97 protein-coding genes, 12 tRNA genes and 2 pseudogenes (2 of these 111 running past the window's edge) are annotated in these 115343 nt (G+C 35.7%); 54 read left to right on the top strand and 57 right to left on the bottom strand.

Annotated elements, in window-relative coordinates; translation table 11 throughout:
• Together MG290_RS06010 and MG290_RS06005 are read left to right on the top strand one after the other, a co-directional pair.
• A protein-coding gene (locus tag MG290_RS06010; RefSeq protein ID WP_264562938.1) for an LLM class flavin-dependent oxidoreductase crosses the window boundary here: on the top strand, positions 1–271 show its 3' end. The gene continues 716 nt to the left of window position 1, outside the view; 271 of the gene's 987 nt are visible here — the last part of the coding sequence; the start codon falls outside the window, past its left edge; the stop codon is at positions 269–271.
• 1 nt (position 272) lies between these two features.
• Entirely contained in the window at positions 273–2057 is a 1785-nt protein-coding gene (locus MG290_RS06005) for a hypothetical protein (RefSeq protein ID WP_264562937.1), read from the top strand.
• Position 2058: 1 nt separating this feature from the next.
• On the opposite strand, the gene murI is transcribed toward MG290_RS06005, so the two are convergent.
• The 8 genes from murI to MG290_RS05965 form a co-directional block, all read right to left on the bottom strand.
• The gene (gene murI / locus MG290_RS06000) at positions 2059–2838 is read right to left on the bottom strand and encodes a glutamate racemase (protein WP_264562936.1); all 780 of its coding nucleotides are present in this window, start codon (positions 2836–2838) and stop codon (positions 2059–2061) included.
• A gap of 68 nt (positions 2839–2906) precedes the next feature.
• Positions 2907–3416 (bottom strand): OmpH family outer membrane protein, encoded by a 510-nt coding sequence (locus MG290_RS05995; RefSeq protein ID WP_264562935.1) that lies wholly within the window; start codon positions 3414–3416, stop codon positions 2907–2909.
• A 63-nt stretch (positions 3417–3479) separates the two neighbouring features.
• Positions 3480–4595 carry an OmpH family outer membrane protein gene (locus tag MG290_RS05990; protein WP_264562934.1) on the bottom strand — a complete coding sequence of 372 codons (1116 nt, stop codon included), beginning with the start codon at positions 4593–4595 and terminating at the stop codon, positions 3480–3482.
• A gap of 28 nt (positions 4596–4623) precedes the next feature.
• Complete coding sequence (locus MG290_RS05985) at positions 4624–7410, bottom strand: BamA/OMP85 family outer membrane protein (protein WP_264562933.1); 2787 nt, start codon at positions 7408–7410, stop codon at positions 4624–4626.
• 12 nt (positions 7411–7422) lie between these two features.
• On the bottom strand, positions 7423–8163 hold the full coding sequence (locus tag MG290_RS05980; RefSeq protein ID WP_264562932.1) for an isoprenyl transferase: 741 nt from the start codon (positions 8161–8163) through the stop codon (positions 7423–7425).
• Position 8164: 1 nt separating this feature from the next.
• On the bottom strand, positions 8165–8854 hold the full coding sequence (porG, locus tag MG290_RS05975) for a type IX secretion system protein PorG (protein WP_257498254.1): 690 nt from the start codon (positions 8852–8854) through the stop codon (positions 8165–8167).
• A gap of 75 nt (positions 8855–8929) precedes the next feature.
• Positions 8930–9814 carry an NAD kinase gene (locus tag MG290_RS05970; protein ID WP_257498255.1) on the bottom strand — a complete coding sequence of 295 codons (885 nt, stop codon included), beginning with the start codon at positions 9812–9814 and terminating at the stop codon, positions 8930–8932.
• Between the two features lie 7 nt (positions 9815–9821).
• The gene (locus tag MG290_RS05965) at positions 9822–10478 is read right to left on the bottom strand and encodes an acetoin utilization protein acuB (RefSeq protein WP_264562931.1); all 657 of its coding nucleotides are present in this window, start codon (positions 10476–10478) and stop codon (positions 9822–9824) included.
• Positions 10479–10564: 86 nt separating this feature from the next.
• Here MG290_RS05965 and MG290_RS05960 point away from each other — a divergent pair, with 86 nt between their 5' ends.
• From MG290_RS05960 to clpX, 8 genes are all read left to right on the top strand, one after another.
• The gene (locus MG290_RS05960) at positions 10565–11278 is read left to right on the top strand and encodes a pyridoxine 5'-phosphate synthase (protein WP_264562930.1); all 714 of its coding nucleotides are present in this window, start codon (positions 10565–10567) and stop codon (positions 11276–11278) included.
• Between the two features lie 8 nt (positions 11279–11286).
• The gene (locus MG290_RS05955) at positions 11287–12048 is read left to right on the top strand and encodes an alpha/beta fold hydrolase (RefSeq protein WP_264563185.1); all 762 of its coding nucleotides are present in this window, start codon (positions 11287–11289) and stop codon (positions 12046–12048) included.
• A 131-nt stretch (positions 12049–12179) separates the two neighbouring features.
• Positions 12180–13430, top strand: a complete 1251-nt coding sequence (locus tag MG290_RS05950) for an OmpP1/FadL family transporter (RefSeq protein WP_257498259.1) — start codon at positions 12180–12182, stop codon at positions 13428–13430.
• Between the two features lie 9 nt (positions 13431–13439).
• Positions 13440–14993 (top strand): G-D-S-L family lipolytic protein, encoded by a 1554-nt coding sequence (locus MG290_RS05945; RefSeq protein ID WP_264562929.1) that lies wholly within the window; start codon positions 13440–13442, stop codon positions 14991–14993.
• A gap of 14 nt (positions 14994–15007) precedes the next feature.
• The gene (locus MG290_RS05940; RefSeq protein WP_264562928.1) at positions 15008–15349 is read left to right on the top strand and encodes a phage holin family protein; all 342 of its coding nucleotides are present in this window, start codon (positions 15008–15010) and stop codon (positions 15347–15349) included.
• Positions 15350–15449: 100 nt separating this feature from the next.
• A complete protein-coding gene (gene tig / locus MG290_RS05935) occupies positions 15450–16772 on the top strand; it encodes a trigger factor (RefSeq protein ID WP_264562927.1) in 1323 nt (440 codons plus the stop codon).
• Between the two features lie 87 nt (positions 16773–16859).
• Positions 16860–17567 carry an ATP-dependent Clp endopeptidase proteolytic subunit ClpP gene (gene clpP, locus MG290_RS05930; RefSeq protein ID WP_257498263.1) on the top strand — a complete coding sequence of 236 codons (708 nt, stop codon included), beginning with the start codon at positions 16860–16862 and terminating at the stop codon, positions 17565–17567.
• 5 nt (positions 17568–17572) lie between these two features.
• The gene (gene clpX / locus MG290_RS05925; protein WP_264562926.1) at positions 17573–18805 is read left to right on the top strand and encodes an ATP-dependent Clp protease ATP-binding subunit ClpX; all 1233 of its coding nucleotides are present in this window, start codon (positions 17573–17575) and stop codon (positions 18803–18805) included.
• 138 nt (positions 18806–18943) lie between these two features.
• Here the strand turns inward: clpX and MG290_RS05920 are convergent, their stop codons facing one another.
• Positions 18944–19336, bottom strand: a complete 393-nt coding sequence (locus tag MG290_RS05920) for a hypothetical protein (RefSeq protein ID WP_264562925.1) — start codon at positions 19334–19336, stop codon at positions 18944–18946.
• 282 nt (positions 19337–19618) lie between these two features.
• Here MG290_RS05920 and MG290_RS05915 point away from each other — a divergent pair, with 282 nt between their 5' ends.
• Positions 19619–19885, top strand: coding sequence for a phage integrase N-terminal SAM-like domain-containing protein (locus MG290_RS05915; RefSeq protein WP_264562924.1), 267 nt, complete (start codon positions 19619–19621; stop codon positions 19883–19885).
• A gap of 589 nt (positions 19886–20474) precedes the next feature.
• Here the strand turns inward: MG290_RS05915 and MG290_RS05910 are convergent.
• From MG290_RS05910 to MG290_RS05895, 4 genes are all read right to left on the bottom strand, one after another.
• Positions 20475–24611 carry an Eco57I restriction-modification methylase domain-containing protein gene (locus MG290_RS05910; RefSeq protein ID WP_264562923.1) on the bottom strand — a complete coding sequence of 1379 codons (4137 nt, stop codon included), beginning with the start codon at positions 24609–24611 and terminating at the stop codon, positions 20475–20477.
• Positions 24611–28000, bottom strand: coding sequence for a helicase-related protein (locus MG290_RS05905; protein ID WP_264562922.1), 3390 nt, complete (start codon positions 27998–28000; stop codon positions 24611–24613). The genes MG290_RS05910 and MG290_RS05905 overlap by 1 nt, the downstream gene beginning before the upstream one ends.
• A gap of 459 nt (positions 28001–28459) precedes the next feature.
• Positions 28460–28852 carry a VOC family protein gene (locus MG290_RS05900; protein ID WP_264562921.1) on the bottom strand — a complete coding sequence of 131 codons (393 nt, stop codon included), beginning with the start codon at positions 28850–28852 and terminating at the stop codon, positions 28460–28462.
• A 15-nt stretch (positions 28853–28867) separates the two neighbouring features.
• The gene (locus MG290_RS05895; protein ID WP_264562920.1) at positions 28868–29368 is read right to left on the bottom strand and encodes a ClbS/DfsB family four-helix bundle protein; all 501 of its coding nucleotides are present in this window, start codon (positions 29366–29368) and stop codon (positions 28868–28870) included.
• A gap of 538 nt (positions 29369–29906) precedes the next feature.
• Between MG290_RS05895 and ltrA (MG290_RS14860) the strand changes: the two are divergent.
• Together ltrA (MG290_RS14860) and MG290_RS14855 are read left to right on the top strand one after the other, a co-directional pair.
• A pseudogene (gene ltrA / locus MG290_RS14860) lies at positions 29907–30917 on the top strand (group II intron reverse transcriptase/maturase); the annotation flags it as partial.
• Positions 30918–30935: 18 nt separating this feature from the next.
• Positions 30936–31415, top strand: coding sequence for a group II intron maturase-specific domain-containing protein (locus MG290_RS14855; RefSeq protein WP_442900787.1), 480 nt, complete (start codon positions 30936–30938; stop codon positions 31413–31415).
• A gap of 76 nt (positions 31416–31491) precedes the next feature.
• On the opposite strand, the gene MG290_RS05885 is transcribed toward MG290_RS14855, so the two are convergent.
• Positions 31492–32181, bottom strand: coding sequence for a dioxygenase family protein (locus MG290_RS05885; RefSeq protein ID WP_264562919.1), 690 nt, complete (start codon positions 32179–32181; stop codon positions 31492–31494).
• A gap of 785 nt (positions 32182–32966) precedes the next feature.
• Between MG290_RS05885 and ltrA (MG290_RS05880) the strand changes: the two genes are divergently transcribed.
• On the top strand, positions 32967–34262 hold the full coding sequence (ltrA, locus tag MG290_RS05880) for a group II intron reverse transcriptase/maturase (protein ID WP_264562918.1): 1296 nt from the start codon (positions 32967–32969) through the stop codon (positions 34260–34262).
• Positions 34263–34340: 78 nt separating this feature from the next.
• Here the strand turns inward: ltrA (MG290_RS05880) and MG290_RS05875 are convergent, their stop codons facing one another.
• The 4 genes from MG290_RS05875 to MG290_RS05860 all read right to left on the bottom strand — a co-directional run bounded on the left by MG290_RS05875 (position 34341) and on the right by MG290_RS05860 (position 40358).
• A complete protein-coding gene (locus MG290_RS05875) occupies positions 34341–36311 on the bottom strand; it encodes a DUF262 domain-containing HNH endonuclease family protein (protein WP_264562917.1) in 1971 nt (656 codons plus the stop codon).
• Complete coding sequence (locus tag MG290_RS05870) at positions 36304–37635, bottom strand: DUF262 domain-containing protein (RefSeq protein WP_264562916.1); 1332 nt, start codon at positions 37633–37635, stop codon at positions 36304–36306. Before MG290_RS05870 ends, MG290_RS05875 begins: the two co-directional genes overlap by 8 nt.
• Before the next feature lie 207 nt (positions 37636–37842).
• On the bottom strand, positions 37843–38595 hold the full coding sequence (locus MG290_RS05865) for a DUF4184 family protein (protein WP_264562915.1): 753 nt from the start codon (positions 38593–38595) through the stop codon (positions 37843–37845).
• Positions 38596–38786: 191 nt separating this feature from the next.
• Positions 38787–40358, bottom strand: coding sequence for a hypothetical protein (locus MG290_RS05860; protein WP_264562914.1), 1572 nt, complete (start codon positions 40356–40358; stop codon positions 38787–38789).
• Positions 40359–40764: 406 nt separating this feature from the next.
• On the opposite strand from MG290_RS05860, the pseudogene MG290_RS05855 reads away from it, so the two are divergent.
• Positions 40765–42276: pseudogene (locus MG290_RS05855) on the top strand (IS1182 family transposase); the annotation flags it as partial.
• A gap of 785 nt (positions 42277–43061) precedes the next feature.
• Here MG290_RS05855 and MG290_RS05850 read toward each other — a convergent pair.
• The 6 genes from MG290_RS05850 to MG290_RS05825 form a co-directional block, all read right to left on the bottom strand.
• Positions 43062–43976: a DUF6892 domain-containing protein gene (locus MG290_RS05850; protein ID WP_264562913.1), complete on the bottom strand. Its 915-nt coding sequence runs from the start codon at positions 43974–43976 to the stop codon at positions 43062–43064.
• An 811-nt stretch (positions 43977–44787) separates the two neighbouring features.
• Positions 44788–45357: a hypothetical protein gene (locus MG290_RS05845; protein ID WP_264562912.1), complete on the bottom strand. Its 570-nt coding sequence runs from the start codon at positions 45355–45357 to the stop codon at positions 44788–44790.
• Positions 45358–45393: 36 nt separating this feature from the next.
• A complete protein-coding gene (locus MG290_RS05840) occupies positions 45394–45699 on the bottom strand; it encodes a hypothetical protein (RefSeq protein WP_264562911.1) in 306 nt (101 codons plus the stop codon).
• Positions 45700–46013: 314 nt separating this feature from the next.
• Complete coding sequence (locus MG290_RS05835; protein WP_264562910.1) at positions 46014–46511, bottom strand: hypothetical protein; 498 nt, start codon at positions 46509–46511, stop codon at positions 46014–46016.
• 417 nt (positions 46512–46928) lie between these two features.
• Complete coding sequence (locus tag MG290_RS05830) at positions 46929–47237, bottom strand: helix-turn-helix domain-containing protein (RefSeq protein ID WP_264562909.1); 309 nt, start codon at positions 47235–47237, stop codon at positions 46929–46931.
• Positions 47237–47584: a type II toxin-antitoxin system RelE/ParE family toxin gene (locus MG290_RS05825; RefSeq protein WP_264563184.1), complete on the bottom strand. Its 348-nt coding sequence runs from the start codon at positions 47582–47584 to the stop codon at positions 47237–47239. The genes MG290_RS05830 and MG290_RS05825 overlap by 1 nt, the downstream gene beginning before the upstream one ends.
• 460 nt (positions 47585–48044) lie before the next feature.
• Between MG290_RS05825 and xerA the strand changes: the two genes are divergently transcribed.
• Positions 48045–49112 (top strand): site-specific tyrosine recombinase/integron integrase, encoded by a 1068-nt coding sequence (gene xerA, locus MG290_RS05820; RefSeq protein ID WP_264562908.1) that lies wholly within the window; start codon positions 48045–48047, stop codon positions 49110–49112.
• A 13-nt stretch (positions 49113–49125) separates the two neighbouring features.
• Here xerA and MG290_RS05815 read toward each other — a convergent pair whose 3' ends face one another.
• From MG290_RS05815 to MG290_RS05800, 4 genes are all read right to left on the bottom strand, one after another.
• Positions 49126–50043, bottom strand: coding sequence for an AEC family transporter (locus tag MG290_RS05815; RefSeq protein ID WP_264562907.1), 918 nt, complete (start codon positions 50041–50043; stop codon positions 49126–49128).
• Positions 50044–50094: 51 nt separating this feature from the next.
• Complete coding sequence (rimO, locus tag MG290_RS05810) at positions 50095–51411, bottom strand: 30S ribosomal protein S12 methylthiotransferase RimO (RefSeq protein ID WP_264562906.1); 1317 nt, start codon at positions 51409–51411, stop codon at positions 50095–50097.
• Between the two features lie 355 nt (positions 51412–51766).
• Complete coding sequence (locus MG290_RS05805) at positions 51767–53296, bottom strand: OmpP1/FadL family transporter (protein ID WP_264562905.1); 1530 nt, start codon at positions 53294–53296, stop codon at positions 51767–51769.
• A gap of 39 nt (positions 53297–53335) precedes the next feature.
• The gene (locus MG290_RS05800; RefSeq protein WP_264562904.1) at positions 53336–54256 is read right to left on the bottom strand and encodes a hypothetical protein; all 921 of its coding nucleotides are present in this window, start codon (positions 54254–54256) and stop codon (positions 53336–53338) included.
• Between the two features lie 99 nt (positions 54257–54355).
• On the opposite strand from MG290_RS05800, the gene proS reads away from it, so the two are divergent.
• Entirely contained in the window at positions 54356–55834 is a 1479-nt protein-coding gene (gene proS / locus MG290_RS05795) for a proline--tRNA ligase (RefSeq protein ID WP_264562903.1), read from the top strand.
• 42 nt (positions 55835–55876) lie between these two features.
• Here proS and MG290_RS05790 read toward each other — a convergent pair whose 3' ends face one another.
• The 4 genes from MG290_RS05790 to aroQ all read right to left on the bottom strand — a co-directional run bounded on the left by MG290_RS05790 (position 55877) and on the right by aroQ (position 57609).
• Positions 55877–56308 carry a DUF4870 domain-containing protein gene (locus MG290_RS05790; RefSeq protein ID WP_264562902.1) on the bottom strand — a complete coding sequence of 144 codons (432 nt, stop codon included), beginning with the start codon at positions 56306–56308 and terminating at the stop codon, positions 55877–55879.
• Positions 56305–56724: a DUF2752 domain-containing protein gene (locus tag MG290_RS05785; protein WP_264562901.1), complete on the bottom strand. Its 420-nt coding sequence runs from the start codon at positions 56722–56724 to the stop codon at positions 56305–56307. Before MG290_RS05785 ends, MG290_RS05790 begins: the two co-directional genes overlap by 4 nt.
• Positions 56711–57064: a TM2 domain-containing protein gene (locus MG290_RS05780; RefSeq protein WP_257498697.1), complete on the bottom strand. Its 354-nt coding sequence runs from the start codon at positions 57062–57064 to the stop codon at positions 56711–56713. Before MG290_RS05780 ends, MG290_RS05785 begins: the two co-directional genes overlap by 14 nt.
• 125 nt (positions 57065–57189) lie before the next feature.
• Entirely contained in the window at positions 57190–57609 is a 420-nt protein-coding gene (gene aroQ, locus MG290_RS05775; protein WP_264562900.1) for a type II 3-dehydroquinate dehydratase, read from the bottom strand.
• Positions 57610–57816: 207 nt separating this feature from the next.
• On the opposite strand from aroQ, the gene MG290_RS05770 reads away from it, so the two are divergent.
• From MG290_RS05770 to xerD, 3 genes are all read left to right on the top strand, one after another.
• Positions 57817–58476, top strand: a complete 660-nt coding sequence (locus MG290_RS05770; protein ID WP_264562899.1) for a porin family protein — start codon at positions 57817–57819, stop codon at positions 58474–58476.
• Between the two features lie 97 nt (positions 58477–58573).
• Entirely contained in the window at positions 58574–59377 is an 804-nt protein-coding gene (locus tag MG290_RS05765; protein WP_257498700.1) for a porin family protein, read from the top strand.
• A 66-nt stretch (positions 59378–59443) separates the two neighbouring features.
• Positions 59444–60331 (top strand): site-specific tyrosine recombinase XerD, encoded by an 888-nt coding sequence (xerD, locus tag MG290_RS05760; protein WP_264562898.1) that lies wholly within the window; start codon positions 59444–59446, stop codon positions 60329–60331.
• Between the two features lie 9 nt (positions 60332–60340).
• On the opposite strand, the gene MG290_RS05755 is transcribed toward xerD, so the two are convergent.
• Positions 60341–60802, bottom strand: a complete 462-nt coding sequence (locus MG290_RS05755; RefSeq protein ID WP_264562897.1) for an Lrp/AsnC family transcriptional regulator — start codon at positions 60800–60802, stop codon at positions 60341–60343.
• 150 nt (positions 60803–60952) lie between these two features.
• Here MG290_RS05755 and MG290_RS05750 point away from each other — a divergent pair, with 150 nt between their 5' ends.
• From MG290_RS05750 to rfbD, 11 genes are all read left to right on the top strand, one after another.
• Positions 60953–62149, top strand: coding sequence for an aminotransferase class I/II-fold pyridoxal phosphate-dependent enzyme (locus tag MG290_RS05750; RefSeq protein ID WP_264562896.1), 1197 nt, complete (start codon positions 60953–60955; stop codon positions 62147–62149).
• A 150-nt stretch (positions 62150–62299) separates the two neighbouring features.
• Positions 62300–67339, top strand: coding sequence for a translocation/assembly module TamB (locus MG290_RS05745; RefSeq protein ID WP_264562895.1), 5040 nt, complete (start codon positions 62300–62302; stop codon positions 67337–67339).
• The gene (tamL, locus tag MG290_RS05740; RefSeq protein ID WP_264562894.1) at positions 67311–69626 is read left to right on the top strand and encodes a translocation and assembly module lipoprotein TamL; all 2316 of its coding nucleotides are present in this window, start codon (positions 67311–67313) and stop codon (positions 69624–69626) included. The genes MG290_RS05745 and tamL overlap by 29 nt, the downstream gene beginning before the upstream one ends.
• Positions 69627–69790: 164 nt before the next feature.
• Positions 69791–71215 (top strand): sigma-54-dependent transcriptional regulator, encoded by a 1425-nt coding sequence (locus MG290_RS05735; protein ID WP_264562893.1) that lies wholly within the window; start codon positions 69791–69793, stop codon positions 71213–71215.
• A gap of 202 nt (positions 71216–71417) precedes the next feature.
• Positions 71418–72710 (top strand): nucleotide sugar dehydrogenase, encoded by a 1293-nt coding sequence (locus tag MG290_RS05730; protein ID WP_264562892.1) that lies wholly within the window; start codon positions 71418–71420, stop codon positions 72708–72710.
• 388 nt (positions 72711–73098) lie between these two features.
• The gene (locus tag MG290_RS05725) at positions 73099–73527 is read left to right on the top strand and encodes an adenylyltransferase/cytidyltransferase family protein (RefSeq protein ID WP_264562891.1); all 429 of its coding nucleotides are present in this window, start codon (positions 73099–73101) and stop codon (positions 73525–73527) included.
• A gap of 32 nt (positions 73528–73559) precedes the next feature.
• Complete coding sequence (gene galE / locus MG290_RS05720) at positions 73560–74573, top strand: UDP-glucose 4-epimerase GalE (protein ID WP_264562890.1); 1014 nt, start codon at positions 73560–73562, stop codon at positions 74571–74573.
• 48 nt (positions 74574–74621) lie between these two features.
• A complete protein-coding gene (rfbB, locus tag MG290_RS05715) occupies positions 74622–75671 on the top strand; it encodes a dTDP-glucose 4,6-dehydratase (protein WP_264562889.1) in 1050 nt (349 codons plus the stop codon).
• Between the two features lie 84 nt (positions 75672–75755).
• Complete coding sequence (locus MG290_RS05710) at positions 75756–76112, top strand: four helix bundle protein (RefSeq protein ID WP_264562888.1); 357 nt, start codon at positions 75756–75758, stop codon at positions 76110–76112.
• A 54-nt stretch (positions 76113–76166) separates the two neighbouring features.
• Complete coding sequence (gene rfbC, locus MG290_RS05705; protein ID WP_264562887.1) at positions 76167–76712, top strand: dTDP-4-dehydrorhamnose 3,5-epimerase; 546 nt, start codon at positions 76167–76169, stop codon at positions 76710–76712.
• 152 nt (positions 76713–76864) lie between these two features.
• Positions 76865–77716: a dTDP-4-dehydrorhamnose reductase gene (rfbD, locus tag MG290_RS05700; RefSeq protein WP_264562886.1), complete on the top strand. Its 852-nt coding sequence runs from the start codon at positions 76865–76867 to the stop codon at positions 77714–77716.
• A gap of 70 nt (positions 77717–77786) precedes the next feature.
• On the opposite strand, the gene MG290_RS05695 is transcribed toward rfbD, so the two are convergent.
• The 12 genes from MG290_RS05695 to MG290_RS05640 form a co-directional block, all read right to left on the bottom strand.
• A complete protein-coding gene (locus MG290_RS05695) occupies positions 77787–77927 on the bottom strand; it encodes a hypothetical protein (protein ID WP_264562885.1) in 141 nt (46 codons plus the stop codon).
• Between the two features lie 629 nt (positions 77928–78556).
• Positions 78557–78630, bottom strand: a tRNA-Arg gene (locus MG290_RS05690).
• 29 nt (positions 78631–78659) lie between these two features.
• Positions 78660–78734 (bottom strand) — tRNA-Pro (locus tag MG290_RS05685).
• 16 nt (positions 78735–78750) lie between these two features.
• Positions 78751–78834: transfer RNA gene (locus MG290_RS05680), tRNA-Ser, on the bottom strand.
• A gap of 27 nt (positions 78835–78861) precedes the next feature.
• A tRNA-Lys gene (locus MG290_RS05675) sits at positions 78862–78934 on the bottom strand.
• A gap of 39 nt (positions 78935–78973) precedes the next feature.
• Positions 78974–79046, bottom strand: a tRNA-Lys gene (locus tag MG290_RS05670).
• Between the two features lie 39 nt (positions 79047–79085).
• Positions 79086–79158: transfer RNA gene (locus MG290_RS05665), tRNA-Lys, on the bottom strand.
• Between the two features lie 21 nt (positions 79159–79179).
• Positions 79180–79261: transfer RNA gene (locus MG290_RS05660), tRNA-Leu, on the bottom strand.
• A gap of 15 nt (positions 79262–79276) precedes the next feature.
• Positions 79277–79349, bottom strand: a tRNA-Lys gene (locus tag MG290_RS05655).
• Positions 79350–79381: 32 nt separating this feature from the next.
• A tRNA-Arg gene (locus MG290_RS05650) sits at positions 79382–79455 on the bottom strand.
• Between the two features lie 29 nt (positions 79456–79484).
• Positions 79485–79559, bottom strand: a tRNA-Pro gene (locus tag MG290_RS05645).
• 16 nt (positions 79560–79575) lie between these two features.
• Positions 79576–79659: transfer RNA gene (locus MG290_RS05640), tRNA-Ser, on the bottom strand.
• Between the two features lie 254 nt (positions 79660–79913).
• On the opposite strand from MG290_RS05640, the gene MG290_RS05635 reads away from it, so the two are divergent.
• The 3 genes from MG290_RS05635 (at position 79914) to MG290_RS05625 (ending at position 83320) form a co-directional block, all read left to right on the top strand.
• Complete coding sequence (locus tag MG290_RS05635) at positions 79914–81092, top strand: thiolase family protein (RefSeq protein WP_264562884.1); 1179 nt, start codon at positions 79914–79916, stop codon at positions 81090–81092.
• Between the two features lie 65 nt (positions 81093–81157).
• Entirely contained in the window at positions 81158–81916 is a 759-nt protein-coding gene (locus MG290_RS05630) for a C40 family peptidase (protein WP_257498651.1), read from the top strand.
• A 57-nt stretch (positions 81917–81973) separates the two neighbouring features.
• Entirely contained in the window at positions 81974–83320 is a 1347-nt protein-coding gene (locus tag MG290_RS05625; protein WP_264562883.1) for a DEAD/DEAH box helicase, read from the top strand.
• A 43-nt stretch (positions 83321–83363) separates the two neighbouring features.
• On the opposite strand, the gene MG290_RS05620 is transcribed toward MG290_RS05625, so the two are convergent.
• Both MG290_RS05620 and MG290_RS05615 read right to left on the bottom strand, forming a co-directional pair.
• Positions 83364–83759 (bottom strand): ExbD/TolR family protein, encoded by a 396-nt coding sequence (locus tag MG290_RS05620; RefSeq protein WP_257498653.1) that lies wholly within the window; start codon positions 83757–83759, stop codon positions 83364–83366.
• Positions 83740–84453, bottom strand: a complete 714-nt coding sequence (locus tag MG290_RS05615; RefSeq protein WP_264563183.1) for a MotA/TolQ/ExbB proton channel family protein — start codon at positions 84451–84453, stop codon at positions 83740–83742. The genes MG290_RS05620 and MG290_RS05615 overlap by 20 nt, the downstream gene beginning before the upstream one ends.
• A 126-nt stretch (positions 84454–84579) precedes the next feature.
• Here MG290_RS05615 and MG290_RS05610 point away from each other — a divergent pair, with 126 nt between their 5' ends.
• Complete coding sequence (locus MG290_RS05610) at positions 84580–85800, top strand: bifunctional folylpolyglutamate synthase/dihydrofolate synthase (protein ID WP_264562882.1); 1221 nt, start codon at positions 84580–84582, stop codon at positions 85798–85800.
• A 185-nt stretch (positions 85801–85985) separates the two neighbouring features.
• Here MG290_RS05610 and bshC read toward each other — a convergent pair whose 3' ends face one another.
• Positions 85986–87569, bottom strand: coding sequence for a bacillithiol biosynthesis cysteine-adding enzyme BshC (bshC, locus tag MG290_RS05605; RefSeq protein ID WP_264562881.1), 1584 nt, complete (start codon positions 87567–87569; stop codon positions 85986–85988).
• A gap of 147 nt (positions 87570–87716) precedes the next feature.
• Between bshC and MG290_RS05600 the strand changes: the two genes are divergently transcribed.
• Entirely contained in the window at positions 87717–89915 is a 2199-nt protein-coding gene (locus tag MG290_RS05600; RefSeq protein ID WP_264562880.1) for a B12-binding domain-containing radical SAM protein, read from the top strand.
• 32 nt (positions 89916–89947) lie between these two features.
• A complete protein-coding gene (locus MG290_RS05595) occupies positions 89948–90715 on the top strand; it encodes a hypothetical protein (protein ID WP_264562879.1) in 768 nt (255 codons plus the stop codon).
• Between the two features lie 144 nt (positions 90716–90859).
• Here the strand turns inward: MG290_RS05595 and MG290_RS05590 are convergent, their stop codons facing one another.
• Together MG290_RS05590 and MG290_RS05585 are read right to left on the bottom strand one after the other, a co-directional pair.
• Positions 90860–91369, bottom strand: coding sequence for a hypothetical protein (locus MG290_RS05590; protein WP_264562878.1), 510 nt, complete (start codon positions 91367–91369; stop codon positions 90860–90862).
• A 492-nt stretch (positions 91370–91861) separates the two neighbouring features.
• On the bottom strand, positions 91862–92464 hold the full coding sequence (locus MG290_RS05585) for a hypothetical protein (RefSeq protein ID WP_264562877.1): 603 nt from the start codon (positions 92462–92464) through the stop codon (positions 91862–91864).
• Positions 92465–93136: 672 nt separating this feature from the next.
• On the opposite strand from MG290_RS05585, the gene MG290_RS05580 reads away from it, so the two are divergent.
• From MG290_RS05580 to MG290_RS05525, 12 genes are all read left to right on the top strand, one after another.
• Positions 93137–94018, top strand: coding sequence for an IS982 family transposase (locus MG290_RS05580; protein WP_264562026.1), 882 nt, complete (start codon positions 93137–93139; stop codon positions 94016–94018).
• Between the two features lie 276 nt (positions 94019–94294).
• Positions 94295–95008, top strand: coding sequence for a head GIN domain-containing protein (locus MG290_RS05575; protein ID WP_264562876.1), 714 nt, complete (start codon positions 94295–94297; stop codon positions 95006–95008).
• A gap of 68 nt (positions 95009–95076) precedes the next feature.
• Entirely contained in the window at positions 95077–95436 is a 360-nt protein-coding gene (locus MG290_RS05570) for a hypothetical protein (protein ID WP_257498281.1), read from the top strand.
• Between the two features lie 19 nt (positions 95437–95455).
• Positions 95456–96181, top strand: coding sequence for a head GIN domain-containing protein (locus tag MG290_RS05565; RefSeq protein WP_264562875.1), 726 nt, complete (start codon positions 95456–95458; stop codon positions 96179–96181).
• Between the two features lie 117 nt (positions 96182–96298).
• A tRNA-Met gene (locus MG290_RS05560) sits at positions 96299–96372 on the top strand.
• A gap of 75 nt (positions 96373–96447) precedes the next feature.
• The gene (locus MG290_RS05555) at positions 96448–96999 is read left to right on the top strand and encodes a GNAT family N-acetyltransferase (RefSeq protein ID WP_264562874.1); all 552 of its coding nucleotides are present in this window, start codon (positions 96448–96450) and stop codon (positions 96997–96999) included.
• A gap of 87 nt (positions 97000–97086) precedes the next feature.
• A complete protein-coding gene (locus MG290_RS05550) occupies positions 97087–97476 on the top strand; it encodes a VOC family protein (RefSeq protein WP_264562873.1) in 390 nt (129 codons plus the stop codon).
• Between the two features lie 9 nt (positions 97477–97485).
• Positions 97486–97857, top strand: coding sequence for a DoxX family membrane protein (locus MG290_RS05545; RefSeq protein ID WP_264562872.1), 372 nt, complete (start codon positions 97486–97488; stop codon positions 97855–97857).
• Between the two features lie 131 nt (positions 97858–97988).
• Positions 97989–98804: a hypothetical protein gene (locus tag MG290_RS05540; RefSeq protein WP_272586266.1), complete on the top strand. Its 816-nt coding sequence runs from the start codon at positions 97989–97991 to the stop codon at positions 98802–98804.
• Positions 98805–98866: 62 nt separating this feature from the next.
• A complete protein-coding gene (locus tag MG290_RS05535) occupies positions 98867–99433 on the top strand; it encodes a DUF5715 family protein (protein ID WP_257498333.1) in 567 nt (188 codons plus the stop codon).
• A 19-nt stretch (positions 99434–99452) separates the two neighbouring features.
• Positions 99453–100664: an NAD(P)/FAD-dependent oxidoreductase gene (locus MG290_RS05530; RefSeq protein ID WP_264562870.1), complete on the top strand. Its 1212-nt coding sequence runs from the start codon at positions 99453–99455 to the stop codon at positions 100662–100664.
• Between the two features lie 63 nt (positions 100665–100727).
• Positions 100728–101582 (top strand): GH25 family lysozyme, encoded by an 855-nt coding sequence (locus MG290_RS05525; protein ID WP_264562869.1) that lies wholly within the window; start codon positions 100728–100730, stop codon positions 101580–101582.
• Positions 101583–101684: 102 nt separating this feature from the next.
• On the opposite strand, the gene MG290_RS05520 is transcribed toward MG290_RS05525, so the two are convergent.
• The 4 genes from MG290_RS05520 to MG290_RS05505 form a co-directional block, all read right to left on the bottom strand.
• On the bottom strand, positions 101685–102071 hold the full coding sequence (locus MG290_RS05520) for a serine hydrolase (protein WP_264562868.1): 387 nt from the start codon (positions 102069–102071) through the stop codon (positions 101685–101687).
• Between the two features lie 7 nt (positions 102072–102078).
• On the bottom strand, positions 102079–102579 hold the full coding sequence (locus MG290_RS05515; RefSeq protein ID WP_264562867.1) for a class A beta-lactamase-related serine hydrolase: 501 nt from the start codon (positions 102577–102579) through the stop codon (positions 102079–102081).
• Between the two features lie 585 nt (positions 102580–103164).
• On the bottom strand, positions 103165–104268 hold the full coding sequence (locus MG290_RS05510; protein ID WP_264562866.1) for an ABC transporter permease: 1104 nt from the start codon (positions 104266–104268) through the stop codon (positions 103165–103167).
• 6 nt (positions 104269–104274) lie between these two features.
• Positions 104275–106368, bottom strand: a complete 2094-nt coding sequence (locus tag MG290_RS05505) for a carboxy terminal-processing peptidase (protein ID WP_264562865.1) — start codon at positions 106366–106368, stop codon at positions 104275–104277.
• Between the two features lie 202 nt (positions 106369–106570).
• Here MG290_RS05505 and surE point away from each other — a divergent pair, with 202 nt between their 5' ends.
• From surE to MG290_RS05480, 5 genes are all read left to right on the top strand, one after another.
• Positions 106571–107338, top strand: coding sequence for a 5'/3'-nucleotidase SurE (gene surE, locus MG290_RS05500; RefSeq protein WP_264562864.1), 768 nt, complete (start codon positions 106571–106573; stop codon positions 107336–107338).
• The gene (locus MG290_RS05495) at positions 107338–107613 is read left to right on the top strand and encodes a hypothetical protein (RefSeq protein WP_257498353.1); all 276 of its coding nucleotides are present in this window, start codon (positions 107338–107340) and stop codon (positions 107611–107613) included. Before surE ends, MG290_RS05495 begins: the two co-directional genes overlap by 1 nt.
• Positions 107613–108731, top strand: coding sequence for a lipid-A-disaccharide synthase (lpxB, locus tag MG290_RS05490; RefSeq protein WP_264562863.1), 1119 nt, complete (start codon positions 107613–107615; stop codon positions 108729–108731). Before MG290_RS05495 ends, lpxB begins: the two co-directional genes overlap by 1 nt.
• Positions 108732–108811: 80 nt before the next feature.
• The gene (locus tag MG290_RS05485) at positions 108812–109420 is read left to right on the top strand and encodes a C40 family peptidase (protein WP_264562862.1); all 609 of its coding nucleotides are present in this window, start codon (positions 108812–108814) and stop codon (positions 109418–109420) included.
• A 39-nt stretch (positions 109421–109459) separates the two neighbouring features.
• A complete protein-coding gene (locus MG290_RS05480; protein WP_319800356.1) occupies positions 109460–111460 on the top strand; it encodes a ComEC/Rec2 family competence protein in 2001 nt (666 codons plus the stop codon).
• Here the strand turns inward: MG290_RS05480 and MG290_RS05475 are convergent.
• The 3 genes from MG290_RS05475 to MG290_RS05465 all read right to left on the bottom strand — a co-directional run.
• On the bottom strand, positions 111439–111894 hold the full coding sequence (locus tag MG290_RS05475; protein WP_257498357.1) for a thioredoxin family protein: 456 nt from the start codon (positions 111892–111894) through the stop codon (positions 111439–111441). The genes MG290_RS05480 and MG290_RS05475 overlap by 22 nt on opposite strands.
• Positions 111895–111977: 83 nt before the next feature.
• Positions 111978–113786: a peptide MFS transporter gene (locus MG290_RS05470; protein ID WP_264562860.1), complete on the bottom strand. Its 1809-nt coding sequence runs from the start codon at positions 113784–113786 to the stop codon at positions 111978–111980.
• Positions 113787–113870: 84 nt separating this feature from the next.
• A protein-coding gene (locus MG290_RS05465) for an MFS transporter (protein ID WP_264562859.1) crosses the window boundary here: on the bottom strand, positions 113871–115343 show its 3' portion. 183 nt of this gene lie beyond the right edge of the window; 1473 of the gene's 1656 nt are visible here — the last part of the coding sequence; its start codon lies beyond the right edge, outside the window; it ends in the stop codon at positions 113871–113873.

Here is a 115343-nt window from a genome sequence, read left to right as displayed (position 1 = left end):
AATGTTTTTAGGATTGATTCGCAACCAGCGCTCTAAAATGAAACAGCCCAATCTAGATTTTTATAATGATTGGTCAGTGGTTGAAGAAGCGCAGTTAAGCCAAATGACCGCAGGAAGTTTTATTGGTGATAAAGAAACTGTGGCTCGAAATTTGCAACAATTCATCGAACGTTATAAAATAGATGAAATTATGATGTCGTGCCCAATATATTCGGTAGAAAAACGTTTGTATTCTATGGAGCAATTTGCTTCAATTATTTCTAAAATTTAAAATGAAAAAAATATTTATATCTATTAGTTGTGCTTTTACCATGGTAGCCATACAGGCAAAACCAATGTTGTCTTATGTCAATGAAATCAATTACAACAATCCTTTGGTTATTGTGAATGGTTATAAAATTCGCTATGTGGATTATGCCAAGATAAAAGCCGAGTACATTGAAAGTATTGTAGAATTAGAACCAGAAGATGCGGTGGAAGTGTTTGGCGAAATCGGAAGTAATGGAGCCATTATCATCAAGTTGGTGGATAGTTTTAAATCGTTTTCTGTTGAAGGAGCAAAAATTGATGACCGCCTTATTGAAAAAGTAGCTTTTTATGCAGAACAAGCCAAATTGCAAGAACAAGCCCGATTAGAAGCGGAAGCCAAAGCGAAGAAAGATGCCGAAGAAAAAGCTCGACTAGAAGCAGAAGCAAAAGCAAAAAGAGAAGCCGATGAACAAGCCCGATTAGAAGCCGAAGCTAAAGCAAAACGAGAAGCAGAAGAAAAAGCTCGATTGCAAGCGGAAGCAGATGCCAAAAGAGCAAGCGAAGAACAAGCCCGATTAGAAGCAGAAGCCAAAGCGAAGAAAGAAGCTGATGAACAAGCGCGATTAGAAGCAGAAGCCAAAGCAAAACGAGAAGCCGAAGAAAAAGCTCGATTAGAAGCAGAAGCCAAAGCGAAGAAAGAAGCTGATGAACAAGCGCGATTAGAAGCAGAAGCCAAAGCAAAACGAGAAGCCGAAGAAAAAGCTCGATTAGAAGCGGAAGCCAAAGCTAAAAAAGAAGCCGAGGAAAAAGCTCGATTAGAAGCCGAAGCCAAAGCTAAACGAGAAGCAGAGGAAAAAGCTCGATTAGAAGCGGAAGCCAAATCTAAACGAGAAGCTGAAGAAAAAGCACGATTAGAGGCAGAAGCTAGAGCTAAAAAAGAAGCAGAGGAAAAGGTTCGATTAGAAGCGGAAGCCAAAGCTAAAAAAGAAGCTGAAGAAAAAGCCCGATTAGAAGCAGAAGCCAAAGCAAAAAGAGATGCAGAGGAAAAAGCCCGATTAGAGGCAGAAGCCAAAGCAAAGAAAGATGCAGAGGAAAAAGCTCGATTAGAAGCAGAAGCCAAAGCTAAACGAGAAGCTGAAGAAAAAGCCCGATTAGAAGCGGAAGCTAAAGCTAAACGAGAAGCTGAAGAAAAAGCGCGATTAGAGGCAGAAGCCAAAGCTAAAAAAGAAGCCGAAGAAAAAGCCCGATTAGAAGCAGAAGCCAAAGCTAAAAAAGAAGCCGAGGAAAAAGCTCGATTAGAAGCGGAAGCCAAAGCTAAACGAGAAGCAGAGGAAAAAGCCCGATTAGAAGCAGAAGCCAAAGCTAAAAAAGAAGCCGAAGCCAAAGCTAAACGAGAAGCAGAAGAAAAGGCTCGACTAGAGGCGGAAGCTAAAGCAAAGAAAGATGCAGAGGAAAAAGCTCGATTAGAAGCGGAAGCCAAAGCTAAACGAGAAGCTGAAGAAAAAGCCCGATTAGAAGCAGAAGCCAAAGCTAAAAAAGAAGCCGATGAAAAAAGAAATCAGGCTTTGAAAGAGGTGGAAGATATGAAAAATAAGGAAGCTTTAAATGCTGATTTTATTAATAAACTGGAACAAGATTTCAAGAAAAGTATTAATAATCCACGTATTAAAAAAGTTTTGATCGAAGGTAAAGAGGTGACAAAATCGGAAGCACTTAAATTGAGTGTTTTTGATGTTGAAACATCTATTATTACTTTTGATAAAGTAAATGGAGACGGAATTCTAGAGATTAAATTAACTAAGAAATAAATCAGAATACTAGCAATTCAGCAGTACCAAATGGGTGAATAAAACTTTGCATAACAGCCACATTTTTTGTTGTGTAAAATTTTGTATTGCCCATTTTTTTATCGGTTTTAAGTAAATTGTTTGCTTCTAATATGCGGCGGGTATGTTTTGCAACTGCCTCTCCAGAATCAATAATTTTTATGTTGGAAGGAAGCAATTTGTTCAAAATGGGTTTCAGGTAAGGGTAGTGGGTACAGCCCAAAACTAAATGATCTATTTTAGCTTCAATCATAGGTTGCATATATTCTTTTAAAAGTAGCTCTAGTTCGGTTGAATACAAACCTCCTTCTTCAATAATCTGAACAATTTTATATCCTATTTGATTAATAAAAGTAACGTTTGGGTATAAAAGTTGAGCTTCACTGTATTTTTTACTTAACAGCGTTCCTTGTGTTGCCAACACACCCACTTTGCCAGTTTTTGTGAGCATTGCTGCTGGTTTTATTGCAGGTTCTATGCCAATGATTGGTACTTCAAAAGTGTTTCGCAATTCGGCAATTGCATTTGTTGTGGCAGTGTTGCACGCTACGATAATTATTTTTGCACCTTGTTCTATAAGCCAAGCAGTATTTCTTTTAGAAAGTGCTATTATTTCTTGTTTTGTTTTTTGACCATAAGGTGCATTCATGCTATCGCCTAAAAACAATGTGTTTTCATGGGGTAGTAGATGGTGTACGGCTTGCCAAACAGTGGTGCCGCCAATTCCCGAATCGAATAAGCCAATAGGTCGCGTATCATTCATATAAACAAAAGTAAAAAAAAACTACCTAAAAAAATTAGGTAGTTTTCATGTTATTTCTAAAAAAGGGATTAATTTATTTTTAATTCTTTTTTAACTTCTGCCATTAAATCTGGACCATCTGCTAAGATTACTCCCGAACCAATAGTAGAATCTAAAACATATTTGTAACCTTTTGCACGAGCTACTTTGTGGATCGCTTGTTGTGCTTTTGTTAAAATTGGTTCAGATAAAGCCAATTCTTTTTTACCCATTTCTTGTTGTGCATTTTGTGCGAATAAACTCATACGTTCTTCCATTTCCTGCATTTCTTTCATACGGGTTTGGTTCAATGCGTCACCTGCTGTTGCTGCCTCTGCCTGGTATTTTTGACCTTTGGTTTGGTAGTCTTTTTGCATGGTTTCCAATTCTTTTTTGTATTTTTCTTGCAACTTTGTTAATTCGTCTTTTGCTGCTTTAGATTCAGGCATTAACGGAATTAACTCTGATACATTAATGTGGGCAACTTCTTGTGCTTGTGTAGCTACATTAAAACCTACAACCATTATTGCTGCCAAAAACAATTTTCTTAATTTTCTCATTTTTGATTTTTAATTTAATTGAACTTATAAAACCTTCGCGAAGGTACTTATTTTTTTTAATTTTTATTTATTTTTCTTACGCTCTTCTATTTCTTTTAAACGCTTTTGCCTTTCTTCTTCTGCTTTTTTCTTGCGATCTTCAATAAGTTTTTTACGCGCCTCTATAGCTTTTGCTTTTTTCTCAGCCGCTTCTTTTCTGCGTTGTTCTTGCTGCGCTTTTATTTGTTGTACGCGCTCTGACACAGGTTTTGAAGTCGTAGAAGTGCTTTGCTGTGTTTGGTTGAGTGCTTGCTCTCTGCGTTTCAATGCTTCTTCGCGCGCTTTTTCTTTTGCCAAACGTGCTTCTTCTTGTTTTTTAAGAATTTCCGCTTTGCGTTTTTCTATTTCTTTAATTTTTTCTTCTCTGATACGTTCGCGTTCTGCTTTAGCTTTTTCTATTCTTTCTTGAATTTCGCGGCGTTTTTTCTCTTCAGGTGTTTCCGTTGGAACTGGTTCTGCTGCTTGTGCATTTTGCTGCGAAAGTTGCTCCTTTTCTTCTTCTAGCAAACGTTGACGTTCTTCCAATTCATCGCGTTTGGAGCGCTGGCGTTCTTTAATTTCGTTTTGGCGTTCGGCCAATTCTAACTGTTCAATTTCTTTTTTGGAAAGTTTGCTTTTGTTTCGTGTTATTTCTAATTTTCGAATCACCTGATCGGATATTTCATCAGCAGAATTCACATATAACAAAGCAGCTTCACTACTTGCCGATTTATCAATCACTGAAGAATACCTTTTTCGTTTTGCTATTTCTTCAACAATTGTTGAAATTTGATCTTGAAGCGGCTTTGCTAAATTCAATTTTTGTTTGAAATAATCGCCGTCTTTACCAAATTTTTCATGTTGAAAGTCTAAAAGCTCTTTTTCGATAATTTGGATGTCTTCTTCTTTTTCATCAATCAATTGCTGGGTGAGCAAAGGGCGTTCCACGTTTAATTGATCTTTTAAATCTTTTATTTCCTTTTTTTTACGTTCAATAACTGCTTCCCATTCAGCAGTACGTTTCTTTAATTCTTTATTTGCTTCCTCGTATTCGGGCATTTTACTCATAATAAAGTCTGAATCGATATAAGCAATTCGACCTTTTTGAGCATATCCAAAACTGCACAAGCAAACAAGTAAAATAGAAACTAATTTTTTCATATAATATATTTATTCAAAATGTGTGCCATTAAAATTGCTGGCCCAATATAAAGTGCGTTTGCCAGCCACCTTTTTCGTTACGACCCGGAATTTTATCGAATCCATAACCAAAGTCAATACCTAACAAACCAAACATTGGCATGTGTACACGAACACCAGCACCTGCTGAGCGTTGCAATTTGAATGGATTGTAGTTTGCAAAACCTTCATAAGCTGCTCCTGCATCAAAGAAAGTTAAAACATACGCACTCATTTGTCCTTTTAATGATATAGGATAACGTAATTCTAAGGAGAATTTATTGTACACAGTACCACCAACTTCTCTTTCATACCCCAATTCATCGTCGTATCTGCTTGGGCTCAGTGAGTTATCGGTATATCCACGAAGGGCCACATTTTCTCTTCCGTCCATTGCATTCATCATCATTCCGCTTCCTCCTAGATAAAAACGCTCAAACGGGATAATACCACGGTCGTTGTTGTATGCACCCAAGAAACCAAATTGTCCTTGTGAACGCAACACCAATTTATCAAACAATGTGGTGTACCAATCGGCTTTAAAGTTGATTTTATAGTATTCTAACCAATTAAATTTCTTTTGGTTTATTTTATCTTGATCTACACGGGCATCGCGGTAATCTGTTACAGGCATTCCGTTTTTATCTAGATAAGTACCCACTGGAATATCTGCTCCGGTTACAGGATTTGTTTGCACGCTTGTGGTTTTGTATTTATATTCTTCCATATTTTCTAAATTCTTGTAATCTACATTGTTGAATAAAGAATATGGTGCGGTAAATTTACCCGAAACACTTAAGAAAGCACCCGATTGTGGATAAATTGCTGGCATGATACCTCCGCGGTTGTCACGTGAAAGTTCAATGGTGTAAGCTAAATTGCGTGATGAACCATTTTTAAAAGCAAAAAAGTTTGAAAAATAGTTGTTCAACTCATAGTATTGAAAACTTAATGAGTGAGACAATGTAAAGGCATCATCTGGTACCAATAAGCGTTTTGCCATACCCAAAGTAGCAGTTGTAATGTTCAAACCTTGACTTCTGTCTATATCTCGTGTTCTGAAGTTAAAAGACTTTTGGCTGGTATAAGAGATCGATCCAAACAATGAAATAGGGCGGCGACCACCAAACCACGGCTCAGAAAAACTTAAACTGTAGGTTTGAAAATAGGTGGCTGCTTGCAAGCGCAACGACATTTTTTGTGCATCACCCATTGGGAATGGTTTATAGGCTTCTTTATTGAAAAGATTTCGAGCAGAAAAGTTATTGAATGATAAAGCCAATGTACCAATAAAGGTTCCACCACCGTAACCACCTTGAACTTCTACTTGCGATTGACCGTTTTCCACTACAGGATAATCCACATCTACGGTTGCGGTTTCAGGATCGGCATTTTTTATATCGGGGTTTAGTGCCGATGCATCAAAAATACCCATACTACCTAAGCGGCGTATTGTTTCGATTAAATCGGCTTTAGACCATTTTTGTCCGGGTAAAGTACGCAATTCACGAAGAATAATGTAATCGTGGGTTTTGTCGTTGCCCGAAACGGTAACGTTGTTAAAATGTGCCACCGGACCTTCAAAAATACGCACATCAAAATCAATGGTATCGTTGTTGGTAGCGGTTTCGATTAAGTTTACTTGCGACCATAAATATCCTGCGTTTTGATACACGTTTTCTATATTCATCGCGTCAGGGTTTGTAGGATCTTTTACGCGTTTTTCCAACAAAACACCGTTGTAAACTTCTCCTTTTTGCATACCTAATAAGTTACGCAAACCTTGACTTGTATATTCACTGTTTCCAATAAAACGAATGTCGCCAATGTAATATTTTTTTCCTTCTTCTAAATCAATATCGATAGCAACTGTGTTTTTCTTTGCATCATACGTTGCTTTTTCAGAAATAACTCGCGCGTCTCGGTAGCCTTTTTCTTTGTAAGCATTGATAATGTTTGCTAAATCGTTTTTATATTCGTTTTCAATAAACTTAGAAGGTTTAAAGATTCGCAGTGGGTTTAACGGACTTCTTTGCTTGGTTTTTTTCATTGCTTTGCGCAATTTTGCATCACTAAGCTGGTTATTTCCATTAAAATCGATATCTGAAATACGCACTTTGCTGCCTTTGTTGATATCAATCAATAAATCTGCCGTTTTTTTATCGCTATGTAATCGTCTGCTAACGGTAACTTTTGTGTTGTAAAAACCATCTTTGCGGTATTTATTGGTAAGATAGTTTTTTGTGGTCGATATAAGGTTGTCGTTGATGATTTTTCCTTCAACGATTTTTATTTTTTTGTCTTCTTTCCCTGCAGTGGTTGATGTTGCAGGTATCGCTAATTGTAAATCTTTTAGAATTTCTTCTTTTTTAGATTTTTTGATACCTGTTATTTGAACATCTTTTAAACGAGGTAATTCGTTTAAGTAAATTTCTAAATTCAACACATCGCCCTCAATCGAAGATTCATACACATTGATGTCACTAAAATAACCGGTTTTCCATAATTTTTTAATGGCATCCGAAATTTCTTCACCAGGAAGGGTGATTAACTGACCTTTTTCTAAACCAGCATAGGTAAAAATGGTAAGCTCGTTAAAATGATAGTTACCAGTAACCTTAATGGTTCCTAAACGATATCTTTTAGGAGCATCTGGGTTTGTTTCAGAGTTGGGGTTTACTGTTTCTTTTGCAGCATCATTGGTGTTTGTGGTGTTGTTTACTGTTTGCTCTTGCGCATTTGCAACAGCAAAACTTACTAATAATGGAAAAAGGTATTTTAATTTTTTGCGATGCATTATCTTTAAAAATTATTTATTGATTTGTTCACTTGTTTTACCGTATCGGCGTTCGCGGTTTTGGTAAACCTCTAGTGCCTGAAAAAGATGCTCATTAGAAAAATCGGGCCAAAGCACATCGCAAAAGTACAGCTCTGCATAGGCAATTTGCCACAGAAGAAAGTTACTTATGCGTTGTTCGCCACTTGTTCTAATCAGCAAATCAACATCGGGTAAATTATGGGTGTAAAGATGCTCATTAATAATAGATTCATCAATAGCATCAATCGAAATTATATTATTTTTAACTTTGTTACAGATTTCTTTAGTGGCTTCAATAAGCTCATTTCTAGAGCCATAGCTTAAAGCTAAGGAAAGTGTAAGGCGGTTGTTGTTTTTGGTTTTTTCTAAAACTTCTGTTAATTCTTTACGAACATTATTAGGTAAAAGATTCAAATTGCCAATTGCATTTAGTTTTATGTTGTTTTTTTGTAAAGTTTTTACTTCTTTTTTTAATGCCTTTACTAATAATTTCATAAGCATATCTACTTCAAATTGTGGCCTGTTCCAGTTTTCTGTAGAAAAAGCGTATAATGTTAAAAAAGGAATTCCCAAACGGGTGCATTGCTCTACCACACGCTTAACAGCTGTTGCACCATTTTCATGGCCAATTGTTCTTAAAAAGCCTTTTTGTTTTGCCCACCTGCCATTTCCATCCATTATAATAGCCAGATGTTGAGGTAATTTTTCGGGAATTATCGTGTGTTCTTTCATTTTATCTTGGGGCACAATAGCAAGGGTTTTTACCAAACGTATAGGAAAGGCTTATACCTGAAAAAACATACCAATCGTTGCTGTTTGTATTTCCAAACGCAGCGATAGTGGTGGACGGGTTTGCAGGATTGCTTCCATCTAAATTATCAGTAAACGCATAACGGGCACCTACTTCGGCACTAATTACAAAACGTTTGTTTAGTAAGGCTTTCACACCTAAAGTTACAGGCAGTGCCAACGCATATTCGGTGTCTTTTTCAATTTGTCGGTTAAAGTTGTTAAAATAGGTTTCTTTATACGAAATACCCGCAATACCAGTGTGTACATAAGGCGTAAAAGCAAACCAATCATTGTGCAAATCAAACTCAAAAAAATTGAATTCTAACCCGAGCATTAATTCGTTTAGGTTGTTTTTAGTAGTTAAATTTCGCGCTTGTCGCAAGGGCATATCCGAATCGGCATCTTTGCCCGAAATGGGCATATAGGTGTAGTTGATTCTCCAAGAATGCCTTGGACTGCGGTTCCATCTGTATTGAAAACCATACGCCATATCGGTTGGGTTAATGTATGTTGTTGATCCAATATCGCCAATATAATTGGTTGCACCAACAGTTGGCCCAAGTTCGTGAATTTGACTCTGAGCGGTACAAGCACCTAAAATAGTTAATATGGTAAAAAGTTTTCTTTTCATTGTATGGATAATTTGCAAATATACTAATGTAAACGAATATATTTTAAATTTATGGTGCATTTTACAAAATTGGGGCTAATTTCTTTTGTCTTCACCCCACAATAATTTACTCCTTAAGGTTCTTAAAAAAGTTACCGAGGGAAATTCTACCATGTTTACAGTATGGTTTGCCAATGCAATTTCAATTTCGGAATCGTTGCTTATTGCAGCCATTTCAGAATCTAACGATAATAAAAATTGCGTTTCTCTACTGCCAATTTTCATTTTAATTTTACTGCGGTCGTTGATGATTAACGGACGGGTTGTTAAATTATGCGGGGCAATAGGTGTGATTACTAAACAATTACTATCGGGTGTTATAATAGGTCCTCCACAACTAAGGTTGTAACCGGTGCTTCCTGTGGGAGTTGATATTATGATACCGTCTGCCCAATAAGTTGCTAAAAATTCATTGTTGATATAGGTTTCCACTGTGATCATTGAGGTAGAGTTTTTTCTGGTCACTGTAATTTCGTTCAATGCAAAATTCACGTTGAATTTAGAAGTCGCTTCATTCGGTCCATTTAGCTGCAACAATGTTCTTCGTGACAAGGTATATTGATTGGAAAATAAAAGCGGAATTAAAAAATCAATCGCTTCTTGCTGCACATTGGCTAAAAAACCTAATCTACCTGCGTTTACACCCACTATAGGTATGTTTTTGCTTTTCACAAAGTTTGCAGCTCGCAACAACGTTCCATCGCCACCAATACTTACAAAGAAATTGGTGTCGTCATCAATATCAGTATGCGATGAAAAGGTTTCGTAAGAAAAGTTTAAAACATTGTTTTCTTTTAAAAGTTGATAAAAATCTTTTTCAAAAATAACAGTGGCATTGTGGGCTTTCACCGCACGAACAATTTTTTCTACAATTTCTTTATAATTGGGTTTGAAATTTTGTGCGTAAATGGCAAATTTCATATACATTTTAAATATTTAAAAATTTATCTAAATAAGCCGAACGGTCTTTTAGTTCGTTTAAATAAGAATCTTGGTTGTGTTCTGAAACAATTTCATAGCCAAACCGGCGAAATGTTTGAATGATTTCGTTGATATTTCCTGCAGACGCTTTTATGGTGATTTGCGCGTTATTGTTTTTCATTTCCGATACAAAAACACCCAACAGTTTGCAATTGTTGGTTTCTACAATCTGTGCAATTTCGCTAATGCTGTAATCCAAATAGTGTTTTTCTACCACAATTGCCAATCCGGCATCTTTCATAAACGGGGTTTCGTTGAAAAAAGGCAGCACATCTTCATACAACACATATCCTATATATAGGTTGTTTTCGTTTAAAACAGTGAGTAAATTGCAATCGAATTGTGCAAATTTTTCAAGTGTTTCAAACCAACCTGCGTCTTCTCTCACAAAATAAGGCAAAAGAGAATAGCGGTAATCGCCCACGGCTTTTGTTTTAGACGGGATGATATCAACTGTGGCAATAGACCCCATATAAACGCCGTTTTCAACCACCGGAAAATGGCTGTATTGGTTTTCTTCCGAAAATTCGAAAACATCTTCAAATTTTGTTTGGAACGAAAAAGGTTTCGGTTTTTGCTTTATAAGATTTTCTATCGATTTCATATCAAAAAAATTCATTGCAAAATAATTAAAATAATCGGTTTTACACCCAATTTACTTTGTATTTTTGTTGATAAATTACTTTTTAAATGACAAAATTATCTGTAAATATCAATAAAATAGCCACCTTGCGGAATGCACGCGGTGGTAATGTTCCCGATTTATTAAAAGTAGCTGCCGATGTGCAAAGGTTTGGAGCACAAGGCGTAACCATTCATCCAAGACCCGATGAGCGCCATATTCGCTATCAAGACGCACGTGATTTGGTACATGTGGTGCATACCGAATATAATATAGAAGGAAATCCTATGGACAATTTTGTGGATTTGGTATTGGAATGCAAACCCACGCAAGTTACTTTAGTGCCCGATGCTGTTGATGCCATTACATCTAATGCTGGTTGGGATACTGTAAAACATCAAGCGTATTTAAAAGAGGTGATTGCCGAATTTAAACGAAACGGTATTAGAACTTCGATTTTTGTGGATCCGGTTTTGGAAATGGTAGCAGGTGCTAAAGAAATAGGAACCGACCGTATTGAATTATATACCGAAGCTTTTGCACACCAATATGGCTTGGGAAATTTTAAAGCAATTGAGCCCTATACTAAAGCTGCCGAACTAGCAAACGAATTAGGGTTGGGAATCAATGCCGGGCACGATTTAAGTTTGGATAATATTGCATTTTTCAAACAACATATTCCTGGTTTGTTAGAAGTTTCCATAGGGCATGCATTAATTTCTGAAGCGATTTATTTGGGATTAGAAAATGTGGTGTGTTTATACAATCAAAAATTACGATAATGAACGATATTTTATATGCAAAAGTAGAAGGCAAGGGAACACCATTGTTAATTTTACATGGTTTTTTGGGAATGAGCGACAATTGGAAAACTCTTGGAGGCAAATATGCAGAGAACGGTTTTGCAGCACATTTGCTAGATTTGCGCAATCACGGGCGCAGTTTTCATTCCGATTTATTCAATTATCAGGCAATGGCTGCAGATGTGGTTGCTTATTGCAAAGCCCATAATTTAGAAAAAATAGCTATTATTGGGCATTCTATGGGCGGAAAGGTTGCTATGTATTTGGCTGTAATGCATCCTGAATTGGTTGATAAATTGTTGGTTGCCGATATTGCTCCTAAGTATTATGCACCACACCATCAAGATGTGATGGCTGCTTTAAACGCAGTTGATTTTTCTAACAATCCTTCGCGAAACCAAGTGCAAGAAACCATCGAAAAGTATGTAAACGAACCCGGAGTGGTGCAATTTTTAATGAAAAATGTGTATCGGGTAACTCCTCAACAATTGGGTTTTCGTTTTAATTTAGAAGTCTTTAATAAGAAGGAAGATGCAATAGGAGAGGCGTTGCCAGCCGGAACTGTTTTTGATCAACCTACTCTTTTTTTGAAAGGAAGTGCATCGACCTATATAACAGAAAACGATGAAGTTTTAATAAAAAAACACTTTCCACAGGCAAATATCCAGACTGTTTCTAACGCAGGGCATTGGTTGCATGCCGATAATCCGGACGAATTCTTTGATAAATCAATGGTTTTTTTAAAATAATATGCGTGCATAGTATTGAAATGTGTATTTAATTAACAAAAAATTAAGAATGTGATAATTTTCTGAACAAGTTTTTATGCTTTTGTAAAATGTTTTATATTTGGAATACTAACATTAATAAAAGTTTAGTTATGAAGAAAATTTTATCTATTTCTTTATTGTCATTAATAGCAGCAAATTCGTTTGCTGGTGGCTACCGCATTAGTATGCAAGGTCAGCGCCAATTAGCAATGGGTCACACCGGAGTTGCTGTCATTGGTCAAAATGCCGAAAGTTTGTTTTTTAACCCTGCCAGTGGTACGTTCTTAAAAAGCAAATGGAGCTTTTCTGCAGGAGCCACTGCGTTGTTTTCAAACGTAAAGTTTCAGAACTCTTTATACAATTGGTCTAACTCCTCAGATAATATGGGAACTCCCTTTTATTTATACGGAAATTATCAGGTTTCTGATCGATTTTCTGTGGGATTAGCTGTATATACACCTTACGGAAGTTCTGTGGAATGGAAACAAGATTGGCCAGGGTCGCATTTAGTGAACAATATCGATTTACAAGCTATTTTTGTACAGCCAACTGTATCCTACAAAATTACAGATAATATTAGCCTTGGTGCTGGTTTGATCTATGTAAATGGTGCAGTAACCTTTAATAGAAACCTTTCACGCAGTTTGGTTGACGAAAACGGAAACCGTTCTGATGTTACCATCGATGCACAAGGTGTTAGCGCTTGGGGATACAACGTAGGGCTTACTGCTCGCTTAGACGATTATGTTACCTTTGGAGCAAATTACCGCTCACAAATTGACATGAAAGTGGAAGGTGGCGCTGCTAATTTTAATGATTTACCAAGTTTCTTAAGCAGCACCTATCCCAACGGAAAATTCGATGCAACCATGCCTTTACCAGCCGAGTTAACTATTGGTTTTTCATACCAAATCAACAATAAATGGTTGGCAGCAGTTGATTATAACTACACCTTTTGGAAAGCCTATGACAATTTAGTGATTGAATTTGATAATCCGCAAATAGGCACTTCTGTCAACCCAAGAAATTATAAAAGTTCAGGAACAATCCGCGGAGGAATGCAATTTGCACCATCGGAAAAATTTTCAGCACGCGTAGGTGGATACTACGATATATCGCCTGTTCAAGACGGATATTTTGCACCTGAAACACCAAGAAATGATGCAATTGCCGGAACATTAGGTTTTACTTACCAAGTGTCGCCTAAATTTGGAATTGACTTTGCTGCAAGTGCTTTACACTTTAAAGAAACTAAAAATTCTTACGACCACTACATAGAAGATGGTACGCATGTTTCATTTGGTGGAGACTATCGTTCTGCAGCTTATTCTTTAGGTTTAGGTTTATCGTATAACTTTTAATTGAACATCATGAAAAAATATCAATCAATATTATTAGCAGCTTGCGCTGTGGGGCTTGTTGCCTGTGAGCCAGAATTCGACAACGAAGTTTCAAATGCAAGCTATTCAAAAGGCGAGGCCGATTTTTCAAGTTATGTAGCTCTGGGAAACTCACTCACAGCAGGTTTTATGGATGGAACCATGTATCGTTCTGGTCAGCAGTATTCTTTTCCTAATTTGTTGGCAAAGCAGTTTGCTGTTGTAGGCGGTGGTACTTTTACCCAACCATCTTTTGGTGATGACACCAATGATTTAGGTGGATTGTTGTTTATGGGGCAAAAAATTGCAAATACCCGATTAATTCTAAACATGTCGGCTGGTGGCTCTGAAAATTTAACTGGAACTCCAACAATCGAAGTAAGCGAGCTGCAAGCAAAAGCTTACAACAACATGGGTGTTCCATTAGCAAAGTCATTTCACCTATTGGCACCTGGCTATGGAAATTTGGCAAATATGGCATCAGGAACTGCAAATCCTTATTTTGTGCGTCATGCAACCAGTCCAAATACTACCATTTTGAGTGATGCAATGAGTTTAAATCCTACATTTTTTACCAATTGGATTGGGTCAAACGATGTATTGTCATACGCAACCTCGGGTGGTGTAGGCGTAAATCAAGAAGGAAACTTAAATCCGGCTACCTATGGCAGTAACGACATCACTGATCCGCAAGTGTTTGCGTCGGCTTACAGCACCATCATCAATACCTTAACAAGTAATGGTGCAAAAGGTGTGGTTGCAACCATTCCTTATGTAACTTCTATTCCGCATTTTACAACTGTTCCATACAACCCTTTAACGGCTGAAGCTTTGGGCGGACAAACAGTGGTGAATCAATTAAACACCCAATTGTTTGGTCCTGTGAAGCAAATTTTAACAGCAGCAGGCCAAGGAGATCGTATTCAGTTGTATTCATCAACGGGCCAAAACCCGTTATTAATTGCAGATGAAACTTTAACCGACATGTCTGCAATAATTACTGGAGCTTTAATTGCAAACAATGTTCCGGCACAACAAGCAACAGTAATTGGTCAGGTTTTTGGAAAAGCACGCCATGCAACACGAAATGATTTATTTGTACTAGGAACAAGCGGTGTAATTGGCGAGGCAAGTGCATTACCTGCTCCGTTTGATAAATTAGGAGTAACTTTTCCTTTAGAAGATAAGTATGTGTTAATTCCTTCTGAACAAGAAAATATTAAAGAAGCAACCGATAAGTTCAACGATATTATTTGGTCAACCGCGCGTTCAAAAAAATTAGCTGTTGCCGATATGAATGCCATTATGCGTTATTTAACAACCGGTATTCGTTTAGGTGATGGACAATTTTATACAGCAAACTATTTCAACGGGCAAAATGTGAATAAAGTATTGTTTTCTTTAGATGGAATTCATCCAAATCCTCGTGGATACGCTTTTGTAGCAAATGAAATTGTGAAAGTTATCAACGAACATTACAAAGCACAATTGCCTTTAATTGTTCCTGGAAATTATCCTGGGGTGACCATTAAAGCATCCAACTAAAAAATAAATAAGCTATGAAAATGATAATCAATTTAATCGTAACAGCAGTAATTGTTTACCTGCTTGCAAACTTTCTGCCGGGCGTTCATGTAGATGGTTTTGGTTCATCAATAATAGTGGTTATTGTATTGGCGTTGCTCAATTTTTTAGTAAAACCCCTTTTACAATTAATAGCTATTCCCATTACTATTTTAACCTTGGGGCTGTTCTTATTTGTGATTAACGCATTAATCATTATGCTGTGCAGCTATATCGTAGGAGGTTTTCATGTAAATGGCTTTTTTCCCGCACTATTATTCAGTTTGGTTTTGTCTATTGTGCAATCAATTGTAGGCGGATTAATGAATAACGATTAATTTTTACTAATAATTAATATTCAATTATTTAAAAATTTGATTGGCTTGTAAAAATAATGTATTTTTGCAAGCCAATTTTAGTTAGAAAATAAAATTTATAATGAATATCACAAGAAATAATGTAGATGCTTTAAACGCAGTTATTACAATTGATGTAGCAAAAGAAGATTATGCAGCAAAGGTGGAAAACGTTCTAAAAGATTATAGAAAGAACGCAAATATACCAGGATTCAGAAAAGGACAAGTGCCAGCTGCATTGGTAAAAAAACAATACGGACAAGCAATAATGTTTGACGAAGTAAACAAATTGTTGCAAGAAAGTTTAAGCAATTATTTGAATGACGAAAAGATTGATATTTTAGGAAATCCACTTCCAGTGGCTAAAGATATCAATTGGGATGCAGATACATTAAGCTTTGATTTTGAATTAGGCTTAGCGCCAGAATTTACCGTTGATTTAGCTGCTGCTAAAAACGCTACAAAATACCAAATTGTGGCCGACGAAGAAATGGTAAACGAGCAGGTGGAATATATTCAAAAGCAATACGGAAAGTTGGTTTCTAAAGATAAAGTAGAAGAAGGCGATGATATTCGTGTGAAAGTTGCCAACACAGCAGAAGGTATTGAAAATGAAACAACCTTCAATGTTTCCAACATTAGAACCAAAACCAATCAAAAGAAATTTATCGGTAAAAAAGTAGGCGATGAGGTAACCGTTTCTACAAAAGGTTTATTTGAAGACGAACATAAATTGATGGATGTTTTAAAAGTAGATCACGATAAAGTCCATGGTTTAGATGTAGAAGTGACATTCACCATTGAAGAAATTTCAACACAAGAAAAAGCAGCATTGAACCAAGAATTTTTCGATAAATTGTTTGGCGAAGGAAAAGTAACTTCTGAAGACGAATTAAAAGCACGTATCAAAGAAGATGCAGAAAAACAATTTGCACAGCAAGCCGATCAAAAATTCATGAACGATACGGTAGAAGCTTTGGTTGAAAACACCAAATTCGATTTGCCGAAAGAATTTTTAATTAAATGGTTGCAAACAGCAGGTGAAACCACTTTAACAGAAGAGCAAGCGCAAGAAGAATATGCTAAATCTGAAAAAGGATTGCGTTACCAGTTAATCGAAGGTAAAATTATTACCGATAATAACTTGCAAATCACATTCGATGAAATTAAAGATTACACTTCAGGTTTAATCAAAGATCAAATGGCGCAATTTGGTCAGTTAGAACCATCAGAAGATGATGTAACCAATATTGTATCACGCGTTTTATCGAACCAAGAAGAAGTAAAACGTATTTCAGAACAATTGATGAACGAAAAAATGATGAAATTGTTTGCTGAAAAGGTGGATGCTAAAACAAAAGAAGTAACTTACAAAGATTTTGTTAAAGAGGTTTACGGAGAATAATTTTTAGCAAAAAAACAAGTATATTTGAGCGTCGAACAAAAAGTTTCGACGCTTATTTTTTATAACAATTTTTTAGAAAGAAATAATATGAAATACGGTAAAGACCCGAAAGCTACGCACGAATTTGCGCAGCAATTTAGACAATATGCTACCAAGCACCACAAAGTAAACAATTTGTATTACGACAAAATGATTACTGCTATGACACCCGCAGCAAGCATGACGCCATATATCATCGAAGAACGCCCAATGAACATAGCGTCTATGGACGTGTTTTCGCGTTTAATGATGGATCGTATCATTTTCTTAGGCTCAGGTGTGGATGATTATGTAGCAAATATCATTCAAGCACAATTGCTGTTTTTAGAAAGTGTTGACGCATCAAAAGATATTTCCATCTACATCAATTCACCAGGCGGAAGCGTTTATGCTGGTCTGGGAATTTACGATACCATGCAGTTCGTGAAACCAGATGTAGCAACAATTTGTACCGGAATGGCAGCATCAATGGGAGCAGTATTGCTATGTGCTGGTGCAGAAGGCAAACGTTCGGCATTGCCCCACTCGCGAGTAATGATTCACCAGCCATCGGGTGGCGCTCAAGGTGTTGCAACCGATATGGAAATCAACTTAAAAGAAATGTTGAAATTAAAAGAAGAACTGTATCAAATCATTGCAAAACATTCCAATCAACCGTATGACAAAGTATATAAAGACTCAGAACGCGATTATTGGATGCGTGCAGACGAGGCAAAAGAATACGGAATGATTGATGAAGTTTTAATAAGAGAATAAGTAGAATGAAAGAAGGATATAGCTGTTCTTTTTGCGGAAGACCAAAAGCCGAGACCACTATTTTAATTGCAGGAATAGATGCACATATATGCGAAAACTGCGTGGAACAGGCTCACGGAATTGTTCTTGAAGAATTAAAAGCGCAAAACGGATCAGGATTGTCTGATGAGGTTTTATTGAGAAAACCACAGGAAATCAGAGCATTTTTAGATCAATATGTAATAGGTCAGGAACAAACCAAGAAAGTATTGGCAGTAGCCGTTTACAACCACTACAAGCGTTTGTTGCAACAAGATTCCAAAAACGATGTTGAGATTGAAAAGAGCAACATCATCGTGGTGGGGCAAACTGGGACCGGAAAAACTTTGGTTGCCAAAACCATTGCCCGTATGTTAAACGTGCCATTGGCTATTGTTGATGCAACCGTTTTAACAGAAGCAGGTTATGTGGGCGAGGATGTGGAAGGAATTCTCACAAAACTATTGCAAGCAGCCGATTACGATGTGGAGAAAGCGCAAAGAGGTATTATTTTTATCGATGAAATTGATAAAATTGCCCGCAAAAGCGACAATCCATCCATTACCCGCGATGTGAGTGGAGAAGGAGTGCAGCAAGCGTTGTTAAAACTTTTAGAAGGTTCTGTGGTGAATGTACCACCAAAAGGCGGAAGAAAACACCCCGACCAGAAGTTTATCGAAGTAAACACCCACAATATTTTATTCATTGCAGGTGGTGCTTTTGACGGTATTGAACGAATCATCACCAAACGCTTGAACTTTCATGCCGTAGGTTTTGGTTCATCAAAGGATAACGAAAAAGCCGATAAAAACAATTTATTGCAATACATTATTCCAAAAGATTTAAAAGATTTTGGATTAATTCCTGAAATTATAGGTCGTTTACCCGTTTTAACGCACATGGATCCGCTGGATCGCGACACCTTGCGTTCCATTTTAACAGAACCTAAAAATGCTTTGGTAAAACAATACCAAAAACTTTTTGAAATGGACGGCGTATCGCTGACATTTACCGAAGATGCGCTTTGGTACATTGTGGATAAAGCATTGGAATACAAATTAGGCGCACGTGGATTGCGATCGCTATGCGAAGCCGTTTTAACCGACCCTATGTATGATTTACCAGGCTCTGACCAAACAAGTTTTGAAATTAACCAAGACTTTGTTAAGCATGCTTTAGACAAAAACTTAATGAAGCGATTGGCTTTAACAGTTTCATAAAAAACAAACCCTTTCAGTTTTTTGAAAGGGTTTGTTTTTGAGTAAAAGGAGTTTTTTTTTATTGTTTTGTTGATTTTCAGAAATTGGGCGTTGTGCAATGGTTGCCTGTGTTGGTGGCTGTACTTTTTCTGGGGGAGCTTACAGAATTTCGTCAGAGTATGGTTTGTCGCCTGTCAGTTCAGTTTCTTCAAGAGCGTCTTTCAAGTTGTCTTTTAGTTGCCAAACCCAAAATTGTTTTTCGTTCCAACCGTTAAAAAACAAGTCCCAATATTTGAACTGTTGATTTTGTCTAACGGTAAAGTCTATGTCGTGTTTTTTAGCAATGCGTTTTGCAAGTCGTCCGATTTGTAAGTTTATAGGACTAGCTGGCAATTTTGCTTTTACGCCTAAAATCCGTCCGACTTGGCTTGCATATGCTTTATGTCCGTCAAAAGAATAAATTGTCTGAAAAACAGCTAAGTCGTCAGGTCGTGTTACTTCGCTATCTTGCAATATTTCTAAAAATTGTTCTTTCGTTAATTCTGTCGCCATTGTTTGTTCGGTGTCGGGTCATTAAACTTACAGCTAACGGTTCGGGGCTCTGCGTTCGGGCGGGTTTCGGAGCACAAAGTTTCATTTTATTACTAAAGTTCAATTGAAAAACTACTGTTGAATTTTGCAATTCAGCCCCGCTTTTGGTAATACCTTGTTGAACTAAACCTCCGGTAGCTTTCGTTGCGATGATATTCGTACCTTAGTATTTATTAACGATTAAATAATTGATACTATGGTAACTAAAAAAAATCTCCGGAAGAATTAAGAGCGAACAAATATTTGAATCGCGCTTGTAACGAAATTAATGGTTTTTCTGAACTTCTGCAACGTTTTGAGCGTAATATTTCTATTTTAGGACGAAGTAAACGCACTTTCGAAAATTATTCACGTAATGTAGCTGCAATGGCGCTTCATTTTGGATCTTTTCCAACCCAATTAGATCCTGAACAGGTTAAAGATTACCTCTTTGAACTCCAACAACGCTCTAAATCTCCTTCACAATCGTATTTTAAACACATTGTTTACGGACTAAGGTTGGTAATTTGATTACGTTACACGTTTTTTTTGCAAAGAGATCCGCCAAAAGTATATCTTATCGAAAATACACTTGCTTCTGTGAATTAACTTTTACGGGTAAGGGAACTTGTGTTTCATTGCATCGAAAAATCGCATAAAACAACATACATACACAAGTTCAACTATAAAAAAAAGCAGTAATGGCAAAATTACTGCTGGTATATTTTAAAGCTACACTTCGAAAACTCCATAATACATAAAGCTACTCCGGTGAGCCTGTCCTGAGTTTATCGAAGGGTTCAACGGGCTTTACTTCACTTGTTTATTATTTGTTTTGGTGTTCAGTGATTTTCAATTCATCTCATGCCCTCCGGGCAAGACGAAAGCTTAGTTATTACCGGCTGGTGTTCTGTCGTCTGTGTCTAAAAACCATTGTCAGTATTGAATTTATGTGTCATTGTCTGTGTCGGGTTGTGCGTGGTTTTTTTTATTTTTTGAATGGTTGGGAAATTTTTTAAAAACAGTTTAGTCCTGCGTTGGCTTTGCAAGCTCTTTGACAAAGCTTTGGCCTGTGCTTGGGCTTGTGCGGCTTTGGCAATGTGCTTGCAAAATGCGTGGGCTAGTCTTCATCTTCTTCCGTTTCTTCTGTTATTAAAACTTCCTCATCCAATTCATCCAATACCATTTCTTCTTTGGCTTCTATGCCGTAAAGTTTGTTGACCATTTCGTCTATTTCGGCTTCTATGGGGCGGAGTTGGGAATTCATTTCTGCACGGTCTATTTCTCCTGCAAAATATTCTTTCTTGATAGCCAAGCATTCATCAAACTTCTTGTTAAAGACTTTTAATTCCTTCTCTGATGGGATTTTGATGGGGAGTTTTTTAATGTCATTTGTTGTAATATTTACAGATGAATTAAAAAATTCTCTCATAATCTTAAAGCCAATATAAGAGTTAACTAAACATACATAGAATTTGTCACCAATCCCAATTTCATCATATAGGGCCATTGAGCCAACATCGTTTATAGTATTGTCCTTTAAACGACACTTAAAATAAGTTGAATTAGGATTTAAAACATTTGTCCAACAAAAGCCATTACGGAAAAAGAAATTATATCCTTGCCATCTAGCGTCTTCAGCCGTGCTTAATTGCTTGACAGAATCCTCACTCCAATCAATAAGATAGGGTGTATCAACATACCATCTATTCCCTTCTTTATCACCTTTGTCATAAATGACAAAATATTTATCGCCCTTAATCCCGTTAAGTCTTTGATGTTCTGAAATATTATTAGAATCAAAGATCAAATTGTTGGGAGCGATCCGATACATATAACCTTTGCCAAAAATTTTAATGCCAAACATTTCCTTGATACCATCGAACAATTCCCAAATCTCCAACTCTTTTAAGTTATCTAAAACATTTTTAACATCATCAATGTATTCGCAATTACTAAGGAGTCCGAATTTCTGATTAATATTTGGTTCTACTTGAATAGCATTCCAGAGTTTTATTACTCTAGTTTCCTTACATTTATCTGCAAATCTGGTTCCTGATTTATAAGCAACATATCTGCCAACATTTCCTGTAACCAATCCTTGGCCACCATCTGTAATAACGCCAATTAAAGAAATTGAACCAACGGTTAATTGCTTGTGATGTTTTTTAATTACAATTCTGTTTTTTTCAATTTCTTTTGATGTTACAATTTTATCCCACCATAAATCATATTCAGGCCTTGCAGGAATTATTACTTTCTCTAATAATTGGCAATTGTATTCAGTTGGTGAAAACAATACATAATTAATAGCTTTTCGATAGGGTTCAAATGAAACTTTGAATTTTAGCAAAGTAGAGTTGGCATCTTTTAATACGTTGTCGCCATCGCAAATATGAGAGTTTTTCCACGTGGGAGTATCGTGTCCTAATGCTCCAAAAGTTCTATCTAATATACGTTCCCAACCCGATAGATTTTCTTTTGAAGTCCGTATCTGTTTCCATTCATCTTCCGAAATATTAAAGGATTCAGCATTTGGTTTTCTTATGTCAACGTAAACCATTTCGGGGTTATCAATAGCTCTTTCTTTTTTTACGGTGAATATGGCGGTGTCCACCAATGCTGCAAATGCTTTAGGTGTATTGATGATTTCTGTTACTCGGCATTCAGGTAAAAATTGGTTGTTGGCATTTTCCTTTTTTACGGGTATTAAACTTGCCTGAACCACTTTTTTATTACCAAACAAATCAGGATTAGAAACAGGTATATGTTCTTGCAACTGCTCACCAAACAAATCAGTTTGTCCTTCGGCTGCTTTACTGTCAGCAATGCCTAAGAAATGCATCCGCATATTCTTTTTTGTTTGCAGGGTAAGGAAAGTATCGGAAGTAATGTAACTCAACAAACCGCCTGATTTCAACAATTCCAAACCTCTAAAAGTAAAATGGTTATATAGGTCATCGCAATAGCCGTATTCTTCTTGCATTTTTTTTGTTAAGCCCATACTATTAATGAGCTTGTTGTTTACATAAGGTGGATTGCCAATAACAATATCAAATCCAGGGTTTTTACTTTCCTTATTGAAAATGCCAGGGAAAACTACACGTTCAATAAAGTAGTCTTTGATGGTGTTTTTGAATACAGCCAGTTCACCTAATTCTTTAGCTAAGGTTTCTACTTTTTTCTTTACTCTTTTTAATTCTGTTTCAGTTCCTCTATTAGTAGTTAAATGATTTACAGCATTTCGAGCAGAATTCAATTCTTTATTGACAAGTTCAGTTTTACTATCAACAACTTTTTCTAGTAATTTTACAATTTTGTCTTTGATATCTTCTTTTGTACCGTGTCTGTCGCTTTTGGCAATGAAATATTGGTTTTCGAGATTCACCAATTCTTTTAATAGTTTATCATTGTCAATCTGGTCAATTAGTTCATTTAGGTTCTTGTCTTTGTAAAAGCGGAACAAAGAGTTTTTCTTGTAAAACTTAAATTCAAGGTTGGGCAGAGGTTTCAGGTTGTAATTTTCTTTGCTAAAATCTACTCGTTGCTCCACAATTAATGAAAGCCAACAACGGAGTTTGGTTATTTCAATGGCATATTCCAACAAGTCCACACCAAACAAGCAGCTACGCAACAAGCCTAATTTTTTCACATAACGAATTTGTCCATCAGCAAACATTTCAGAAATATGCTCTCTGAATTCATCATCTTTCGATTTCATCATTTCTGCCACCCATACTTTACCTTCAGGGTCAACGGTGGTAAGTACCTGCATCATTTCTTCCAGCATACCCATTGGGAAAGCACCCGAACCACAAGCAGGGTCAAGGACGGTTGTTTCAAGAAGTTTCTTGATGATAGTTTTATTGTTCTCAGGCTTTATTTCCGTGTCCAGATGTTTCAATAAGGTGCTTCTGCACATATAAGAAACCACAGGTCGTGGGGTGTAAAAGGCTCCTGCATTTTTTCGGGCTGCTTCTTTGGTGTCATCGCTTTGTTCTGCCAATAGGTTTTCAAAAATTCTACCCAACATTTCAGGGTCAACGGCAATTTCTTCTTCCAGTGGCGTATTCTCTGCAATGGTGAATTTGTATCTTGAAAGTATGCTGTTCAATCCTTTTTCCGTATCTAATAATAAATGGTCGGGAACAGCAAAGGCATTGTTTACAATGTGGTTTCCTTTTCTATCAATTTCACACCAATCATTCGGGTGAATATCAAACAAGCCACCATTCAAATATGGCGAAAAGAAAATATGGTCTTTGATTTCCTTTTCTTTATCAAAATTGGCAGCATATACATCAAAGACTTTTTTATCACGGTCTTTTTTCTCACTGTTCAAAGCATTAAAAAAGAGATTTTGCAAGATGAATTTGTAATAGCCCGTGCCTTTGCTTTTGGGTTTTATCAGCTTATTTTCTTCTCCGTTTTCAAATTCAGGTAATAGCAAGTCATCTTTTACGACTTTGAGTTCTTTCAAAAACCAAATGAAAATTAATCGGGCAATCAGGCGAACGGTAAAATCTTTGTGCTTTTCAGAACCAGCATTTTGGTCAGGTATTTTAATGTCTTTAACTGCCTTGTTAAACCAAGCAATGATATCCTCATAAAATGTTTTGTTAAGAACGGAAATAGAGAATACGGACTGCCAGTAATAATACAATTGGGTAAAGCTTTTTACAGCTTTGTTACCTGTTGTAGGAATGACCAATTGTTTAAGAATGGCTAAATGTCCTCTGTGCGGTTGTTGTGTATCAATGTCTTTTAGCAATGAAACTTTTCCTATTTTCTCACCTTCTCGCCATTCCTGTTTGTAGGGTATGCGTTCGCTGTTAGCAAAAGAAATCAGGTTGTCATATTTGAAAATGATGGTAACAGGTGTATAAGGAAAAGTGCGGTTAAATGTCCTAGTGATTTCTGCCAAATGACTTCTGGTGATGGGCAAACCGTCTTTTCTGCTTTTAAGCGTTACACCAAAAAGTAACAAGCCGTCATAATCCGCTTTTAGTTTCTTAACTTCTGCTAAGTTTTTGAAAGTCTCTGTGCCATCAAAAATGGTATCATTTACCATACCTAAAGCATACACATCATCAATGAGTTTATGTGCTTCGTTGTTGGCTTTATAGCGTTCTCCTAAAATGTCGTTTGCCGTTGCGGGTTCGTCTGCCAAATAATCAACCGGCACTTTCAGTTCTTCAAAAAATGCTTTTAAAGCATCAATGAAGGGTTCGTTATGGAATTTTGAGATTGAATTCATTACTTACTTATGATAAACCAAGTGATTAAATCGAAATTGTCTTTATTGAATTTTTGCGAAGTAGAACCTTCGTTTTTTAGTTTTTGGATGGTAGTTTTGCTGCCTGATTTTAGTTTGTTCAACATATCCAGTGAAGCCTTTCCCATTTTTTGTTTTACTGTTCCATCTTCCTGAACCTCTTCTTCTGTTGCCTGACTTTTTAACCAAGTGCTCAATGCAGCAGATAAATGTTCAATGGATTTTGGTTCGCCTTGGTCAATGGCTTTTGGAACAAAGCGAATTTCGTCTTTGTGTTTTGCCAATGCGTCCAACACTTCTTTTTGGTTTAAGAATACTGATTTGCCCGAATGGTCGATGTAAATGAGTTCGTAACCTTTGTATTCAAAGTTTGTTGACTTAGTAGGTTTACTCGGATAACCTAGCAAAGCAATCATCCCTTCTTGCGGGCAAACTTCTTGATTGGCTTTAAAACCAGTGTAAATGCCGTTTGGAAGTGATTTATAAAATTGCTCGTTCTTACTTAACTCGTCTAACAACTCCTGACGGAAAGTTTCTAAAGAGAAGTCGTCAAAGCCCAATGATTTTTCGGTGTCAATTTCTTCCCAAGAAGATTGCATTTGTTCCAACATTCTTGCTTTTTGTTTCTGTTCCAAATTTTCATCTTCTGCCATTTCTTTGAATGTGTCAGAGAAATCTAAGTGAACTTCTGAGCCTGCCAATTTCATTGCAGCCATTCGCTGTTCTATTCTGCCTTGCAAATTCAAATAAGAATTGATGTTGTTTGATGGCCAAAAGTTGATTCCAAAAATTTTAGAGTTTGGCGAACCCAAACGGTCAATACGACCCATCCGCTGAATAACCCGAACGGGATTCCAATGAATATCATAATTGATTACCAAATCACAATCCTGCAAGTTTTGTCCTTCGCTTAATGCATCTGTTGCAATTAAAATGTCAATTGGGTTTTGCAGTTTTTCATAAGTCCGTTTGTCGTTTTCTGCAATCCACAATTGCCATTCGTCAAACTGCCTTTTCAAATCATTTTCTTTGTTGCTTGGCTCAAACTGCCATTCTTTCTCTCTGAACAGTTTGGTAAAAGGAGCAAAGCGTTCTAGTATTGGTTCGTAGCGTTTTGTTTCGCCTTCTTCATCCCAAACCATTGACGTGTCGCCACTAATGGCAGCCACCTTGTCAAAACCTCTTGCTTTTAACTGCTCAAAAAGATAAAAGGCAGTGTCTTTGTAAACCGTAAAAATCAAAACCTTTGAATTTCCGTGATTCTCACCCGACTGTCTTTTCTTTACAATTCGGTTTATTAGCGTTTCAAGTTTATCGTCTTCGCTACTGTGGTTGCGTGGTTTTTTGATTTCTTTGGCAATCTTTCTTTCAAACTGAATTAGGTTTGATTGGAGCAATTGCAAGGCTTCAATATCTGCTTTTAAATCCTTTTTGTAGTTTTCAATATTTCCAGAACGGTCAATGTCAACCAAACGAGTTTTACGTTTTTTGCCTAAGGTGAAATCTTCAATTTGAGCCAATATTTCATCATCATCAAATAGGGAAGGCTGTGATTCATTCCAGCCTGTTTCTTTTTTGGTTTCTTGATATTGTTTGATTCTGTCGAATGCATTTTGATGATGTGCCAAAATTTTCTCTACGGTTGATTGAAAAGAGAACCAAGAAGATTCAAGGCGTTTCACCAACAAGATATACATCATCTTCACCAAGAAATGGTCACGCTGCTTTTCATCGTGCAAAACATCTGCATCCTCAAATTCTTCAATGTAGAATGATGGTTGGTAGCCTGAAAGCATTGGCGGGAAATGGTCGAACAATTCTTCAAAGCTTTCAAAGTTTCCAATCTGTTTAGGTGTAACGAAAATATTTTCAGGTTTTGATTTGTTTGGAAATTCCAACCCGTCCTGATGACCTTCAATCATTTTACGAGTTCGGGCTACTGTTAAGGAATCTGTTAATTTGAAAAAGTTAGGTGGTAATTTTTTGATAAATTCACCAATTTTTGGTTCGGGGTCTTCCGTCCATTCGTTAAATGCTTTTTGTGCTGCTCTAAAAGTGTAATCAAGATTTTTAATGTCTAATGATTCTTCAAATCCTTTTGAGTTACCACTTACAATTAGTTTGAATTGATTTCTAATATCCATCAATGAATTATTGATTGGCGTTGCTGAAAGCATCAGCACTTTTACATCTTCATTTTGTGAAAGAATCAGGTCAACAAGAAATTTGTATCGTTTAGACTTGTCGTTTCGCAAATTGTGGCTTTCATCTATCACAAACAGTTTAGGCTTTTCATTGATGAAAAGTTTGTCTGCCCTGTCGTGGTATTTTTCCATCAAGCCTTCCGTTAAATCGGTATGGAATCTTAGGAAATATTCAAACTGGTCTTTCTCAAATTTAGAGTTTTGATTCTTCTGATAAATTCGCCAATTGTATTGTAATTTCTTAGGACAAATCAAAATCACTTCACGTCCTTGTAACTGATAGAATTTCATCACCGCCAAGGCTGTCCAAGTTTTACCCAAACCTACTGCATCGGCTAAAATGGCTCCGTTATATTTTTGAAGCATTTTAATCAAACTCAGAACGCCTTTCTGCTGAAATTCATAAAGCGAATTATATACGACTGTATTTTCAAGTCTCCCGATTTGGCGGTTGAATTCAGGGTTGTCTTTTTCAAGTAGGAGTTCGTCACCAAACAACTCAAAAAGCACTTTGAAATAAAGTTGCTTGGGTGAATACTCTGTGAAAATCTTTTTGATTTCGTCAATCAGATATTTTTTAAATGGAATACGATTTACTCCACCGTTGCCGTCAACAACGGTTTTATAGTCGTGGGCTTGTGGTCTTGACCACAAGCTGTCGAACCATTTTATTAACTCGTTGTATTGCGGGTCTGAACCAAAGCTGCCAATGTTCAATTCTACATTATTTGTTGTCTTTAAACCAACGCCCGCCTCTGTCAAATTTGAACTACCTGAAATATAATAGTCCTTTTGAGGGTCTTTGTCGTTGTGCTTGTATAAATACGCTTTTGCGTGGCAAAAGTTCGGCTCAAGTGTCTTTGCTTTTACTTTGTCAAGTTCCAGAAATACAACTGCTTCTTGTGCAACCTTACTTAGTTTTAAAGATGCGTCAATGTTTATTTCTTCATTGAGTAAGTCTAGTGCTCTGTCTTTGTCTGTGTCGAAGTTTACTATATCGCCAAGTATGAATTTGTATTCATCAATCTTGTCCTTTGTTTCTTTTGATAAATAAGCCAAAGCCCCAACTGTAAAATATCCTGTTACAATTGAAAGCTTTCCTGTCTGCGTATATTTTGAAATCCACTCGTGGACTTTAAGATTTTCGTTCTCGTTATCTAATATCATATGGCTAATTTATTCATTCTGATTGTATGTCCTTGTGCGTTGGCAAGAAAGTGGCTCTTTTGGCTTTGCGAAGGGTCGGCTTTGTGAGTTGGGGCAAAGCCAAATGTGCCACTTGCGGGGTGGCTCAAAATTGGTTTTAAAAAATGTGCGGTGGGAAAAAAATAAAAAACATAGGGTTGGTAATGAGTGTCGGCTTACTCGTTGTCCGCTTGAAATATGGTCTGTATGTTGTCCAACTGTCAAAATGGTTTGTCTTTGAGTTATTATTTAATTTATTGTCGTCTGTTCAATGGTTGCACTGTCTTCATACACTTGCCGGTAACGATCAAGTATAAGCGTAGTGCGGGATTACGAAGCCAATACTTTCCACTTTATCGATATGTTTATTAATAGTTAATAAGTTCCAATTTAGCACTTTAGCCCGCATTACGCTTATACAATGTTGTTCGTTCGTATTTTTTAATTTTTTATCGGTGTGCAAATTTCAATCAAAAATCCGTTATTGTCCAAAACATAGCCGACTTTTTGTCCCCAAGGTTTTTCAACAAATGGCTCAAATTCCGTTGCACCTGCATCAATCGCTTTCTTAAAATCCGATTCGATGTTTTCTGTTGTAAATGCCATTTCTACTCCGAATGGCTTTTTTGCTTTATCTATTTTTTCAAACCCTTGCTTAAAATTTGAGTTTCCGAGTTCAATAGAAGCAAAGGCAATTGTTGTTTCTCCTGAAATCAATTCTCCATAGTCGTTTTCAGGTGTTAAAAATTTCTTCTCAAAGCCAAATGCTCTTTTATAAAACTCAATCGTTTCGGCTACGTTTTCAACGTAAATTATCGTGTAAGCGTATTGCATATTAATTTATTGTTTTTAAAGTTTTTTCCATTTTCGCACTCTATTTCTGGCGTTTTTATACGGTGAAGAAGTGTTGAACTGTATCATTTTTCCTTTTGTCCATTTGTCGTACCAAGGTTTTTCATAAAGTTCTTTATTCGTATTATTTTCAATCAGCTTTAGTATTTTATCTACGGTTTGGTCTAATCTATTCAGCAACTCAGGAAAGTCAATATTTTCATAGTCTGAATAGAATTTTTGGGAAAGTTTTCCGAGTTCATTCCATTTGTATCCTGTTTCGGGAAAGTCAACAATTTCTCCGTTTTCTTTTTTTCGATTCCATTTTAATACCAATTCTCCCCAGCCAATGAGATAAGCAACCAAATCGGAAACACTCATTTTCGTTTCTTTGGCGTGTCCTTCGAGTTCTTTTTCTTTGGTCAGTTCTATTGGAATAGTTTCCAAGTCCTTCTTCAGTTTGGAATAGTTGTTTTTGATTTCAAAAATCAGTTCTTTTTTATTTTTCGGGACTGCCATTTCTTGGTTTTGGTATATGACGCACAACGGTTTAGTATATGAAAAGTAGGTGATTTCGAAGCACGAAATTTTCGATTAAACACAGACTTTGATACGAGCCAAAAGCTTTGATTTTACTAATATTTCGCCTATTTTTTATATACCTTGTGTGTGCCCTGCATATGCAGGACACACCCCGAAAGCTTTTCAAATAGTTCAAAAATACAAATTTAGTTTTATTGACCAAGTTTTCGGGGTGTTATTTTTCCAGAGGGTGCAAGTCCCTTACGGGCGGGACTAACAATCCGAACCGTTAGCACGTGGCAAGGTGGTTTACCGTGAGGTATGCACTAAAGGAAGCCAAACGGCAAAAATCTGTACCGACGAACAAAAAGTACATATGAGGCATAGCAATAAGGATGAGTATCCACAGCAATACGAAGTCCAAAACAGTGTTCTGAACATGTTATTAAATCAGATTATTGTTATGTAGATGTACCGGCGATAGATGGAAGGGAAAAGCATTTACCAGGAGGGCAGAGCGTAAAGAAAATGTCCGATGGACATTTTTAGCGAACGAGCCAGCAGGCGGGCGGGCAAAAGATTACGAGTTAATCACAAAGAGAAGTCAGCAGAGGTCATAGTACTTGAAGGCAAACGAGGTGCGAATAGATACCGCATAGGACTCACAGTCAAGGAAGGACTGAACGTAAAGAGGTTTTTAATGAGTATAGTAGCCCTACTTAACGAAAACAGGTTAAAACAAGCTAAAATGATAACAAGAGTAGTACAACCGTTTAATCTTCAAAAAGCATTGGAACACGTTATTGCCAATAAAGGCAGTGCGGGTGTTGATGGTGTTTCTATCCGAGAACTCCGCAAGGTGTTTTCTGAAAAGAAACTACAACTGATTGAAGACATCAAACACGGAAACTACCAAGTACACCCCATTTTAGGTATCGAAATTCCGAAAGGAAACGGAAACACCCGATTATTGGGTGTTCCCACCACTACAGAACGTGTGTTGCAACAAGCCGTAGCACAAACCCTTGCACCACTTTTTGAACCCGAATTTAGTAATTATAGTTTTGGTTTTAGACCCCAGAAGAATGCCCGACAAGCTGTTGGACAATCTAGGGAATACATCCATTCAGGGCTCAATCACATTGTGGATATTGACCTGAAAAACTTCTTCGATGAAGTTGACCACTGCTTGGTGCTGAATTTAATCTATCAAAAAGTAAAGTGCAAAGCTACAATGCAACTCATTCGCAAATGGCTCAGAGCACCGATTAAAATCAACGGAAAGCTACAAAAGAGAAGAAAAGGCGTTCCGCAAGGAAGTCCCTTAAGTCCGCTATTGTCGAACATTTTACTGCATTAATTGGATAAGGAAATGACCCGAAGAGGACACAAATTTGTACGTTATGCGGATGATTTTAGTATCTATTGCAAAAGCCACAATCAAGCCAAAGCTACGAGAGTGGTAATTGAGAAGTTCCTGAAAAACAAGCTCAAATTAACTATAAATGAAGAAAAGAGCGGTATTAGAAAACCAATCAACTTCACAATTTTGGGTTTTGGGTTCGTGCCTACGTACAAAAAAGGAAGCAAGAATCAATACCAACTCATCGTTTCGGAAAAGGCATGGAAGAAACTAAAACAGCGACTCAAAGCCATAACCCGAAAAACTACACCAGCCACGTTTGAAGAACGTATTACCAAGATAAAAGAAGTGCAACGAGGATGGTTGAACTATTTTCAAGGCACGAGTATTTTGGGCAAATTACGAGATTTAGATGGTTGGTTAAGAAACCGACTGCGCTATTGCATTTGGCACCATTGGAAGAAACCCGAAAGGAAAAGGAAAAACCTGATTCGATTGGGCGCCAGCCAAGACCACGCCTACGCTTGGAGCAGAACGAGAAAAGGTGGTTGGGCAATTGCGCAGAGCCCTATTTTAGGAACAACCATTACTTTACAACGCTTGAAGAAAAGGGGGTATATTTCCTTAACCGAATTATATTTAGAGCTTAATCCATCTCTTTGCGAACCGCCGAGTACGTGACCCGTACGCTCGGTGGTGTGAGAGGCGCACTCCGTCAGTTATTGGCGGAGCCGTCTACTCGATTGTGTGCAGTATTTTATACTACAATTGTTTTTAACAAAGTATATCCATCAGTAGTATTTCCAGTCAAGGAATCAAGCATATTACCATCAAGGCTATCAGAAAAAACATTGTCACTTTCATTTAGTGTATCAGCTTCTCCATTGTAACCCGTTGTTGCATAAACCGTATCACAAATATCTTTAGGAAATGCAATTTGCGTAACACGCAACGAATTTTCATTTGAATCCAATATTTCTACGTGAATATGAGGTGCTCTGCCCATATACCAACCTGGAAAAATACTTATGAACGAAACTTGTCCATTAGAATCCGTTGTTTGTCTTCCACGTAAGAAATCTTCATTTGTATAATCTGTTTGTTGCATTTGAGTTCCACCATACTGCGAGTAGTTTCCTTCCGCATCACAATGCCATAAGTCAACTAATACTCCAGAAAGTGGGTTGCAATCGTCACTTTGGTCTTGAACTGTAAGTGTAATAAGTAATGCCACACCAGTTCTATTACCAATTATATTTGCTTGAGCCAATTGAGCTGGTGTTATAATTGGAAATGGCCCAGCTGTTTCACTTGGGGATAAATCACAATCTCCTGTAGTTGTAGAGTTGTTGTCGTCATCATTTGAGCAAGAGGTTATAACTGTTGGTAAAGCAACAATAGTCCCTAATCCAACCAATCCTTTCTTTAAAAATTTTTTTCTGTCCATATTATGTCATTTTTAGTAATACGTTTTTTGTTCTGTTATATTGCACACAACGGTTTGGGTATTGCCGAAGGCGGGGGATTTTGTGCCTCAACTTCAAGGAGAATACCATAGTTCAAATATAGTAAAAAACTTCAAAAGAATACCTTCAGCCCCGCTTTTGGCAATACCTTGTGTGTGCCCTGCATATGCAGGACACATCCCGAAAGCTTTTCAAATAGTTCAAAAATACAAATTTAGTTTTATTGACCAAGTTTTCGGGGTGTTATTTTTCCAGAGGGTGCAAGCCCCTTACGGGCGGGACTAACAATCCGAACCGTTAGCACGTGGCAAGGTGGTTTACCGTGAGGTATGCACTAAAGGAAGCCAAACGGCAAAAATCTGTACCGACGAACAGAAAGTACATATGAGGCATAGCAATAAGGATGAGTATCCACAGCAATACGAAGTCCAAAACAGTGTTCTGAACATGTTATTAAATCAGATTATTGTTATGTAGATGTACCGGCGATAGATGGAAGGGAAAAGCATTTACCAGGAGGGCAGAGCGTAAAGAAAATGTCCGATGGACATTTTTAGCGAACGAGCCAGCAGGCGGGCGGGCAAAAGATTACGAGTTAATCACAAAGAGAAGTCAGCAGAGGTCATAGTACTTGAAGGCAAACGAGGTGCGAATAGATACCGCATAGGACTCACAATTAAGGAAGGACCGAACGTAAAGAGGTTTTTAATGAGTAACGGAACGCATAGTAGCCCTACTTAACGAAAACAGGTTAAAACAAGCTAAAATGATAACAAGAGTAGTACAACCGTTTAATCTTCAAAAAGCATTGGAACACGTTATTGCCAATAAAGGCAGTGCGGGTGTTGATGGTGTTTCTATCCGAGAACTCCGCAAGGTGTTTTCTGAAAAGAAACTACAACTGATTGAAGACATCAAACACGGAAACTACCAAGTACACCCCATTTTAGGTATCGAAATTCCGAAAGGAAACGGAAACACCCGATTATTGGGTGTTCCCACCACTACAGAACGTGTGTTGCAACAAGCCGTAGCACAAACCCTTGCACCACTTTTTGAACCCGAATTTAGTAATTATAGTTTTGGATTTAGACCCCAGAAGAATGCCCGACAAGCTGTTGGACAATCTAGGGAATACATCCATTCAGGGCTCAATCACATTGTTGATATCGACCTGAAAAACTTCTTCGATGAAGTTGACCATTGTTTAGTACTGAATTTAATTTATCAGAAAGTAAAATGCAAAGCTACCCTGCAACTCATACGTAAATGGCTCAGAGCACCGATTAAAATCAACGGAAAGCTACAAAAGAGAAGAAAAGGCGTTCCGCAAGGAAGTCCCTTAAGTCCGCTATTGTCGAACATTTTACTGCATCAATTGGATAAGGAAATGACCCGAAGAGGACACAAATTTGTACGTTATGCGGATGATTTTAGTATCTATTGCAAAAGCCACAATCAAGCCAAAGCTACGAGAGTGGTAATTGAGAAGTTCCTGAAAAACAAGCTCAAATTAACTATAAATGAAGAAAAGAGCGGTATTAGAAAACCAATCAACTTCACGATTTTAGGTTTTGGGTTTGTGCCTACGTACAAAAAAGGAAGCAAGAATCAATACCAACTCATCGTTTCGGAAAAGGCATGGAAGAAACTAAAAGAGCGACTCAAAGCCATAACCCGAAAAACTACACCAGCCACGTTCGAAGAACGTATTACCAAGATAAAAGAAGTGCAACGAGGATGGTTGAACTATTTTCAAGGCACGAGTATTTTGGGCAAATTACGAGATTTAGATGGTTGGTTACGTAACCGACTGCGCTACTGCATTTGGCATCATTGGAAGAAACCTGAACGAAAGCGGAAAAACCTGATTCGATTGGGCGCCAGCCAAGACCACGCCTACGCTTGGAGCAGAACGAGAAAAGGAGGTTGGGCAATTGCACAAAGTCCTATTTTAGGAACAACCATTACTTTACAACGCTTGAAGAAAAGGGGGTATATTTCCTTAACCGAATTATATTTAGAGCTTAATCCATCTCTTTGCGAACCGCCGAGTACGTGACCCGTACGCTCGGTGGTGTGAGAGGCGCACTCCGTCAGTTATTGGCGGAGCCGTCTACTCGATTATGGGCTGCCCCGTTTATCTTGTTAGTAATTCAGTCATTTTTTCGCAGTGTTCTTTTATTTCATTATGATTATTCGAACCGTTTGTGTCCCAATGCTCATATTCCATCATAATTCGTTGTTTTATACTGTCAATTGTTGAACTTCCTGTATAATAATCTTTCTTTGCTGTTGGCATAAAATTACTCAAACGAGAATTTTTACTACCGCTAATAAGGCAGAGATTTCCAAAATTGTCTAACCAATCAGCATCTTGTCCTTTTAAGATTAAGTTTTCGTCAATAGGGTGTTGTGGATAATAATGCTCTACCGAACTTCTAAAAGTGTATTCAAAATCTTTCACACGATTGTCTGTAAATGCTTGTCCATTCTTGATTTTGAAATAATTTTTGTTAGTCCTATAATCTTGCCACAACAAATAATCAAGGTAATTAAAAATAAAGTTTTCTACTGCTGTTCCTTGATTGAGTTTGTTAATTTCAATGTCTGTTTCAGAATTTTTGTGTTGTCCGTTGTTTGTATAAATTATTTCATAAAAATCTCTTTGATTAACGGCTAAATATCTGTCATTTAAAAATGATTTTGCAAGATTTTCAAGATATGATTTATAATCGTTTGCCAAGTTAGTTCCCGAATATTCTACAACGAACTTCAAGGAAGCGTTTAACCAATGTTTGTAAACCAATGTTGGATTTGAAACGTGAAACATTGATAACAACATCAAAATTTCTCTATTAGCACCGTCATTGGTTTCTACATTATCCGCATCAAAAGTATTTACATAACTAACTTTATTTCCGTCATACCATTTCAATCGTTTCAAGCTCCAATGGTCAGAACCTTTTGCAAACTCTCTTTTTATAACATATTTATCAAAATAGAATTTCCCTTTCAACAAATTGTAACCAAATTGTTTTACAAATTCTTTTTTACCCTCAGCTTTCAAATAGGGTTCAAACAATTCCAAAAGTCGTTTGTCGTCTAATGGAACGTCGAATTTTGTTTGTATTCTTAAAATGTGAAGTAAGAAGTTTGCAAAATTGATAATTGTATTAAATCTATCTGGGCTTTCGTCAGTAGTGCTTGAATTATCAGAAATAGGTTTTGCTGTTTTTAAAAGAAGTTGGCTAATAGTCAGAGTTTCTTCTGAAGTTTGATTAGCTGTTGGAATTTGTAATTTCTGATATAAATCGTCTTTACCAACTAAATTGTTCCAATCATTTTTACCAAATAGTTCATCTCTTTGTGCAACTGAAAAACCGTATTGAACATATTTTTCCATATTTGAAGTTGCTTCCCAAATCAAGTTGAAAGCATATTTCAAATTGTCGTCTTCCAAAATTTCAAGCATTTTTGCTTTTAAAATTTCGTGTTTTTCTAATTGTTCTCCACGACTATTCATTATTTCAAAATAATGGTTCAAGTCTGTGTCTTCTGGAACTAAAACACGCAAGATTGTAACCTTATCAAAAAAGTAATTGCAAAATTCATCAATAGACAAATCATTGTCAGCTAATATTTTCGCTAATGATTTTTTTGCATCATAATAACCTTGTTGAATAGCAACATTACATTCTTTATTGTCTAAACTTTCATCTTTAAAAAGATATGAAAGTGTGTTTGACGCAATTTTACGGCTGTCAAAAGACAAATTGAGTTTTTTATACCAAGATAAATCAATCGTTGAATATTCATTTTTGATTACATTCAACAATATGGTTAATGTTGTTAAGCGTTGTTGTCCGTCTATGGTTTCATAGTTTACGCTTCCCTCTAATTTTCTTTCGTAAGCAATCAAAGAACCAATGTAGTATTTAGGTTTATTCTCTGATACTTTGCTTTTAAGAATGTAATCTACAATGTCTTGAATAAGTTGAGTTATTTGAGGCTCTCCCCATTCGTAATTTCTTTGGTAGATTGGAATTACATAATCGTCTGAACCCAATAATGTTTTTATATTGTAATATTTCGGCTGTTTATCATTCATAATATTTCAAACGCTTGAATTGTTCAACAATTAGTTCTGTTTTGCTTGATTTGTTTTCTTTTAAAGTCTCAAGTCGTAAGTTTAATATGTCATTAGGTTTAATCGTTTCTTTCATTTTCTTGAATAGCTGAATTTGAGAATGTCCTTGATTTAGAGCAAAATTATCAACAGAATCAATGCCAACTGCTTGTAACTTCAAACGTAATGTATATGCCCAAACAAAAATTTTATCAATAGCTTTTGATAAATCTTTATCCCCAAATTTGTCTATGTAATAAATTAAACCACAATTAAACAAGTTGCGAATATATTTGTCGCCTGTGCGGAAACTACCGTCATACGTTTTGATTGTGTTTAAAATAGGATATTTTTCACTCATTTCTTTTGACTTTACATTATCAATCATCATTTGATAATGTTCTATCATTTCAAAAAATCGTTTTCCGTTTATAATAGTTTCATCTATTTGAAAAGGGAAAGTCATTTCTCGTTTGTCTATATTTCTGTGAAATGAGCTGTTGTATTCTTCAACATAAAAATGAGCAATGCGAAGCATTGATGCAAAAGGATAATTTTCTTCAATGTCGGGACTTACACCTTTGAAAACATCAACTTCATTTTTTGAAAAATATCGTGCTGAATGTCCTTTGCTCCAATTTCTAATTCTGAATAAATACTGTGAAAATAGTTTTGAAAGTTTTGCTGTGTCCAAACTTTCCCATTTTTCAACAGTCTTTTTGCGTTCTTCTTCCGTTGAAAAATTATTCATTTCTCGCAAGTGAAATGCCTTTAACAAGTCGTGTGGTTCAAGATCTTTACCTCTTGAATTTTGAGAATCAAAAAACTGAAATGCTTCTGAAATATCATTCAATACCACTTCTACCAAAGTGCATTTTTCCAAGAAGAACCATATTGACTTTTCGTCAAAATCTGCAATTCGTCTTTCGATTTGTTTGTAGTTGTTTTGGATATTTGCTTTTGAAATGTCATTAGCAAAAGATAAATTCAAAAGTTTAGGGTCAAAACTTTTTAAGGCTTTTTCTTCTTCTGTCGTTTTGTTTTGTTTTTGAGTTATTGCATAAGCAATCAATGTCAAAGTAATTGTTCGTTGTTGTCCGTCAACAATGTCAGAAATATTGTCGTGATTGTGAACCACAAGCGTTCCTAAACGATATTCTGATTTTTCTTTGTGTATTAGAATGTCGTCAATAAGTTGATTGACATTTTTCGTTGTCCATTTGTAAGGACGTTGGTAACTTGGAATTTGTAAAGAGTCATTTGTAAGCAACTCTCTTACTTTTATTATTTTCGGTTTATTTTCCATTGTGTTTTAAAATCGAATGTCGGGTTGCTCGGTCGTGGGGTTGCCCATAACGGTCTGGGCTATACGTAGTGCGGGATTTGAAAGCTGAAAGTTTCAAATCGGCACGGAGTAGAGCGTAGCCGTTGAATATTTTAAATTTTCACTAAATATACAAAAGGCGAAGCGAATTACAAGACGAAAATTTCAAATTTCACACTTAACCCCGCATTATGTATAGCCATTGTTACCACCAGTTATTTTTTTACTTTTTGTCAGCCAAGGTGTTATTGTTAGTGAAATTAGTCCTGCGGAAATTGCTGTCACAATTACGTTTCCGTATTGTTTTAAGTCAAGTCCACTCAAAAGTCTGATTGAAATAATTGTCGAGGTCAGTCCAACTAAAATTGCCCAGTATTTCAGATTTATATTGTCGTTTTCAGTCTTACTTTGAGGTAGTTTATAAATGGCAAAAGCAATTATAAGTCCACCGAGTAATGTTGAAGAGTGTTGTAATATTTTTAGAATGGGAATTTGTCTACCTAAAAAATCAACCACGTTTTGTAACGCAGGAATGGTCTGAACAAAATAACCGTGGTCGTGAGTAAAACTGTCCCAAAAAATGTGTGAAGAGCCTCCGATTAAAATCGAAATAGACACTACTATCCAATTTTTTTTGAAATGTTCGTTCCAGTCAAACTTTTGGAAAGACAAAAATCGTGATTTTAAAAATGTCGGCAAGTTGTCGAAAAGTCTGTCACGTACAATGCTGTGAAATAAAAAAGCGAGTATTAGTCCTAGTGGTAAGTCAAACCAAAAAAGTCCTTCAATTGTATGACTGAATTCGCTTTTAATTCTCATTCTTATAAAATATTCGAAGTCAGGAGTGAGGCTTCCAATTACAAGTCCAGTCAGCGAAAACCAATGTCTTGGTAAAAAAGTCAATGGTAGTATTATTGCTGGGTGTGAAAATGTAAAAGGCATTTATTATTCGTCTGTTTGCTTATTCTTCTCGGGTTTGTTTTTTAATTGGTGGTAACGGTCGTGGCTATGAGCAGTTGGGGATTTTTCGCCCTGACTTTTCGGTTTAGCATTGACCTTGATTTCTTTACTTATTTTTAATATAATCACTTAAACCCCAATTGCTTATAGCCGTTGTTGTGGTGCGTATTTTTTTATATCGGGAATCCTTCTCTCCGTAATTCACTTTTCTCTTGTTCATTAAAGTTCTTTTTGACTAAGTCCATTCTAGTTTTAACTTCCCTTTTTTGTCTGACCCAACTGTATAAATCTCCCATTAGAGAATAAGTTGAAAACCAATGACCTTCCGGATTTATTGATTTATTATATCGGAATTCTTTCCACTCATCTGTTCTATCTTTTTGCCTTGTTCTTATTCTACCAAGTGGACGCTCTTCTTCAAATACAAGAAACCAAACATCAACAATATCCTGTTGTACTTCATCAGGAAGCTCGTCAATTCTATCCCTAATTGAATGGTTGAATCTATTTTGAAAATGAGCTTTTTCAGGATTCTCTGCTTCTAAAAGGTCGTTTACAAATCTATTAGCTGTGTCAATTGGCGTTCTGCTTTTTGAAGACAAGTCGAAAATGTCATTGATTTTCTCCATAACGTCTAGTTTTTTGCCTGATTTGTTTGCCTTTTTAATTCCTTGAATCCAAGTTCCAAGTCGCACACCTTTGTATTCATATCTCTGGCTAAGTCCGATATTTTCGCCTTCGTCTACAGCTTCTTGTAGCAATTTTAGTTTTGTGCTGTCTTTCCATTCCTGCCATAGTTTATGAGCATCACCAAAATAAAAATGTTCCTTTCTGAGCAGTTCTTCGTGTTCAGGTGGTAAAATTTTGTTTTTGTAGTAAATCTTTTGTTTTAAGTACCAATTATATAATGACGGATTTTTATAATCTCTTGGAACAACAACACTATATTTTTCTCCTTTGTCTTTATTCTCTTTTTTGAACTCCTTAAATAGCTCAAAAAAATCAGGCCAAGAGTTTAAGTATTCTTGTGTTATCGCAGGTATATAGTCTGAATTATTATTATTTGAAGGTGGTTTTGTTTCAATTTTGCCTAGTGAATTTTTATCAAACTTGGTTTTCTTTCTTTTAGCAAAGGTTTTTTTATTTGACTTGACAAATTCGTATTCAGCATTTGTTTGAGATTCTGGCCATATAAAACCTGATTCTTCTAGGTCTTTTAATACTTCTTGTGTTAGTTTCTGTACGTTCTTATCAGTGCCTTTTAAAATTGGCTCGAAATATTCTTCAAATTGTCTTACTAGTTTTTTCCCTTGCTGATTTGTCTTTGAAAACTCAAAAAGGGTTGAAGCTTCTATATTATCAAAGAGCCCAAAACTTGTCAAGTTTGATGAACCGGTGACAAAGCGATAATTATGTTTGCCTTTGAAAAAATAGATTTTTGGATGAAACATTATTTGGTCTTCTGTGCAGAAAATCCAAGTTTCAATATTGTTGTCGATTAAAAATTGAAGAGATTCTCTTGAAGTTCCTTTTCTTACAATTCCAAGATAGAATTTTAATGACTGAAACCTTTTTGAAGCTTCAAGTAGTTCTTCCTTAATTCGATTAATTCCTGACATTTTCGTAAATCCCGAGAATCCAATAAATGAGTAGTAGTCGTCATTTTTAAAAGAGTCAATCATATAGTGTCCAACCGTATTGGTATGGTCTTTATGAAGTCCGTGTCCTAAAAATTCAACTCTCATTTCGTTTTTTTATATGCACCACAACGGTCTGGGCTATACGTAGTGCGGGATTTGAAGACTGAAAGTTTCAAATCGGCACGGAGTAGGAGCGTAGCCGTTGAATAGTTTAAATTTTCACTAAATATACAAAAGGCGAAGCGAAAAACAAGACGAAAATTTCAAATTTCACACTTAACCCCGCATTATGTATAGCCTTTGTTGGCTACAGTTTTGTGTTTTGCGTGCTTTTCGGTTAGTTTTTGTGCGTTTTTTAGTGAAAAAATCACATAAATTTTAGATTTCATTGCTAAATTCATATTTCGTTGAATTTTTTCCGCTGTTGAAGCTGTCCGAAAAGTCGGACAGCTTTTTTTTGTTGTATTTTTTCTCCAAAATAATTATCTTAGAGTTGCACAAAAAACCAACAATGGCTAAGGTAGTTTTTAAAAATCAAACAGGCAATAGTCCTGAACTTTTTCCGATTAATATTTTTGATAAAATCCCTAATAATCACCCTGTTCGATTAATCGAAGAGGTCGTTAACTCGTTGGATATTAGCAATATAATTAAGTTGTACAAAGGAGGTGGTACCTCTGCATATCATCCAAGAATGATGATTAAAGTGTTGTTTTACAGCTATTTGTCAAACGTTTATTCTTGCCGGAAAATAGCTAAAGCACTCACCGAAAACATCTATTTCATGTACATTTCGGGCAACTCTACGCCTGATTTCCGAACCATTAACGACTTTCGAGGGAAAATATTAAAAAATCATATTCAACAACTATTTGCCGAAGTAGTGAAAATGCTGGTTGAAATGGGCTATGTAAGTCTTGATATTCAGTACATTGATGGAACAAAAATCGAAGCCAAATCGAATCGTTATACTTTTGTTTGGAGAGGTTCGATTGAAAAATACAAGGAAAAATTAGAAGTTAAAATCAACACGATTCTTTCAGATATCGAAAGTGCTATTCAGTCTGATAATCAAGAAATTAACAAAGAAGAATTACCTAAAAGCATCAATTCGGAAGAACTTCGGGAGAAGCTATCGATCTTGAATAAAAAGCTGAAAGAACCCACTAAAAAACAGGCAAAAGAGCTACAAAAACTTCAGGATGAGCATCTTCCAAAATTAGAAAAATACGAAAAAGACCTAGAAACTTTAGGCGATAGGAATTCTTACAGCAAAACCGACCCTGACGCTACTTTTATGCGGATGAAGGAAGATCACATGAAAAACGGACAGCTTAAACCGGCTTATAATACGCAGATTTCAACTGAAAATCAGTTTATTACCCACGTTTCCATCCATCAAAAACCGGGGGATACCACGACTTTGGAATCGCATCTTGATGGTTTTGAAAATCTCTATGGAAAACAAAGCAAAGATGTGGTTGCCGATGCAGGTTATGGAAGCGAAGAAAATTACGAAATGCTTGAAAATAAAAGCATTAAAGCCTACGTGAAGTACAATTATTTTCACAAAGAAGCGAAACGGACGATGAAAAATAATCCGTTTTTGGTTCAGAATTTATTCTACAACAAAGAACAAGATTTTTACGTTTGTCCGATGGGTCAACGAATGGAAAATGTTGGCAAAGGAAAACGAATTTCGAGCAACGGACACGAATCGCAAGTGTCTTATTATCAGGCAAAAAACTGTAATAATTGTCCGCTTCGAGAGCAATGCTTCAATGCAAAAGGTAATCGCAGAATAGAAGTCAATCACCGGTTGAATGAGCTTAAAGAAAAGGCTCGAAATTTATTAACGAGCGAGAAAGGGCTGGAACATCGCAGTAAACGCCCTATAGAAGTAGAGGCTGTTTTTGGGCAACTCAAGCACAATAATGATTTTAATAGATTTACATTCAAAGGCTTAGAGAAAGTAGAATTAGAATTTCTACTGATGGCTCTTGGACATAATTTTAGAAAAATGGTGGCTGTAGCAGTTGCGGGAAGAAAAACGGTATTCAAACGCCGTATTTTTGGTTCTAAACTTGTCATTTTTGTCGAATTTAGATGCTATCAGCGGTCTTTATTTCAAAAAAAGCAAGAAATTAACTTTAGTGATGATGTTGAAAAGTTAGTAGTATAACAAAGAGGCTATCCTTTTTGGACAGCCTCTTTAGTTTTTTTCGACTTAATTTTTTCGAACGATTTTATTAATTCTTCAGCTCTGAACAGTCAAATTCCGTTTAGTAATTTCACGTTTTTTCCGAAATTTTCGTTTGCTACAAATTTCCGTAATCTATTTTACGTTCATTTCCGCTGAGTTTTTTTTCAGTTTCTGAATTCCGAATTATAATTTTCCGTCCGTTTTCGGTAAATAATTCAATTAATTTTCAGTTGTCGTTTTGATGCGAAATTGTAGCTAACGGGGCGGCGGCTTTGCGAAGTTCTTTTTCCGAGCTTGCTCGGGGAAAGGATTTAGCAAAACCGCATGATGTGCGAAGTTCGCGAAGCGACAAGCGCATCGTGCGGTGCAGGCGTCGCCCCGATGTAGCGAAAGGAGCGTAAGCGGATTTCGCTACATCGGTCTCGGCTATACGTAGTGCGGGATTTGAATGCTGAAAGTTTCAAATCGGCACGGAGTAGAGCGTAGCCGTTGAATATTTTAAATTTTCAATAAATATACAAAAGGCGAAGCGAAATACAAGACGAAAATTTCAAATTTTGCACTTAAACCCGCATTATGTATAGCCTTTGTTGTGTGCAGTTTTGTTATAGTGGTTTTGCATCAATTCCTTTTGATTTAAGTTCTTCAAAAATTTTTGGGTTGGTTCCAAATAAAGTCATTTTCTTTAAGTTAGGAAAGTGTTTGACGTCATCATAATTAGTAATGTTAAATTCATCGTCTTCGCCATCCCAAAATGGCGTAATGTTCATATAGATTTCGTTTCCTCCGTCTTGATATATTTCTGTGATTTCCTCTGCAAATTTTTTGTCAATTTCTAATGCTTTAAAATATTCTACAACTTCGGGAATTGGGTCATAACCATCTTCATCAATGTCAATCTCTCTTTTATCGTAAAACTCTGCAAATTCATAAACATCAAATTTTGGCTTTAAAAGCTCTTTATTGTACATGAGTTCTTCGATAATAGCCAATTTGAAATTAAAGTCATTAAACTCAATTTTTTCTCCCGATATTTTATGAAGTTTATATTTGTTTTTGTCCTTAATTTCTTTGTAGGAATAGTTTTTCATAAGTGAATAACAATATATGTCATTATTCTCATCACCTTTATATCTTAATTTTCCAAACTGATATTTGTTTACTTTTGTCCATTGCTCCTCTATACTTTCAGAGGCTTTTCCATTTACTAAAATTACTCCTTTAAACAAATCTTTGGGTAGATGTTTTAAATTATTTTCTGGTTTGATTAAGAAGCGTAGGTCGAGAATATTGCTTAAACCTCCGTTAGTACAAACGCCTAGATTGTCCCAAATTATTCTCCAATCATTATCTTCGTGATATTGACGAGTTGGCTCTCCGAAAATTTCAGAAAGTTTTGATATTGATGTGGGAAATGAAATTTCAATTTCATTAATGAAAATTCCATTATCATTTAATTCAATTTTCCAGGTAGGTGCTTCACTTTTTTTAGCACTAAAGAGTTTGTCAAATATTCCCATTTTTCTGTGTTTTATTTTTGGTGCGGGATTTCGGTAAAATTGCACACAACGGTCTGGGCTATACGTAGTGCGGGATTTGAAAGCTGAAAGTTTCAAATCGGCACGAAGTAGAGCGTAGCCGTTGAATATTTTAAATTTTCAATAAATATACAAAAGGCGAAGCGAAAAACAAGACGAAAATTTAAAATTACACACTTAACCCCGCATTATGTATAGCCTTTGTTGGCTGCAGTTTTGTGTTTTGCGTGCTTTTCGGTTAGTTTTTGTGCGATTTTCGTGATAAAATCACATAAAATTTAGATTTCATTGCTAAATTCATTTTTCGTTGAATTTTTTCCGCTGTTTTTTAAATTCTATTTGTTTTAGATTTAGTTTTTTTCGACTTAATTTTTTCGAGCGATTTTATTAATTCTTCAGCTCTGGACAGTCAAATTCCGTTTAGTAATTTCACGTTTTTTCCGCAATTTTCGTTTGCGACAAATTTCCACAATTATATTTTTAGTTTAGTTCCGCTGAGTTTTTTTTCAGTTTCTGAATTCCGCATTATAATTTTCCGTCCGTTTCGGTAAATAATTCAATTAATTTTCAATTGTCGTTTTGATGCGAAATTGTAGCCAACGGTTACGTATAAACGCAGTAGCGGAGTAGAGAAGTCAAAACTTTCAACTTTACACAAACATAAGCTACTTGCATATTTATTTGCTAAATTTACAAAAAGGAAATTAATTTGCAAGTAGCGACAAAGGAAATAGAAACTTTGATTTTAGCACCTAACCCGCTATTGCGGTTATACATTGTTGCCCACAGTTTTTTATTCAGTCATCCAATTTACTAAATCTTTTTCATTTACTATCGACCAAGAATGTGGATGTCTTTCTCCATTTGCTCGATAGCCTTGATTTTCTGTTTTTATAAGTTCAATATTATCTTTTCCAAACTCGACTTTTAATTGATCTGATAATTTTTGAATGTAAAAAGCATTTAAATCTTTATAATCGTTTTTTGCGTGTTCATCCCACCATTTTAAATCAGGTTCTGTATAAAATCTGATTTTTAGATTTTTCAATCCTCTCAAGTTCTCAATATATTGGGTTTCTAAAGTGAAAGGCGAGTTCAGTTCGTAATTGTTGATTCCGTTTTCTGGATTTCCAAACTCATTATCTAACATTTCTTTAATCCACTTTGATTCCGCAACCGATGGTTTTGAAAAATTGAGCTTTAAATTTTTTTCTGCTGTTCTGTAAAGTCCCAAAAGGTCAATTGGCGAATCCACAATAAAAACGCCTTTTGGTTGAATTTGGCTTTTGTTATTCACAAGATAATCAGAGATTGTTAAACTCACATTTCCTCCGCTCGAAAATCCACCAACAAATATGTTCATTTTTGGTAAGTTATGTTCATTAACAATTTTCGTTAGTTATTCAGCCAATTCTTGTTTTTCTTTTGGTTTAAGGTATAAGAGTTCGTTTAAGTTCATTGCCAAAACTGAAAAGCCATTATTAACGCTAATTTCTGAAATCTTAAATTCGTTTAATGTGTTTTTAGCGTCGCAAAGGAAGCAGGGAAATAAAATCAACAGTCCTTTTTGATTTTCAGCTTTGATTAATTCAAATTCCGATGTTGTAATAATTTCGGCCGTATATTTTTCAGTCGAGTTAGTTTTCTCGGTTTCTCCTTTGCAAGAAATTGTAATTAAAGCTAAAATTATAATTAATTTCTGCATTTTTTTCAAATTGTGGGCAACGGGGCGGCGGCTTTGCGAAGTTCTTTTTCCGAGCTTGCTCGGGGAAAGGATTTAGCAAAACCGCATGATGTGCGAAGTTCGCGAAGCGACAAGCGCATCGTGCGGTGCAGGCGTCGCCCCGATGTAGCGAAAGGAGCGTAAGCGGATTTCGCTACATCGGTTTGCAGCTACCCGAAGGTGGCGATTTCGAAGCACTTCACTGTCAACCAAGCAGAAATTTTGATAGAAGTACAAAGCTTGATTTAACCAATGAACAGCCACTTTTGGGTAGGTGTTGTTACCTGCTGTTTTTCTCATTTCAGTCTGATTATCCCGTTGTCCATTAGTTCTTTATTGTCTTCACTCCAACTATATGTCCGTATTAGTTTGAGTTTTGAAATTTGTAAACTGTCTGTAAGTTTTAAATTCTTCGAAGAACCCTTAAATACGTCATATTGTAATGGTATTTCTGCCCACTCTAATGTGTAATGGTAACTATCTAAAATGTTGTTGTCGCTGTCAGTTTTGATGATTAAAATGTCGTGAAAGTCCTTAATAATTGGAGCTTCTCCAGAATTGTAACCTTCTCCCTTAAATGTCGCTAAAAATTGATAATAATTGAATTCTCCACGTACTGGTTCAAAAACGGTAATTATGTTTCGGATATTCAAGGTGTCCATTTTATGACCGTCAATGCCGTTAAGTTTCGAATAGTTGAAGTCAGAATTTGTTGTCTGCTTTTTTAATTTGTAAATCTTAGTTTCATTGAGTTCTGTCGCCTTATCCTTTTCATTGGTTTCAAAAACTGTCACTATGTTTTGAGAGTTACACGAGTTCAGTCCGATTGTTATAAAAAGTGTCAGTATTGTCCTTGTTATAAATTCCATACTTAATCTCAGTTAGTTCGTTGTCGTTCTATAATAGCAGGTAACGGGGCGGCGGCTTTGCGAAGTTCTTTTTCCGAGCTTGCTCGGGGAAAGGATTTAGCAAAACCGCATGATGTGCGAAGTTCGCGAAGCGACAAGCGCATCGTGCGGTGCAGGCGTCGCCCCGATGTAGCGAAAGGAGCGTAAGCGGATTTCGCTACATCGGTTGGGTATTGCCGAAGGCGGGGGATTTTGTGTCCCAACTTCAAGGGAAATACCATAATTCAAATATAGTAAAAAACTTCAAAGGAATACTTTCAGCCCCGCTTTTGGCAATACCTTGTTGTGCGTTCGGCATAGTTTTTAGTAAGCTAATTTTTTGTTATTTAGTTCGACATTGAAGTTCACTTTTGCTCCCAAAGCTTCAAAAACTTTCAAAATTGTTGTAAATCTTGCATCAGTTGTACTATTTTCGATTTTTGAGATTTGAGCTTTTTTCACGCCCACCAATTCGCCCAATTCTTCTTGTGTCAAGTTGCGTTCTTGTCGAGCCTGTTTTATCGCTTGTCCCAACAAGTCAAGACGAAGTTCGTTTTCAAACTCGTCACGCTTTTTTGTTCCTTTTTTTCCGATGAATTGGTCGGTCAAATCTTCTAAACTATATGTCTTCATTATTTTTTATTTTTTTCGTTAAAATACTTTTCTCTTAATTTCTCTGCTCGTTCAATCTCACTTTTCGGAATTTTGTCCGTTTTCTTAATCAGTCTGTGAGTTGATATTACAACTGTATCATTTTTGTTGGTTTTGTCCCAAAATGCAAAAAGTCGATAATAGGCTTTGTTGTATTTTGTTCTGAATTCCCAAATTTCGTCTTGCAATTTCTTAAAAAGGTCTTTGTCGTTTACACTTCGAGCTTTCCAAACATTGTAAACAACTTTGTTTCTTGTTTTTTCGTCCAAACTATCCAAAAATTCTTTCGCTTCTTCTAAAAATTCAACCCGAAATTTGTATTCATCCAGTCAATATCATTTTTAAGCAAAGATAAAAGTTTCTTATTTAGGAAACAAGTGTTTTCAGTAAAAATTCACTCTTAAGTCAATATTTTGTCGAAGCTGATTTTTGTGCGATTGTTCGGAAATGCTGACGCACAACGGGGCGGCGGCTTTGCGAAGTTCTTTTTCCGAGCTTGCTCGGGGAAAGGATTTAGCAAAACCGCATGATGTGCGAAGTTCGCGAAGCGACAAGCGCATCGTGCGGTGCAGGCGTCGCCCCGATGTAGCGAAAGGAGCGTAAGCGGATTTCGCTACATCACAAATATATACGAAATTAAATTAAAAATCCATGTAAAACAAAAAATATATAATAAATACAATATAAAGCATAGTTTTTCAGATACTTACAAAAAGTTTTCAGTTGCGCAATAAATCTATATCCCAAAAAAAACTTATATTTGTTATTAGAATATATCACAATTACGCAATGGAACTACATCAATACAAATACGATTTTGCAGTACACAGAGCAAAAAACGTCATCCTTATAAGTTTTCCGTATTCTGATTCTCTCAAGTCAAAACTGAAAAATAAGTTTCCGTCTGCCAAATGGAGTGCTACAAAAAAAGCTTGGTATCTACCCGATTTTCCTAGTATCAGAGAGCAATTGGGCTTGCATAAAAAAAATAATTATGCAAACTATTTCCAAAAAACACACCCAAACAACCACCAAGCACTTACCTTGTTTTTAGAACAGTTAGAGCTAAAAGCATACAGCAGCAACACCATCAAGGCATATTTGAACGAGTTTGCGCATTTATTATCAACGATAAAACAACATAACGTGGATGACTTGTCGCCAGATCAGCTCAAATCATATTTTTTATATTGTCTCAAAAAAGAACAGACAAAAGAGCGTAAAATGAATGGCAAAATCAACGCAATTAAATTTTATTTTGAACAAGTTTTGCATCGACCAAAAATGTTTTTTGATATTCCGCGGCCCAAAAAACCTCAAACGCTTCCCAAACATCTGTCTAAACCCGAGATCAAACGTATTTTTAATAGCGTCAAAAACCCAAAACATTTGCTGATTCTCAAAATGGTTTACGGCATGGGATTGAGGCTAAGCGAAGTGGTTAACCTAAAAATTGAAGACATTAATAGCGACGATATGCTGGTGCGCATCGAAGGAGCAAAAGGTAAAAAAGACCGTGTGGTAAACCTCCCAAACAGCGTATTGCAAGAGATGCGCGCATATTACAAAGAATTTCAGCCCAAACATTATTTATTTAACGGCCAATACGGCGGACGGTATTCTGACCGTAGCGTGCAAAATATTTTTAAAACAGCCATGAAAAATGCAGGTATTCACAAGCGAATAGGCGTGCATGGTTTGCGACACAGCTATGCCACTCATTTGCTAGAAAGTGGTGCCGATTTGCGTTATATTCAAGAGCTTTTGGGACATTACAACATCAAAACTACACAAATTTATACTCACGTTTCGCATTTTTCAAAAAGCAAAATCAAAAGTCCGTTAGACGATTTATAAAATCATTTGCCAATCACCCCAACAAGTGGGCAACAATAAAATACCAACCGGCAATAGTAACAAACGATAGCGGTATGCCATAGCCCACCATCATATTGCTTAATTCGGGTTTTAGTCCATAAGTTGATGCCAAAATAGCGCCGGTGATCATTGGTGCCATGGCTGCTTCAATGATGCATACTTTGGTGGCTAAATCGGTTTTTCCTAATACAAAATAAAATAGGGTGAGTATTACAAATGGCAGTACAACAAGTTGGAAAAAAAGTCCTAGCAATAGAAACTTAAAATGTTTGCCATAGGTTTTAAATTTTAATTGATAGCCTACCGAAATCAATGCTATGGGAGATATTGTGGCTGCCAATTGTTTAAAAGTAGTGCTTAAGGCTTCAGGAAAATCAATTTGCAGTAAAACCATTATCAATCCAACTAAAAAGGCCAACAAAGGCGGAAAAGTGAACATTTTTTTTAGGATAGATGCCTCGGCTTTTTTTTGATTGGAATACAGCGTTGCTACCAACACACCCACGGTTGAAAGTACTACAAATGTACCTGGAAGATCTACAATGATTAAGGTGTTTAAACCTTCTTCGCCATACAACGCCTGAATGATCGGAATGCCTACAAATGAGGTGTTTCCCAAACCAGATGTTATGATTAAGCAGCCCGTTAGCTTTTTTGACCATTTATAAATCGATCCTAAAAAATGGAACAATACAAATGATAACCCAAAGGCAATCCAAGCGACCGATGCTGGCAAAAGCAAATCCCAGCTTAATTGTATTTTGGGTAAATAATGCAAGGCCATGGCGGGCAATGCCACATACAAAATATACTGGTTTAGCACCGTGGCGGTGTTTGTAGGGAAATTTTTTACTCTTTGTAGGGCGATACCAATAAACAAGCAAAGAAATAGTAAAAGAATACTAGACATATTTTATAATCAATAAAAAACCGAAAGTTTTTTAGTCTTTCGGTTTGATTTTTAATTAGTTACCGGTGTGCCGTATAAATCAAATTCGGTGGCATCATAAATTTCTATATTCGCAAATTCGCCTACTTTCAAATAATGCTTTGTAGCGTCAATCAAAACTTCATTATCCACATCGGGCGAATCGAATTCGGTTCTTCCAACAAAATTATTTCCTTCTTTTCGATCGATGATGCAGCGAAATGTTTTTCCAATTTTTTCTTGATTCAATTCCCATGAAATTTGAGCCTGAATATCCATGATTTCATTGGCACGGTTTTGTTTTACATCCGCAGGCACATCGTCTTCTAACAAATAAGCGTGCGTGTTTTCTTCGTGTGAATAGGTAAAACATCCTAAACGTTCAAAGCGCATTTCTTGTACCCAATTTTTAAGGATTTCAAAGTCTTCTTCGGTTTCACCTGGATAGCCCACAATCAAAGTGGTGCGAATGGTGATGCCGGGAACGGCTGCTCTAAAATCTTTTAAAAGCTGTGTGGTTTTTGCATAAGTGGTGCCACGGCGCATTGATTTTAAAACATTGTCGGCAATGTGTTGCAACGGAATATCGATATAATTACAAATTTTTGGCTCGCGTTTCATTAAATCCAACACATCCATTGGAAAACCAGTTGGGAAAGCATAATGCAAACGAATCCATTCAATACCTTCTACTTTTACCAAGTTTTCAAGCAATTCTGCTAAATTGCGTTTTTTGTAAAGATCCAATCCGTAATACGTTAAATCTTGTGCGATTAAAATCAACTCTTTAACGCCGTCTTTTGCCAAATTTTCGGCTTCTTTTACCAATTTTTCAATGGGTTGCGATGCATGTTTACCGCGCATTAAAGGAATTGCACAAAATGAACACGGACGATCGCATCCTTCTGAAATTTTTAAATAGGCGTAATTTTTTGGTGTGGTGGTCAGTCGTTCGCCCAATAATTCGTGTTTGTAATCAGCTCCTAAGGCTTTTAGCAGCAAGGGCAAATCGGTCGTCCCAAAATATTGATCCACATCAGGAATTTCTGCTTCTAAATCGGGTTTGTAACGTTCAGATAAACATCCGGTTACAAAAATTTTATCAACCAAACCTTGTTCTTTTCTGTCCACATAATCTAAAATCGTATTTACAGATTCTTCTTTTGCATTATTAATAAAACCACAAGTGTTGATTACCACAATATTTGCCTCATTATTAGCAGCTTCGTGGGTAACGTCTTTTCCGCTTGCTTTCAATTGCCCCATTAAAACTTCACTATCGTAAACGTTTTTAGAACAGCCAAGGGTCACTACGTTGATTTTATTTTTCTTTAAAGATTTAGTTCTCATAAAATTAAAATTCAGGGTGCAAAATTACGATTTTAATTGGTAAAAATGCGTTAAAATATTTTATTCTACCTCTATATCTATTCTAGAATTACTACAAATTGATGCATTTTCAACAATCTTCTCAATAAATTTTAAAAGCGATACCACATTATTGTATTTGATGTAGGCAAGATGAGTGAAATCTTAATTATTGGTAAACATAACGCTTAAAATTATATGAATGTGTCTTTCGTAAACCAATAATTGTCTGTATATAAATATTTTAGCGTGTTTAATTATGTTTCAGAGATTTTATAACACCACAAAAAAAGCCCTTACTTTGAAGGTAAGGGCTAGTCTATTTATGTTATTTTACTTAAAAACTTGCGGTGTAACTCAAACTGATGTTATGGTTTTTAGATTGAATATTTGCCAAACCGTTGGTGCCCGAGCTAATCATTCGTTGCTGCGCATCTTGCTGCCAGAACTGATAACCCAAATCAATACGCGATGCTCCAAAACTGTAACCAATACCGCCACTATAGCTTGTTAAATCGTCCATAATGGTTTTGTTTTTATACGGGCTGCTTGCAAATCGGTATCCTGCACGAAGACTTACACGGTCTAATCGATACTCGCCACCAATTCTAAATTCATTGGTAGCTTGCAAATTGTTTCTGTAAAAATCGTTGGTAAGATCATAGTTGGCATCATCTGCGCTGTATTCTATGGTACTGTAATCTTTACGGATGTAATCCATGCTCAATAAACCTTTTGTTCCAAACACATACGCTAAACTTCCTGTAAACGCTCCTGGGTTTTTCACTGAATATTTGTTGTAAAGTGTTGTAATAGCAGGGTCTATATTGTATAATTGAAAACTACCTCCTGTAGCAATACTTGTTTGCAAACTCTGAGAAAATTCGTCTTGCAAGCGCATCCAAGTAGGTGATTGATACGAAGCTCCAATTCTAAAGGCTTCGGTTGCTTTGTAAATTCCTCCTATATTAAAAGAGAATCCCGAACCGTAAGTATATACGTCATTTCTAAACAACAATTCTTTATAACCATCGGTTATTGCTGCACGGTTTTCTTCATAAATGGCAGAAGAAGTAAGATAATCAACGAAATGAAGGTTTAAATTGGCTCCCACATATAATTTTTTGTCGATATCAAAAGCCACATTAGCTGTTAACTGATTGTTGAAACCAGTGGTAAAAGTTTCGTTTTCTTGATAAAAACTGCTTCCGGCACCATTCAAGGTATATCCCGTACCTGTGTCGTTGATCAAATATCCTTGGTAAGCCAGCATAGCTTGCTGAGCAGAAAAACCATTAGGAATGGTGTTTAGGTAATCATACAAATCGGTAATCGATTCATTTTCCATTGTTTGCACCAAATCTAAAGGCACGCTTCCGCCGTTAAATCCGTTGTTGGCGTGGTCTAAAAAGTAATTGGTAACCGATTGATTGGTTATTCCGCTCGAAAACGTACGGTCGTTAAATCGTGCGTTGGAATGATATCCCAAACCAATAGTTACTTTTTTTAATGCTTTTTCTTGATTTTTAGAATCGATTACAAAAACAGCACCAAAATTTGATAAATTCAAGTCGTTTTCTTTTGCCTTTGATGAATTGCCGTTGAAGATAGATTCGTTTCTTTGTAATTGCAAATTGCCTGTAAAACTAAAATTATTGTAGTTGAACAAAGCCGTTCCCGCGGGGTTTATTTGCATGGTAGAAATATCGCCACCCAATGCACCAAAAGCACCACCCATGGCATTGTATCGTGCCGAACCATTTACTTGTTGCGTTCCAATTCGCACCGCATCATTCGGATTAAACTCTTGTGCTTGCGTTTGCATGATTCCACAAATGGCAAGCAATGGTAAATATATTTTTTTCATAGAGCTATTTGTCTTTATATTTCTTAAAATTAAAGGTTTTTATCTTCTTCCGCCACCAGAACGCATTCCGCCGCCCATGCTGCCACCGCCTCGTGAACCACCAAAACTTCCGCCTGAATTCATTCGAGAGTTGCTAGAAGGTGTATAAACCGGACGCGTACTTCTTTGCATGCGATTGGTTTCTATGCGGTTGGATCTATTAGTACGGGTGTTAAAATTGTTGTTGGTGTTGCGAGATCTATCGAAGCTGTTTCGGTTGCTTTGGAATCTTTCTTGCGATACCGCCATTCGGGTAGCTCTAGAGTTTTCACGGGCAAAGGTGGTAGATCTACCAAAACTATTTCTGTTTGATAAACTACTACTTCGCAAACCACGAGCGTTTGTGGTCGCCATGCGGTTGTTATAAGCCCATTGGCGCGAAGTTAAAGCTCTGTAGGAATTGCTTCTCGAAATATTTCTAAAGCCAACTCCAGGATAGCCCCAACCCCAGTAAGGATTACCCCAGCCCCAATTGTTCCAGCCCCAAGCACCGCCCCAACCAAAGCCCATTCCCATGCCCCAGCCAAAGCCCCAGTTGTTCCAACCCCAAAATGGACTGCCCCAACCCCAATTGTTCCAGCCCCAATAAGGATTACCCCAACCCCAATTGTCAAAATTATAAACAATTTGGGTATCAGTGGTAGCATCGCCCCAGCCGCCGTTTGGTTGATTGTAATTTGAGGAATAATTGTCAACATCGGTAAAAAATGCTTCGTTATCTTCCGTTTTTTCTTTGAAATACTCTGCGTAGTATTTACCTTTTTCATGTGTATCTTCCACAACAATTTTGCTGTTGTTGTAAATTCCATCCACATCATAAGGCTGTTGGCTTAAACTAGAACAGCTTGTAAGGGTTGCTCCTGCTGCTGCAAATAGGCAAAAGCCCAACACATTGAATCTTTTAATAGGTATATGTAGCATATTTAAAGTTTTTATTGTTGAACATTACAAATTTAAGTAGATTTGCACTTAATTATTTGTTAATTTTAATTTATCAAAATATATACCAAAATACAAAAAATGAGCAAGAATATAACTACTAGGGCAGAAGATTATTCAAAATGGTATAATGAATTGGTTGTGAAAGCCGATTTGGCCGAAAATTCGGGTGTTCGCGGATGTATGGTTATTAAACCTTACGGATACGCTATTTGGGAAAAACTTCAAGGCGAATTAGATACTCGTTTTAAAGAAACAGGTCACAGCAATGCATATTTTCCTTTGTTTGTTCCGAAGAGTTTATTCGAAGCTGAAGAGAAAAATGCCGAGGGTTTTGCAAAAGAATGCGCGATTGTTACGCATTATCGTTTAAAAAATGATCCAAACAACCCTGGGAAATTAATGGTGGATCCCGATGCAAAATTAGAGGAAGAATTAATAGTTCGCCCAACATCCGAAGCAATTATTTGGAGCACTTATAAAGGTTGGATACAATCTTATCGCGACCTTCCGATACTTATCAACCAATGGGCAAATGTGGTGCGATGGGAAATGCGTACCCGTTTGTTTTTAAGAACTGCTGAATTTTTATGGCAAGAAGGTCACACGGCTCACGCCACTAAAGAAGAAGCTTTGGTTGAAGCAAAACAAATGCAGGATGTGTATGTGGATGTGGTTGAAAATGTCATGGGAATACCGGTTATTAAAGGTTACAAAACCGAAACCGAGCGTTTTGCAGGTGCCGATGAAACCTATACCATTGAAGCTTTAATGCAAGACGGAAAAGCGTTGCAGGCAGGTACTTCGCATTTTTTAGGTCAGAATTTTGCCAAAGCGTTCGATGTGAAATTTACCAATAAAGAAGGCAAACAAGATTATGTTTGGGCTACTTCGTGGGGGGTTTCCACGCGTTTAATGGGTGCGTTGATTATGACACATTCTGACGATAATGGTTTGGTGTTGCCTCCCAAATTAGCACCTATACAAGTGGTGATTGTTCCTATTCACAGAACCGAAGAGCAATTACAAGAAATTGGCAACAAAGCCGATGAATTGATTGCAGCATTTAAAAAGAAAGGGATTTCTGTGAAATACGATGACCGCGACACCCATAAACCAGGTTTTAAATTTGCGGAATGGGAATTGAAAGGAGTGCCGGTGCGCATTGCTATTGGTCCGAAAGATCTAGAAAACGGCACTTTTGAAGTAGCCCGAAGAGATACATTGACCAAAGAAATTGTTTCGGCTACAAATGCAGTAGATTATATCGAAAATTTATTGAATGAAATTCAAGAACATTTGTTTACAAAGGCATTGAATTTTAGAGAAACACATATCACTGAAGTGAATTCTTTTGATGAATTTAAAGAAGTTTTAAAAACAAAAGGCGGCTTTTTATTGGCACATTGGGACGGAACACCCGAAACCGAAGAGCGCATTAAAGAGTTAACCAAAGCAACCATTCGCTGCATCCCGATGGATCAAAAAACGGAAGAAGGTGTTTGTGTACTTACAGGCAAGCCTTCAAAAGGCAGAGTGTTGTTTGCAAAAGCCTACTAATAAAGTGAAACTCCCAAAAAAAGCTAATTTTGGGAGTTTTTTTTATGGTTTACAAAGGCGGTGGGTTAATTTATTGTAGCCCCACCATTCGATATGAATTCCTTTGCGTGTTTCAATTGCTGTGTAAATCGTAGCTATAAATTCTATAATGTTAAAAATGATTACCACAGAAAGGTACACAAAATATATCGTATTCACGCCGGATTTGTTCAAAATCAAGGCAATAGTCCACCAAAAACATATATTGTTAAAAACAAATACAATTAATTGTGAAAGTAATGCTTGTGTGCAATGCCAACGCACAAAATAAGTTCCTTTTCGATTGCTAAAATAAAACACTACGGTAGCAATTAAGTTAACAATGGGCAAGGGCAAGCCGGCCACCAAAGCCACTAACGACATTAAATAGCTATTCGATGCTTTTTCTGCTTCGTGTTCGCTGGGGGTATAAGAAAAACGCTTGTTTAAAATCATACATCTTTTATGATGTTCCAAATCCAATTTAAAAGAAGTAACAATACTGCTGTCCAAGCAATTTTAGGCTTTTGCAAGAATTGTTCTGTATCCTTATAAAATTTTAAGAAAGTATTTTTATTAAAGGATAAGTCAAACAACAACCAAATAGGTAGCACCAGCATAATTATTGCGATGATGATTCCCAACGGATTCAACAGCAATGCTTTCTGAATATCACCATTCATTAAAGCTATTACAGCTCGTGTTGATCCACACGAAGGGCAAGGAAAAGTTGTTATTCTTTTAATACTGCAAACTGTTACTTCCGCATGGGTATTTGAAACGGTTTTAATAGTGTAAAAAAGCCAAATATAGCCCGCAATGCAGGCTATGAGTAATAAAAAATAAAAGGTATTTTTTTTAATACGAGGCATTAAAGAATACTTGTTGCAATTTCTCCATGTTTTTTTCTCTGGTAGCACCCATGATTAAAAAGAAATCAATAATAGTCCAAACTCCAAAACCGCCACAAGTTAATAATTTACCAATACCCATTCCGGTATCTCCGATAATGAATCGGTCAATACCTAAACTTCCCCCTCCTACTAAAGAAATAATCAAGCTGGTTGTAGGGTCTTTAAATTGTTGCGTTTGAATGATTGACCATTGAGAATCGTCTAACTTTAAAAGTTCTTCTCTAATGTATCCTAATTGATGACTTTCAAAGAATTTTCCGTTGGTCATTAGGAACATATCCACTTTTTGTGCGTCCATTTGTATGTTTTTTCAGTGTCCTACTCGTATAGCTTTTCGGCATCGCTCCGTTTTTCATGGTTTCTGGCGTCCATAATCTCGTTGCAAAATTAAAAAATTATGTTAAAAAAAACAATTCTTTTTCACTAAAGGTTGATTAGGGATTGAAGCGCTAATTTATAGGATTGCAAGCCAAAACCACATATAACACCAACCGCTGTTTCAGAAATATAGGAATGATGTCTAAATGGTTCCCTGCTATAAATATTGCTTAAATGTACTTCAATAACAGGCGTTGAGATGGCACGAACAGCATCGGCTATAGCAATTGATGTGTGGGAATATGCACCTGCATTTAGAATAATGCCATCGTATGAAAAGCCAATCTCATGCAAGGTGTCAATTATAGATCCTTCGTGATTGCTTTGGAAGTAAATTAAATCAGCAGTTTGAAACTCGTTTTGTAATGATTTAAAAAAATCTTCAAAATTTATATTACCGTAGATTTCGGGCTCTCTTTTTCCTAATAAATTCAAATTAGGTCCATTAATAATGGCTATTTTCATGAATGGAGTTTTTAATTTTAGTAAAGATAACAAACTAGATTGTAAAAATTAAAAGGAAATAAATGAAAACACTTACAATATTATTATTACTCTATGAGTTGAATGAAACATGAATAAATCATTATCGAGTGATTAAAGTATTGTTAAATAAGTTGTCTGTGGGTATTGCGATTTGCTAAATTTGTACTATAAAAATAATTATTAGAAATGAAAAAGATTTTATTATCAGTAGCTGTATTGGCAACAAGTTTTGCAGCACAAGCACAAGAACGCACTTTTGGTTTTAACCAAGGAGATGTTTTATTAGAAGGAAGTTTACAAGCAAATTCAGAAGACAACAAGTTGGAAACAGTAAAAACTTCAGAATTTAATTTCACACCAAAAGCAGGTTATTTCATTAATGATAACTTTGCAGTAGGGTTAGGATTAAATTTTGGTTCTGCTAAGACTGAAAACTATTCAGATGTAGTAGCAGATAGAGTTACCCAAAAGGCTAACAACGTAGGTTTTGAGGTTTTCGGACGTTATTACTTCATGGATTTAAATAGATTTCAACCTTATGGTGAAGTGGGAATTGGCTATAATTCTTTAGGCGGAGAAATTTCGAGATATGATGAAGCAACTAGCACCACAATCACTAGAGATTTAGATAAAACAAACCGTTTTGGTGTGAATGCTACTTTAGGTATCAATTACTTTGTAACACCTAAAATTGCAGTAAATTTTGCACTGAGCAATGTTATAGGTTTTAATTCATCGAAAATGGATACGCCAAATGCTAAAGCTACAACCGATTTCTATGCTAATATAAATAACTTTAATAACTTTTTTGATACAGCAACCTTCGGTTTAACCTTTAAATTGTAATTTTTTTAAAGAAATTTAATAAAATTTTAAGAGCCTTTCATTTTTGAAAGGCTTTTTTTATATCTTTAAGGCTTAAAATATATTTAAAGCTGAACTAATGAAGAAAATAGTACTGTCAATCGCTTTTTTAGGGTTGTTAACAACGAATAGCTTTGCGCAACGCAATCATCGAAACTTAATAGAAACAGGAATTAAGATTGGTCCTAATATGTCACGCTTAACAGGTGGAAACACTCAAGAATTCAAGCCTGGATTGCAAATAGGAGGAACAGTTGAAATTCCCTTGTCTTTTTATAAAAAGTTTGCCGTTCAAGCCGAATTGCAATATGCAGTGCAAGGGTACAAAGGCGCTGAATATAATCAAATTGATATGTTAACCGGCGAAACTACTGAAACATTCAAGTTAGAAGATGTTACCATGCATTATATGTATTTGCCAATTACCTTTAAATACTACGCAAGTAAAAATTTCTCAGTAGAATTTGGTGGCCAAGTAGGTTATATGTTGCATGCGCAAGGTCAGTTTGATGCCAATAAATACAATACCGCTCGCTCGTATTTGTATTTAACAGATCCGCGTTATGCTGCCTCCTATTCGCAATTAGACCAAGCTTTGTTTGAAGCTGGTTACCGCAGTAAAGATCCAGATGATTTCTATGAAAGATTAGATTATGGTCTTACAGGCGGTTTTTCATACTACTTAGACAGCGGTGTATTCTTTAACTTCCGTTACTATATGGGATTACAAGATATTTATAAGATAGATAACGATTACCGAAAGTTTACAATTCCGGATGCAGGAGAAGAACTTCAGCGAGAAATTGATTATATCAACAATAATTTAAAATTTGCACCTTTAACAAACACTTCGGTTCAATTATCAGTTGGTTATAAGTTTTAAGCTTGCACCATACATCAGTATTTTAAATTACAAATATATTTAGCCACCGTAAAGGTGGCTTTTCCTATGAGTGATACTATTGCACAATATGCATATTATTTAAGATTAGAACGCGGTGTAGCAGAAAATACACTGGTGAACTATTTGTATGATTTAGAAAAGTTACAACACTTTTTGGGAAGCGATTGTGAAATAGCGTATGCTCAAGAACATAATATCAGAAGTTTTATTCATTTTATAGCCGATTTTTTAGCACCATCCACTCAAGCACGAATACTTTCGGCATTAAATCACTATTATAACTTTTTAATTTTACAGCAAAAAATTGATCAAAATCCGGTAGCCTTTATCGAATTGCCCAAACAATCAAGAAAATTGCCGGTGGTACTTACTGTTGACGAGATTGATCTACTGCAATCATTCATTAAAAAAGATACCCATGAAGGGGTGCGTAACGATGCAATTATTGAAGTGCTTTACAGTTGTGGGTTGCGCGTGTCTGAAGTTGTTCACTTAAAGCTTTCTGATCTTTTTTTTGATGAAGGATATATAAAAGTTTTAGGAAAGGGCGACAAACAACGTTTTGTACCCATTACCCAATCTGCTATGAAAAAGGTTCATTCCTATATAAATGAAATTCGTTTTCAATTAAAAATAAAAAAAGAAGCCGAAGACATTCTGTTTTTAAATAGAAGAGGAAGTCAGTTAACCCGTGCAATGATTTTTACGATTTTGAAAAATTTAGCAAAAATGGCTGGATTAAATAAAAACATAAGTCCACATACATTGAGGCATTCTTTTGCCACGCACTTGTTAGAAAACGGAGCTGATTTACGTTCAATACAAATGCTGCTGGGACACGAATCCATTACCACTACTGAAATTTATTTGCATTTAGACAGAAATAAATTAAAAGAAGAAATAGAAAAATTTCACCCTTGGAGCAATAAGTAATTGAAAACGCTATAAAATCTCATAGGTTTTTAAGTTCTTCACTTCTTTAATAACAAACATGCTGTGTGTGCTTTGCACCTCTTCCATCGTTGTGAGTTTAGAAAGCATAAACTCGCGATAAGCTTCCATATCTGCAACACCAATTTTTAAAATATAATCATACTCACCACTCACATGAAAACACTCTAAAACCTCAGGAATTTCATGTATTTTCTTTTCAAAGCGCAAAATGGCATCTTTTGAATGCGATTTAATTTTTATGTGAGAAATAGCCATAAAACTGCGATTGATTTTATCTTTATTCACAATTGCCACATAATCGGTAATAATTTGTTGCTTTTCTAACTTCTTAATGCGTTCATATACAGCGGTGGTAGAAAGTTGCAATTGGTCTGCAAGTTCTTTTGTGGTTTGCTTGCAATTTTTTTGTAACAATGCCACTAATTTTAAATCTGTATCGTCTAATTTCATATTATATTTTAAGTTATTTATCTTTATTATAGATTTTTATTCGGTAAAATCAAACTTTTTGATGATTAATTTTCTAATATACAATTTTTTATTTGGATAAACAAATAGGTGTTCCTACTTTTAAAACGCTAAATTAAAAAATACAAAAAAATGTTTAAACCAGCAGATAAAATTCAAGACTTACAATTTTTTGGAGAATTTGGCGGTGTGAATCCCTCAATTTCCGATTCTTCAACTTATACCTTCCTAGCCGCAAAAACAATGTTTGATACATTTGAAGGCAATACCGATGGTTGTTATTTGTACAGTCGGCACAGTTCGCCCTCTAATTTATATTTAAGCGAAGCTTTGGCACAATTAGAAAATACCGAAGCTGCCAACGTCACTGCATCGGGTATGGGTGCAATTACAGCAACGCTTATGCAATTGTGCAAAAGTGGCGATCATATTATTGCCAGCAGAACAATTTATGGCGGAACGTATGCTTTTTTAAAGAATTTTTTACCTGAATTTGGTGTAACAATCGATTTTGTTGATATTACTAATATCGATAAAATTCAGTCGTTGATAAGGCCAAATACCAAAGTAATTTATTTAGAAACCGTTAGCAATCCCTTGCTAGAAGTGGCGGATATTCCTGCAATTTCTAAAATTGGCAAACAGCGCAATATACAAGTGGTGGTAGATAATACCTTTTCACCACTAAGCGTAACTCCTGCCAATTTAGGAGCCGATATTGTAATTCACAGTTTAACCAAATATATAAACGGCAGCAGCGATACAGTAGGCGGCGTGGTTTGTGGCAGCGCTGAATTTATCAACAGCCTAAAGAATGTAAACAATGGTGCATGCATGTTGTTAGGTTCCACGATGGATAGTATGCGGTCGGCAAGTATTTTAAAAAATATGCGCACCCTACATTTACGAATGAAGCAACACAGTGCCAATGCGCTCTATTTGGCCAAAGCTTTTAATGAATTAGGGGTTAAAACGGTTTATCCAGGATTATCAACCCATCCATCTCATGAAATTTTTAAAAGTATGTACAATAGCGAGTTTGGTTTTGGTGGTATGTTGACAATCGATGTTGGTTCATTAGAAAATGCCAATGCAGTTATGGAATTAATGCAAGAACGAAACATTGGATATTTGGCCGTAAGCTTAGGATTTTACAAAACTCTATTCAGTGCACCTGGAACATCGACATCATCAGAAATTCCGGCCGATGAACAAAAAGAAATGGGCTTGTCTGATGGATTGATTCGCTTTTCTATCGGCTTAGATAATGACATCGCACGTACTTTTGAACTCATGAAAAGTTGCTTAGTTGACTTAAAAGTTATTTAATTGATTAAAATCGCCTTTTTAAAGGCGATTTTTTTACCCCCAAACCAATCACCAAAAACAATTTTTAACATTTCCCAACAAACTCATAATTTGCTTTTAAATATCATTAATATATGGTACTTTTGTTAGTAAAAAAGTAAGAAATTGAGTTTGAAAAAGAAAATTTTAAAAGTTATTAAATACGTTTTAATAACTTTAGCCTCTTTATTGGTGTTAATTTTGGTGGCAATTTATTCGCTTCAGTTTCCTGCTGTGCAAAATTTTGTGAAAGATAAATTGGTAAACTATTTGCAAGAAAAAATACAAACCAAGGTTTCTTTAAATCGGGTGTATGTTCATTTTCCTAATAAAATTGAGCTGGAACAATTATATCTCGAAGATCAAAATGCCGATACGCTTTTATACGTTAACCACCTAAATGTTGGTTTAGACCTTCCTCAATTATTAAATAACAAAGCCGAATTTACTGCTATTGAATTGGATGGATTAACAGCAAACGTGGAAAAACGCGCAGACAGCACTTTTAATTTTGACTATATTATTGATGCATTTGCCACTAACGATGAAGAGGATGAGGAAAGCAAACCTTTTATAATTGATTTAGATAAGATACACCTACAAAATATAAATGTTACATACAACGATCGCACCAGCAAAAACGATATTACTTTAAAATTAACCGATTTGCAAACCGTGGTAGAGGTTTTTGACTTAGAAAAAAACAACTACGCTGTTGATTACATTAATGCCGACGGATTTCAATTGGTTTTTAACCAAGGCATGTTAGAAGAAGTAGCTGCTAATACCAGAGAAAAGGTAGATTCTTTATCTGAAGAAAACCCTTTAAACATTGTTGTTAACGCATTAAATCTCACAAATTTTGATGTTTTATATGATGATGAAAATAGTGCTACACGCGCAAAAATAGTCTTTGCTAAATTGCAGTCAAAAATTAAAAAAATAGACCTGCCTACTAATAGCTTTAATATTTCGGACCTTCAATTTCATGATGCATTTGTAAATGTATTGCTCACACCTATGTCAAAAGCATCGCAAAGTGTCAATGATTCAGCAACTAATAATCAAGAAGAAGTTGCCGCTGAAACCAATCCGTTTAAAGTATTTTTAAACAAAGCCAATCTGCAAAATGTAAACGTGGTTTACAACAACGGTTTGGGCGAAAATACTTCAAAAGCATTTAATGCCAATCATTTAGATATTAAAAAATTAACAGCAAACATCAACGATCTAGAAATGATAGGCAGCAATGTGAAAGGAATTATTCAAGAGGCAAGTTTTACTGAAACCAGTGGCTTTTTGTTGGAAGAGCTGTCAACAAAATTTGTATATGGTGAAAAGGAAACTCTTTTAGAAAACTTAACATTAAAAACTCCCAACACCTTTTTGCAACGCAGTTTAAAACTGCAATACCAGTCAATTGATGATTTTACGAATAATCTGGGAAATGTAGCGTTAGAAGCCAATTTGCCCGATACGAAAATCGGCTTTAAAGATATTCTTTGGTTGGCACCCGATTTAAAAAATACGGCGCCTTTTAATTCGTATCCCACTGCGGTTCTGAATGTTTCTGCCAATGTAAAAGGAAAAGTAAACGATCTTTTAGTACAAGAATTCAAACTTTCAGGCTTAGGTAGTTTAAATGTAAATGCTTCGGGAACCATAAAAAACGCATTGGAAACCGATCGTTTATGGATGAATTTAAAAATTGCAAACCTCACAGCAGATAAGCGTTTGATCAATAATTTAGCGCCAAAAAATGCGATTCCAAATAGCATAGAAATTCCGGAAAACATGAACCTTTCCGGGAAAATTAAAGGCGGTTTGAATGATTTATATGCCGATTTAGGATTGCAATCTTCCTTTGGTAATGCAAAATTCACTGGAACATTTAATCAAAAAGTGAAAAATGCTGAAAAGTATGACATCAATGCGACGTTAGCATCTTTTAACGTAGGCAAATTGTTGAAACAACCCGATTTGGGCATCGTAACTGCTCAGGCAAAAATAAACGGAACTGGTTTTAATTTCGAACAGAACAATGCCACGATCGATGCATTTGTAACCCAAGCAACTTATAAAGGTTACACTTACCAAGGCGTTGATTTAAAAGGAAAAATTTCCAATGGAAATTACGAGGCAACGCTTCGTTCTGATGATGAAAACGCAAAATTAAATATCGCAGCCAGCGGAGTGTACAACGCCACGCAGCCAACTGTAAAAACCGATGGTACTATTTTTAAAATTGATCTTAACAAACTTGGTTTTTACGATACACCAATGGCTTTGGCAGGAAAGTTAAAGGCCGATTTTTCATCGCTTAATCCCGATGCTTTGAATGGCGAAATGCTGTTGCAAGATTTTGTGCTTTCAGACGGTGACGAAATTTATCCAATCAGTACAATAAGCCTAAAAGCGGTGAGTAATGACAGCATCAATAGCATCGACTTAAAATCACAAATTGTTGATGCAGCCATTACCGGAAAATATAAATTAACCGAAATTAGTGCTTCGTTGCTTAGCACATTAAATCAATATTATCATTTTCAAAAAGAAAGCGATCCCAAAAAACCAATTAGTCCATCGCAATATTTTGATTTTAAAGGAAAAATTAAAAACGACGACCTCATTCGCAAGTTTGCACCTGCGCTTACATCGTTTCAAACCATCAATCTGTACGGTTCCTACAATGCCGATTCGCGTAAAATTACGGTATATGGAAGTGTGCCCCAAGTGCAATATGATGCTTATCAACTGAATGACATTAAATTATCGGCTGGAAACGATGAAGAAAGCTTGAATTATTCCGTAACATTGAACCAGTTAGACAGCGAACAATTTAGGTTAGAAAATATTGTTTTAGATGGATTTATAGCAAACGATGTCATTGATTACAATTTATTGGTTAAAGACGACAACGAGGAAGTTCAATATAAAATTGCCGGAAATGTAGCCACAGCCAATGATTTGATTGATTTAAGCTTGAAACAAGACGGTTTTGTGTTGAATTATGATGCTTGGAGTGTTGCACCGAACAATAAACTTACTGTGTATCCAACAGGATTGGTGGCACAAAATTTAGATCTTACAAGCGCCAACAGTTCCATTACGATTAATTCAGAAGGCGACACACCTGCAGCGCCTTTAAATATTCAATTTAAAGATTTTAAAATTGAAACATTAACAGAGATTGTTCGTAAAGATTCGTTACCTGCAGAAGGAACCATCAATGGAAAAGCGGTATTAAAAGATGTGATGAATGATTTGCGGTTAACAGCCGATTTAAACATTAAAGATTTAAAAGTTTTTGGAAATGCCATTGGAACGATAGATGCTTTGGTGGCAAACGAAACATCTTCTTTATATAATGCAGATATTAAATTGAGCGGCTTCAACAACAACTTGTCGCTATTGGGAAGCTATGATACCGCAGCAAGTAAATTTGATGCCGATTTAGATATAAAAGCCTTGCAAATGACCAGTATTCAAGGTTTTTCAATGAACCAACTCAGCGATGCTAAGGGATATATTTCGGGTAAATTGAAACTTACCGGCACTACTGATGCACCAAGTATATTGGGGAATGTACAGTTTAACGATGCCGGTTTTGGCGTATCACAGCTCAACACTACTTTTCAAAACATGAACGATGAAATTCAATTTACTAATAGAGGAATTGTGTTTAAATCGTTTAAAATAAATGATACCGATGGAAATGCCTTAACCATAAACGGCGCAGTACTTACCAAAACGTATCAAGATTTTAATTTTGATTTGAATCTTTCGGCGCGCAATTTCAAAGTGGTGAATTCTACTAAAACCGATAATCAAATGCTTTATGGGGTGATGGCTATCAATGCTAATATTGGTGTAAAAGGCAATTTAGATCTTCCAAAAATAGACGGAACGATAAATGTAACCGATAAAACCGATTTCACATTTGTAATGCCGCAATCAAGTCCGGCGTTGCAAGAACGCGAAGGCATTATAGAATTTGTAGATCAAGATCAATTGGCTTTGGAAGATACCATAGAAGACCCCGAAGAAGATTTAAACCAAACACTAAGCGGCTTGGATGTAAACTTAAATATCGAGTTAGACAAAGAAGCACAAATGTCTATCGTAATTGATAAAGCAAACGGAGATTTTATCAAATTGCAAGGAGAAGGGCAGTTAACAGGTGGTATTGATCCATCGGGCAAAACAACCCTTGTGGGAAGATATGAGGTAAACGAAGGCGCTTATGAAATGTCGGTAAGTTTGTTAAAACGTCGATTCATCATTCAAAAAGGAAGTTCTATCACTTGGACGGGCGAGCCTACAAAAGCAGATGTTGATATCACAGCTATCTATAAAACCAAAGCAGCACCTTATGATTTGGTACAACAACAAGTGGGCAACGACGAAATTTCGAACTTATACAAACAACGCATTCCTTTTAATACCTTGTTAAAAATGTCGGGCGAATTGCTAAAACCAATCATTACATTTGATATAGAAGTAGATGGCAATAATCCCGGCATACCAACGGAAATCACCGCAGCTGTAAGCAATAAACTAAGTGAACTGCGCACCGAAGAGTCGGAAATGAACAAACAAGTTTTTGCTTTGTTACTGTTGAATCGTTTCATTGGCGAAAATCCATTTCAAAGCAGTGCAGGAATGTCTGCAGAAAGCGTTGCCCGCCAAAGTGTAAGCCGTATGCTTTCGGAGCAGTTAAACAATATTGCTGCTGATTTAATTGATGGTGTGGAATTGAATTTTGATTTAGAATCTACCGACGATTACAGCACAGGTACCCAACAAAACCGTACCGATTTGAATGTAAATATTTCTAAAACATTGTTGAATGATCGTTTAAAAGTGAGTGTGGGCAGTAATTTTGGTTTAGAAGGAAATGAACGCCAAAACGAACAAATGACCAATATTGCAGGCGATATTCAGATAGAATATTTATTGTCTAAAGACGGCAGGTATTTATTAAAAGCCTATCGAAAAGACGAATACCAAGTGGCACTACAAGGACAAATTATTGAAACCGGCGTTGGTTTTGTGATTACATTAGATTACAACAAATTTAGAGAGTTGATCAACCGCAGCAAACGAAACCGCGCCTTTAGAAAACAACAAAGAAAATTACAAAATGAACAAGCTACCCCAACTACTAAATAAACTACTTTTTGCAGCCACAGCTTTGTTTTTGGTTGGCTGTAGCAATACGCGTTTTGTGCCCGAAGGTGATTATTTATACACAGGTGCATCTATTACTATTTTAAGCGATTCCTTGCCGAAAAGCAAAAAATCGGCATTAGAAGATTTGCTAAAAGAATCGTTAACCCCAAAACCCAACAAATCATTTTTGGGGTTGCGTCCACAAATATATATCTACAATAAAGTAAGCGAACCAAAAAAAGACAAGGGATTTAAACATTGGTTAAAGTATAAAGTAGGAAAAAAACCGGTCTATTTAAGTGATGTGGACATTCCTTTTAACTTAGATTTAATCGAAAACACGGGTGAGAATAATGGTTATTTTAATATTTCGGCAAGTTATGATACCGTGCCCAAAAACAAGAAAGTACATATCAATTATGAAGTATCGCCGCGCGTTCAATATACAATCAATGAGGTTACTTTTCCACAAGATTCAACCATTTTGGCAAAAGAAATCCGGAAAACAACCGATGAATCGCTTTTAAAAATAAACGATCCGTTTAGTTTAGATGTCATTAAAAATGAACGCGAGCGTATCGATGCGAAATTAAAAGAAAATGGTTTTTATTATTTTGACCCCAACAACATTATTGTACAAGTAGATAGTACCGAAGTAAAACACAAAGTCAACTTAAAAGTAAAAATTAAAAACGATACACCCGAACTGGCAAAAGAACAGTTTACGATTGATAAAATTTATATCTTTTCGGATTATAACTTGCGAAATGCGCGCAACCGCCGCAATTTGGTGCGTGCAAACACCGATACCATTCTGTGGAAAGACAATGTATATATTTTAGACCCAAAAGAAAAATTCCGTCCGCAAATTTATGATCGGGCGTTGTATTTTAAATCGGGCGATTTGTACAATCGTTCCAATCACAACCTCACTTTAAGCCGACTGATAAATTTGGGTACGTTTAAGTTTGTAAAAAATCAATTTGTATTAAAAGACTCAACCGCTCAAAAATTCGATGTGTATTATTACCTCACTCCAAACGATTTCAAGTCGCTTCGATTGGAAACATTGGGAAAATCGAATTCTGCAAGTTATGTGGGCGGAGAAGTAAACTTTAATTGGCGCCACCGCAATTTTCTTCGCGGAGCAGAATTGTTTACAGCAACACTCTACACAGCCATCGATTTTCAATTGGGCGGCAGTAAGGAAGCCAATAATATTTACCGTGTGGGTAGCCGTTTTAGTTTAACTTGGCCGCGCATCATTGCCCCGTTTAAATTTCAGTCATCAAGTGCCTTTGTGCCGCGTACTCGGGTACAATTAGGATACGAATATCAAAACCGCACCCAACTATACACGTTGCATAATTTCAATGCATCATTTGGATATCTATGGAAAGAAAACGCCTTGCGCGAACACGATCTAAAACTGCTTGAAGTTACCTATGTTGCACCTGAAAAAACCACTGCAAAGTATGAAGAAGAGATTGCAAAATATCCACCATTAGCCCGTGTTACCGAAAAGCAATTGATTTTTGGTCCGGTATATTCGTATATTTTCACCAATACCATGTTGCCTAAAAAACACACTTTTTATTACAAAGGATTATTAGACTTATCGGCCAATTTAACAGGTATTATATCAGGAGCAAACGCAGAAAAAGAAGCGCCTAAAACCATTTTGGGTGTTGCATATAGCCAATACATCAAAACAGAACACGATTTTAGGTACTATTTAAAACTGAACAATACCTCGCAACTTGCGAGCCGTTTTATTGCAGGAGTGGCCTATCCGTATGGAAATTCGGTGCACATGCCTTTTTCTAAACAATTTTTTGTGGGTGGTAGCAATAGTATTCGTGCTTTTCGAGCACGTACGTTGGGTCCGGGTAGCTATGATCCGCGCGGAGAAGGTTCATCTTTTTACCATGATCAAGCAGGAGATGTGAAATTAGAAGCAAATTTAGAATACCGTGCCAATATTATTAGTTTTTTAAATGCAGCAGTGTTTGTAGATGCCGGAAATGTATGGCTTTTTAACGAAGAAACTACAAGACCCGGCGGACAGTTTAGCAAAGAATTTTTATCAGAAATTGCCGTTGGCGCTGGTTTTGGTTTGCGTTTCGACTTTAATATCCTCATTCTTCGTGCCGATTTGGCAATGCCTTTGCGCATACCTTACTATCCCAAAGGAGACCGCTGGACTTTCAATGAAATAGACTTTTCACGAAAAACATGGCGCCGAGATAACCTTATGTTTAATATTGCCATTGGGTATCCGTTTTAATATTTTTTTAGGCAGATTTTATACCAAATTTGTAATGACGTAGGATTAATAATCATGTTTTGAGGGAAGCAAAAATTTCACCAAATAAAAAATATGTATTAATAGAAAATTTTGTACCTTTCAAAATCCTTATTATTATGTAATACAAAATATCTTGCCCAAGAATGAAAAAAATTTTAATAATAGAAGATGATGTGTCTTTCTGCCTGATGATGAAGACATTTCTAACCAAAAAAGGGTTCGAAGTGTTCCATGCTTTTTCATTCAAAGAAGCGGCTATAATCTTAAACGATGAAAAAATTGACCTAGTTTTAACCGATGTGCGCTTGCCAGATAACGATGGTATCGAAATACTCAAATTCATTAAAGATATCAATCCTGCCATTCAAGTAATATTAATGACTGGCTACACCGATATCAAAACAGCAGTTAATGTGATGAAAATGGGTGCTTTTGACTATGTATCGAAACCCATAAATTCTGACGAAATCCTGCATACTATTGACAAAGCACTGAAAGATTCCGGAAAAACAGCTACGGTGGTTCACTCCGAAAAAAATACTGAAACCAATGAAACACGACCTGTAAAAAATGCATACACAGGTAGTCATTTCATTAAAGGTAAAAGTGAAAAGTCTAAAGAATTGCACGAGTTTATCAACGTGGTGGCGCCTACAAATATTTCGGTATTGATCATAGGTGATAGTGGTACCGGAAAGGAAAACATAGCCTATTCCATTCACAAATTAAGCAAGCGTCAAAACATGCCTTATGTGGCGGTTGATTGTGGGGCAATCCCAAAAGATTTAGCTGCAAGCGAATTTTTTGGCCATGTAAAAGGTTCCTTTACAGGTGCAACGGGTGATAAAGTTGGTCACTTTGAAGCAGCTAATGGGGGAACTATTTTTTTAGACGAAGTAGGTAATTTAACCTACGATGTTCAAGTGCAACTACTTCGTGCTTTGCAAGAACGAAAAGTGAAACCTGTAGGAAGCAGTAAAGAAATAAATGTAGATATTCGCATTATTGCTGCTACCAACGAAGACTTACAAAAAGCAGTTCGAGACGGACATTTTAGAGAAGATTTATACCATCGATTAAACGAATTTTCCATTCAAGCTCCCCGTTTAAATGAACGAGGTAAGGATATTCTTGAATTTGCAAATTTTTTTATAGCGCAATCAAATGAGGAATTAGAGCGCGATGTTCATGGTTTGTCTGATGAAGTTACAGAATTGTTTTTAAACTATGAATGGCCGGGAAATTTACGAGAAATGCGCAATGTAATTAAACGAGCGGTATTATTAAGTAAATCCGATTTTATTGAAACTTCTGTTCTACCTGCTGAAATGTTTCAGCAAAACACTTTGTTAAAAAGCAATGAGACAGATGAAAATACAGCAACTAATTTCAGCAACGGTATTTCACCTGAAGAGGAGATGAAGTTGTATTCATCTAAAAACGAAGAGCATTTAATCAGAGTGGCATTAGAAAAAGCAAAATACAACAAAACAAAAGCAGCACAAATATTGGGAATTGACCGTAAAACGCTGTACAATAAATTAAAACTCTACGATATTGAGTTGTAACGAAAAATAAATAAAAATGAGTACTTTTGGGTACTCATTTTACATTTAACTATTTTTGCGGAAGTAGGCACCAACTTGTAGATTGTTCCAACAAAAGGTATTGATGTTTTCAGTTTTAAAACTATTGAAAACAGTAAGGTTCAATATAAATGGTGTTTTGGCTTGTTAATTGATTTTAAAAAGCTGTTTATAAAGAAGAAATATGAACAAACAACCTATAATTGCGGTCATTGGTTTAGGCTATGTGGGGCTACCACTAGCTTGTCTATTTGCCAAAAAATACCAAGTGATTGGTTATGATATCGATACAAACCGAATTGCAGCGCTTAATAATGGCGAAGACCGAACTTTAGAGGTATCAAAAGAAACCTTACAGTCTGTTTTAAATACATCATTAGCGAGTACTACTGCTTCTAACGGTTTGCGTTTTTCAGACTGTGAGGTAGATTTGGAAATAGCCGATTATTACATCATCACCGTGCCTACACCTGTTGATAAAAACAACACACCCGATCTAACGCCTCTTAAAAAAGCATCTGAATTGGTGGGTTCGGTACTGCGAAAAGGAAATGTAGTGGTTTATGAATCAACTGTTTATCCAGGAGTAACAGAAGAAGAATGTGTGCCTATTTTAGAAAGAATTTCAGGTTTGCAGTTCAATACTGATTTCTTTGCAGGATATTCTCCAGAACGGGTAAATCCGGGCGATAAAGAACGGTCTATTGAAAAAATTATTAAAGTAACTTCTGGTTCAACAACCGCAATTGCTCAGGAGATTGATGCACTTTATGCATCGGTTATAACAGCTGGAACACACAAAGCATCTTCAATCAAAGTGGCAGAAGCAGCAAAAGTGATCGAAAATGCGCAACGCGACATAAATATTGCTTTTGTAAACGAATTGGCAAAAATTTTTGCGTTAATGGGTATCGATACCAAAGAAGTATTGCAAGCTGCAGGAACCAAATGGAATTTTATGCCCTTTCAACCAGGTTTAGTAGGCGGACATTGTATTGGGGTGGATCCGTTTTATTTGGCACAAAAGGCACAACAAATGGGCTATTATTCAGAATTGATTTTATCGGCACGTAGGTTAAACGATTCAATGGGTGCATTTGTAGCATCCCAAGTAGTGAAACTAATGATTCAAAATGATATGAAGATAAAAAAAGCTAAAGTTTTGGTATTAGGTGTCACTTTTAAAGAAAATTGTCCCGATATGCGCAATTCCAAAGTATGGGATGTGGTAGATGCACTTTTAGATTATGGATGCTGTGTTTCCGTATATGATCCATGGGTAAATTGGAAAAATCGTGTGCTTCCAAAAGAAGTCATTGTTTTAGAATCTTTAGAAAATACCACCTTCGATGCAGCAGTTTTAGCCGTAGCCCATCAACAATTTTTATCGATGGATGTTCGAAAACATTTGAACCCATCTGGCGTGATTTATGATGTGAAAGGAGTTTTACAAGAACCGGTAGATGGCAGACTGTAAGACATTGTTGGCGCTCGGTATCCTTTGAAGCATTATTGAAATAATTTTAATGATAGTATTAAAAACACCTTTCAAGATGTTAATGCATATTAGGCATCATGTAGCACAATCAATAGTTAAAAGTTTTTTGATATTTTGTGAGAATCAAATTTTGTTACTGTTAAATGCCACTCCGAAAGCAGTAGTATAAATAAGGAGTAACAAACTAAAAAATAATGTTTCGCTTATTCAAATATACACGCACGCTTAAAAAGTTTTTCTTCAATCCATAAAAAAGTGGTAAATTTCCACCCATAAATGCTTTTTAGACGGTGTACAGAAAAGGTAGGAAGTAAAAGTGATGCATCCTTCGAAAATACATTTTTTCTGAAGAGTTATACAAAACATTATGAAAATAGGAATTACTTTTAGTGCGTTCGATTTGTTGCACGCAGGACATATAAAAATGCTCGAAGACGCAAAACGTCAGTGCGATTATTTAATTTGTGGGTTGCAAACCGATCCCACAATAGATCGACCTGAAAAAAACAAACCCGCCCAAAGCGTTGTAGAGCGGTATATTCAGTTAAAAGGATGTATTCATGTTGATGAAATTGTTCCTTACGCAACCGAGCAAGATTTAGAAGATATTCTTCGGTCGTTTAAAATCGATGTTCGTATTTTAGGAGAAGAATACCGCGATAAGAATTTTACTGGTAGAGCTTATTGTGAGGAAAAAGGTATTGCAATGTATTTTAACCAACGCGATCACCGTTTCTCAAGTTCGGGTTTGCGCAAAAGCGTAGCCGAAAAAGAAAGCATTAAAAGCAACGAGTAAGCACCCAAAATTCACTCTTAAAAAAGAAAAAAATGAAAAATATATTGGTAACAGGTGGCTTAGGCTATATTGGTTCCCACACCGTAGTGGCTTTGCAGCAAGCCGGTTTTCAAGTGTATATTATAGACGATTTATCAAATTCCCATCTAAACGTTTGGGAAAAAATCACATCCATTACCAACATACAGCCGGTTTTTTACAATATCGATTTGAAAGATGCAAATGCGGTGAATGTTTTTTTTCAATCACATGATATTGATGGTATCATTCATTTTGCAGCTTACAAAGCAGTAGGCGAATCAGTAGAAAAACCTTTGCTTTATTACCGCAATAATTTGTTGGGATTGATGAATGTTTTGCAAGCAATGGACGATTATGCGGCAGACCATTTTATTTTTTCCTCATCGTGTACCGTGTACGGACAAGCAGATGAAATGCCGATACATGAACAAACACCGCTGAAAAAACCAGAGTCGCCTTATGGAAACACCAAAAAAATAGGCGAGGAGATCATTGAAGATTTTGTGAAAGCTACACAAAAAAACGCCATAGCCTTGCGGTATTTTAATCCTGTTGGTGCTCATGCATCTGGAGTGATTGGTGAATTGCCAAGCGGCATACCTAATAATTTAGTTCCATATGTTACGCAAACAGCGTTGGGAATAAGGGAACGTTTAGGAATTTTTGGCAACGATTACGATACGCGCGACGGCACAGCTATTCGCGATTATATCGATGTAAATGATTTAGCCGATGCCCACGTTAAAGCCATGCAACGTTTGTTGGATAAGAAAAACCAAGCTCATTTAGAGTTTTTTAATTTGGGTTCAGGTACCGGCTCAACAGTTCTAGAAATTGTACATGCTTTTGAACAAGCAAACGGAATCAAAATACCCTATGAAATGAAACCCCGCAGAGCAGGTGATATTGTGCAAGCATTTGCCGATTATTCGTTAGCAAAAAACCAACTTAATTGGCAGCCCACAACCAGCTTAGAAACCTCTATGCAAACCTCTTGGAAATTTCAGCAACAAACAGAAAAGTAATAATAAAATAGTATCTTTGAACCCATTCGATTAGAAACATTCAAAAAAATGAAACATACCCTTATCATTACAGGTGGAGCCGGATTCATCGGTTCGCACGTGGTACGCGAATTGGTGACCAAATATCCCGATTATACCATCGTAAATGTAGATGTGTTGACCTACGCTGGTAATTTAGAAAATTTAAAAGATATCGATCACTTGCCCAATTATCATTTTGAAAAAGTTGATATTTGTGATGCAGAGGCTGTTAATCGTGTTTTTGAAAAATACCAACCAACCGGCGTTATTCACTTGGCAGCCGAGTCGCACGTAGATCGTTCCATTGCCGATCCTTTGGCTTTTGTGATGACCAACGTAATTGGTACGGTGAATCTATTAAATGCCGCACGTGAAATATGGAAAGATAATTATGAGGGTAAACGTTTCCATCATGTGTCAACCGATGAGGTTTTTGGTGCGTTGGGCAGCGAAGGTTTCTTTACCGAAGATACTAAATACGATCCGCACTCGCCTTATTCCGCTTCCAAAGCATCTTCTGACCATTTTGTGCGTGCATATCACGATACATACGGCATGCCGATCATCATGACCAATTGTTCCAACAATTATGGCCCGAACCATTTTCCAGAAAAATTAATTCCGTTGTGTATCCATAATATCATCAATAACAAGCCGTTGCCAATTTATGGTGATGGAAAATATACCCGCGATTGGTTGTTTGTGATTGATCATGCCAAAGCGATTGATTTGGTTTTCCACGAAGGAAAAAACGGTGCGAGTTATAATGTGGGTGGATTTAATGAATGGACAAATATTGATTTAGTCAAAGAATTGTGCAAGCAAATGGATGCCAAATTAGGTAGAGAACCAGGCACTAGTGAACAGTTGATTACCTTTGTGAAAGACCGTCCGGGGCACGATTTGCGTTATGCCATTGATGCGAATAAGATTAATAAAGAATTGGGATGGTATCCAAGCGTAACCTTTGAACAAGGGTTGGCAAAAACAATTGATTGGTTTATGGACAATCAAGATTGGCTGAACAATGTCACATCGGGAGATTATCAGAAATATTATGAGGGGCAGTATAAGTAAAGGAGAAGAGGAGTGACCGAGTGACGGGGTGACCAAGTGACGGAGTGACCAAGTGACCATTGCAGAATTAAAAGATAAAATGTTATGAAAAGTCATAAAGATTTGATTGTTTATCAAAGATCACTCTTATATGTTAAGTCTATATATAATTTTACACAAGGTTTTCCGCTTGAAGAACGATATGGATTAACCAGTCAATTACGGCGAGCGGCTGTTTCTATACCAAGTAATATCGCTGAAGGAGCTGCAAGACAGTATCATAAAGAATTTATTCAATTTTTGTACATCGCCTTAGGTTCTTTAGCTGAAGTTGAAACACAAATAGAATTAGCTGTTTTGTTAGGGTTTAAGGGGAATATCGATAAGAATGAATTGTTGGATGAAAACGCTTCTATTAGAAGAATGTTGTTGAAATTAATTCAAAGTTTACAAAAAAAATAATTAAATATAGCTGTGTCACTTGTTTACGGTGTCACTGCGTTACCATATTATCACATGCAAATATTCGAAACAAAACTAAAAGGCTGTTTTATTATAGAACCACGCAAGTTTGAAGACGAACGCGGGTACTTTTTTGAAAGCTTTAACGAAAAAACATTTAACGATTTAACGGGAACAAACACCCATTTTGTGCAAGACAATCAAAGTTATTCCACAAGAGGAGTGATACGCGGATTGCATGCGCAAGCAGGTGCTCATGCCCAAGCAAAATTGGTACGCGTTTTAAAAGGCGAAGTAATTGATGTAGCTGTTGATGCCCGTCCAGACTCAGACACTTTTGGTCAGCATGTAGCCGTGCATTTATCAGCAGAAAATAATCAGCAGTTGTTTATTCCACGTGGCTTTTTGCATGGTTTTTCGGTATTGAGCGAAGAAGCAATCTTTTTTTATAAATGTGATAATTTTTATAACAAAGAATCAGAACAAGGCGTTTTTTACAATTCACCTGAATTACTTATTGATTGGGGAATAGAGGCAGAAGATGAGATCGTATCAGAAAAAGACATCATTTTGCCAACTTTTAATCAATTGTTTAATTGATAATTTGTTCATTTGTAGAATTGTTTAATCGTTGATGTATTTAACTGTTTAATTGATGATATGTTTAATCGTTATTATGTTACTTTGTCAGTTCATCAAATAATCAGTTCATCGAACCACCATTTAACCATTTAACCATAACACCTTCTAAGATGAAAATATTAATCACCGGTCGTCAAGGTCAACTAGGATCCGAATTATACGATTTAAAAGAATTATATCCTCAACACCAAATGGTTTTTGTAGATCGTGAGGAAATGGATTTAAGTAATCCGGAACAGATTCTCGAAGTTTTAAAAACCGAAAAACCAGGGATTATTGTAAGTGCAGGCGCATATACAGCCGTTGATAAAGCCGAAAGTGACCAAGAACTGTGCAATGCTGTAAACCATATCGCTGTGCAAACAATTGGTGAGTGGGCCGCAACAAACCAAGCAAAAGTCATTCATATATCTACCGATTATGTATTTGATGGCAACAGTGAAACACCGTTAAAGGAAACCGATACACCAGATCCAATCAACGTGTACGGACAAACAAAGCTGCAAGGCGAACAAGCTTTACAAGCTTCAGGTGCCAACAATGTCATCATTCGCACCGCTTGGGTATATTCAACGTACGGAGCTAATTTTGTAAAAACCATGCTGCGTTTAATGAGCGAACGTGATGAAATAGGGGTGGTGGCAGACCAAGTAGGCACGCCGACCTATGCTCGCGATTTGGCACAAGCCATCATGACGATTGTAGAAGCACCTGTGTTTGTTCAAGGAGTTTATCACTACAGTAACGAAGGTAAAATAAGTTGGCATGAATTTGCCACAGCAATAAAAGAAATCAAAGGCTTCAGCACCACCGTAAACGCCATTGGCAGCGATGCTTTTCCCACACCCGCAAAGCGACCTCATTTTTCATTGCTGGATAAATCAAAAATTAAAGAAGTGTACCAAGTTGCCGTTCCGCACTGGAAAACAAGCTTGGAAGAAATGCTTTTAAAGATGCGTTAATCGTTTATCTTTTTTTACAATAAGAATTTTATTTCTTCGTATTTTAAGAGGGCGCAGGAAGGATGTTGATTTAACTTTCTTGTTCTTCAATTGATAGAATAACACTGAAAATTTCTTTTTTTATCATCACTTCAGTGAAACGAATAAAATGAACAATCAATGTATCAGGTTCATCTTGATGATTGGTGTCGTTTTCATATTTAAATATCATGACTACTCCTATCAATTTGTATTATTAACTTCAATTCATGACAATAAAAATCAACAAACTAATTGTGTTTAAATTGGGTTAAAAATTTGATTTTAAAAATATTAATGTATTCTTTCCTAGGTACTGTGTACGCTCATGAAATGGATTTCACAGATTATTTTTAGCTTAATTTCATATAATTAATCGGTGATTTTGGTAAAAGATAGAACCAACTGGAAGTTAGGAAACAATAAAAAATACCCGCTTTTCATTTATTTAAAAATTTAAAAATAGAGCAATTAAAAGCACTATTACAAAATTTTCAACTGCATGAAAAACACTGCTGTTTTTTCAATATAGTAGTTATTAGTGATGTCGAAAATATATTTTTATATCGTTGTTTCTTTTAATAAACCAGAGCAAGCATTGGAATGCTACTAAAAAAGTTGCAGATGGAAGTATTTTTTTGAGCGTTAAAATCTAGCAGTTTTAATTTTGAAATTAAAATTCTAATGTCTTAAACCTTAATTTAAAGTTCTTTTTAAATTTGGAAAAATATCATAATTTTGGAAGAAGGAATGTCAATAAAACTTAAAAATCAGTAGAAATACACATAAAAAAATCGCACTAAATAAAGTACGATTTGTATGTGATCCAATCAGGATTCGAACCTGAGACCTACTGCTTAGAAGGCAGTTGCTCTATCCAGCTGAGCTATTGGACCCAACCTTAAACAAACAACTGTTTAAAATGTCGGGGTGGCAGGATTCGAACCTGCGACCTCCTGGTCCCAAACCAGGCGCGATGACCGGGCTACGCTACACCCCGAATTGGTCATTAACCGCGGAGAGACAGGGATTCGAACCCTGGCATCGGTTACCCGATGACAGATTAGCAATCTGCTCCGTTACCACTCCGGCACCTCTCCTAAAAATCTAAAAGAATATGATTTTTGTGACCCGACTGGGGCTCGAACCCAGGACCCCAACATTAAAAGTGTTGTGCTCTACCAACTGAGCTATCGAGTCATTGAACTAAAAAGTTCGTAACTTATCAATAAAATTTTGTGACCCGACTGGGGCTCGAACCCAGGACCCCAACATTAAAAGTGTTGTGCTCTACCAACTGAGCTATCGAGTCATTGAACTAAAAAGTCCGTAACTTATCAATAAAATTTTGTGACCCGACTGGGGCTCGAACCCAGGACCCCAACATTAAAAGTGTTGTGCTCTACCAACTGAGCTATCGAGTCAATATTATTTCGACTTTTTCGTGACCACGATGGGAGTCGAACCCATACGCCTTTCAGCACCACCCCCTCAAGATGGCGAGTCTACCAATTCCTCCACGCGGCCTGTAAACTTCAATTGTGACCCGACTGGGGCTCGAACCCAGGACCCCAACATTAAAAGTGTTGTGCTCTACCAACTGAGCTATCGAGTCGAAAACGATTCTAAAAAGAATCTTAATTTTTGTGATCCAATCAGGATTCGAACCTGAGACCTACTGCTTAGAAGGCAGTTGCTCTATCCAGCTGAGCTATTGGACCCAACCTTAAACAAACAACTGTTTAAAATGTCGGGGTGGCAGGATTCGAACCTGCGACCTCCTGGTCCCAAACCAGGCGCGATGACCGGGCTACGCTACACCCCGAATTGGTCATTAACCGCGGAGAGACAGGGATTCGAACCCTGGCATCGGTTACCCGATGACAGATTAGCAATCTGCTCCGTTACCACTCCGGCACCTCTCCTGCTATAACTCATCTTAAATCAGTTAAGCGGTTGCAAATGTATAACGAGATTTAAGACTTTGCAAGTATTTATTGTATTTTTTTTAAAAACAAAAGGTTTTATACTACCATTCTATTAATAATCAGTAAAATAAAACATTATTTATTTTTTTATATAAACAAACAAAAAGCTGGTGGTTATTTCACCGTCAAAAAAATGTTGTAAAAAAGCATTAATTTTAGTACATTCGCATGAAACAAAACTTTAATAATTTATGAGTAAAAAAGTAGTAATTGTATCAGCTGCGAGAACTGCAATAGGTAGTTTTATGGGCGCTTTATCTTCCGTTCCTGCCACAAAATTAGGTGCAGCAGCAATTAAAGGTGCTTTAGATAAAATCAATTTAGATCCAAATAAAGTTGAAGAAGTTTTAATGGGAAATGTGGTGCAAGCTGGCGTTGGTCAGGCTCCTGCACGCCAAGCTGCTATATTAGCTGGTTTGTCTAAATCAGTTCCTTGTACTACTGTTAATAAAGTGTGTGCTTCCGGGATGAAAGCAATAATGCAAGGTGCACAGGCAATTGCAAATGGCGATGCAGATATTATTGTTGCTGGTGGTATGGAAAATATGAGTATGATTCCACATTACGCGCATTTAAGAAACGGTGTCAAGTTTGGCGGAACCAACTTTATTGATGGTATGCAAAAAGACGGTTTAAGTGATGCGTATGAAAATCAAGCAATGGGCGTTTACGCAGATGCAACGGCAACTAAATACAATATTTCAAGAGAAGAGCAAGATGCATTTGCTATCAATTCATATAAAAGATCTGCAGCTGCTTGGGATGCAGGTAAATTTGATAACGAAGTAGTACCAGTAGCGGTTCCGCAAAGAAAAGGTGATCCTATCATGGTTACTAAAGATGAGGAATATACCAATGTGAAGTTAGAGAAAATTCCGGCATTGAATCCTGCTTTTACAAAAGAGGGTACTGTTACCGCTGCAAATGCTTCTACTATTAACGATGGTGCTGCTGCAGTAGTTTTAATGAGCGAAGAGAAAGCAAATGAATTAGGCTTAAAACCTTTAGCATACATAAAAGGGTTTGCAGATGCAGCTCAAGAGCCACAATGGTTCACAACCGCACCTGCAAAAGCATTACCAAAAGCATTAGACAAAGCTGGTGTTGCTATCAATGATGTAGATTTTTTTGAGTTTAACGAAGCTTTCTCAGTAGTTGGTATTGCAAACACAAATATTCTAGAATTAGACCCTGCAAAAGTGAATGTAAACGGAGGTGCTGTATCATTGGGTCATCCACTTGGGTGTTCAGGAGCACGTATTGTGGTTACTTTATTAAATGTTTTAGAGCAAAACAATGGTAAAATTGGTGCAGCTGCAATCTGTAATGGTGGCGGTGGTGCATCGGCAATTGTTATAGAAAAGGTTTAATTATATATTTTATAAAGATGAGAAGGTACATCAAAGCCCTTCTCATCTTCTTTTAAAACTTAAATATGTTTGCAATTTGTAATTTAGCAATTGTTCCTTTGCGTTTTGAACCTTCGGATAGAAGTGAATTAGTTACTCAAGTTCTTTTCGGAGAAACATTTATTATTTTAGAACAAAAAGAAAAATGGTCTAAAATTTCCTTATCTACCGATTTGTATGAAGGATGGATTGATAACAAACAATTTATTACCATTTCTGAAAGTCAATACTTGCAATTACAGCAAACACCTAAAAAATATTGTGCAGATTTAATTGATTATGTAACCGGTGCAAACACGTTAATGCCTGTTTCGTTAGGAAGCGATTTGTCGTTTTTAAATTTTCCTGATATTAATTCCAACGCGCTTATTTTTGATGGAAATCAAACTACTGGAATTCAGCCCAAAGCAAACCTTCTGCAAACTGCTTTTTTATACCTAAACGCACCCTATCTTTGGGGTGGAAAAACCCCTTTTGGCATCGATTGTTCGGGGCTCACGCAGATGGTGTATCGTTTAAACGGATATTATATTCCCAGAGACGCTTCTCAACAAGCAAAAATTGGCGAACCTTTAAGTTTTATCGAAGAAAGCGAAGTAGGCGATTTGGCTTTTTTTGATAACGAAGAAGGGCAAATTATTCATGTAGGCATCATCATGGAAAACAACTATATCATTCATGCACACGGAAAAGTGCGTATTGACCGTTTAGATCATTTAGGTATTTTGAATATAGATAGTGGTCGCCATACACACAAACTTCGCGTGATAAAAAAAATCATTTAATTGTTTAATTCCACATTTCCTTGCTAGAATGCTTATCTTTGCCCAAAATATTTTTTTATGGCAACATTTGAGCAATTCAATCTACCAAAATCTTTACAAAAAGCAATCGATGATTTAGGCTTTGTAAACCCTACACCCATTCAAGAAAAATCATTCAATGCGATTTTATCAGGAAAGGATGTTATGGGGATCGCTCAAACCGGAACCGGAAAAACATTTGCCTATTTATTACCTATACTAAAACAATGGAAATTTCAACCAACCGATGCGCCTCGCGTTGCGATATTGGTTCCTACCCGCGAATTGGTTGTTCAAGTGGTGGAAGAAGTTGAAAAATTAACCAAATACATGTCTATCCGTGTTTTGGGAATATACGGAGGAGTAAACATCAATACACAAAAAACATCGGTTTACAACGGAATCGATATTTTGGTGGGAACACCCGGAAGAGTGATGGATTTGGCGCTCGATAATATTTTACGTTTTGATAACTTGCAGAAATTAGTGATTGATGAATTCGATGAAATATTGAATTTAGGTTTTCGTACCCAATTAACATCCATTCTCTCAATGATGAAAGATAAACGACAAAATATTTTGTTTTCTGCCACCATGACCGAAGAAGTAGATGAACTGTTAGATGACTACTTCAATTTTCCAGAAGAAATTTCATTGGCTCCATCGGGAACACCATTAGAAAAAATCAAACAAAGTGCTTATATCGTTCCAAATTTTCTTACGAAACTAAACATTTTAAAAGATATTTTAACAACCGATGAAACCACCACACGTGTGTTATTGTTCGTAAATAACAAGCGTTTAGCAGATTATGTTTTAGAACATTTAGAAGAAGCATTTCCAGAGCAATTTGGCGTGATACATTCCAATAAAACTCAAAATTACCGTTTAAACACAATGGAATTGTTTCAAAATGGTGAATTGCGGGGCTTGGTAACCACCGATGTAATGGCGCGTGGATTAGATATCACCGATATCACACACGTTTTTAACTTACAAATGCCCGAAATTCCAGAACAATACATTCATCGAATTGGTAGAACAGGACGTGCCGATAAAGACGGTATTGCCATAAGTTTTGTGAGCCCTAAAGAAGAAGAAACTCATTTTGAAATTGAATCTTTAATGGATTATGAAATTCCATTAAATGAGATTCCAGCCCATGTAAAAATTGAAGAGCAACGTTTAGAGTTTGAAAAGGATAAGGTGAAAATGAAAACCAACAAACGGAAAATAGATAATGAGCGTGGTGAAGCTTTTCACGAGAAAAAAGATAAAAACAAAAAAGTAAATTTAGGCGGTCCCGGTAAACGCACTCCTAGAAAATCGGCACCAAGAAACCGAGCTGTAGAGCGCAAACGAGCAGAAAAAAGAAAGAAAAAATAAAAAAAACTGAGCTTAATCTAAAGCTCAGTTTTTTTTATGAAATTTATCGTTTATTAGTTGCAATTACAAATTTAAGATTGTTCTTAACACCAATTTGTAAAACATTTACCAAATCTTGTACCTGTAAGTTATAAGGAATTCTTACCACCACAGTCTGGGTTTTATCTTCGCCTAGCTTTGCTAGCAAATGTGCTTCTAAATCTTGCGGATTAACGGGTTCTTTATCAATAAAAAACTCTTTATTTTCATTTACAGATAAAGTAATCAGCTGTTTGTTTGTTTTTTCTGTTGATTCTGCTTTAGGCAATGTCATTTTAATTACATTTGGATTCGCTAAAGTAGATATGATAATAAAGAAAAGTAGCAGAAAAAACATGATGTCGCTTAACGATGAAGTGGCGACTTCCGCATGAAATCGTCTATTTCTCTTTATGGCCATTTGGTCGTTGTATTATGTTAATAAATTTTAAGATGATTTTCTGAGCGCGTAATGCAAAATTATCAATTTTTCCATTCAACATGTGGTATGCGGCATAAGCGATAATTCCTACAATTAATCCGGCACCACTACTAATCATTTTTTCATATAATCCTCCAGAAATATTGGCAATACTAATATTTTCAGTAATCGAAATATTATAAAAAATCTTAATTACTCCCGAAATAGTTCCCACAAATCCCAATGTTGGCGCAATACCGGCAATGGTTCCTAAATGGTTCAATTTTCGTTCCATATTTGCAATTTCGATGTTGGTAACTTTTTCCATATTCGACTCAATCTCTGAAATGGGTCTTCCAATTGTAAGCAAACCTTCGTGCAAAACTTTAGCTTCCGAAGTATCTTCTCTTTGAACAGAAGCTACTGCTAAATCTAAATTTCCAGAGTTTAATTGTGTGCTTAAAGAATCCATTAAACCAGAATTGGTTTTTTTTGCTGTTTTTTGAATAAACAAATATCTTTCAATGGTTAGATAAATAGTGTAAATGAATAAAATTACAATTGGTATTAAAAAAACACCGCCTTTCATAACAAACTCAAACAAAGAAAGTTCCTTAGTTGTGGCAACGTTTTCTACAATCGCTTGTGTTGTTTGGGTTAAACTGTCAGGTGCAGCTTGCAAAAAAAATGTCATCATAAAGTTTTATTTAACGCGTAAAAAAATGATTTTTGTAGATTGTTATTTTTAAAAAAATTATTTGTGCTAAATAATGAAAAAAATATCAGATAATTAAATTAATAGAACACATTTTTTGCTTTTATGGATAAGTATTCCCAAACCTTAGATTGGATGTTTGCACAGCTGCCCATGTTTCAGCGAATTGGCAGCGCTGCTTTTGAGAAAGATTTAACAAAGACGTTGCTTTTTTCTGCCCATTTAAACCAGCCCGAAAAGCAGTTTAAAACCATACACGTGGGCGGTACTAACGGAAAAGGTTCTACATCTTCTTTAATAGCCTCAGTGTTGCAAGAATGTGGGCTAAAAGTGGGCTTGTACACCTCTCCACATTTGGTTGATTTTCGTGAACGCATTCGCATTAATGGCGAAGAAATAGCTAAAGATTTTGTGGTACATTTTATTGAAAAAAACAAAACATTTTTAGAAACGAACAAATTAAGTTTTTTTGAAATGACTGTGGGCATGGCATTTCAATATTTTGCAGACGAAAAGGTTGATATCGCAGTGATTGAAGTTGGTTTAGGCGGTCGCTTAGATTCTACCAATATCATCACGCCATTAGTGAGTGTTATCACTAATATTGGCTGGGACCACATGAACGTTTTGGGCAATACTATAGAAGAAATAGCAGCAGAAAAAGCAGGAATCATTAAAAACAAAATCCCTGTGGTTATTGGTGAATTTACCAATCAAACCAAAGAAGTGTTTCAGCAAGTGGCGCAACAGCAAAATGCACCAATTTATTTTGCATCTGCAATCAATAATATACCCGATTTAGACTCCGATTTAAAAGGAAATTATCAAACGCACAATAAAAAAACGGCCTACCAAGCAATTCAGTTGTTAAAAAGCCATTTTGAAATTGCCGATGAAACAGTTGTTCAAGGCTTTTTGAATGTTCAAAAAAATACGGGATTAAAAGGCAGATGGACCGTTTTGTCTGAAAAACCTTTGATTGTTGCAGATACAGCACACAATAAAAACGGACTTGAATTGGTAATGAAGCAGGTTCAGCAACAAAAATTTGATAAATTGTATATGGTTTTTGGCGTTGTAAACGACAAAGATATTGATGCTATTTTGCCATTGCTACCCAAAAATGCCCAATATTTTGTTGCAAAGCCAAATGTTCCCCGCGGTTTAGATGCAAACATTTTAAAAGAAAAATTAAGCGCAAACGGTTTCCAATCCACGGTTTTTGATACTATTCCAAATGCGTTAGCGTGTGCCAAACAACATGCTACACCAAACGACCTAATTTACATCGGCGGAAGTACTTTTGTGGTGGGTGAAGTTATTTAAAAATTTCTTTTTGGGCGTTCCCCCCTAAAATTGCGTTTCATAACCAAGATATAGGCTCAAACACCATTGATGCAAAGTATTAAAATTCCGCAAAAGAATAGGGGGTCGGGCTATTCACGACAAGTCCTCGCTCGTCGTGCCTCCTCGCTGTGGGCTTTCTGTTGCTATCCCTAACGCATGCGTAGCTACAAAACCACTACTGCAAAATGCTGCTCTAACGGATTTAAGTTTTCTAACAAAATATCCATCATTTCTTTACCATAATCTACATATAATGTCGAAAAATTATCAATACGTTCCTGTAAACTGTTGTTTGGGAACAAAGCAATTTTTAAATCAAGCATTCTGTCCAACTGATCTTGATTTTTTAAACGCTCGGCTTTAAAATAACGCTTTTCTAAATTCTCTAAACCTTTAATTTGTTTGGCTTCTTGTGCATTTACCGCACCAATGAACGATTTGTCGGTTTGCAGTGTAACTTCTTTTAAAGCGGAAAACTGTTGCTTTAAAAAATGTTTTTGCTGTTCAAAATCAAATACGTGCTGAGCAAATTCTTTTGTTTTCTTTTGCAGGAAATCATCGGTTTTTAAAAACAATTCTTCCCACGAAAGATTTAATTTCTCTCGTTTTTTATTTTGCTTTTCGGTTGCCAATAAAACAGAATTTCTCAATAAAAGCATCGGGAAGGTAATGTTGTGCAACGTAAAAACTTCCTTCAATTCCAACCAATAAGCCAGTTCGCCGCCGCCGCCAATGTAACACAAATTCGGTAAAATAACTTCCTGATACAACGGACGCAGAATTACATTCGGACTGAATTTCTCTGGATTGGTATCAACCAAATGCAACAATTCGTCTTTTGTAAACTGTATTTCGGTATTTAAAACTTTATAGAAATCTTCTTCAAAAACAATGCGTTCTCGCAAGCCGTCTTCAATAAAAAATAAATTAATTTCACGCGGATTTACCTGAATCATGTAATCTTTTAAAATAGCATAACTTTTCTCAACTTCTTTAAAAGACGACTGATTAGTCAATTCTTCCTTTATATGTGGAACAAAAAGTTTTTTCAATGCCACATCATCGCCATCAACAATAACCAAACCTTCGTTGCCAAACAATTCATTCGCTAAAAATCGAGTAGCATCGGCTAAATTGTTGTTTTTTAAATAAGTGTTTTCAAATAAATGGGCAAGTTCGTCGGCATTGTTTCCTAATGGCAACTGTTTTTTGAATTGATCAAAAACCGCTTGTAATCCATGGGTATTCAATCTGCCAACCGGACCCGAAACTTCCTTGTTCCACTGAAATTTTTTTCGGTTGAAGTTAAAAAAGTTAATCTCATCAAAATCATGATCTTCCGTCGCCATCCAATAAACAGGTACAAAATCGTATTCGGGATGTTTCTTTTTCAATTCTTTACACAAATTAATCGTAGAAACAATTTTGTATAAAAAGTAAAGCGGTCCCGTGAAAAGATTGAGCTGATGCCCCGTTACAACAGTAAATGTATTGTTATTTTTAAGGTTGTTGATGTTGTTTTGAGTGGCAGTTGTTACCGAAAAATTTTTATATTGATTTTGCAGGCTGTCTGCAAGTATTTGTCTGTTTGCTGAAGGAAAGTTCGCTTGCTTTTCTAAAATCTGGTCTTTAAAATTTTCTATGGAAGGAAAACGATTGTATAAAGTGCTCAACTGATTGCTTTTACAAAGGTAATCAATCATTAATTGAGAGAAATAGCCGGTTTGTTCGTATGGAATTTGGAACATTTATCTGATTTTTTTCAAATTTAGTAAAATACTAAAATCGTTGCACCATATAAACTATAAATTATTGGTAAAATTATAAACGACTAAAAAGCGAAATCACAATAAAAAATGATAAGTAAATCGTATTTTTGCCTAAATTTTCATTGTTTGGAGACACAAATTTTATTAGTTACACCGCCTTTTACGCAACTGAACACGCCTTATCCGGGCACGGTTTACCTAAAGGGATTTTTAAATACAAAGAACATTTCTTCCTATCAAGCCGATTTAGGGATAGAAGTGATTTTGAAGTTGTTTTCCAAACAGGGATTAATTAATTTATTTGATTTTATCAATCGATCTGATTTGGTTTTAGGCGAGAATTCTCAAAGGATTTTTGCTTTAAAAGATGATTATATTCATACCGTAGATTCGGTGATTTCGTTTCTTCAAGGTAAAAATCCTACATTGGCAAATGCCATTGTTCAAGACGATTTTTTACCGCAGGCAAGCCGGTTTTCACAGTTAGATGAGTTGGATTGGGCATTTGGATCAATGGGTTTTCAAGACAAAGCCAAGCATTTTGCTACGCTTTATTTAGAAGATTTATCGGATTTTATCATAGAAACAGTCGATGAAAATTTCGGATTCAGCCGTTATGCCGAACGTTTGGGAAGGTCTGCCAATTCTTTTGATGAATTGTACCACAAGTTACATAGCGAACCGACTTATATCGACCAAATCACGCTTAAAAGTTTACGCGAATTAATAGAAAAAACAAATCCTAAAATTGTAGGTTTTTCGGTTCCTTTTCCAGGAAATTTGTACAGCGCGTTTCGTTGCGCACAGTTCATCAAACAAAATTTTTCACAGATAAAAATGGTTATGGGCGGCGGTTTTCCAAACACCGAATTGCGTTCTGTGTCTGATGTGCGTGTGTTTCAGTTTTTCGATTTTATTAATTTAGACGATGGCGAAGCGCCAACCGAACAGTTGATTCGTTTTGTGAATAATGAAATTTCTGCAAACGAATTAAAACGGACTTTTTTATTGCAAGATGATGAAGTGAAGTATATGAACAACCCGCTGATTCAGGACTACAAACAGAGTCAGGTTGGTTGTCCCGATTATACCGATATTGATTTGTCGCAATATATTTCGGTAATCGAAGTGGTAAATCCAATGCATCGTTTATGGAGCGATGGTCGTTGGAACAAACTGACGATGGCACACGGTTGTTATTGGGGGAAATGTACTTTTTGCGATATTTCGTTAGATTATATAAAGATTTACGAACCCATTGCTGCTAAGGAAATTGTTGACCGAATGGAACAATTGATTGCCACAACAGGCAACAGCGGTTTTCATTTTGTAGATGAAGCAGCACCACCGGCGTTAATGCGCGAAGTAGCGTTAGAAATTATAAAGCGCAAACTTTCGGTTTCGTGGTGGACGAATATGCGGTTTGAAAAAAGTTTTACATTAGATTTATGCCGATTATTAAAAGCATCGGGTTGTATCGCGGTTTCGGGTGGATTGGAAGTAGCATCAGACAGATTGTTACAATTGATTGACAAAGGCGTAACCGTTGAACAAGTGGCGCGAGTGAATAGAAACTTTACCGAAGCAGGAATTATGGTACATGCATATTTAATGTATGGTTTTCCAACGCAAACGGCTCAAGAAACGATTGATTCATTGGAAATGGTTCGACAAATGTTTGAAGTCGGCATCATGCAATCCGGTTTTTGGCATCAGTTTGCAATGACCGCTCACAGTCCGGTTGGATTGAATCCAGAAGCGTTTGATGTGGTTAATCTATCAAAAGAAATTGGAACATTTGCCAACAACGATTTGGTGCATAAAGAAAAATCGGGTGCGGTTCACGATAAATTTTCATTCGGATTAAAGAAATCACTCTTTAACTATATGCACGGTTTGTGTTTAGATTTTGAATTGCAGGAATGGTTCGATTTTAACATTCCCCGCACCAAAATTCCGCACGATTATATAGTATCTGTTTTAGAAAATGAAGCATTTCCGGTTTACAAAGCCAATCAAAAAGTGGTTTGGTTGGGCACAAAACCTGTGTTAGAACATTTTACCAAATCTAAAAAAGGAAAAACGTTTGAAAAAGCCCGAATTAATGTGCATTCTAAAAACGATTTGTTGCAGGTTGAGGTTGATAAAGAAGCAGGCGAGTGGTTTGTGCAGTTTTGCAATGATTTAAAAGTAAACCCAAAAGGAACATTGTCTTTTCAGCAAATGAAAAAAAGCTTTGAAGAACAAACAAACGAAGATTTTGAACCTTTTATTTTCTCTAAACAAGGAGAACAATTACGCGATTTTGGTTTGTTAATTGTTTAAATTGTACGTTAACATCTAATTTTTATCAATACATGAAAAAAGCACTTATACTTTTTGTTTTTTTATTTTTTGGAAGTATTTCTTCGGCACAAACAATTGATTTAGAAACCGAAAAAGCAATTATTAAACAAACTTTAAGCCAGTATTTAGATACAAACCCCAATTCAATTGCAAGTTATATCAAAGGAAGAAAAGGATATGAAATGATACAGTTTGGGCTGGTTGTAGGTACTGTAATGGAAGAAGTTTCCATTCAAAACCAAGAAATAAAAAATGCTTTAGATAGTTTGGAATTTGTTTCAAAAGCAATTGAAAACGAGTTAAAAGAGCGCAAAATAAACGTATATGTAAACGATACGCTTTTTGCCTATCAGTATAAACCAGCTTTGAAGAACCTAAAAAATAAGGACGATTGGCAAACGGAATATTCTTATTTATTGGAAGATTTTGAGGAAAATAAACACGTTCGGCTAGATACCATAATTGGAAAAGAATATATTGATTTAATCAAAAAGCAAATTGATTTTAAAGGTACAAATCAACCCATATTATTAAACCAATTAAATCATTCGTATTATGAATTCAGTAGCAGCGACAAAATTTGCCAAGACGAATATTGTGTGAAGCTTGATAAAATATTCCGATTGGTTTTAAACAGCAACGCTACCAAAGCCTGTTATTTAGTGTCGTTTTATTGCAGAAAAGAGGAGATTTGCCGAAGTTTTATTTTTATTCGAAAAGAAAAAGACCAATGGATTTATGTAGATGAATACCCTTCATGGCTCATAGATGAAGCCTGATTATGTTTGTTTTTATTGAAAGAAAGTTGAATAATTGCTTGAGGTGGAGATTCTGTGTATTATAAAAAAATAAATCTCCCTTAAAAGGCTTTAAACGAGGTTGGATATTCTAAATGTTATCAGAAAAATGGGATTTGGTAACGGTTATCGCTGTTGGCGGTTGTATTTATATTTTTTGATACTATCACTGTTGTCTGCATATTCCATATGCACTTCATTTTCAGTTACTTTTTTTATTAGCAAAGCATCTGTTAGTTGCCATAAAAAGCAGTCATTGTTTATATCGCTAATATCAATGTCATTATTATTTTCAAAATCAAATATTTTTAATTTCTCATCATTCCTGTCTTTGTATATAAGTAATTCAGGGTTAGAATTTGAAGTTATTATATAACCCGATTTTATCTCTTTTGCATTTTTTTTTCTCCTTAAAGAAAGATAATGTGGATTTCCACTACCGTATGAATTAACAAACGCAAAATACTCTTCAAAATCAGCTCCAACATATCCTAGATTTTTATCAATAGCTGCATAACCCATAACATTCAATGTATCTATAATTTTATCTCCCCTGTTTAAAGTTAAACATTTTTGAATTACATCATCATCATTATCTTGAATATATGAAAAGGACAAATGATAACCATTACTCAAAATTGTATCAAAATAATCATATGGGTGTTATAAAGTTTTTCAATTGTCCAACCATCATTAACATTGTTTAAATCTACACTTTGGATTGGTTCATTACTATTATTATCTCGCTTTACTTGTTTACACGAGATTAATACTAATAAAATAAATATTTTGATTGCTGTTTTCTGCATTTCAATCTATAGAATAGGTAACGCGGCGGCGGTTTTACGAAGTTCTTTTTCCGAGTTTTATCAGTGAAAGGATTTTGCAAAACCCATGCACTCGCTGCACCACTAAAATATAAATAAAAAATGTATATAGCTTTATGCAAGGACGAAATAAATTTCACTTTCAAAATTCTTTTCAAAAAATTAAACACGGATATTACATCGAATTTAATACATCATTTTGCGAACCGCCGAGTACGTGACCCGGACGCTCGGTGGTGTGAGAGGGGCTCTCCCTGCTAGTTTCTGGCAGGGCAGTTTAATCGATTATGGGCTAGCTTTTTTACAGATTTTTATCAATCATTTCTCTGTATCCAGGAAAATCATTTGGGTTAAGGTACATTTTGTCTTTGTCATCTGTCATATTGATGATTTTATATTCAGGTGCTGGGTTGGTTTGTACTGCATATTCATTTAAAATTTTTGCACCTAAAGCATTATTACCGCGAAAACTAAAGATATACGTGTATGATGCAACTTCATTTTTTCTATCGCCAAGTTCAGATTCTAATGAGTCAATTTTAGTTAGTATTTTTTTACTTTTTTCAATTTTAGAGTTTAATTCTTTTACTTCTTGTTCGTCATACATAGATGGAATTTCAGTATTGTATCTCTCTAATCGTTCTAGTGAGCTTTGGTCGTATTCCATATCGCTCTTGAAATTTTCTTTTCTGTATTCAATATTGTCACTATATAATACGGAATCAACCAATTCAATTTTTACGAATTCATAACTTTCAGGGTCGTTCATTTTTGACTTAATATACTCTTCCGCATTTTTCTTTACAATTTCATCTCGGGTTGGCTCTTTTTCAGAACAAGAAGTTAGTCCGATTGATAATAAAGTAAAAAGTCCGACTGCAATTTTGGTAGTTGTTTTTTTCATTTTTCTATTTGTTTGAATTGTTTAATTTAAGGTTTCTGTCGTTTTAGCTTGCCCATAACGGTTCGGGTATTTATGAAGTGGTGGTTTTGGAAACTGAAACTTTCGTGTTAGCACAGAAGCTCATTAAATGCACTTCGTTTGTTTTTAGCACTTTAGCCGCCATTTCATAAATACCTTGTGTGTGCCCTGCATATGCAGGACACACCCCGAAAGCTTTTCAAATAGTTAAAAAATAAAAATTTAGTATTAAGAACCAAGTTTTCGGGGTGTTATTTTTCCAGAGGGTGCAAGTCTCTTACGAGCGGACTAACAATCCGAATCGTTAGTACATGGCAAGGTGGTTTATCGTGAGGTATGCACTAAAAGCACAGAGCGTAAAGAAAATGTCCAGTGGACATTTTTAGCGAATGAGCCAGCAGGCAGGCGGGGTAAACGGCAAAAGTCTGTACCGACGAACAGAATCTAGCGAAGCCTTTATTTAAACAAAAAATCGCACTACATCCATCATACGTGAATTAATAAAATAGATGATTGTTAATTGTATATTTTACGAAGATATACGCTTGAATTTGCTGATTAAATTACTAAAAATAACCCGTAGTGCATTATATAAAAAGTTGCTCAAGATACAAAAAAGTAGTATATTGTATTGACTGACAATCAAATACAATCATGAGCAACTTAGAAGCAAGTTACAAATTAATTTTGAAGGAATTGCGGAAAATTTCGGAAAAAGAGAATTTATATTTTAAACCAATAAAGCCTAAACTATCTGATATTGAATTAATTAGTTTAATAATCTTGTCAGAATTTAAATCGATTGATTCTGAACATCAGCTATTTAGAGAAATTAAGGGTTTTGAAATTGAATCTAAAATTGAGCGAAGTGTTTACAACAGAAGAAAAAGAAAATTATTTCCATTTATCGAAGAAATCAGAATGAAAATGGTAAAAAAATTTAATGAGTTTGAAAACTATTTTGTGGTCGATAGTATGCCCTTGGAAGTGTGTAAAATAACACGTTCTTCCAGAAGTAAAATATGTAAGGAGGTCGATTATGCCATTCCCAACAAGGGATTTTGTGCTTCACAAAATTTACATTTTTATGGCTATAAATTACACGCTGTTTGCTCAATTTCTGGTGTTTTTCAAAGTTTTGATTTATCTCCTGCCTCTGTCCACGATATTCATTATTTGCAGGATATAAGAAAGCAAATGTCTGATTGTGTTTTACTTGGAGATAAAGGTTATCTTTCACAAACCATTCAACTTGATTTATTTAACCAGGTCAATATCCAATTAGAAACTCCGAAAAGAAAAAATCAAAAAGGTTATAAACCTCAATTTTATCATTTCAAAAAATATAGAAAAAGAATTGAAACTCTGTTCTCACAATTGTGTGACCAATTTATGATTAGAAGAAATTACGCAAAGACCTTTGAAGGATTTAAAACAAGAATTCTGGCTAAAATTACAACACTGACAACTATTCAATATTTGAATAAATTTGTGTTTAATAGAAATATTAACAACCTAAAAATTAATCTCGTTTAATAATGCACCAGGGGTTAAAAATAGATTTTATCGGTTATTTTTTTATCATCTAATAAGTTGCATGATTTCTATGAATAGTGTGGAGTATCGAATAAAAAGTTATTCATTTGTAATCATTCTATAACACAATAAAGCTCTAGTAAGGTTTTGATATCATTGAACAGCCAATTTTCTATGATAGTTTATTATAAGGAATCCATTAAAAAAGAAAGAGGTTTTGTTTGGCAAGAATTTCAAAATATAAATTGTTTTTTGTAGCTTTAAACAAAAAAAGATATGAAAAAACAGGTAATCATACTATTTTTAAGCCTTTGTTTATGCTCGTGTTCCAAGAAAATAGGACTTTCTGGCGAAATCATTAATCAAAAGAAGCAATTGGTTTCTTATGAAAGTGTGGTAAATAATTCTTCAGCAAGTATCGAACTAGACACCTCTGTTGCTCCAAATGAGTTGTTAGTCACCGGAGATAAATCATTGGTAGAAAATTTGCTCATTGAAAACAAAGGCAGTTTATTAAGTATTTCTAATAAAAAATCGATATCCTATCAAGGTGAAAAAGCACCATTGATTATAAAAATGAATAATCCCCATTTACAAAAAATGGTTATAGCAGGTTCGGGCTCTATTGCAACAAATAATATCACTCTTACAAATGATATTGAATTCCACATTTCAGGTGCCGGCGAAGTAAATGTGAAGTTATTCAATAACAACACTGCGGTTTTTGTGACGGGTGCGGGCGATATTCGCTTGCGTGGGATTAGTAATGAGCTAAAGGCTAATATGTCGGGAGCAGGAAACTTGATTGCCGAAGATTTAACCAATAAATTGTCAGACATAGAAATTTCAGGAGCAGGAAATGCCAAAGTAAACAGCTCGGAAGAAATAAATATTAAAATATCGGGAGTGGGCAATTTAGATTACAAAAACCACAAAGGATTAAAAATAAAACAAAAAGTATCGGGGATTGGAAGTGTAAATCCTTATTAAAAAAAACAACAAAACCAATTTTCATTTCCGTAATTTTATAAATAGATTTGTTTGCATTAAAAACAAATATGGGCACATTAGTAATTAGCAAAAAGGAAAACAACACGTATAAATACACCTATAACAACCGCAAAGGAAATGTGGTTTTTACCAGCAACAGCTATGCTTCAAAAGCGCATTGCTTAAGCGAAATCAATATATTAAAAAGAAATTTTACAATTATTCAATTCATACATTACAAAACACCTTCGGGGAAATTGTTTTTTAAAGTAAACCTAAACGACCATATTTTGGGCGTAAGTAGAAAGTTTACCACGCCGCTTTTAATGGAAAAAGGATTGAACGATTTAAAAAACAATTTTATCCGCTCAGAAGTATTAGATTTTACCGAAGATGTGTTTGAAATGTTACCAGAAGAAGTATTCTAACCTAACAAATATTTTAATTATGAAAAAAATTTTAGCACTGTTTTTTGTATCGTTGATAACGGTAACAAGCTATGCTCAAGATCGAAAAATAAAAGGAAACGGCGTGGTTCAAGAAAAAAATCGCCGGGTGCAAAAATATACCAAAGTAGTGATAGATGGTGATTTAACCGTTGAATTGCTAAACAATCCTTTTAAAAACACCATCCGCACATCTGGCGACGGTAATTTGCATCATTTGGTTCAGGTAAAAGTGGAAAATCAGGTGTTGACTTTAAAACGCAAACCTGGATTTGTAGTAATAAGCCAAACAGAACCATTAAAAATCACTCTTACAAGCAAAGATATAGAAGCAATTTCCATGATGGGTGATAAAGGGAGTATTAGCAATTTAGGAGCTATTGAATCAAGCGAATTAACCCTTTCGAATGCTGGTTCTGGAACGATGGATTTAAGAGTGAAAGCCGAAAAATTGATTTTAAACACCGAAAATGAAGGCAGTATTCGGGTGGAAGGGAATGCAAACACTGTTAAAATAGACCATAAAGGAAATGGTGAAATAAACATGAAAGATTTGTCGAACTTTTTTACTGAAGTAGCATCTACAGGTGCTGGCGATATTTATACCAACACAGTTAATGGAATTGATGGAACGATAAGTGGTAGTGGAAATTTGTACTATCGCTTCACAAAAACAGTGAATGTAACCGAGAACGGAGAAGGAAAAGCAATAAAACAAGAGAATTAAGTTGTTCAAAAACAGAACAGTAGAAAAGTTGTGAAAAAAAAGCGATTTTTTAGTTTCATTTTTCTTTGCAGGCATTAAAATTATTTATACATTTGCAACCGAAATAAGAAACCAAACGGCGAGGTAGCTCAGTTGGTTAGAGCGCAGGATTCATAACCCTGAGGTCACGGGTTCAACTCCCGTCTTCGCTACTAAAAAGAGAATTACGAAAGTGATTCTCTTTTTTTATTCCTCATAATTTTTTTACTTTAGTTGAAAATTAATGTATGATCACAACACCCGAAATCTCTACAGACCGACTTCTTTTAAAAGGGATTTCTCCACAATTCATCAATAATTTATTTGCTACGCAAACAAAAGAGCAAATCATGGATTTTTTAGGTATTGTAGATGAAAGCGCATTTAATCAATACAAAAAAATGCACGAAAAAGGAATGGAAACACATCGTTTGTCTCATTTTTTCTTTTTGTTGATAGAAAAAGCGAGCCAAAAGACCATTGGTGAATGTGGCTTTCACACTTGGAATACCACACACCATCGTGCAGAAGTATTTTATGCATTGCGAAACGATACTTACAAAGAAAAAGGTTTTATGAGCGAAGCTTTGCCAAAAGTGATTGCGTATGGTTTCAACGAAATGAATTTACACAGAATACAAGCTTTAATTTCAGATTGGAACACACCATCGCTAAAATTACTGCAACGTTTAAACTTTGTAAAAGAGGGTGTTTTGCGTCAGGATTATTTATTTAATGGCAATTATGAAGATTCACATTGCTACAGTTTGCTAAAATCGGAATGGGAAAATAATACCTAAAAATAATTTAAAATAAAATAAATTTCTTGTCTTATGGCAAGTGAATTGTTCTGCTATCGAAGTACTTTTGGGTATAAACAGATAAATATGGAACGTAAAAAATTCAACCCAGTTGCTTGGTTCGAAATCTATATAGAAGATATGGAACGGGCAGTGAAATTTTACGAAACGGTTTTAAACGTAAAGTTAGAAGATATGGATACTCCTGAAGGTGTTTCCATGCAGATGAAGTGTTTTCCTGGTTCCGAAGATGGTTTAGGAGCATCTGGAGCGCTTGTAAAAATGGATGGAATGAAATGCGGGGGAAACAGTACGCTGGTTTATTTTGGCTGTGAAGATTGTGCAGTAGAACAAAGCAGAGTAGTTGCCGCTGGTGGTGCTATTCATCAACCTAAATTTTCAATTGGTTCCTATGGTTTCTGTGCTATTATAGCAGATACAGAAGGCAATGCAATTGGTTTGTATTCAATGAAATAATAAATAGACATGAAAATTTTCAAGAATATAGTTTTTGCTTTGTTTGGATTGATGTTTGCCAACGCGGGTCTGGATAAATTTGTTCATTATATGCCAATACCTGAGATGGACAGCGCCATGCAAGAGATAGCAAAAGCAATGGTTGCATTAAAATGGCTATTGCCGTTGGTGGGAGCTGTTGAGCTATTAGGTGGTGTGTTGGTGTTGATACCAAAAACCAGATTGTTAGGCGCTTTAATGATTTTTCCGGTCTTGATTGGTATTCTTTGTCATAACGCAACATTTGCGCCCGAAGGTTTGGCAATTGCAGGCATTTTATTTTTTATTAATATTTGGATATTTATTGACCAAGGAAATAAATTGAAACCTTTGTTGGGTTAGGTCGTATTGCAACCACACCATTTTAAATTTTGAGGGGCGAAGAATTTTCTTTGCCTTTTTTGCTTCCCATCAAATCACAACCATCTACCAAATTCACCAATATTATATGTATCTTTAATAAAAAATAAATGATGAAAAAAAGCGTTGTTTTTATGGGATTGGTTATGGCGCTGATCATGGTGGTAGTGGTGCCGCTTTTAGCCTATTTGTTTACCCATAAAAGTTGGATAATAGATTTAACCGATAAAAATGAATTAGGTGATGCCATTGGTGGAACTACTGCTCCAATTATTGGAATTTGCAGCGTGGTTTTTACTTTTATGGCTTTTTATATTCAATATGAATTCAACAAACGCCAAAATGAAATTTTGAAACTTCAAGTAAAAATAAACATCCGTCAATCGTTAGAACCTTATTTTATCTATCTGATTGACAGCTTGAAAAAGTTTAAACTGGAAAATAATTCCAATAAAAAAATAGCCTACAATGGAGATTATATCGAACCACAAAATCAAGGTGATTTAATGAAATTGAAATACCAAGTTTCTAACGTTTTTGTAGGAATTATGGATTTTAAAGCATCACATCACACCATAAAAAATTTACAATTAAGCGACTTGTTTGTGCACGAAAAGCAAATATATTTTGATGAGCACGTGATTGATGAATATGTTTTTCATGTAAATACGGTTTTTAAATTTTTAAGCTATAATATCGAGATTGACAATGGAGAAGACAAAAATGAAATTATAGAAGAGTTTTTATTTAAGTATTTATCCAGCTTATCAATCAATGAAATTTATTTTAATAGCTATTATCTGATGATTTTTCATACCGATTTTGCCATTGCCTGTAAAAAAATCCTTTTAAAATCGATTGAGAATTTACCTGCCGATCGTAAGAAGACTTTTTTAACAGAAGTATATCATTATAAAATAGCAAAATAATTGATTTGTTTTGTTGTGATAGCATATTATTAGTACTATTTTTGTGCAAAACTAAGCCCTTCATGTATCGTATAAAATTTGTCCTGTTTTTATTGCTGTGTTCTTTTATTGCAACAGCACAAACCAAACCTTCAAAAGAATATCTTACGCATTTGAATGCTGCAAAAAGTCACAACGTGGGCTTGGTTAAAGATAAAACACACTTAAACAAATTGGTGAAGCAAGGCAAATTGGTAGCGATAAAACAGCGTGGTTACGGCTATCGTATTGATAAATTAACCCACAGTCATGCTTATTTGGTGCCTAAAGGAAGAACAGTTTTAAACGCATTGGCGCGCGATTTTGTGAAAGCTGCCGGACAAAACTTTTTTGTGGTGACTTCTTTAACGCGTACCGAAGCCGATCAAAAAAGATTGCGACGTGTAAATTCCAATGCATCTTCAAACGATAGCTCACATTCTTTTGGTGGGGCAATTGATATTTCGTATGTGCGGTTCAATCATCATTTAGGAAGCAATTCTAAATTAGAAAAACATTTAGAAACGGTATTAAAAAAATACCAGTCACAGGGAAAAATATATTTTGTGAAAGAACGCCAATCTCGTTGTTTTCATATCATTTTTAGATAATCTGTAAAAAACAATTAGTATGGATCTACATTCCGGAATGCCTTTTTGGGTGGTTTTAAACCCATTATACAATTATTATAAGCCATTAAAAACCAATATAGAAACCCATACAGTAATTATTGGTTCAGGAATCACAGGCGCATTGGTGGCTCATTCGCTTTGCAGTTTGGGAATAGATTGCGTGGTGATTGATAAACGAACAATTGCAACGGGAAGCACAGCCGCATCAACTTCGCAACTGCAATATGAAATAGATGAACCCTTGTGTGATTTAATTGAAAAAGTAGGAAAAAAAGATGCAGAAGATGCTTATAAATACTGTTTACAATCTATCACAGATATTGAAAATGTTTTTAAATCAATAGGAAAAGATCCCGATTTTGAACGCGTGCCCACTTATCTTTTAGCATCTAACCAAAAAGGAAAAAAACTATTACAAAAAGAATTTCAAGTAAGAAAAGAAGCTGGGTTGCCGGTAACATTTTTGGAAAAAGAGCCATTAAAAAACCATTTAGGTGTTGATGCCTTGGCTGCTTTGTACAACGAAACTTCGGCTCAGGTAGATTGTTACAAGGCCGCAACATATCTCTTAGATCATCATTTGCAGAATAATGAACTTCAGTTATACTCCCACACTTTAATTTCTGATTATAACGAAACCAAAAACGGTTATGAATTGGTTACTGAAAACGGAAACATCATTAACTGCAAAAATGTGGTGATTGCCGCCGGATATGAAGCCGGTACTTTTCTACCCAAAAAGGTAATGGATTTATTGTCCACCTTTGCAATTGTTTCACATCCGGTTGACGCCTCTTTCATTTGGAAAAAACGCGCTTTAATTTGGGAAACCAAAACACCTTACTTATATGTGCGAACCACAGCCGATAACCGCATTATTGTTGGGGGAGAAGACGAAGCTTACAACAATCCTGAAAAAAGAGACAAAGTGCTTACTAAAAAAACACAGATTTTAGAAAAAAAGTTTCAAAAAATGTTTCCTGAAATTCCGTTTGTAACCGATATGTCGTGGGCAGGAACTTTTAGCGCTACTAAAGATGGATTGCCGTATATTGGCTTGTATCCGGGTAAACCCAACATGTATTTTGCTTTGGGTTATGGCGGAAATGGCATCACTTTTAGTATGATTGCCGCACAAGTAATTGCCAATTTAATCAGTGGAAAACCCGATGACCGTGCACGCCTATTTGGATTCAACCGCATAAAATAGTTCCCTGAAAAGCAGTTGCTTGTTTAAAAAATATAAACGTAATTTGCAGCATAAACATTCTAAATGACAGCTGCAAAACCTAAAAAATACGTGCGTAAGAAAACAACCCGAAAACGCAAAAAAACACCGCGTTGGAAGTGGCATGTTTTAGCATACACTTTACTTATGTTGCTGTTTTTGGTTTTTCATTACCGCGACGGAATTGGCTATTTTGTGACAGATTTGTATGAACGAATTTTTAAGAAAGAAGACAGCAAAGAAGTTACCGTTCATGACATCTGCGCCATAGAAATTTTAGACAAACACAGCGATTGTTTATTTGGGTTCGATGTATCGCATTATCAATATGAGATCGATTGGAAAGAAATTGATTCACTGTATGGAAAATTTGCGGTTGATTATGTTTTTTTAAGATCTACCATGGGAATCGATGGTGTTGATACCAAGTTTACGTACAATTGGAAAAAAGCCAAAAGTAGATTATTGGTTCGCGGTGCTTATCATTACTACCGCCCTGATGAAAACAGCACGCAACAAGCCCAAAATTTTATAAAAAACACCCAGTTAGAACCAGGAGATTTTTTTCCGGTGTTGGATATTGAGGAACTTCCAAAAGAACAATCCAAAGAAAAAATGCGCGAGGGCTTGAAAAATTGGTTGCTTATTGTTGAAAAGCATTACGGCGTAAAACCCATTATTTATTCGGGTGCTAATTTTTACGAACATCATTTAAAAGAACACTTCCCGGAATATAAAATTTGGATAGCCAAATACAGTTTGTTCAGCGAAAAAATGAACGACGATTGGCATTTTTGGCAGTTTACCGATAAAGGCACCGTAAACGGCATTGAAACCAAAGTAGATTTGAATATTTTTAAAGGCGACCGCCACGATTTAAAGCAGTTTGTGATTCAGTAGAAATGTGATTTTTTTTACTATTAGATGTGAGTAAGGTTTTAAGATATTGGAAGATTCAAAACACAAACTTCAGAACGAATGATGCCTATTTGTAGATAATTTTTATTTTTTGGTGTAATAATTCCAAGTAGCTTTTGCAATGTCTGCTAGTATTTTTTCAGTAACAGCCCGCTCTTCCGTAATATTTTTTAAGTAAACAGAAAGAACGATATGATTGTCATTCGGAAGTTTAAAAATCCCCACATCATTCATAGCCGCTCTTAAATGCTCTTGATTTGTATACGATATTCCGGTTCTGTGAGCCAGTTCTGTACCTTTTGGTAGCCCAGCTTTCATCCACGTTGTTCCTCTAGAGCATTCAGCCATTATTTTATAAAGATACTTAGTTGTTTTCTTTTTTAAAATTTTTCCTGTGTGAAACTTTTCCAATAAATCTGTTGTTGCCAAGGGTGTAGAAGTGATGATATATGCGTTTTGCCATGTTTGCATTCCTTGTTCATTTAACTTTTATAGTAAAATCATTGATGCCTTGTTGATTAATAAATTGTTGAACCGTTTCTGTACCTCCAATCAATTCTAAAAGAATGTCACAACCATTGTTGTCGCTATGCGAAACCGTATATTTTAATAATTGGTCTAATGTTAAAAGCATATTTCCATTCGGATAATCGTCGCGAATTGGGCTCCATGTGTTTTCATGTAAATCTTCTTGTTTAATATAGATTTTCTGGTTTAAAGACAATTTTCCTTCATCAACCAAGTTTAGTACAGCTAATGCAATATGAAACTTAAAAACACTCATCAAAGAACCATTCAAATTTCCGTTAATGCTCAAAGAGTCTTTACTTTTTATGTTTTTTATAGAAATACCGATGGTTGCATTTTTGGTGGCAATAATATTTTTTAACTCTTGTTGAAGTTCCATATTTTTTTGAGCAAATGATGGAACAGATAAAAAGTAAATGCCCAAGCAAATGATTGATAAAATTTTGTTCATAAATTCATGCTGTTTTAAAAGCTTACTTTTGTTTTTTATTGTTGCTTAGAGTTGGTAGGTTTTGCCCTTTTTTTGTTGTCTTTAATGAACTTCTTTATTTATTTAACGCACGGATTGCACTCGAGGCTTTAGCCGACTGAACGAAGTTAAATCCGCGCGATCGGGTTCTGTTGCTTTATACTTTGTTGACATACTACATTTTTATTTCAATTCAATGAATTTTTACGCACGGATTGCAAATCCGCGCGATCGGGTATAATCTGGAGCGCTACTATATTTAAAATCTTCGGGTCTAAAAACGATTCCTTCTTCAACCGGATTATTATGTATGTAATCTATTTTTTTGTTGAATTACTTTATTACTCCATAATTCAATTGGTTTATTGTCTTGCCTACAAAATTGATAATTGGTTGTATTAGTACGTTTTTCGGCTTCTTTCTTAAAATAGTCTAACAAAAACTCTTTTCTGCTTTCTCTCGGATTTTCTTGTATTGCTTTTATTACGTTTCTACTTGTAAACCTCTTAAAATCTCCTAATAAGAGTTCCCAGATGGCGCGGATTTGTAATCCGTGATAATAAAAACCTACCCCTTCACATCCAATGCATCGCGCAGTGCGTTGCCAATCATCATAAAAGCAACAACCACCATACACATTGCCAATCCGGGGATCAATGCTAAATGTGGTTTACCCAAAATAATGTAGTTATAGTGTTCTTTAATCATGCCGCCCCAACTTGGCACGGGTACTTGTGCACCCAAACCTAAAAAGCTTAAACCACTTTCTACCAGAATTGCCGATGCAAAATTGGCTGCCGAAATCACAATAACCGGTGCCATGATGTTGGGAATAATGTGTTTAAAAATAATGCGCATGTCAGAGAAACCCAGCGCACGTGCTGCGGTTACATACTGCATTTGTTTTACGCTCATTACTTGCCCGCGAACCACTCGGGCTACTTCTACCCACATGGTTAAACCAACAGCAATAAAAACTTGCCAAAATCCTTTGCCAAGGGCCAATGTAATGGCAATAACCAACAAAAGGGTAGGGATAGACCAGATTACGTTGATTAACCATAGAATAAAGGCATCGTTTTTTCCACCGAAATAGCCTGCAACAGCTCCCAATGAAATGCCAATAATCAAGGAAATAAAAACGGCTACAAAACCAATTGCCAATGAAACACGTGCGCCAACAAGCAATCTGCTTAAATAATCGCGTCCTTGGTTATCGGTACCCAGCCAATATTTTTTGGTTTGAATATGGTTTTCTTCAATCAATTGATGATTGGTTGTAGGGAAGTGGTTTGTGAGTATATACTTTGTTTGAGAGGTGGCAGGATCGATCGAAAATTCATTGTAATAAAGCGTATCGCCTTTAAATTGATACGACAGTATGGGGATAAACTGCTCTTTTATGGCTTTGCCGGTAAAAAAATCAAATACCGATGTTTTGGCAGTTTTTTGCAGTGGAATGTTGATGATTTGCACGGTGAAACCCGGTTTTTGGGTACTGATTGACACATCGCCATTGTTTGCATTTATGGTGTTGTCGGGTGCAATCACATACGCAAAAAGGGCTATGAACGTTAAAATTACGATAAAGGCTAATGAAAAAACGCCCCAAGAATTTCGTTTGAATTTTTGGAGCGCTTTTTTATTTGCCGCAACAAATTTTTTAAACACTTTGCGTTATTTTTTAAGAGTCTTTATATCATTTAAAACATTTACAGCTTCTTCTACATACACATCGTTGTTTAAGTTTTTAAACCAACGCTTGCGTTTGTTTTGCAACACGCTATCGTTTTTAACCAACGCTTCTTCGTGGGGCAACGATTTAAAGATTAAACTGTTTTTATAGTCTTTCAAGGCATTGAATTTTTTAGAATGCTCTTCTAATTGTTTCGATTTTTCTAAATAATCTTCATATTTCAGCGGAAACGTATTGTCTTCCTGTTGTGCTTTAACCCATTTAGCGCTTTCGTCAATCAGTTTAAATTCTTTGTTTGCTGCAATTCGTTTTTTGCTTCTATCAATCACCGGCGCAAATTTATAGTCAAAAATAGTGTATTTTGCTTTTGCAATTTTATCCCATTCCATGGCATTGTCGTTATCGCGTTCGCCTGTATCCACATACAAGAAACGGTCTGGTAAAATAATATCGCTTTCCACACCTTGTAATTGGGTAGATCCGCCGTTTACGCGATAAAACTTTTGACTTGTGAATTTCATGGCACCCAAATCGCCAATTTTCTTGTTGCCAAATCGGTTTAAATCTAATAAATTTTGAACAGTTCCTTTGCCAAATGAATGTTTAGAACCCAAAATCAATCCGCGGTTATAATCTTGAATGGCAGCTGCGAAAATTTCAGAAGCCGATGCCGAGTAATTATTGATTAAAACCACCAACGGGCCAGTCCATTGTGTTTTGTTGTCACGGTCGTAGAGCACATCGCTTTCGCCAGATTTTGCTTTTACCTGCACGACCGGTCCTTGCGGAATAAACAAGCCAAACATATCAACCACCGTTTGTAGCGAACCACCACCGTTGTTTCTTAAATCGATAATGATTCCTTCCACTTTTTGTTCTTTTAAATAATCCAGTTCCTTGGCAACATCTTTAAAAGCATCGCGGTTTTCTTTATTTTCAAAATTGATATAAAATTTAGGCAGATGAATCATTCCGTATTTACCTTCGGGTGTTTCAATAACCGATGATTTTGCAAAAGTGTCTTCAATTTCGAATTTATCACGAACAATCGCAATTACCTTTACGTTGCCATCTACTTTTTTCACGGTTAATTTTACCACTGTGCCTTTTTTGCCCTTGATCATTTTAACCACTTTGTCTAAACGCATTCCGGTAATATCTACCGGTTCTTCATCGCCTTGGGCTACTTTTAAAATAATATCGCCATTTTCCAATTCGCCTTGTCGCATTGCAGGACCTCCCGGAATTATTTCGGTAATTTCGGTATTTTGATCTTTTTTGCGAAGCTGTGCACCAATTCCTTCCATAGAACCTGCCATACTTTCGTCGAACTTCTTTTTATCATCCGGAGCCAGATAGTTCGTATGCGGATCAAATTGCTCTAAAATGGTATTGATATAGACCGACAACCATTCTTCACGAGAAATCTCTTCGAAAAATTCAAAAAATTCGTTCAGTGATTTTAAAGTTGTTTCACGCGATTCTTTTTCCAATTCGGCAAAGTTTTTATTTGGTTCTTTGCCAATAGAATCGTTTTCTTGAAGCTTCATTTTGTCTTCAATGCTCGATAAAACATTTAGTTTTAACTGTTTGCGCCAGCGTTCTTTAAGCTCTTCTTTGGTTTTTGCAAACGGTTGTTTTTCATAATCGATATCGATAGATTCTGTTACGGTGAAATCTAATGGTTTGGATAAGATTTCTTTGTAATAGATTTTAGCTTCTTTTATGCGCGATTGAAAAACCGGATAACTTTCGTTGAAAAAAGTAATGCGCTGTTCTTTAAACTGGTCGTCTAAATCGTTTTTGTATTTCTCAAAACCATCGATATCACTTTGAAGAAGGTAGCGTTTATTACCGTCGATTACTTTTAAATAATTATTGTAAACCTTTTCAGAAAAGGCATTGTTCAAATCGGCAGGGTGGTAGTGTGCATTGGTCAACACAAAATTCAAAACTCCCATTAAAAACGCTTCTTTTTCCGGATCAGGCGTATTTGCCTTTTTAGAAGGCATAAAACTCCATAGTGCTGCAGCCAGCGCCACAACAAGTATTAATACTTTATAATTTCTTTTCATAAATTGCCAAATAGCAGTCATCAATAAATTTTCAACTAAAGTAAATAAAATCTGTGTATAAAAACTACTAAAGCTTAAATAAAATTTTGTTAACAATTATACGCCCTTTGGTATTATGCACGGATTTTTGATTAAAATGATTACTTTTACAAGAATTAATTGAGAAGGATTTTAACAACCAACAAAGCAAATTATCAATCCAATGAAAAAGCCGTTGATTTTAGTTACAAACGATGATGGAATAACCGCTCCGGGCATTCGCACCCTAATCAGTGTTATGAAAGAAATTGGGCAAGTGATTGTAGTAGCACCAGACAGTCCGCAATCTGGGATGGGACATGCCATTACCGTAAATAACACCCTTTTTTTGGAACAGGTTTATATTGATAAAGACGGAATTAAAGAATTTGCTTGTTCAGGAACTCCGGTTGATTGTGTGAAAATTGCGATAGACCAAATCATCAAAGCAAAACCCGACATTTGTGTTTCAGGAATCAATCATGGATCCAATTCGGCGTCGAACGTGATTTATTCTGGAACCATGTCTGCTGCGGTAGAGGCAGGTATGAGTGGTGTTCCAGCCATTGGGTTTTCGTTAGGCGATTTTAGTTGGAATGCCGATTTTGAGCCTATTAAGAAATTTGTGAAACAAATCACCGAAGAAACCATTAAGAATGGTTTGCCAGAAGGTGTGGTTTTAAATGTGAACTTTCCTAAATTGGCAGAAAAGAACATTAAAGGCATAAAAATTTGCCGACAAGCAAAAGCTACTTGGGTAGAAAAGTTTGATGAACGCGTTAATCCGCACGGAAAAAAATATTATTGGCTCACCGGCACATTTGTAAACCACGACAAAGGCAATGATACAGATGAATGGGCGTTGGCAAACGGATACATTGCGGTGGTGCCTATACAATACGATTTAACTGCATACCACGCCATGCAGCAACTAAACACATGGGAATTATAATGAATAAGTTTTTAAAATTTTTATTGGGAACATTTGTAGCATTGCTGCTTTCGTTCGTTTTTGGATGCATTCTATTTCGCTTATTTACAGGGATGAATCCGTTGCAAGAAATGGTGATTTTTAGCATGAGTAGTGTAGCTTCTAAAGCATTTTCTTTAGGATCGATACCCAATATTGCCCTTTTTTACTTTTTTCTGAATCGGGAAAACTATTTTAGTGCTCGAGGTGTGATTTTTTCATTCATTATAATAGGTTTCTATATTATTTTAGGGTAATGAAATATTATATTATTGCAGGCGAAGCATCGGGCGATTTGCATGGTGCCAATTTAATGAAAGCCCTTTACAAAGCAGAACCCAATGCCGAAGTACGTTTTTGGGGCGGCGATTTAATGCAACAAGTAGGTGGCACTTTGGTGAAACATTACAAAGATTTGGCTTTTATGGGCTTTGCAGAAGTGCTGGCTAATTTAAGAACCATTCTGAAAAATATTGCGCTTTGCAAAAAAGATATTGCCACTTTTAAACCCGATGTGCTTATTTTTATTGATTATCCAGGGTTTAATATGCGTATTGCAAAATGGGCAAAAAAGCAAGGTTTCAGCACTCATTATTATATTTCTCCCCAAATTTGGGCATGGAAAGAAAACCGAATTAAAGCAATAAAACGCGATGTGGACCACATGTACACTATTTTGCCTTTTGAAAAAGATTTTTACGAACAAAGACATCAATATAAGGTGCATTATGTGGGGCATCCGCTTTTAGATGCTATTGAGCAATTTAAAAAAAATGAAGCGATAGATTTTCGAGCAAAACATCAGTTAGACAATCGCCCAATCATTGCTTTATTACCCGGAAGTAGAACACAAGAAATTTCGCGCTTGCTTATTGAAATGTTGCGTATTGTAAATGATTATCCTCAGTTTCAATTTGTGATTGCGGGTGCGCCAAGTTTAAGTATCGAATTTTACAAGCGGTTTATTAATCAAGAAAACGTAAAACTTATTTTAAACGATACTTATAATTTACTGAACTATGCCTATGCAGCCTTGGTAACTTCGGGTACAGCCACTTTAGAAACTGCTTTGTTTCATGTACCGCAAGTAGTGGTTTACAAAGGAAATGAACTATCGTACCAAATTGCAAAGCGAATTATTAAATTGAAATATATTTCGTTGGTAAATTTAATTATGGATGAGGAAATTGTTACCGAATTGATTCAAAACAACTGCAATACAGCTACCATAAAAAAAGAATTTGATAAAGTTATTAACAATCCTAAAAGAGATGAAATGCTTGCAAAGTACCGTGAATTAAGTGAAAGATTAGGAGGGGGTGGTGCAAGTGAGCGAGTTATCAACATAATTAAGAAAACTTTAAGAGTTGTTTAAGAAGGTTAAGAAAATTAAATCGCCTATATTTGTGATACACCAAAGCAAAGATTATAAATTCTATTTCAAAATATTAATTAATGAAAAATTTGGCTTTAACGTTCGCAACGTTGATTGCTGTATGTTTAACCACAGAGGTATCGGCTCAAACAGCTAAAAAAACCACTACTGTGACCACAACATCACAAAAAGCAAAAGAAGAAGCTACAATTGCAAACATTAATAAAAAAATGAACGCAATTGATGATGAGTTAGATAAACCATCAAAAAAAGTTGAAAAAAATAAGTATTGCTATTTAACAGAACAATTGCTCAATGTGGCAAATGATTATCAAGGAATCAGATACCAATGGGGCGGCATGTCACGCTCGGGTATGGATTGCTCGGGGTTTGTTAAATCTGCATTCGATCAGTTCAACATCAACCTTCCAAGAACTTCCAGAGAAATGGCATCGCGCGGTGAGCGTGTGGCAGCTTCAGAAGCAAAACCAGGCGATTTAATCTTCTTTAAAAACGGAGGATCTCGCGTAATAAATCACGTAGGTATTGTAATCGAAGTAAACGGTGATGATATTAAATTCATTCACTCGGCTACTTCAAAAGGTGTTTCTATCAATTCAACAAAAGAAGCCTATTACAGCAGAGGGTTTGTGCAAATAAACCGTGTGTACGACAGACAAGTATTATAGTTAGTTATTTAATATTCATTTTTTCATATCTTTATTTTAATGAATAAAGTAATGAAATATCCAATTTATCCCATTACATTTTCATATGTTAGTGGGATTTTTTGTAGCTTATATACTGGGCTATCGATTCAGTTTGCCTTGATTTTTGGAGTAATTGCTTTGTTGCTATTTGGGTTCTTTATTTTGATGCAATACAATAAAGGCTTCCATAAAAACTATAATTTTTTTACACTTATTGCGGTATGTAGCCTTTTTATAGCCTTGGGTTTTACATTTCATCGTTTGGCAAATAAGAAAATCGAGGTGCAACAATTAAATGAAACGGAATTTACAGTAAAAACAATTCGTGTATTAAAATCAAATTCTTATTCGCATCGTATATATGCCGATTTAATTTCACACCCGCAGCAACCTACTGTATTGGTTACATTTTCCAACAAACAAAAAACGCCAAAAGTGGGTGAAGTTTACAAAATTGTAGGCTCTATAAAAGAAGTGCCATACCCTAGAAATCCCTATGATTTTGATTATAAAAACTATCTGAAACAAAAAAATATTCATTACCAAATAGCTTCTTATTATCCGGCAGTTTTGATAAGAAAGGAGCATTCTGTAATTTCAAAAATAGCCGACTTTAGAAGCCTTTTAATGGAACAGTTTTCTAAAATGGGTTATGCTGATCAAACAAAAGGTTTTATAGAAGCATTGCTTTTTGGTGTTAAAAATAATTTAGACACCAATTTGCAAAACCAATTCAAAGATTTTGGTATCATGCATATCTTAGCAGTTTCGGGCTTGCATGTGCTTATTTTGTTTTCCACGTTAAATTACATCTTAAAACAAATGCGCGTTCCAGCAAAACTAATTCTGATGGTTTTAGTGCTGTTTTTAATTATGTTTAGTTTCATGGCGGGTCTTGCAGGGTCGGTGGTACGGGCATCGCTTATGTGTATTTTAGTGCTATTTGGTACTGTTTTTGAGCGAAGGGTTATCACTTACAACATTTTAGCAAGCAGTATGCTGTTGATTTTGTTGGTAGCGCCTAATTACTTGTTTGATATTGGATTTCAGTTAAGTTATGCGGCTGTTTTCTCAATTATTTTTTGCTTTCCGGTTATACAGCGTTTTTTCACATTTAATAACCCCATCATCAATTATTTTACACAGTTAATCGGTATATCTTTGGTGGCACAATTAGGTATTTTGCCCATAAGTGTGTACTATTTTAACCAAGTGCCTATTTTGTTTTTATTGGGCAATTTAATAGCTGTGCCAATTGCAACCGCTTTGTTGACCTCGTGGTTTGTGCAACTAATTGTCAGTTTTATTTGGTTGAAAACCGCTAGCTATGGAACGATTGTGTTGGAATTTGCAAGCAATTTGTGTTTTGATACATTGGCAAAACTCAATACTTTATTTCCAATGAAAGCATTCGATGTACATTTCAGCAGTTTGCAGGCTATCACAGCATTCTTGTTTGTCATGAGCGTTTTTTGGTATTTCCAAAAGAAAGAAAATCGAAAGATTTTATTGTCTATGTGTTTGCTTATTAGTTTTCAACTAGCAAGTATTCAAAAGGTATATAGAAACAATTCGACAAGTGAATTGGTATTGGTTGCAGATCGAACAAATGTGATTTTTTTGAATAGATCAGGAACTTGTGTAGCACAAATCGGAAATGCTTCACCAATTGTCCACTCCAGTATTAAGAACTATTTGCTGCACAATGGAATCAAGCAAAAGAAAATAGACTCATTGAGCAATAGTTTTACAATCAACAACAAAAGTTGGCTTATTGTTGACAGTTTAGCGGTTTATCCCAATAAAAAAATAGATTATTTGGTTTTGTATCAGAACGCCAAAGTAAACATAGAGCGATTAATTGATTATACCCAACCAAAACAAGTAATTTTGCACAGCAGCAATTATGCCTATTTAAACGAAGAATATGCTGCGTATTTGAAGAAAATAAAAATCCCTTACCACGATATGCGCAACAAGGGAAGTTTTAATATAAATTATAACTCAGACAATAACTGATCTGGGGTACGATAACCCAAAATGTCCTTAATTTTTTTTCCGTCTTTATCCAAAATAATCATATCAGGATAAGCTTGAACACCAATAAATTGTGCAAATTCATGCAATCCGTTTCTAGAGTTTTTTCGAGCTTCTTGATAACCTGGATTCTTAAATAATTTACCCCCAAATTGAATTTCTTCGTTTCCTTCGGCGTTAAATTTTACAGGGTTGAACTTTTCGTTGATTGTTTTAGCAACTTTTGGATCGGAAAATGTGTTTTTATCTAACATTTTGCATGGACCACACCACACAGTGTATGCATCAATAAAAATAGGTTTCTTATTTTTTTTCTGTGCAGCCAGAGCATCTTTCATGCTCATCCATTTAATTTCTTGTGCCTGACTTAAAAAACAAGTCATTGTAAATAAAACTAGTAGAATGCTTTTTCTCATTGTTATAAAATTTGAATGTAAATATAAAAAAAAATCCGATAGTTCATAAAAACTACCGGATTTGTTATTTTCAAAAAGTGTGCCTATTTCACACCGTGCATTAATTTTTTAAGTAATGGATTTAACGACATCACTATTAATCCTGCTACAATTGGAACAATTGTAAAAATAAGGAAGAAAGTTGATAACGAATATTCTTTAGTGATATTGTCTATCTGACCACCTAGTAAGGCTGCTAATTTATTACCAATTGCAATTGCTAAATACCACATACCAAACATAAAGGCAATCATTCGGGCAGGTACCAATTTAGAAACATACGATAAACCTACCGGTGATAAACACAGCTCACCCAATGTATGGAAGAGATAAGCTAAGATTAACCAAATCATACTTACTTTAATTCCTTCTGTAATACCATGAGCACCATAAGCTAATAGACCAAAACCAATTGCCATGATAATTAAGCCCATTCCGTATTTAACAGCTGCTGGAGGGTTGAATTTAGAATCCCATATTTTTGATACCGATGATGCAAAAGCAATGATAAAGAATGAATTTAGAATAGAGAACCAAGTAGGGTCAATTTCGGAAGCATCTTTAGTAAATTCATTACCAAGCATCCAAATTGCAACAGCCCAAACACCTAGAAAAGTTACAATTAGTACGATATTTGTAATAGCTGCTCTATTCCAAGTTTGTTTTGCTAATAAGAAAAGCACCCATGAAATAAACAATAATGGCACAACAGTTAATAAAGTATTAACGATGTTAAAAATAGTCAAAGATGTTCCTTCTAATGAGCGATCAACACTGTCACGAGCAAAAAGTACTAATGAGGATGCCGCTTGTTCAAAACTCATCCAGAAAAAGATGGTAAAGAAGGCAAAGATAATTACAGCTATCATTCGATCGCGAATTACTTTTTCATAGCGTACAAGACGAGATATAATTAACCCTATGAATATAATCAATCCAAGAATTACCAACAGATACATACCGCGAACTGTATCTAAACCTATTGAAGATAAATCAAAACTTGGTAAGAAATCAATACCTCCAATAACATATAAAGGTGCATCAAATGCAAATAATAATCCCACAATTGTAGTAAAACCTATTAAAACATAATCTAATGTAGTGAAAGGATTTCTTCTGCTGTCCTTAACTCTTTCTACATAGTCATTATCAGATTCACCTTCTTTTTTGTTTAAATCTACTACAGATGTTTTGTTAGCCTCTTTTTTAGGAACATCGCCAATATTTCCAAATAATGGTTTTGCCAACCAAAATTGTAAAGTACCTAATCCCATAAAAACAGCAGCTAAACCAAAGCCGTAATGCCAACCCATTTCTCTTGCCAAATAACCGCAAAGCATCATTCCAAAAAACGCACCTGCATTTACACCCATATAGAAGATGGTATAAGCGCCGTCTTTCTTTTCAGGGAATGCTTTATACATTTCGGATAGGATAGAAGTCATGTTTGGTTTAAAAAATCCGGTACCAATTACCAAGCATAATAAACCAAAGTATAATGCTACTTCAGAATCAAAAAACATAATAACATGTCCCATTGTCATTACAATGGAGCCTATTACGACTGCCCAACGGTAACCTATAAATCTATCAGCGATAATTCCGCCAAAAATAGGGGTAATGTAAAGTAGCATTGCATAGGTTGAGTATAAAGCACCTGCATGCTCTGCTGTCCAGCCCATACCTGGATTATTACCAGTTAATGCAGCAGTTAAAAATAGAACGAGTAGTACCCTCATTCCATAAAATGAAAAACGTTCCCACATTTCGGTAAAGAAAAGGACGAATAATCCGGCAGGATGCCCTAAAACATTCGATTTAAAAAAATCTGGATTAGCTGTTTCTGTTGCCATTAATATTGTTTTATTGTTTTTATTAAAGTTGGAAAGTTACTTAAATTATTTAATTTATTACGCATTCGTAAAAAAAAATATGTTTTAGTTTTTAAGTGCTCTTTGTCGGTTTTCTAAAGGTTTAATGATGAATCGGTCATAAATTGATAAGGAAACAATTGAAAATAAACCAATTCCCACAATCACCCACCAAATTTTATTGGGGTTGTATGTTTCCCAAAGCATATTGGTCATGTCCCAATGTGTCATGCCTAACTTTTGTTCTGCCAATGCAAAATATTCGTTTTTAGAAAAAGGAAAGTGTATTTCGCTGATATTTATATTCTTTGATGCCGCTAAATCGGTGAATGATTGTTTCACAACCGCCCAATCAATGGTTTCGGCTTTTAGATGAAAGTGTTTTTCAAAATCGCCAATAGACATATTTAATGCTTTGGAACCTCCTTCAATAAATTGTTCTTTGGTGACCACTTCGGGCATTTGAATGTTTCGGCCTGCCATTTCTTTTTTCAACAAGGATAATTTATCCGACCATGATTGATACAAACTTCCGGCAATAATTCCTGATAAAAAGTTACTTGCCGCTTGTGGAAGAAAATAAGTACCTTGATACAAACCTTCTTTTCCTTTTGGGGTGATTAAAGCGATAAATGAAGATACGGTTGGGCTGCTCATCATTTCACCCATAGCAAAAATTGCGGTTCCAATAATGGTAAACCAAACGTTGCCAGAGTAAAATGTTAATCCTACACCTATTGTAGCAACAATTGCACCTCTAATCACCGCATTAATGTGACGCATTTTAGTAACAAAATATGAAATTGGAATTTGAAAGAAAATAATCATTAACGCATCCAAATTAGTAAATTGTTCTGGGTTAATTTGTCCGTTGTTTTCATTAACGAACGATTGTTTCAAAAAAGGAATATTTTCAATAATCCAATTACTAATTGCACTTGAATTTACCCAATCATCAATAAAATTAGGTAAAGTATAAAATAATTGGTTAAACATTACCCAAAAACCAACCATTAATAAAAGTAGGATGCTTAAGCGTTTATCCTTTAGTGCTTCTAAAATTCCTTTCAACGAATCACCAATAGCTTTACCTATTGAATCTTTTGGTTTTTCTCTTTTTGGTTCTTTAAATAAAAACAGAACAATTAATAAGTTAATCGTTATTACAATTGCAGCTTGAATAAAAATTATTTTATAACTATATGCATTTCTTAATGTAGAAGACATAAAAGGACCAACAAACCCACCAATATTCACCATCATATAAAAAATTCCAAAACCAATTGTTCCAGTAGATTCATCGGTGTTTCTAGCTACAATTGCAGAGGCAACAGGTTTAAAAAAGGCGGCTCCAATTGCAAGAAATAGAAAAATCATATATACACTCCAATAAGTGTTTACTTCACCCATTAAATAATAACCTAAAATCATTATTACATAGGATATTACTAGAGAAAGTTTATAACCGATTCTATCGGCAATTACACCAAAAAAAATAGGAAGTAAATAAAGAATTGCTGTAACATCTCCAATAATACT

It is taken from the genome of Flavobacterium sp. CBA20B-1 (assembly GCF_028473145.1).
Lineage (GTDB): Bacteria > Bacteroidota > Bacteroidia > Flavobacteriales > Flavobacteriaceae > Flavobacterium.
The sequence above is the reverse complement of the archived record's forward strand: the minus strand, read 5'-3'. Positions and strand labels throughout refer to the sequence as shown.

Coding starts and splice junctions, on each gene's coding strand:
- MG290_RS05475 (WP_257498357.1), bottom strand. CDS start 111,894: ATGAGAAAAAGCATTCTACTAGTTTTATTTACAATGACTTGTTTTTTA.
- MG290_RS05830 (WP_264562909.1), bottom strand. CDS start 47,237: ATGAAGACATATAGTTTAGAAGATTTGACCGACCAATTCATCGGAAAA.
- MG290_RS05950 (WP_257498259.1), top strand. CDS start 12,180: ATGAAGAAAATTTTATCTATTTCTTTATTGTCATTAATAGCAGCAAAT.
- MG290_RS05845 (WP_264562912.1), bottom strand. CDS start 45,357: ATGAACATATTTGTTGGTGGATTTTCGAGCGGAGGAAATGTGAGTTTA.
- aroQ (WP_264562900.1), bottom strand. CDS start 57,609: ATGAAAATAGCCATTATTAATGGACCTAATTTGAATTTATTAGGAAAA.
- MG290_RS05635 (WP_264562884.1), top strand. CDS start 79,914: ATGAGTAAAAAAGTAGTAATTGTATCAGCTGCGAGAACTGCAATAGGT.
- MG290_RS05960 (WP_264562930.1), top strand. CDS start 10,565: ATGACAAAATTATCTGTAAATATCAATAAAATAGCCACCTTGCGGAAT.
- MG290_RS05485 (WP_264562862.1), top strand. CDS start 108,812: ATGAAAAATTTGGCTTTAACGTTCGCAACGTTGATTGCTGTATGTTTA.
- MG290_RS05840 (WP_264562911.1), bottom strand. CDS start 45,699: ATGCAGAAATTAATTATAATTTTAGCTTTAATTACAATTTCTTGCAAA.
- MG290_RS05900 (WP_264562921.1), bottom strand. CDS start 28,852: ATGCAATACGCTTACACGATAATTTACGTTGAAAACGTAGCCGAAACG.
- MG290_RS05550 (WP_264562873.1), top strand. CDS start 97,087: ATGGAACGTAAAAAATTCAACCCAGTTGCTTGGTTCGAAATCTATATA.
- MG290_RS05710 (WP_264562888.1), top strand. CDS start 75,756: ATGAAAAGTCATAAAGATTTGATTGTTTATCAAAGATCACTCTTATAT.
- xerD (WP_264562898.1), top strand. CDS start 59,444: ATGAGTGATACTATTGCACAATATGCATATTATTTAAGATTAGAACGC.
- MG290_RS05530 (WP_264562870.1), top strand. CDS start 99,453: ATGGATCTACATTCCGGAATGCCTTTTTGGGTGGTTTTAAACCCATTA.
- MG290_RS05580 (WP_264562026.1), top strand. CDS start 93,137: ATGAGCAACTTAGAAGCAAGTTACAAATTAATTTTGAAGGAATTGCGG.
- MG290_RS05470 (WP_264562860.1), bottom strand. CDS start 113,786: ATGGCAACAGAAACAGCTAATCCAGATTTTTTTAAATCGAATGTTTTA.
- MG290_RS05815 (WP_264562907.1), bottom strand. CDS start 50,043: ATGTCTAGTATTCTTTTACTATTTCTTTGCTTGTTTATTGGTATCGCC.
- MG290_RS05870 (WP_264562916.1), bottom strand. CDS start 37,635: ATGGAAAATAAACCGAAAATAATAAAAGTAAGAGAGTTGCTTACAAAT.
- MG290_RS05695 (WP_264562885.1), bottom strand. CDS start 77,927: ATGATATTTAAATATGAAAACGACACCAATCATCAAGATGAACCTGAT.
- MG290_RS05940 (WP_264562928.1), top strand. CDS start 15,008: ATGAAAATGATAATCAATTTAATCGTAACAGCAGTAATTGTTTACCTG.
- MG290_RS05585 (WP_264562877.1), bottom strand. CDS start 92,464: ATGAAAAAAACAACTACCAAAATTGCAGTCGGACTTTTTACTTTATTA.
- MG290_RS05595 (WP_264562879.1), top strand. CDS start 89,948: ATGAAAAAAGCACTTATACTTTTTGTTTTTTTATTTTTTGGAAGTATT.
- clpX (WP_264562926.1), top strand. CDS start 17,573: ATGAAAGAAGGATATAGCTGTTCTTTTTGCGGAAGACCAAAAGCCGAG.
- MG290_RS05905 (WP_264562922.1), bottom strand. CDS start 28,000: ATGATATTAGATAACGAGAACGAAAATCTTAAAGTCCACGAGTGGATT.
- rfbB (WP_264562889.1), top strand. CDS start 74,622: ATGAAACATACCCTTATCATTACAGGTGGAGCCGGATTCATCGGTTCG.
- MG290_RS05520 (WP_264562868.1), bottom strand. CDS start 102,071: ATGCAAACATGGCAAAACGCATATATCATCACTTCTACACCCTTGGCA.
- MG290_RS05885 (WP_264562919.1), bottom strand. CDS start 32,181: ATGGACAGAAAAAAATTTTTAAAGAAAGGATTGGTTGGATTAGGGACT.
- MG290_RS05565 (WP_264562875.1), top strand. CDS start 95,456: ATGAAAAAAATTTTAGCACTGTTTTTTGTATCGTTGATAACGGTAACA.
- MG290_RS05995 (WP_264562935.1), bottom strand. CDS start 3,416: ATGAGAAAATTAAGAAAATTGTTTTTGGCAGCAATAATGGTTGTAGGT.
- bshC (WP_264562881.1), bottom strand. CDS start 87,569: ATGTTCCAAATTCCATACGAACAAACCGGCTATTTCTCTCAATTAATG.
- MG290_RS05575 (WP_264562876.1), top strand. CDS start 94,295: ATGAAAAAACAGGTAATCATACTATTTTTAAGCCTTTGTTTATGCTCG.
- lpxB (WP_264562863.1), top strand. CDS start 107,613: ATGAAATATTATATTATTGCAGGCGAAGCATCGGGCGATTTGCATGGT.
- rimO (WP_264562906.1), bottom strand. CDS start 51,411: ATGAGAACTAAATCTTTAAAGAAAAATAAAATCAACGTAGTGACCCTT.
- MG290_RS05535 (WP_257498333.1), top strand. CDS start 98,867: ATGTATCGTATAAAATTTGTCCTGTTTTTATTGCTGTGTTCTTTTATT.
- tamL (WP_264562894.1), top strand. CDS start 67,311: ATGAACAAGCTACCCCAACTACTAAATAAACTACTTTTTGCAGCCACA.
- MG290_RS05725 (WP_264562891.1), top strand. CDS start 73,099: ATGAAAATAGGAATTACTTTTAGTGCGTTCGATTTGTTGCACGCAGGA.
- clpP (WP_257498263.1), top strand. CDS start 16,860: ATGAAATACGGTAAAGACCCGAAAGCTACGCACGAATTTGCGCAGCAA.
- MG290_RS05790 (WP_264562902.1), bottom strand. CDS start 56,308: ATGATTTTAAACAAGCGTTTTTCTTATACCCCCAGCGAACACGAAGCA.
- murI (WP_264562936.1), bottom strand. CDS start 2,838: ATGAATGATACGCGACCTATTGGCTTATTCGATTCGGGAATTGGCGGC.
- MG290_RS05800 (WP_264562904.1), bottom strand. CDS start 54,256: ATGCTACATATACCTATTAAAAGATTCAATGTGTTGGGCTTTTGCCTA.
- proS (WP_264562903.1), top strand. CDS start 54,356: ATGAGCAAGAATATAACTACTAGGGCAGAAGATTATTCAAAATGGTAT.
- MG290_RS05965 (WP_264562931.1), bottom strand. CDS start 10,478: ATGAAATCGATAGAAAATCTTATAAAGCAAAAACCGAAACCTTTTTCG.
- MG290_RS05615 (WP_264563183.1), bottom strand. CDS start 84,453: ATGACATTTTTTTTGCAAGCTGCACCTGACAGTTTAACCCAAACAACA.
- MG290_RS05985 (WP_264562933.1), bottom strand. CDS start 7,410: ATGCATCGCAAAAAATTAAAATACCTTTTTCCATTATTAGTAAGTTTT.
- MG290_RS05865 (WP_264562915.1), bottom strand. CDS start 38,595: ATGCCTTTTACATTTTCACACCCAGCAATAATACTACCATTGACTTTT.
- MG290_RS05945 (WP_264562929.1), top strand. CDS start 13,440: ATGAAAAAATATCAATCAATATTATTAGCAGCTTGCGCTGTGGGGCTT.
- MG290_RS05910 (WP_264562923.1), bottom strand. CDS start 24,611: ATGAATTCAATCTCAAAATTCCATAACGAACCCTTCATTGATGCTTTA.
- MG290_RS05480 (WP_319800356.1), top strand. CDS start 109,460: ATGAATAAAGTAATGAAATATCCAATTTATCCCATTACATTTTCATAT.
- MG290_RS05895 (WP_264562920.1), bottom strand. CDS start 29,368: ATGGCAGTCCCGAAAAATAAAAAAGAACTGATTTTTGAAATCAAAAAC.
- MG290_RS05625 (WP_264562883.1), top strand. CDS start 81,974: ATGGCAACATTTGAGCAATTCAATCTACCAAAATCTTTACAAAAAGCA.
- MG290_RS05770 (WP_264562899.1), top strand. CDS start 57,817: ATGAAAAAGATTTTATTATCAGTAGCTGTATTGGCAACAAGTTTTGCA.
- MG290_RS05735 (WP_264562893.1), top strand. CDS start 69,791: ATGAAAAAAATTTTAATAATAGAAGATGATGTGTCTTTCTGCCTGATG.
- MG290_RS05495 (WP_257498353.1), top strand. CDS start 107,338: ATGAATAAGTTTTTAAAATTTTTATTGGGAACATTTGTAGCATTGCTG.
- MG290_RS05505 (WP_264562865.1), bottom strand. CDS start 106,368: ATGAAAAGAAATTATAAAGTATTAATACTTGTTGTGGCGCTGGCTGCA.
- rfbC (WP_264562887.1), top strand. CDS start 76,167: ATGCAAATATTCGAAACAAAACTAAAAGGCTGTTTTATTATAGAACCA.
- MG290_RS05980 (WP_264562932.1), bottom strand. CDS start 8,163: ATGAAAGAACACACGATAATTCCCGAAAAATTACCTCAACATCTGGCT.
- MG290_RS05780 (WP_257498697.1), bottom strand. CDS start 57,064: ATGGACGCACAAAAAGTGGATATGTTCCTAATGACCAACGGAAAATTC.
- MG290_RS05540 (WP_272586266.1), top strand. CDS start 97,989: ATGAAAAAAAGCGTTGTTTTTATGGGATTGGTTATGGCGCTGATCATG.
- porG (WP_257498254.1), bottom strand. CDS start 8,854: ATGAAAAGAAAACTTTTTACCATATTAACTATTTTAGGTGCTTGTACC.
- MG290_RS05970 (WP_257498255.1), bottom strand. CDS start 9,814: ATGAAATTTGCCATTTACGCACAAAATTTCAAACCCAATTATAAAGAA.
- MG290_RS05610 (WP_264562882.1), top strand. CDS start 84,580: ATGGATAAGTATTCCCAAACCTTAGATTGGATGTTTGCACAGCTGCCC.
- tig (WP_264562927.1), top strand. CDS start 15,450: ATGAATATCACAAGAAATAATGTAGATGCTTTAAACGCAGTTATTACA.
- MG290_RS05765 (WP_257498700.1), top strand. CDS start 58,574: ATGAAGAAAATAGTACTGTCAATCGCTTTTTTAGGGTTGTTAACAACG.
- MG290_RS05630 (WP_257498651.1), top strand. CDS start 81,158: ATGTTTGCAATTTGTAATTTAGCAATTGTTCCTTTGCGTTTTGAACCT.
- MG290_RS05515 (WP_264562867.1), bottom strand. CDS start 102,579: ATGAACAAAATTTTATCAATCATTTGCTTGGGCATTTACTTTTTATCT.
- MG290_RS05620 (WP_257498653.1), bottom strand. CDS start 83,759: ATGGCCATAAAGAGAAATAGACGATTTCATGCGGAAGTCGCCACTTCA.
- xerA (WP_264562908.1), top strand. CDS start 48,045: ATGGAACTACATCAATACAAATACGATTTTGCAGTACACAGAGCAAAA.
- MG290_RS05875 (WP_264562917.1), bottom strand. CDS start 36,311: ATGAATGATAAACAGCCGAAATATTACAATATAAAAACATTATTGGGT.
- MG290_RS05750 (WP_264562896.1), top strand. CDS start 60,953: ATGTTTAAACCAGCAGATAAAATTCAAGACTTACAATTTTTTGGAGAA.
- galE (WP_264562890.1), top strand. CDS start 73,560: ATGAAAAATATATTGGTAACAGGTGGCTTAGGCTATATTGGTTCCCAC.
- MG290_RS05755 (WP_264562897.1), bottom strand. CDS start 60,802: ATGAAATTAGACGATACAGATTTAAAATTAGTGGCATTGTTACAAAAA.
- MG290_RS05860 (WP_264562914.1), bottom strand. CDS start 40,358: ATGAGAGTTGAATTTTTAGGACACGGACTTCATAAAGACCATACCAAT.
- MG290_RS05850 (WP_264562913.1), bottom strand. CDS start 43,976: ATGGGAATATTTGACAAACTCTTTAGTGCTAAAAAAAGTGAAGCACCT.
- MG290_RS05805 (WP_264562905.1), bottom strand. CDS start 53,296: ATGAAAAAAATATATTTACCATTGCTTGCCATTTGTGGAATCATGCAA.
- surE (WP_264562864.1), top strand. CDS start 106,571: ATGAAAAAGCCGTTGATTTTAGTTACAAACGATGATGGAATAACCGCT.
- MG290_RS05570 (WP_257498281.1), top strand. CDS start 95,077: ATGGGCACATTAGTAATTAGCAAAAAGGAAAACAACACGTATAAATAC.
- MG290_RS05525 (WP_264562869.1), top strand. CDS start 100,728: ATGACAGCTGCAAAACCTAAAAAATACGTGCGTAAGAAAACAACCCGA.
- MG290_RS05990 (WP_264562934.1), bottom strand. CDS start 4,595: ATGAAAAAATTAGTTTCTATTTTACTTGTTTGCTTGTGCAGTTTTGGA.
- MG290_RS05730 (WP_264562892.1), top strand. CDS start 71,418: ATGAACAAACAACCTATAATTGCGGTCATTGGTTTAGGCTATGTGGGG.
- MG290_RS05785 (WP_264562901.1), bottom strand. CDS start 56,724: ATGCCTCGTATTAAAAAAAATACCTTTTATTTTTTATTACTCATAGCC.
- rfbD (WP_264562886.1), top strand. CDS start 76,865: ATGAAAATATTAATCACCGGTCGTCAAGGTCAACTAGGATCCGAATTA.
- MG290_RS05555 (WP_264562874.1), top strand. CDS start 96,448: ATGATCACAACACCCGAAATCTCTACAGACCGACTTCTTTTAAAAGGG.
- MG290_RS05920 (WP_264562925.1), bottom strand. CDS start 19,336: ATGGCGACAGAATTAACGAAAGAACAATTTTTAGAAATATTGCAAGAT.
- MG290_RS05545 (WP_264562872.1), top strand. CDS start 97,486: ATGAAAATTTTCAAGAATATAGTTTTTGCTTTGTTTGGATTGATGTTT.
- MG290_RS06005 (WP_264562937.1), top strand. CDS start 273: ATGAAAAAAATATTTATATCTATTAGTTGTGCTTTTACCATGGTAGCC.
- ltrA (WP_264562918.1), top strand. CDS start 32,967: ATGATAACAAGAGTAGTACAACCGTTTAATCTTCAAAAAGCATTGGAA.